This window comes from Indolivaga capnocytophagoides DSM 22835 (assembly GCF_000426485.1).
Taxonomy (GTDB): domain Bacteria; phylum Bacteroidota; class Bacteroidia; order Bacteroidales; family Dysgonomonadaceae; genus Dysgonomonas_A; species Dysgonomonas_A capnocytophagoides.
The window spans coordinates 57,672-173,014 of record NZ_AUFL01000012.1; the positions used below are offsets into that span (position 1 = coordinate 57,672).

Genomic DNA, 115,343 nt, shown 5'->3' on the forward strand with positions numbered 1-115,343 from the left:
TAACTGTTGACTGACAAAAACTAAAATGCAAAAAAGCAATATATTTATCAAGATATAATGAGCAATAAAACAATTACACTGAAAGCAAGCGACGGCTCTACAGTCGAATTTGTTGACGAAATTATCGGTTCGGGTGGAATGAAAGATGTTTATTTCAGCCCGGATAAATCATATGTAGTGGGATTTTTTCGAGATAAGCAGGATTTCAACGCTAAAGACCGACTGCAAACCATCACCGGAATTTATCGAGAACGGATTTTTTCCCAGCAAGGCGGAGATTATTGGAAAGACCTTTTTTGCTGGCCTACCAAAATGGTTGAATATAAAGGTAAACTGGGATTAGTCTGCCCTACTTATCAACCCGATTTCTTCTTTAAATACGGATCTGTCAATAATGACTTTCTGGGAATCAAAGGAAAAGAAAAAGAGGGTAAATGGTTTGCTTCCGCCAAAAATCAAAATCGTTTCCTTGCTGCCGAAGAACGAGGAGACTGGTTTAAATACATCCAGATATGTATCCGTATAAGCCGTGCCGTAAAACGAATGCACGCCGCAGGGCTGGCTCACTCCGACCTTTCCTACAAAAATGTACTGATAGACCCTACCTCCGGACGTGCAGCCATTATAGATATAGATGGTCTGGTCGTTCCCGGAAAGTTTGCGCCTGATGTACTCGGAACTCCGGATTTCATTGCTCCGGAAGTAATCATGACTAAGCACCTCAAAATGGACGATCCAAATCGTAAGCTGCCCAATATACTGACCGACAGACACGCTTTGGCTGTAATGATCTATATGTACCTGCTGTATAGGCACCCTTTGAGAGGAGGAAAAGTAAACGCAATGGAAGCTGGTAAAGACGAAGAACTGTCGATGGGTGAAAAAGCCTTGTTTATAGAACATCCAACCGATACATCAAATAGAGTAAAAGTATCTCAACTACAACCTAGTCAATTGCCGCAGGCTGATCCTGCGAAAATACCTTATACTGTTTGTGGACCTTACTTAAAGGAATTATTTGATAGAGCTTTTATAGATGGATTACATAACCCGAACTTACGCCCAACCGCTAACGAATGGGAAGACGCCTTACTGAAAACTGTCGATCTGGTTCAGCCCTGCCAAAATCCGAAATGCTGGCACAAATGGTTCGTTTTCGATAATACAACCAGGCCCCGATGCCCGTTCTGCGAAACAGATTACAAAGGACAATTACCCGTCTTAAATTTATATTCGCCCCGTCATCAGGGAACATTTACGCCCGATAATTATCGCCTGATGGTTTATAATAACCAATATCTTTACCCTTGGCATGTCAATCGCCATATCTGGCCGAACGAACGGCTGTCGGATGAAGACAAAAAGCCTGTCGGATACTTTGTATTTCATCAAAATAAATGGCTTCTTGTCAACCAACGGCTGACAGATCTTGAGGATAAAACCGAAGGTAAGAAAATAGGCATAAATGAAGCTGTCGAATTAACCGATAACAAGCAAATACTTTTGTCTAAAGAAGACGATGGCAGGCTGGTTGTCGTACAGATTGTAAACAATTAAGGTCTCAGACCTTTTTTCAAAGAACAAGCTCGGATTTCCTTATAAATTTAAGCTAAACTACAGGGTTTAGCAGAACAGGATAAACCGAATATTAAACTAAAAGGCTATATTTGTATCGCAATTTTTTACAGGATAACCCATCTCAATCCCGAGAATATGAAAAAGATATTTCTACTACTTATACTTATTTTAACAATGACCACCAATAGCGCACATTCGCAGGAAAAGGATTCTCTCGTTTTGATAACAACGGAATTCGGTAATATAAAGCTGAAACTATATGATGATACTCCTTTGCATAAGGAAAACTTCAAAAAACTGATTACTGAAGGTTTTTATAAAGATTTGCTCTTTCATCGTGTTATCAAGAATTTTATGATACAAGGCGGTGACCCTAATTCACGTAATGCTTCAGATACAACAGCATTGGGCAGCGGAGATCTGGGATATACAATTCCTGCCGAAATAAAATTTCCTAAACATTTCAACAAAAGAGGAGCTTTGGCCGCTGCCCGCACAGGAAATGACAGCAACCCCGAAAAAGAATCATCAGCCAGCCAGTTCTATATAGTTACAGGTAAAACTTATTCGGAAAAAGAACTGAACAAAATTGAAACAGAGCGTGTAGAACGTCAGGTTCAAGCACTTTACAATAATCTTCAGGCAGACAACAAAGCTAAGATTAAAGAGTTTTACAGCAGCGGAGACAGAGACGGATTAGCGGCTTTCCGGCAAGGATTGTACGCCCAGTCTCAGGAAACAGCAAAAACGGATTCAACACTGGTATTCTCTCCGGAACAACGCCTTGCTTATACCAAAGAAGGTGGAGCCATGCATCTTGATGGGGAATATACTGTCTTTGGAGAAGTAGTTGAAGGTATGGATGTTATAGAAAAGATTCAGCAAGCCAAAACTGACAAAAAGGATCGTCCGATAAAGGATATTAAGATGGATATTACTTTGATCCCTGCCAATAATTAAAACGAGTTAATTATCAGCATATAATTCAGATAAGAAAGAGACAAACATAAAACTCTCAATATAGTTATCCCCTATATACATTTATAGGGGATATTTATTGTCTATCTACAATTTTGATAAGTTCATATTACAAAATTACATATCTTTGTAAACTTGAACAAGAATTATCAACACATCAATGGAAGTGAATCAGGATCAACAAAAAGGAACATTAGCTGCACTAGCCGAATTACACGTCGGTTATACAATGAAAGAAGCAATAGATGAAGCAAAACGCTGCCTCAATTGCAAGAATCCTCTCTGCGTTCAGGGATGTCCCATCGATCATAAAATACCGGAATGGATACATCAGCTATCTAAAGGAAACATAGGCGGTGCAATGGAGTTACTGAACGAGAAAAGTAACCTGCCTGCTATTTGCGGACGTGTCTGTCCTCACGAGAAACAATGCGAAGGACACTGCATCCTCAACAAAAAGGGTAACCCTGTACGAGTAGGAAAACTCGAACGTTTTATTGCCGACTTCGACAGTGAAATGGGGCTAACGAAAGAGCGACTGAAGCCAAAAACCAGAGGTAAAGTTGCAGTGATAGGTTCGGGACCTGCCGGACTGACTGTTGCCGGAGACCTTGCTCGGGATGGCTTTAATGTGACTGTTTTCGAAAGCCAGAAAGAACCGGGAGGTGTACTACTGTACGGCATACCTGAGTATCGCCTGCCAAATGAAATTACACGTCGTGAAGTTAAAAAGATAGAAGCTCTGGGCGTTACATTCCGTAATAGCTGTATTGTAGGCGAAAGTATCACTGTAGATGCCATGTTCAGCGATGAAGATTTCGATGCTGTCTTTATAGGCTCAGGAACAGCTCTGCCGCAATCACTTAAAATAACAGGCGACAACTTATACGGTGTTGCTCAATCTGCTTATTTCCTGCGGATGGTCAGTTTATTCGCCAGTGATGATATTCCCAGAACCGATGTACCCCTTAAGGCAAAAGAGAAGGTAGCTGTAATCGGAGCGGGAAATGTAGCCATGGACACTGCACGTACAGCCTTACGGATGGGGGCAGAAAGTGTAACTCTCATATATCGCCGGAAAGAAGAAGATATGCCTGCCCTAAGATCCGAGTTTCTGGAAGCTCAGAAAGAAGGTGTACAATTCCTGTGGGAAGCTAATACTCAGGAACTGATAGGCGAAGAGGTTAACGGTAAACAAAAACTGGTCAGAATGCGTATTGCAACTCCCGATGGAGAAATAACCATTCCTATGGACAGGGTATATATGGCTGTCGGCTCTAAGCCTGCTAACCGTATTGTATCTACATCATTGGGAATAGAAGTTAATGACAAAGGCTATATCACAACATCCGAACACCCTTACGGCATGACTACCAGAAGGGGAGTTTTTGCAGGTGGAGATGTCGTGCATACCCCTCAAACTGTAGTGCTTGCCATGCGGGAAGCCAAGAAAGTGGCTGTCGGTATTGCACAGTATGTTGATGCCATGAAACTATTAGGTGTGAAAAATTATGACTGAAAACAACAAAACCGCAATATTGTTGGGAGCCTCCGGATTAGTCGGAGGCTTTCTGCTCGATATGCTTCTCGACTGCGGAACATACAATCATGTACTGATCTTTGTGCGTAAACCTCTGGGTAAAGAACATCCTATACTTACCGAATATGTTATTGACTTTGACGATCCTCAAAGTTACAAAGACTTGGTAAAAGGAGATGACCTCTTTTGCTGCTTAGGTACAACCATAAAGAAAGCAGGTTCTCAGGCAGCCTTTCGTAAAGTAGATTATGAATACCCTATCACTTTCGCAGAGATAGCCAAAGAGAACGGAATAAAGCAGTACCTGATAATTACCGCTATTGGTGCAAATGCTCAATCTTCGGTGTTCTATACCAGAACCAAAGGCGAGTGCGAAAACTCAATCAAGGCATTGGGTTTACCATCGGTAAAGATATTCCGTCCGTCACTACTCACTGGCAACAGGAAAGAGTTTAGGTTAGGTGAAAAGCTATCGACTTATGTCATGAAGGCTTTCTCATTCTTCATGACTGGCAAATGGAAGAAATATCGTCCTGTAGAATGCCGGCAGGTAGCCAAAGCTATGTTATGCTCGGCAAATCAAGAGTCAGCGGGAGTTTCGATATTCGAATCCGATCAGATACAAGCCTTTTAAGGTCACAGACCTTTTTATTTACTTTGCAAGTATAAAAAGAACAGCCTATTATTACTTAAAAACACATCATTAAATACTTTCTATTCCTTACTTAGCACAATTTACTTACCTTTGTACTTGCTAAAAATTAAGAATAATAATACGATGCAGAAACCTTCAATTGTAAAAGGCACCCGAGACTTTTCTCCCGAAGAAATGGCTAAACGCAATTATATCTTCGACACAATCAGGAGTGTATATAAACTGTTTGGATACAAGCAGATAGAAACTCCCTCGATGGAAAACCTTTCAACCCTTATGGGTAAGTATGGTGAAGAAGGAGACAAATTACTGTTCAAAATACTGAACTCAGGAGACTGTTTAGCAGGATTTACGGACGAAGAGCTATTGCAAAAGAACTCGGTATCGTTTGCCGCCAAAGCGTGCGAAAAAGGACTGAGATATGATCTTACCGTACCTTTTGCCCGTTACGTGGTTATGCACCGCAATGAAATATCCTTTCCATTCAAACGATATCAAATACAACCTGTATGGAGAGCAGACCGACCTCAGAAAGGACGTTACAGAGAATTCTTCCAGTGCGATGCTGATGTTGTAGGCTCCGATTCGTTATTGAATGAAGTTGAACTGATTCAGATCATAGACGAAGTATTCAGCAGGCTCAATGTCAGAGTATGCACAAAACTCAACAACAGAAAGATATTGTCGGGCATAGCTGAAATTATCGGAGCACCCGAAAAGGTAGTCGATATAACTGTTGCCATAGACAAATTAGATAAAATAGGACTGGAGAAAGTAAATGAAGAACTCTTATCTAAAGACTTGTCACAGGAGGCTATAGACAAACTGCAGCCGATAATTCTGCTAGAAGGCAGTAATTCACAAAAGCTCCAGACTCTGAAAACAAGTCTGGCTGCATCAGAAATCGGACTGAAAGGAGTTGAGGAGTTAGAGTTTATTCTGGCTAAAACCGAATTGATAAACTTAAAATCTGAGCTAGAATTAGATTTGACTCTGGCACGAGGATTAAATTACTACACAGGTGCGATTATAGAAGTAAAAGCTTTGGACGTACAAATCGGAAGTATCACAGGAGGTGGTAGATATGACAACCTGACCGGAATTTTTGGACTACCCGGTGTATCAGGCGTAGGTATATCTTTTGGAGCAGACCGAATATTTGATGTTTTGAACCAACTGGATTTGTATCCTAAAGATTCGGTATTGGGAACCCGAGTTTTGTTTGTAAACTTCGGTGAAGCCGAATCGGATTATATATTACCTATCATCAGCCGTTTCAGGCAGGAAGGTATCTCATCTGAGATCTATCCTGAATCCACCAAGATGAAAAAGCAAATGTCCTATGCCGATTCTAATAATATACCTTATGTGGCAATAATAGGCGAAGATGAGAAAAACTCACATATGATTATGCTGAAGAATATGCAGACAGGGACTCAGGAGTTATTGAGTGCCGACGAATGTATTAATACACTTCGTTACTGACAGGCTTGCTAAGTATACTATCCGCTAGTTGCTTAGCCCGCTCGATACACTTCGTATCATCAATACTCTGAGATTTAGAAGACAGGCGTGGTATTCTTAATACTACGTCTTTCTTTATATCCAAAGGATTCGATATAACCTCTTTATTCTCAAGGTATATATATGGCCATAATGCGTCGTTATTATAAAAATCACGAGCAACATCATTGATACTTACATCTTTGTTATAAATGACTATTACCTGATATTTTATGCTGTCGGTATTTTCAAGTAATGTATATTGCGGTCCACCGGCCTCTCCGGTCAAAGGTGCAGGAATATATCCTTGAGGCGATTCCTTTTCCAGCTTCTCTATATAATAATATCCCGCTCCTAAAGCAGCTAAAACAAAAATCAGTATATACAGATGCTTTAAATTTGACTTTTTCTTTGATGATCTGGATTTACTCATATATCTCTATAGTTCTTAAGCTCTAATAATAATTGGTATTATACAAAAGACTTATCCTCTGTACCGATTCAGCAAATTAAAGACAACTGAAGATTATATCCAAATAATACTATATCAAATACCGGACGGAAGACTATTTATTTTTCAACTAAGATAATATCTTTTGCTAAACTTTTAACCGAATTTTGTACAGTTCCATCATGAAGACCAGCTAAATCTACTGATATACGAGGTATTCTAATCTTTGTTCCTCCACGTACGACCATCATTTTATTAACAGCATCTTTATTTGCCATAAAAATATAAGGCCAGTAAGCGTCATCCCCATAATACATTCGGGATATGTATTGAATAGAAACGTCCACCTGCGGCACTATCACCTTATTGAAAGCGAGTGTATCAGGATTTACCAGTTCCCTGAACCCGGTTTCCCTTAACACCTTTTCATCTGGCTTATCAGACGCACCTGATATCGCAATGTAACCGATACTAAACAACAATAGAATGGCCAAAGCTATGATGCATGTCTTTATCAGATTCATCTTGCGGTTAGCGATGTATGTATAATCTTGCTGAGGTACACCTTTCTCTTTGGGTATATATGATCCGGGAGGTAAAGGAATATTGGCATCCTGAGGATACTTATCTTCAAAAGTTTCGAAGAGTTCACTCGCCGGCTTATCATTATAGTCTTCCGAATCAAAACTTATATTTTCAGAAGAACTTTTGTCCGATAAATTCGCGTTATTATCTGACTCAGCATACACTCCCGATAGGTCTATTTCTTCACTTATCCGGTCATTACTGCCCAGATACAGAACACGCTTTTTATCTCCGCTTTTTATAACGCGGAACAAGCCCAGCCCCTCTAATTTTATAAAGGAATTCGAAATCAGTTCTTTCTCTATCTCGGTGAATAGCTGCTGTATAAAAGCATCTGCTGAAACCCGGCTGCACCGAGTCCGATCAACTACGATTTCGCTTAGTTTGTTTTGATCCGTTTGCTTACTCATCTTGCTTATTTACACAATCATTTAGCCTGTCGTTCGAAGTAAAAAGACTCACAGATGCATTATCTGTTTTCTTTTTCCAGAAAGATCCAAAATCCGGAATATCGACAACCTCTCCCTCTTCCGTTAAATCATATATCCCGGAAAGTGCAGCAATGTACAGGTTCCGGACTTCTTTTTCGGTTAGAGAGATCCCTTGTGCTTCCAGATTCTGTTGAATAGATTGGCACAATTTATCATCCATGATATGTTAACTTTATTTATCTGCTTGACAAGAAGTTTATTTCTTTCTCTATAAATGCGACATCCTCTGTATCAATACGTTCCAAAATACTATTTAATACCTCAACTGTAGGATTCAGATAATTTACATAATACTCGTCATATGTCTCGTCCATCAACCCTTCATTATCATGCAGGTTTTGAACAGCATTTTTATAATTTCGGGCAACATTAGACATGTCTTCTCTGAAGACTTCAAGAGTTTCTTTCAGTCGGATGAGTAGCTCTTTTTGATAAGTATACGAAGTTCTACTAGCCATTTTACTAATTTACTTTGAGTTGTTCTTAATATGAATATTTAATATACCAAATGCAAAAATAAAAATAAAATGACACAAACCCGAATATCCGACAATTAATTTTAGTTTTATTTACTATACCGTTATTTCTGAGAATTAATTATTTAACTGATTATTAACTCTCTACTCTACCCCTCAATACGTTATCCTGTATTTTATAATATACACTGAACATGTGTTAATTTTTTTAGCTGATCCAAGTTACACAAATACTGTTCAAATTTAAAGTATTCGTTTCCGATGCAATTATAATACAACTCCGATATAAAAGTCTGAGACTGACGGCAAATAAACTCATTAAACTTTTCGGGAGAAGCATTTAGTATATATTTTATAACCCGTGTGTTAAACACGAATTCTTCTTCTTTTATAATCCGGTCAATATCTCTAAGCTCTGAAATACAATAGTTGTTTAGAAAATTCTCGAATTTAGGAGAGATCGATTTATTTACCAGCTCCGCAAAATAAAGCATGTAAGAATCATTCTCTATATGATATTCATTTAGCATCTTTAAGATAATCCGTTCATGCGTTCCTGTGATTTTTATATCATCCAGAAAAAGTAATATCTTGTTTTCGAGAAAGGTTTTATCTATATGAAATTTATCACTGCTAATAAGATTATATCTATCCTGTGCCGACATTTCGCCATAATCTTCACGATAAGTAACAGACCTGTCTATCTTTGTTTCCTGTACAACCGGATATCCGTTTTCATAGAGATAAACATTCAACTTTCGCACAAAATATTTCATCATAAAATACGAGGCAGTAGGAATATAAGAGTAAGCACTCGGCACAACTACAATCTGCCGTCCGTCATATGTTCTGGAAAAACATTCACTGATAAATCGGTCTGCTAAATCTTCCCCGAATTTTCGGGCTATATTTGCCGCCCCGTGTTTAAACTTAGAATAATCGTCCGGAGAAAATCCGAATACTTTTTCATCTTCGATAAGGAATCCGCTGTAGTGAATAAGCCTTCCCTTATAATTTTCGTCTAATGTCATTTAGTGTATAGTTGTCGTCTGTTATCAATAAAGCGTCAAAACCAAAGCTTTTAGCCCCCATATAGTCTGCTTTTGGATTATCTCCGATATGCAATATTTCATTTTTAGCGACAGATGCCTGCTTGTGAACCACTTCGAAAAAATGTGAAGATGGCTTTGATGCATTAATCTCATCCGAGAAGACAAGAAAATCAAAGCAATTCAGAATCCCCATTTTATCAAGTACAGGTCTTAGAATATCCCCTTCAACAAAACCTGTATTACTTGAAAGATTCAGGGTGTAGCCGTTTTCTTTCAGGTTATACAGAATATCCTTAATACTATTATTTAGAAAAACAGGACTGTATTTTATAAATAGTTCATCTGACCTTTTACGAAGATCAACTGCCCTCTCTTCAGTAACAACTTCTGTTTGGGGCAATACTTTCTGCAATACTTTACAGTACATCTTATTCGCCGATAATTTTTGCCCGCTAATCATATTTTTACGATCGAATACCTTGTCTACTTTTCTTACAAAGGCATCGATTTCGAGAGCATTACAGTCCTTCAGTTTGAACATGTCAATTATTAATTGAGCTCTCTTCAATTTAAATTCGGGATGAGATTGTATCAACGTCATCCATAAGTCAAAAGAAATATGCTTTATCATGATAAAGATCTCAGACCTATTTATTGCTCTGGTTAGTAAAATAACCAGAATCAGTTATAAACCAAAAGTATATCATAAAATACTTTCATTATCAAACAAAAATAAGAATTTATACGGATAGGCTATCAATTCGATAATTCTTTTAAGTAATTATAGGAATTTAAATACTCACTTCTTTTCACGACAAAAGCTGTAAAAGGACATTATCCCTATTACAGCTTCACCTTAAAAAAATACCGTTTTGTTACTTCTTTCCTCCAAATAAACTGCCTAGGGCATCGAAGATACCTCCGCCCTTACCTCCGCTAAAGGCTTGCACCAGAGATTCGATACTAAATCCCGAATCGTTAGGATCATTTGTCTTTTTAGAGAATAATCCTATAACCGCAGGTATGACTGCAGAAGCAATACTATTTGCGACATCTTTGCTCAAGCCTACCTTTTCACTGAGTGCCGATACTACCGAAGTCTGTAAACTCGAACTTATCCCTTGAGTGTCAGACTCCCCACCTGAAAAAAGATTGGTTATGGCGGATAAATTATCCGGTGTGAAATGTTCTTTTAAACCATCAACTATAGATGAAGTAGTAGCGTTAACCGCTGCATCTTTCTTATCGGCAGGTACTCCGGCGTTTCCGCTAATTGCTCCCAGAGCCTGTTCCTTTACAAGATTAATAATATTATCTAACATAAATCCCTATAATAATAGTTTATACTTTCTCTTAAAACGTTTGCTGTATATTTTTGTTCAACATAATATTTAGCGTATAAATCATTTTCGGAATTTTCATCGACAAGTTTTCACTCTTCATTATTTACCTATTGTTTACTATCTTTGCAGCCTTAAAGGTCTGAGACCTTAACAATTTTAGATTTAGCATAACGTGATATATCCGAGTAATTTCGAACATAAAATAGGTTTCGACAAGATACGCAGTCTTATAACCGATAGATGCCTTAGTCCGCTGGGAATAGAAAAAACGGAAGAGATGGGGTTCTCTGCAGATTATGAGACCGTGCAAAGCTTGCTGTCGCAAACCGAAGAATTTATACGCATCATACAGGAAGAAGATGGTTTTCCTGTAAATCATTTTTTCGATGTCCGGCCAGCCTTAAAGAACATTCGCGTAGAAGGTACATGGCTCGACGAAAGTGCAGTATTCGATCTGCGCCGTTCGTTGCAAACAATTAAAGATATAGTAAGTTTTCTTCGGAAAGAAGATCAGGAGAATACTCCCTACCCTCACTTGCAGATATTGGCAGGTGATGTATTGGTATTTCCTCAACTACTAAACAAGATAGATTCGATCCTGGATAAATACGGACGTATCAAAGACAATGCATCCGTAGAGCTGAACCGTATCCGCAAAGAGATGTCACAGGTGGCGGGCAGTATATCCCGTACTCTGAACAGCATACTGCGTGCGGCTCAATCCGAAGGGCTGGTCGAAAAAGACGTATCGCCAACCATGCGTGACGGACGGTTGGTAATACCTGTCGCTCCTGCATTTAAGCGAAAACTGAAAGGTATAGTACATGACGAATCCGCTACAGGTAAAACAGTTTTTATTGAGCCTGCCGAAGTTGTGGAAGCCAACAACAGAGTAAGGGAACTCGAAAGTGAAGAGCACCGGGAGATTGTAAAAATACTGATCGCTTTCACCAATGAGGTTCGCCCTTTCACTCCCGATATTTTGCAGTCCTACGATTTCCTTGCATGGATAGACTTTATCCGTGCGAAAGCCAGACTCTCTATAGAAATAGGAGCCATACGTCCTATCGTAGAAAACAAACAGCAAATAGGCTGGAACAGAGCCAAACATCCATTGCTCTATCTGTCTCATAAAAAACAAGGTAAATCAATCGTGCCTCTTGATATATGGCTGGACGAAGAAAACCGTTTATTGATCATCTCCGGACCTAATGCCGGAGGTAAGTCTGTCTGTCTGAAAACAGTGGGGTTACTTCAATACATGGTGCAGTGCGGTTTACCCATCCCGTTGGATGAAAGTTCGAGGGTAGGCATTTTCGGTAAAATATTTATTGACATCGGTGATGAACAATCAATAGAGAATGATCTGAGTACATATAGTTCTCACCTGACCAACATGAAATATTTTGTCCGCAACTGCGATAATAAAACAATCCTTCTTATTGATGAATTCGGAGGAGGTACAGAACCCCAGATCGGAGGAGCTATCGCCGAATCGCTATTAAAACGATTCAACGAAAAAGGTTCATTTGGAGTTATTACAACCCACTATCAGAACTTGAAACATTTTGCCAATGAGCATAAAGGGGTCATCAATGGAGCTATGCTATACGACCGGCACATTATGCAGCCACTGTTTACCTTGTCTATCGGTAATCCTGGTAGTTCATTCGCAATAGAAATTGCCCGAAAAATAGGTTTACCAGAAGATGTCATAGCCGATGCTTCGGAGATAGTAGGCAGCGATTATATCAACATGGATAAATACCTGCAGGATATTGTTCGGGACAAGCGTTACTGGGAATCGAAAAGAAACAATGTACGCATTCAGGAAAAGAAACTCGAAGACATTACTTCCCGTTACGAGCATAACCTCACAGATATAGAAAAGCAACGCAAAGAGATCATTAAGCAGGCAAAAGAAGAAGCACAAAGGCTTCTTTCGGACGCTAATGCCAAAATTGAGAATACAATAAGGGAAATCAAAGAGGCTCAGGCCGAAAAAGAAAAGACCAAAGATATACGCAAAGGTCTGGCTGCTTTTAAAGAACGTATCGAATCGGCTGATCATGCTATTGATGACAAAATAGCCCGCAAGATACAGAAGTTACAGGATAAGGAAAAGAGTAAGAAAGATAAGACGAAACCTGCTAAAGAGTATAAAAAAGAAATCATTGAAGTAGGTGACAATGTAAGAATGAAGGGACAAACATCTGCAGGAGAGGTTCTAGATATACAAGGAAAGAATGCTGTTGTAGCCTTCGGTATGATAAAATCGACTGTAAAACTCGAGACTCTTGAGAAAGTGAGCAAGAATCAATTGAAACGTGATGCACAAAAGAGCACTTTTATCAGTTCGCAAACGAGTGATATGGTATATGAGAAAAAACTCAATTTCAAGCAGGATATTGATGTTCGGGGAATGCGGGGAGACGAAGCCCTTCAGGCTGTCATGTACTTTATAGATGATGCTATACAGGTGGGAATATCACGTGTCCGCATTCTGCACGGAACAGGCACAGGAGCTTTACGCCAGATTATCAGAGATTATCTTCGGACAGTCAATGGTGTGGCACATTATCAGGACGAGCACGTACAGTTCGGAGGTGCAGGTATTACTGTCGTGGATTTTGAGTAATTATACTGCTGACTATCATTTAAAGCTGATCCAAGCCCATATCGGGTAATGATCTGAATATTTGACTGTACCCACTGTGCAATTATAGGCTTGCAGATTAAGACTGTGCATGATGTAGTCAATACGAAAGAAGAATCCATCCTGATGATATGTGATCCCGACTCCCGATCCGGTATATTTATACGCATCGAGAAAGTTCCCTTTGATCTTCTCGTAAGCATAGGAAATAGGAGGTTCGTTAAAGTCACCGCAAATAATCATGGCATCGGTTTTTCCTCTCTGCTGTCTTATACAGTCAGCTATAATATTGGCTTGTACCGCACGGGTTTTAAAGGCCGGATCAAGATGACTACGGATGCTTTGAGTAACAGCCCCCAATTTATCACGCCGTTGATTTACAACCAGCTCTTTATATAATTCCTTGTCTTCCGCTGTTAGACGGTTCGACTCGAGATGATTATTAACTATAGTTATATACTTCTTTCCTATCTTTATCTCATACATTGCCGAACCGTTAAAAGCACTTTCAATCGGTACACGGGCAACCCTTTCTATCGGATATTTCGAATAACATGCCAACCCATACATTGTAGAGCTGATTGTATCTCCCAGCCTGATGATAGTGCGATATGGATATTTTTCCATAATATCGTCAAACTCCTGAAGGGATATTATCTTTTCCTTGTCCTTTTTTATATCAACAGCAAACTCCTGCATACAGACAATATCTGCTCCACTGTTGGCTATATATGATAAAATGGGATTTTCGCGTGCTTCATCCCCTACCAACCAATCAAAACCACGAACATTATAAGACATTATTTTGAAAGCCTTATCCGGTATATTCTCCACCGGCGAGTTCATCGGCACATACGTATCGATAGATGTCCAGCAAAATGCCAAAGCTATTATTTGAAGGAGAGCAAACTTCCATTTAAGGAAAATAGCCCATAATATAAGATAAGCAAAATTAGCAAGTAGTAATATAGGGAAACCTAATCCCAAATAAGATATAAAAACAAAATCCAACGGTGACACGCTCTGTGCATAAGTAGACAAAACAAGGAGAATCATCAGCACAATATTTATCGACCAAATGGTGTACTTTAATCCTCGTCCGACATGTATAGCCAGATGTTTACCCTTAATTTTCATATACACTAATACCTTAATACTCTTGTATTAACAACCGAAATACAATAAAGTGTTCAAATCAACAATCTTCTTTTAAGACTCTTTAAGTTCTTACCGTAAAAATAAGATTATCTTTTAAGAATTTATCTCTACTATTTTAACGAAAAAGACCGGAATACTTAATTAGTAAGCAGTCCGGTTTTATATTTCTTTGATTAGCAAATCAATCGTTTTTATATGGAATATTTTTAGATTCGCAAAGTTCTACGATGCGGCTTTTTACGATCTTCAGGTCATTGTATTTTAACCCACTGATATCTATATTGTAAGTTTTACCGTCAGTTTCGTTCATCTTGAGGTAACTAACTCCAAAACTTACTTCTTTGATGTTAATCCACTCCGAACGGTAAACGCTTTTCTGATCGGGCATTTTCACATAAATAGAATCAGAGTTTAACTCTAAGATCGGTTTTGCTGCCCATACCGTTACATTCAGGACTAATATTGCTCCTAAGATAACAGCTATAAGACCGATATAAAAATCAAATGTAAACTGATTGCCTATCGCAAGGCCGACACATCTGTACAATCCGAACAGAATAATATATCCGCCGGCAATCAAAGACAAAAATTTATGTGACTTCGAATTATTATAATTGATGCTCAATTCTCCCATGCTATCTATTCTTTTAAGATTTATCACAAAGATAATGATATCCATGGATTTTTTGCTGAGACAGAGAAAATAACAGACAACCGCATTTCTGATTTTTAAGGTCTCAGACCTTTTTATTGATTTTGTAAGCGTAACAGAACAGTCTATAACAGAGAAAAGACATTTCATCAAATGCTTTTTTTTAAAGTTATCTATACTGTAAAAGATAAAAGTAAAAATGAGAAATTCGATAATTCCGGAAGAAAGTAGACATAAGAAAAAGTCTTATTTTAGTGTAACCTTTTTCGTCTAATGACAAATTAATAGCCAATAATTGATCATGTTTGACTGTTAACTGATTTCCGCTTACCTTTGTTTTATAAAAACAGAAAAAGTATGATCAAAAAAGTATGTTTATTAGCCTTGATGGTTATTACTATAAGTGCCTGTTCTCAGAATAAGTACAAGTTATTATTAACCGGAGCTTCATTTGCATCGGACGAAAACGGCTGGTTCGAAGTAGGATGCAGGCAATTGAATGCCACATCAGTAAACAGGGCAGTAGGAGCGGAAGCAATAGCAGATGCTGCCAATAAAATGGCAAAAGGTGAATTGTATACCAAAGCCGAACTGGAAGAAATAGATGCGTTTGTGATAATGCATGTTCACGATAAAGATGTAGTTGAAGATTCGGAAATAAAGGAGAATATAGAAGATTATAAGATTCCTTTTGACCGCTCGAATTATGCTGCTGCGTACGATTATGTAATAAAAAAATACCTAACGGATTGCTATAATCTGAAGTTTGATAAAAACTCGAAATACTACAATACTATTACCGGTAAACCTGCCATTATTGTTCTTTCGACTCATTGGCACGACAGTCGCCCTTTGTATAATCGCACAGTTCGTGAGCTGGCTGAAAAATGGGGATTTCCTGTAATAGAATTCGATCGTTATATCGGATTTTCGAAAAAAGCCCTTCATCCCGTCACCAAACAACAGACAAGCATTATTTTTACAGATAACAATACCGAAGATATTGACGGTGAAGTATTCGGATGGCATCAGTTTAGGGGAGAAAGCCAGTATATCCAGCGAAAGATGGCTGCTGTCTTTGTTGAGGAAATGAAAAAAGTACTTCCAGTAAAAGAATGATAAGGTTTCAGCTCTTATTTATTTTAAATATCTTTGTATGTTATGATTTTAGAGCGTTTATCCATTTTAAGCTATAAAAATATAGATCAGGCAGATTTGTCATTCTCCCCCAAGGTAAATTGTTTTCTGGGCAATAATGGTATGGGGAAGACTAACCTGCTGGACGCTATCTATTATTTATCGTTTTGCAAAAGTCATAATAATCTGATAGACTCTCAAAACATAAAACATGATGCAGATTTATCTCTAATACAGGGTTATTATAAACAAGATGACGGAAAGGAGGATGAATTTTTCTGTGGAATTAAACGCCGCCAGAAAAAGCAGTTTAAACGTAATAAAAAAGAATACGAAAAACTGTCGGATCATATCGGATGCCTGCCCTTAGTTATGATATCTCCTGCCGATTCGGACTTGATAACGGGAGGAAGCGAAGAGAGACGCAAATTTATGGATGTAGTACTCTCGCAGTTTGACAAAGAGTATCTGCAATCCCTTATTCGCTACAACAAAGCTTTGCAGCAGCGTAATGCTTTGTTAAAATCAGAGATGCAGACCGATGGATCGCTATATGAAATATGGGAAGAGCAGCTGGCTGCTGAAGGGATAATTATCTATCAGAAACGCAAATCGTTTATTGATGAGTTTGTGCCCACATTTCAGCATTACTATAACTTTATATGTCAATCGAACGAAACAGTTTCTCTGACTTATGAGTCTCAACTGGCAGAGGGAAATCTTCTCGATTTACTCAAACAGAAACGTGATCGGGATAAGATTTTAGGCTATACAACAACTGGAGTCCATCGGGATGATCTGGATATGCAGCTAGGCGATTATTCGATAAAGAAAGTAGGATCGCAAGGACAGAACAAAACGTATGTGGTGGCCTTGAAGCTGGCACAGTTTGACTTTCTTCAAAAATCAGGAAAGATAACTCCGATTCTTCTTTTAGATGATATATTTGATAAACTAGATTCGTCCCGTGTCGAACAGATCGTGAAGTTGGTTGCAGGAGACAATTTTGGGCAGATATTCATCACAGATACAAACCGTGAGCACTTGGATGAAATCCTTCGGGGGCTGAATAGCGAATACCATCTCTATCAGGTACAATCGGGAGAAGTGAATAAGTTATAACAGATATAATAAGATGAGAAAGCATAATACAGAAAGTCTGGGTGAAGCTCTCCGACAATTCTTCGAAGAGAATCCTTTCTTTCAGCGAAAACTAGCTGAGAGCAGGGTTATCTCCGGTTGGGGAAAAATTCTGGGTTCGGCAGTCTCTTCTTATACCACAAATATCTATTTCAGAAATAACATTTTGTATGTACACCTTTCTTCATCTGTATTGAGGGCAGAACTTATAATGGTTAAAGAGCGGATTGTCCAAAACCTCAATACTCATGTGGGAATGGAAGTCATACAGGATATAATATTCAGATAAGATACAGAATACAAAGAATGGAAACAAAAGAAAGTATCGTAACAGAAGAGGCTTTTAGACACTCACTGCCTATTCAGATACGGTTTAATGATGTGGATGCGATCGGGCATATCAATAATAATATTTATTTCAGTTATTTCGATCTGGGGAAGATCAATTACTTCGAAGACTTGAAGGCCTCTTATGTCAGTTGGATCGATGGTATTATTGTGATTGCACATATTGAAGTCGACTTTGTGGCTCCTGTTTTCTATAAAGAGGAAATAGCTGTAGACACAAAAATCGTAAAAGTGGGAACAAAGAGTGTTACCTTTTTGCAGCAGGTCAGAAATACACTTACAAATGAGATTAAATGTCGCTGTCACTCGGTTGCGGTGACATATAATCCGAAAGAGCTGATTGCCATGAAAGTGCCCCAGCTTTGGAAGGAGGCAATTGCCGAATACGAAGGATGTACTATATAAATAGAATGCCCCAGCCAGATGGTTGGGGCATTCATGCCATATAACAGTTTTTATTAGATATATTGCTTTAAGTCATTAACCCAAGCATCTACACGTGAATCAGTTTGGTCAAATTCGTTATCATCATCAATAGCTAAACCAACAAACTGACCATCAACAACAGCTTCCGAATCATCGAAAGTATAGCCTTCTGTAGATACAGAACCTACTATCTCTGCATTATCTTTGATAGCATTGTATAACTGCCCCATTCCGTTAGCAAAAGTATCAGAGTATGATGAACTATCACCTAACCCGAATAATGCTACTTTCTTTCCTGAAAAGTCTAGTGCCGAAAATTTAGGAAGGACAGAATCCCAATCATCCTGCAATTCTCCGTATCCTGTTGTAGATGCTCCTAGTATAAGGAAGTCGTAAGGCTTTAATTGATCCAGACTGAGGTTAGCAACATCATACAAATCGCCTGCACCTAGTGCTTTCTGAATTTTAGCAGCTATATCCTTAGTTGCCCCTGTAGAAGTCCCGTAAACTATTGCTATTTTGCTCATGATAAATTTTATTTTTTAGTCTTAAAAAAAGAACTATGTTATTTAGATTAATTTTAAATAATAACAACAAAGGTATAGATAAGTTCGGGAATACAGCCATTTTTGTTTAAGTCTAAAAAAAAAGAGGCAAATCTTAAGATTCACCTCTGATATTTACTTGATATTCAGATTTAATCAATGTTGTTTAAACTGTTATCAATTGTTTCTATTTTCTGAACAATCAGATCCAGTTCATTTTTCAAATCCTGAATTTTGTGTTCCATATCTTTGAGTAAACCTCCGGCTCCTTTTGATATAGATAAAAATCCCATATTATTTTCGTATGTCTGCAAATCGGACTTTACCTTGTTAAACTGATACATCAGTTTTTCGCGTTCTTTATAAAGACGTCCTTTAGGCTTTTCGGATTTAGAGATATCGTCCAGATTAGATTTGAATGACTGGAAACGTCTTTCAGACTTATCCATTTTTAATCGATCGAACTGGACATCAAGAGCAGCCTGATATTCTTTGTAGATTTTGTCTTTTTCTTTGAATGGAACAAATCCTACTTCATGCCATTCATTCATATATTCACGCAAAGTAGTCATTTCGTCTGAAGAACCAGCTTGTTCCAGATTATTTATTTTCTCTATTATAGCTTTTTTAGCATCCAGATTTGCAAGCTCTTCCTCTTTTTGAGAAGAGGAATTTTTATTCTTTTGATCGAAAAAATAATCGCAAGCCGAAACAAATTGCTTCCAGATAGCGTCAGAATATTTACGTGGAACAGGACCTATTGTCTTCCATGTTTTTTGAATTGTGATCAGTTCATCTGCTGTTTTCTTCCAATCAGTACTGTCTTTCAGTGATTCAGCACGCTCGCAAAGCTCTCTTTTCTTCTCAAGGTTGGCTTCCATCTCATCTTTCTGATGTTTGAAAAACTCGGCTTTTTTCTCAAAAAATGTATCACATAGACCTCTGTATTCTTCAAATATCTGATTATTAAATTTACGAGGGACGAAACCTATAGTTTTCCATTTAGCCTGTAATTCAATAATTTCTTTGCTTTTGTCGTCCCATGCTTTGAATGAATTCAATCCTGAGTAATCAATCGCTTTCAGTGTTTCGCAGATAGCCGTTTTTTCAGCCAGGTTATTTTCTTCCTGTCCTTTTAGCAATTCAAAATGAGATTGGTGTCTTTTGTTTATCTCTGTAGAAGCAGCTTTAAAACGTTCCCATATCTGGTCACGCAATTCTTTGGCTACAGGGCCTATTTCTCTCCATTGCTGATGAAAATTCTGTAATTGATGAAACGCCGAGACTACATCTGATTCGTTCTGCAATTTTTCAGCAGCTTCGCAGATTGAAGTTTTGAGATCAAGATTCTTTTTGAAGTCATAATCCCTGAACTCGTTATTTATCTTAATCAAGTCATAGAATTTCTCAGAATATGTTTGATATGATTTCCAAAGTTCGTTTACTTTTGCGGCCGGAACTTGTTTTATTTCAGTCCATTTGGCTTGCAAGTCCTTGAACTCTTTGTATAGCTTATTGAAATCATCTGTACTTTCTGTCAGATTTTTTAAAGCATCAATAATCTGATACTTCTTTTCGAGATTGGTTTCTTTTTCCTTTTCGTCCTCAGCCAGAGCTATTGCTCTTTTTTCTTTTATCAGATTAAGAAGACCCTTAAATTCTTCTTCAATTGGATCTAGTGGAGCTGCAAAAGCATCTTCCTCACCTCCATCGGCAATGAACAGATTCTTGAGATTCTCGTTTTCGGTAGATTTAAGTTTATAAAACGCATGCTTCAGGGCTTCTACTTCGGCTCTGGAGGGTACATGTTCGTGTTTTGATAGTTCCTGTAATTTTGAAATTATCTCCTCTTTTGTCAATGACTGATAGTCGGGCAATTGAGGTTCAACAGTAGTTTCAGCTTGCTCTGTATTAGCAATAATTGCTTCATTTTCAGATTGCAAAGCAGGATCAAGATTCTCGTTCATAATAGGATAAGTTAGGTTCGATATTCCACTTATTAAATTGTTAGAGTCAAAGGCTTACTCTATAGCCTTGTAAGTTTTTTAAGGTCTCAGACCTCTTTATTTACTTTGTAAGCATAGGTGCAACAGATAGTTATTCTTTTTAGATGTGTCATTAAATACTTTTGTTACTTAATGCATATCAATGTTACACACAATATTAAAAACTCATCATAACTCGGTTACACAAATTAATGAATTTTTTTTCGGATAACTGACATTTATTTTTTTATTTTTTAATATTTACGGTCTCCTCTTTCTAAAAGCTAACAAAAAATCAGTTATCAGTCAACAGTTATCAGTCAACAAATGTCATCATTCATTTTAATTCCCTTGAAAAAGGTAACAAAAGTCACAGCAAGAATTTATTTTTCTATTGTTACATCTTACCCCTCTTTCCCCTAAAGGGAATTTAGCTGTCGCATGAAAAGCCTCTTCAGTGAGTTGGGGTTATTCTTCGAAAAAGGTTACAAAGGTTACTCGAAATTTGCATTTTCCGATTGTTACCTTATTCCCATATTAGCACATTTTCTCATTAAATTCCAGCCATTCAAAAAACTCTTTTCATATAGATAAAATTATAGAATGACGCCTTAAATAAATTAGAACAGGTAAAACTTCAATCTTCTCTAATGGCACGATTGAGATCCCTCTCAATATGACCGATTGCCCTGTTCAGGTATCTTTTAAAGTTATGGATTCCAATGGAGGGCTTGCACGCTGGGAAGTTATCTACTAATTAATAACTTCTATATTAAACCTTAAATAAAAAAAAGTGTTGCTCTTAAATGAGTAACACTTTTTGATATGTAAAGAAAACTATAATTAGTCGATAAATGCCAGAATTTGGTTCTTCTGAACTTTAGCACCTTGTTTAGTTTCGATCTGAACGATCTTACCCGATTTAAGAGCTTTCACTTCTTCAATTCCGTAATAAGCCTGAATAAAACAGATTACATCGCCTTCTTTAACCTGAGTACCAACAACAGGAGCAGTAGAAGCATCAGCTAAATCTATTTGCCAGATAACCTGTCCAGATACAGGAGTTTGTACAGGCTGTGCATCCGGATATTTTTCAGTAACTTTCTCTACATCGAAGTTAGGAACTTCCACTACAGGACGTACCGAAATAATAGGAGCATTGGCTTTTTCTTTGGCTTTTTCCAAATCAGCATTGAAACGTTCCTTAGCCAAGCCCGATTTATAATCGCGGTACTGACGGTCGTGCATAGCTAATTCGAATAATTCCTCATCATCTTGTCCGTATTCCCAGCCGTTATCGTCCATTTCCTTGCGGAATGTATCAAGCGCATCGGGATATTCTTCCTGAGGATTACCTGTATAGAATTCAAGATTCTTAGATTTTGCCAATTCAATGATTTCATCATCCAATTTACCGGGAAGTTCTCCAGCTCTTCCCAAAATCATATTCCAGCTGTCTTTGTCTATATTAGAGAAACGAGGCTGACCTTGTGCCATTGAGAAGATATTCATCAATGCGATATTTTTAGTATACTGGCTGAATGGAGTAACCAAGGGAGGATATCCGAGTTTAGGCCAGATATAAGCAACTTCGTCAAATAGTTGTACAACCAAATCATTCAATGTCACTTCTGCTTTACCATTGTTGCGAAGAGCCATATTGATAGCCGAGTGCATTCCTTTCAGGTCAGCCATCATAGATCCCATCATACCTCCGGGAAGTCCGCAACCGATAAGCAATGAGTTCATCAGTTTGTTAGACGGATCCATAAAGTATCCTAAGAAATCATCTACAAATTCCTGAGTCAATGCACGGGCTTCCATATAGGCCTTCATGTTGATATCGGGTACAGTAAAGCCGGCGTCTTTCAACATAGCCTGTAATGTAATGATATCAGGATGAACCATCCCCCATGAAATAGGCTCGATAGCTGCATCCAAATAATCAGCTCCGGCACGCGCAACTTCCAACATAGAAGCCACAGAGAAACCGGGTCCTGTATGTCCGTGATATTCAATAGGAATATTAGGGTGACGGTCTTTCAACGCCTTGGTTAGTTTTCCTAAAAATGCAGGACGACCAACTCCGGCCATATCTTTCAAGCAGAATTCATCTGCACCGAAATCCACCAGTTTATCGGCATATGCCAGATAATAATCTACTGTATGAATAGGTGAGTGTGTAATACAAAGGGCTGTCTGAGAAATCATACCTGCTTCTTTCGCATATTTTACCGAAAGCTCCAGATTACGAGCATCGTTCAATCCGTCAAACGAACGTGAAATATTGGTCCCTTGAGCACATTTTACTTTAAACATCAAGCGGCGCACATCCTTCGGAACAGGATTCATACGCAAACCGTTAAGACCACGTTCCAACATGTGTGTCTGAATTCCTACCTCATTAAAAGGAGCAGTCCACTCACGAACAGCCTTGTTCGGATTTTCTCCGTACATCAGATTTACCTGTTCGAAAGCCCCTCCGTTAGTTTCAACACGTGCAAAACATCCCATATCGATGATTACCGGAGCAATGCGTGTCAGTTGGTCTACACGAGGTTGGTATTTACCTGATGATTGCCACATATCACGATAAACGAGACTGAATTTGATTTCTCTTCCCATAGCGTATTTATAATAAAGTTTTAAAGACCGAACCAATCAGTTTCGATAATAAGAAACGGTCTTAAAATTAAGATGAATTCTATTGCATTTTTTAGAGGTCACAGACCTTTTTAATTAACTTACTTTCTAAAGATTATACCATAGGATACTCTCTTTTGCTAAGCATACTACAAATTTAAAAGTTTCCTTTCAAATAAGAGAACAATTTAAGATATTAAAATTATCAATTTGATATAAAAAAATATGATAAAATCAAAAACTGCACTATTACATAAAAAGTGTGCAATAAAATTCGTCTTCGAATATATTATATTGCTAAATATAGGTTACAATCTGATATAGAACCCTATGGAAAAGAACAGGCTCATGAAATAAAAATAATTTTCATTTTTTTCATTTTCGCTTATGGAATAATAAACACAGATGACTCTATTAGGTAAAAGGATAAAAAAGTATAAACCATTTAAATCTTATAGTCATGGCAGCAATCGATACCAACACCAACAATGGCGGCAAAAGAAAAGGTCAACCAACCAAGTTAAATCTAAAAGTAGATTTCACACCCATGGTAGATATGAATATGCTGCTGATTACTTTCTTTATGTTCTGTACAACTTTGGCTACCCCTAAAGTAATGGATGTAATAATGCCGACAAAAGAAAGCGATCCTAAAAATCCGACTGAAACTCCGGAATCCAAAACCCTAACCTTGCTGTTAAGCGAAAACGGCAAAGTATTTTACTATTGGGGAATACCGGACTATAACAACAATGCGACTTTGAAAGAAACAACAGTAGAATCCGGGCTACGGAATATCTTACTCGAAAGGAATACTCATATTACAGCTCAGGCCAATGAATTAAAGGAAAAGAAACGTAATAAACAAATAACAGATGAAGAATTCAAAGCTAAAGTATCTGAAATAAAGAAATCAAAAGAAAACCTGACTGTAATTGTAAAGCCGACCGACAAATCAAATTACAGCTCATTAGTCAGAACTCTGGACGAAATGCAAATTTGTAATATCGGACGCTATGCGATAGTAAATGTAGCCGAGGGCGATAAATTTTTATTAGACAATAAAAACAACAATTATATAGCACAAGCAACGAAAGACTAACCTCTTTATTACTACTTTTGATTGTAGCCGTACGGATGAGCCAGTCTCTGAAGTACGGCTTATTTTATGAAATGAGACCATGATAAGGTTTCCATTAAATGCTCAACATCTTTCCTTACCATTTCAGTGACCGGAGCAACCGAGTCTATATTTATCCGCTTAGTTCCGGATTCATAATACAGCGAGCCACGAAGAAAATTTGCAATACTGTCTGTTACATAAAACTGAATAGGTGTAGCCACATCTCCATGGATCTGATAAAGAATGCCTGAGACATTATTATCTTCACTTACATATTGCTGCTGATCAATGCCGTCAGCCATCGAAACATGACTGTATACCAAGTGATGATTATCTTCCAGTGCTTTCGCCAGACCATCTTTTTTTAATGGTAGATAAGTACAATGGATTACAGCATTATAAGAGGGGTATGATATATCGAACCATAACTCGGAATCGCTTCTTCCGCTACTTGATATCTGTATTTTTGCTAAATTGGAATGAAATAGTAAAAACCGATCAAACTGGTATTCACTGTAGTTATAAATCGGTATCTCAATACGCCCATACTCTACGAACTTGGGTACAGGTGCTCTATTATTGCACCCTGTAAATACAAATAATAAGAATAAAAAAAATGCAGATAAGGTTACAGACCTTTTCATTGATTTTATAAACATAACAGCAACAGATCGTTATATTTCCGGAGTATCATTAAATATTTTTTATTATTTAACAACTTACCTGCATTTTTACATCAAAATCAGAATGGTAAATCATCCACTTCATCTGCTGATGTTTGTTGCGGTGTACTCATTGATTGTGAAGACGACTGACTCTGTCCCATTGGAGCTTGCTGTCCAAAAGACGAACCGGAAGCATCTGACATACCTTCGCCACGTTTTCCCAACAATTCCATATTGTCGGCATATATCTCTACAACATAACGTTTCACCCCATTCTGATCGTCATACGAACGGGTTCTGATACGTCCTTCGATATATAATTGAGTGCCTTTCTTTACAAATTGCTCCGCTACTTTAGCAAGACCTCTCCAACATACAATGTTATGCCACTCGGTACGGTCGGGCACTTGTGTTCCGTTTGCTGCGGTGTATCCCCGTTCGGTTGTGGCAAGAGGGAAATTCACTACTGCACTTCCATTATCAAAATATCTGATATCCGGATCTTTTCCTACATTACCGACTAGTATTACTTTATTTACAGACATATAACTTATTGTATTATGGTATAAAACCTATTTTTATTCATTTCTTACAAGAGAACAAATATAAAAATATTTTTTCACATGATGGTTTATTCATCGCTTTCTTCCTCCCATGGATTAACCTGAAGAATCATCACTCCTTTTTGAAAAAATAAAGAATTAGGATACGAAACGATCTCTCCTTCTTTAGTCCTTAAATGAGTATGAAAAGCAAGAATGTCTTCGACTTTAGCATCAAACGGAATATCTTTATCTACAATACGGATATAATCTCCAATCTTGAACGGGGTTGTAAAAAAGATAATAATTCCGGCGGTAATATTGCTCAGCATCGACCACTGTGCAAACAAAGCCACGCCTATTACCGCGAATATTGAAGATAAAGCAACCAATAAGTTATGCGGATCAACTCCCCAGATAATAATCAATATGATAAAAGCAAGACAATTGACAGTCACTGCAAAAATACGGACAACCTGACCTGTTCGGTTTTCGGTTTTCCCTTTCATGAAAGCGTATTTTCTCAATACGGTTTTCGTTAAATGCCTTATCACAGGAGTAGCGACCAATACTGAAATAGTAGCTACAATCTGCACAAAATATTCATTTATAATATCCATCATATACTTAACTCTTTTATCAGAAATAAGGTCTCAGTCCTTTTTATTGTCCATCCAAACATAACAGCAACAGCCTGTTATTCATTTAAAATACGACTTTAATACTTCCTATTATTTAAAAAGGACAGATTAATCAATCCATCCTTTTTACTATTATCTATTTATAAACTCGTTTACTGATAAATAAACAGGTCTCATACTTTAGAAAGAAAGTGGAGAATATTTTCTCGATTTCAGTTCTTTATCAAGAGTATATATACCGAAGCCGTTATCTTTGATCATTTCAAGGCTGTCGATATATTCCTGTGCAGTTTCTTCTTCTTCAACTTGTTCGTCGATAAACCACTTCAACATAGATCCGGTAGCATAATCTTTTTCTTCATTAGCTAATGTCATCAGATTATCGATCAGTGCTGTCACATGTTTTTCGTGAGCCAACGCAGCTTTAAATGCATCGATCGGCGAAGCCCATGAATGAGGCACTTCTTTAATAGGCAGGATAGTTACTTCACCACCTCTGGACACTATATAATCGAAAAATCTCATAGCATGATCATTTTCTTCCAAAGCCTGCACTTTGAACCAATTAGCAAAGCCTGATTTACCTTCTTTAGCAAAATGAGCCGACATAGAAAGGTATAAATAACCAGACCAAAACTCTGCATTAATTTGCTTATTTAATGCTTCTTCTACTTTCTTACTTAACATAATGACGAATTTTGTAATTTAATAATATTTTGACTTATGACATTTACAAAGATATACGATTTCAAATAAAAGACACATTCGTTTTCTTTCAAAAGGTCTATCATTATATCGAAAAAATCTATTACCAGCTACGTCCTGCTCCGCCGCCGCCAAAGCTTCCGCCACCGCCGCCGCCGAAGCCTCCTCGTGACCCGCCACCAAAACTTCCACCGCCAAATCCACCGATAATCGGGGGAAAGAATCCACCTCCGGAGGAACGATTTCCACGATTATTGCGATTGATTTTACTCATGAAATAAATAAACAGCAGAATTAATATCACACTGATGACCGTTTCGGTTGTACCCGGTCCTTCGTCTTCTTCCGGATCAGCCTGAAATTGTCCGGACAAATAATTAATCATTGCCTGTACCGCATCTTTTGTCCCTGTATAATAATCGTTCTGACGAAATGAAGGTATCATATAATTATCTATAATACGACCAACACGAGCATCGTTGAGCTTTTCTTCGAGGCCATAACCTGTAGCGATAAAAACATCACCACGGCTATTACCGATCTTAGGCTTTATCAGTATCACCGCTCCGTTATTTTTGCTTTTCTGACCTATACCCCATTTTTCACCCAAGCGGAAAGCATAATCAGATGCAGCATATCCACCCAAATCTTTAACCGAAACCACATATATCTGGGTTGAAGTTGAGTCGTTGTAATCAAGCAGCATTTTTTCGAGTTTGGCTTTCTCCTCATTACTGAATATTCCGGCAAAATCATTTACTAAACGAGGCGGAGACATCGGTTCGGGAATATCCTGTCCGAAAACAACAGCCGGAAACAGGAATACAAACAGGAGCATTATTGAACGAATAATCTTCATAATCAATAAATTCAATGATATGCAATAGGTTCGACATATTTCTGCGTGTCGAACCTATCTTTTAAGTAACAAATAGATCTATGACCTTAGAACTCAACTTTAGGAGCTGTCTGGCTACCTGCTTCAGCTTCGAAATATCCTTTCTTGGTAAATCCGAACCATCCCGCCCATATAGTCTGAGGAAACTGTCTGATATACTGATTGTAATCTTTTACGATCTCATTATATTTATTTCTCTCTACTGATATGCGATTTTCTGTCCCGGCCAACTCATCCTGCAAAGCCAGAAAGTTTTGATTCGCTTTCAGATCCGGATATTGCTCCTGAACCATAAGCAGTTTACCTAAGGCAGCACTCAGTTGTCCTTGAGCCTGTTGATATTTTTGTATATTTTCTTCGGTCAGATCATCGGCATTAACGGTTACCTGTGTAGCTTTAGCACGGGCTTCCACCACTTCTTTCAATGTATTTTCCTCGTGCGAGGCATACCCTTTCACTGTAGAAACAAGATTTGGAATCAAATCGGCACGACGCTGGTAAGCGTTCTGGACTTGTCCCCATTGAGCAGAAGAAGCCTCCTGTTTGTCAACCATTGAGTTGTATGAACAACTGGAAAATAAGACTGAAATGAAAACAGCCAAAAGCAAAACAATATTAGTTCTTTTCATGTATCTTTATGTTTTAATAATTGATTAAAATTAGTAATCTTTTTTTCTTATCAGAACTTGTTGCCCCAATTATTTATATAAACCTTATAAAATAAGTAACAGAAAGCATTTAATGTGTATATTCATATTGGTTAAACACACAACAATAAAACTTGTTTATTTTAGCTTTCATTTTTCCAAAAATCACTCATATCATCCTTATTTTTAGCTTTTATGATAAGCTCAACTAAGCCACTTTATTAAATTTTATATATATTTGCCATTGAAATCAATCTATTGATATATATCCATGTTCTATTTTTTCACATATACAAACACCCAAAACAACTTAAATTTTAACAATTTAGGCTTGGCTGTGTCGTGTGAAATATTAGAGAGAGAGAGAGAGAGAGAGAGAGAGAGAGAGAGAGAGAGAGAGACGCATCTAGCGTAACTAATAATTTTTTTAACAAAACAAAATTTCCATTGTGTCAAAATGATGCAATCCGATTTTTTGCGTACATACCTCAAATAATATATACCAAATTATACTTAAACCGGCTCGACAGCTTATTTAAAGCAGTCTTGTTTTTTTTTTATTGTCGTTCTGAATCTGCTTTAAGCATACGATTGTCCGACAGCAGGTTGACATGTGCAGTAAGATGCAGAGAGTGCATTTTACTGCTTTTTTCATCGCTAAAAAACTCGATCAATATAAGTAACAACAAGGTCTACGACCACATCAATCAAACAACAATGAAAAAAATTTTCGCACTTATGCTCAATTTTACAGTTGTAGCAACATTATCAGCACAGATAGGCATCAACACTCAAACACCTGATGCCAGTGCAGCTTTAGATGTAGTAAGTACAGACAAAGGGATGCTGATTCCCCGAATGACTACTGCTCAAAAAACAGCGATCTCAACTCCTGCTGAAGGGTTGATAGTATATGACACAACTCTAAAATGTATTTCACAGAATGCAGGAACAACGACCTCTCCTGCTTGGGTTTGCCTGTCGTCAGTAGATGCGCAGAATATCTCTTTTTATATGCCATCCATTGCTATTGACGCTTCTTCTGTAGCTTCCGGGCAAACCCTCGATCTGTATGAAGAATATAAAAAACAGTTTTCGGGAGCAACTCCTAGCCAATTCGCAAAGAGTACAGGTGCCCCTTCAACCATTCCATATTATCCGACTGCTGACAGTCTATACTATTACATCACTTATTACGATAATAATATTCTAAATATTAATAGCATTGATGCAAACGGAAAGGTATTGTACGATGTTTTGGCTGAAGCCGAGTATAGTTCTTTTATCACTGTTGTGTTTGTTATCAAATAAATTAAAAAATCATGAAGAGAATATTAATATGGAACTTTATGTCTCTATTATTTATAATGAACATACAAGCCCAAAAAGAAATGAATTGGTGGTATTTTGGATCATATGCAGGATTAAATTTCGGATCTACCAATAATGTGGTATCAAAAGAAGGATTACAAACTGCCAAAATGCCCACTACACTAAGAGGTCCGATCTCCACAAATGAGGGCTGTTTTACATTATCTGATGTAGAAGGTAATTTGTTAATGTCTTCGGATGGGATGACTGTTTATAATAAAAACAATGTAACGATGGATTCGGGTACAGGTTTGTTTGGAGATCCGTCAGCCACACAATCAGGGATTGTAGTACCTATGCCCGGAAATTCAGATCGATATTACATTTTTACAGTAAATGCTGTGACCGGATATCCGTACGGAATCTGTTATTCGATAGTAGACCTAAGCCTTAATGATGGGCTAGGTAAAGTAATCTCTAAAAATACGAATATACGGCCAGGCTATACTTGTGAAAATATTGCCTCTGCGGCAAAAGCTGATGGTAGCGGATATTGGTTAGTGAATAGAACATTCGGAAACTTCTTGGTGTGGGATATTACAGCTTCAGGGATAACCGGCCCGAATATATATCCTTCCAACTTTTCTGATACCTCTATAGGACCTTATGCCGGTGAAATAAGATTTTCTCCCGACAATACAAAAATTATCAACACTACATATTGGAGTGGAGCAATCATTTCTGCCGATTTCGATCCTATAACAGGTATTATATCTAATGCGATAGTATCTACAGGGCATGCAAGTCCTTACGGAATAGAATTCTCGCCTTCAGGAGAATATCTTTATATTGGAGGAGAAGGTGCTCTCGGTTCTAAAATATCATGGGATGACTTACGACTCAATAAAGTTTCGACGAAGATGTCAATGTATGCTATCAATTGGAAATTAGGTCCTGATAAGAGGATATATGGAATACGATCATCAACTCGCCATCTTTATGTAATAATGGATCCCGACAAAGGAGGAAATGATATACGAATATTTGAAAATTATTTGCTCTCCGGAACTAGTTCTGTGTATGGATTACCCAATTTTCCAGCCTCATTTTTCCAAAAATCACAAATGCCGGATTTTAAATGTACTTCATACATCAGCACATTCAATCTCGAAATTACTGCATTAGGATCGGAAGCACCTAAAACCCTTGAATGGAATTTTGGTGATGGATCTCCGGTAGTTACAGAAATAGTAAGCAGTGGTACGGCAACCTATACACAACACCACACCTATTCTTCGCTAGGTGTATATACAATAGAAGTAACCCCTAAAAAGGCTGATGGAAGTATGTTATCTAAAACTACCCACAAAATAAAAATTGCAGATTGCGTAATCAAAACCAATCGGGCTATAAGACATGATCTGCAAAATTCAATCACGATTAATCTCAATAGATAAATATGAAAAAATATATTTGGTTAATAATATTACCCTTTATGTGGATTAATAATACGATGTTGTATGCACAAATAGGAATTAATACAGAGTCTCCCAATCAGACTTCCGTATTAGATATTACATCCTCAAATAAAGGGCTTCTTATACCTCGTATGTCGAACAACGAAAAAACTGCAATAACATCTCCGGCTGCCGGGCTATTGGTATATGATACTGATCTGAAATGTATCTCTCAGAATATCGGAAGTACAGCTTCACCCAAATGGACATGCCTCACTCGATATAACAGACACTTCTTTCTGATGCCTTCCATTAATATTGAGACTTCTGTTGTAGGAACAACTCACACTATAGATCTGTATCAACAGTATAAAAGTCAGTTTGCATCTCCTTTATATAAGAGCCTTGGCGCTCCTGTCAATATACCCGTATTCGGATCGGAACAATTGTACTTCTATATCACCTATTTTGATAAAAATATTCTTGATATTAAGGATATAGATCACACGGGAAAAATGACATATACAATAAAAAAGAAAGCAAACTGGGACACTTATATGAATATCATCTTTGTTATTAGATAAATAAGTCATTATCTAATAACAAAACGATGAACATATGCTTCTGGTTATCAAAAAACTTAGACAAAATAAATAAGGCATCTCCTATCAGAGATGCCTTATTTATTTTATGATAATAACCTAGATTATTTTTTCAATATTTTTTCTATTTCGTCCAAATCATCCCTGAACGATTTATCAACTTGAAGCTGATCTTTCACTGTTTTGCAGGCATGTAATACGGTAGCATGATTTTTTTTACCTATAACAGCCCCGATCTGTGCCAAAGACATTTCTGTATACAATTTTGACAAATACATAGCAACCTGACGAGCCTGTACGATTTCTCTTTTACGAGATGCTGTTTGCAGTAATTCTGTTTTTATATTAAAGTGCTTGCACACAACTTCAGAGATGCTGTCTACAGTAAGCTTCTTTTTCTCAATCTTACGAATTGCCTGCCCTATTACCCTTTTGGCCAAAGCCATATCCACTTCTTTGTTGTAGATAACCGAGTAAGCCATCAAAGAAACGATAATACCTTCCAGATCACGGACATTCTCAGTTACATTATCTGCTATAAAAGTGATAACGTCTTCGGGTATAGAAAGACCATCCTGCAGAATCTTATTTTTAAGAATCTTAGTTCTCAATTCAAAATCGGGATTCTCCAATCGAGTTGTTAATCCCCATCTGAATCTTGTCAATAAACGCTCTTCAACACCCTGCAATTCAGCCGGAGCTTTATCTGATGTAAGAATAAGCTGTTTATTATTCTGATGTAAGTGATTAAATATATGGAAGAATGTATTTTGTGTTTTTTCCAATCCAGCCAACTCCTGAATATCATCTATAATAAGGACATCTATTCCCTGATAAAAGTTGATAAAATCATTTACTGTATTGAAACGGGTTGCATCAGTATATTGCACCTTAAATAAGTGAGCCGAAACGTATAGCACCTTTTTATCAGGAAACTGATCAAGAATGCGTGTACCTATAGCGTGACATAAGTGAGTTTTTCCGACACCTGATGTCCCATGCAAGAACAACGGACTGAAAGCTGTTTTACCCGGATTATTTGCGATTGTTTCACCAGCTGTTCTAGCCAGTTTATTGCTGACACCTTCAAAGAAATTACCAAAAGTGTATTTTGGGTTCAGTTGAGAATCAAAGTCCGTAGGAACAACTTTCTGAAAAGGATTAGGAATCTTATTCGCTTGCTTTGGTGTAATTTTTTCCACACTCAAAGACTTAGCATCTCCACGGTAATCAACATGGGTATTTGTTGTATTTTCAACAAGAATCCTATAGTTAAGAATAGTCTCTTTTCCTATCTCACGATGAAGTGTCATCCGTAACAGGTCTACGAATTTATCTTCTAAATACTCATAGAAAAATTGGCTTGGCACCTGTATCGTAAACACATTCCTTTCATACGAATGTGGTACAATAGGTGAAAACCATGTTTGAAACGTAATATCAGATACGTTATCTTTTATTACATTCAGACACTTATTCCATAAAATATTTACATTATTATTCATCGCTAAAAATCGGTAGTTCTATTTTTGTTTTCCTCTTAACTATTATTGTAATGCAAATTTTGGAAATAAATTCAGTTTAAACAAATCGGAATAAATTTGCATTTTTAAATACATTATAACACTTTCATTTTCAGCAAGATAAATAAATAGATAATTCTACCTATCTAAGCTTTTAAAGTTCAAGCATTTAAGGTATTTTATCTATAAATACCCAAAGTATAAACCATAAATACCTTGCTGTTAAGAAGTAGTTACAGTTTTTTATTATTTAGAAAGATTCTAAATAAGGATGCTTTTATCAAAAGACTTTTACATTAATATACTTGGATGGATTTTCTTTTACATCCTTCAATAGTAATGAGGCATTGCCCATAGTTGACACAAGGCTATCATACAATTGTCTGTCATTCATCAACAGACCTACAGAATTATCTTTACTGTTCAGTTTATTGGTAAGAGCCTGTATGTTTTGTAAAGTAGAGTCTATCGATTGATAAGACTTCTGAAAGTCCATTGTTTTAAACTGTCCTGATACCTGAGCCAAATCAGATGACACAGTAGTCATATTATTAGCCAATTTAGGAATATCTTTATTCATGACAGTCATCATCTGATTTAATTGTCTCGAAGCTGTAGTAAGTTCTGATGTAATAACATTTACATTTTGCAATGATTGAGCTAATGCAGGATTAGTCACAAGCAACTGTACTCCTGATAAAATCGAATCTATCTTAGGGATAAGATTTCCAACCTGAGGCAGCACAGTTTGGCTCATCGACTCCATCATACCCAACTGACGGATACCGGGAATACGATCAGATGAAGTATACAATTCCTGAGTTTCGGGATTCTTATCGATTATCACAGTAGCTGATCCCATCAACGATACATCAAGTTTGATCTTACTACCTTTCGTTATTTTCACGCCTTTATCTAAGTTTAAAACAACCGCCACTTTATTCTCCTCTTGCTGGTCTAGCTCCATGGAATACACAAGCCCTACCTGATAACCATTCAGAATAACAGGAGACGACAATGTCAACCCTGTCACATCATCAAAAACGACAGTATAGGAGTTAGCCGGTTTGAAGATATTGATACCTTTCAGAAAATTAATTCCGGTATACAGCAAGAACAGAGCTACAACAAAACCTATTCCGATTTTTACTTCTTTCGAAAACATTTTTTTCATATAAATTTTCTATTGAGGTCGCAGACCTATTTATTATTCTTTTTTGACATCAGACTATTCACTCCTGTTACAACGATAGTCGAATATCTTTTTACTTTTTCAAAAACAGTATTTTACTTGACCCGAACATTATCCCTGAAACGAACAATGAAAGCATCTCCGAACTTCTTCTTAGCCTCTTTCAACAGAGTTGCGGCCTCAGCTTCACTTGTTGTAGAGCCGTATGTATATTTATATACACCACCATCCTGATATGAATCAACCGGAGACAAACCTTTAAAGGCAGCAGCATTTTTCGGTAGTTTTGTACTTCCGGTCATAAATTGCACCCGATACTCCAGAGCTCCGGCAGCAACTTTAGCTGTAGATGTCTTTGACCCTTTCGGGGTTATCACCTGTACATCTTTTTGCACAGGCTTATCTTCTGTTACAGCTTTCGATGCTTTGGGTTTTACAGATTCAGCTTTCGGAGTTTCTACTTTTGATTTTTTACTATTATCGACAGGCAGATCTTCGACCTTATTATTTTTAGAAACAAACAATGGCTTAGATGCAGGAGATTCACTTTTTGCGACTGTATCTTTTAATGTTTTAGAGGATAAAGGCACTGTTACCGGCTTTGTATCTTCTATGCGTTCTTTCTCTTTTTCGGGTCTGGTCGTTTCTTTTTTAGGAGCTTCCGCAATAGAGCCTGAAGTACGGCCTTGCTTTTTATCGAAATCTTTTTTATATTTTTCCAATCCCGAATAGATGGCACTCGCCATAGCTCTCTGCCCGATTGATGAGGATAAATATTTAGCTTCTGCCGGATTGTTTATAAACCCCAGCTCTATCAGAACACTCGGCATACCCGATTCTCTCAGCACAAGAAATCCGGCTTGCAAGACTCCCCTATCGACCCTTTTTGCAACTTTAGAAAAACCGCTTTGTACCTGAGTCGCAAATTGCAGGCTTTGCTCCATGTATTTATCAGTCATAAATTCGAAAATAATATTCGATTCGGGAGAGTTCGGATCGAACCCTTCGTAACGTTTATTATAATTATCTTCAAGAAGAATTACAGAGTTTTCACGCTTTGCCACGGCTAAGTTTTCCTCGCTTCGCGCCAACCCAAGAATATAGGTATCTGCTCCTGATGCCGTTGTTGTTTTCGCAGCAGTAGAATTGGTATGGATAGATATAAACAAATTCGCTTTCGCCTTATTTGCAATATCGGCACGCTTATACAAATCAACAAATACATCGGATTTGCGGGTATAAATAACTTTTACATCATTCATATTGCTCTCTATAAGCTTACCCAAAGCCTGAGCTACTTTCAGATTTATTTCTTTTTCCTTATATGTACCTCTTATGGCACCACCGTCTTTACCTCCGTGTCCGGCATCTATTACAACAATAAATTTATCAGCTGAAACAAGTGTAAAGTTTAAGCTCACAAACAGCAACAACGTGCAAATTAAAGTTATTCTTCTCATATCAAGTTTATGAAAGCAGATTGAAAACTTTTTCTTTCTAAAACAATCCTACGGCAACAAAAGTATTTAATGACGGATTCCGAATAAATAATGATATTTTTTTTTCAATACCATCAACTAACAGATCTTCTCCTTTAGAGTTCCCGGCTATTGTTTATAATCTCCTTTTTATTTATATATCCCTTTATTATTTAGCTTGGTGTACAACTTCATTTTTAAGCTCTTTTCCGGCAAAAAAGTCAGCAACATTATTCATTGTTGTATTTGCGATATTCGACATAGCTTCTTCTGTAAAGAATGCCTGATGTGAAGTTACAATTACATTATTAAATGAAAGCAGGCGAGCCAGAACATCATCCGTTAATACGCTATCCGAACAATCTTCATAAAAATAGGCTCCTTCTTCCTCATATACATCAAGACCGGCATATCCGATCTTCCTGCTGATAAGTCCATCAATCAGGTGTTTTGTGTGGATCAGTTTTCCACGTCCGGTATTAATGATCATCACTCCATCTTTCATTTTTGCGATAGAATCCTCACAGATCATATATTCGGTTTCTTTAGTCAAAGGACAATGCAGAGTTATAACATCGGCATTCGTATATATTTCATCCAACGTTGCATATTTAATATCATTCTTGGCTGCAAATTCATGATCAGGATAAAGATCATAAGCAAGAATTTTCATACCTAGACCTTTTAATACCCCAATAACAGTTTTTCCGATTTTACCTGTACCAATTACTCCCACAGTTTTTTCATACATATCAAAACCAAGGAATCCGTTCAGTGAGAAATTCCAATCACGTGTACGCAGAAAAGCCCGGTGTACCTTGCGATTTAGACATAACATCAAAGCTAATGTATGTTCGGCAATCGCATGCGGCGAATAATCGGGAACTCTTACTACTTTGATCTTTCCGGCAGCATATGCGATATCGACATTGTTAAACCCTGCACAACGTAAGGCGATCAGTTTCACCCCCATTTCGCATAGCTTATCTATCACATATTTATCCACATCTGCATTTACAAAGATACAAACGGCGTCTGCACCTCCTGCCAATATAACATTGTGTTTGTCCAGATGTTCTTTATGATATACAAGTTCATAGCCAAACTGCTGGTTTACTTTTTCGAAAGTGTCCTGATCGTAAGGTTTTGCGTCAAAAACCGCTATTTTATATGCCATAATATTACAATTTAGTTTAGTTCTCAGACTTTTCATCATTCTAGTTATCTAAACAATCTAAGCCTGTTATAAATCAAAATAGATTCTTTTTTATATTTGAAATTGAAATAATTCATACAAAAATAAGAAAATATGCTTTAAAATATAATTTTAAGCACCTATCCCCTCCGTTTATGTCGAAAAATAAGAGTATATTTTATTATAACCGCTTAACATAAATAAAAGAACTACACAAAAATAACAGCAAAATATGTAGTTTGTTTATAAAACAAAGAGATTCTTCAACGAAGAACCTCTTTATCCAATATATATTTAACTTTTATTTAGCAAAACTTACAGATCGGGTTTCCCTGATAACGGTAATCTTAACCTGACCGGGATAAGTCATTTCGTCTTGTATCCGTTTAGCAATTTCTCCCGAAAGCTTTTCGGTTTCAACATCATCAACTTTATCTGCACCAACGATAACACGAAGTTCACGTCCGGCCTGAATAGCATAAGTTTTCAAAACTCCCGGATAAGACATCGCCAATTGTTCAAGGTCATTCAAACGCTTGATGTAAGCTTCTACAATTTCGCGGCGAGCTCCCGGACGTGCTCCGGAAATAGCATCACACACTTGAACGATAGGAGCCAGCAGACTGGTCATTTCTATTTCATCGTGGTGAGCACCGATCGCATTACAGATATCCGGTTTTTCTTTGTATTTTTCAGCCAGTTTCATACCAAGCAATGCGTGTGGCAATTCCGGTTCGTCATCAGGCACTTTACCTATATCGTGCAACAGACCTGCACGTTTAGCCTTTTTCACATTCAAGCCTAGTTCGGCAGCCATTATCGCACAAAGATTGGCTGTTTCCCGGGCATGCTGCAATAAGTTTTGTCCGTAAGACGAACGGTATTTCATCTTACCGATAAGACGTATCATTTCAGGATGCAGTCCATGTATACCCAAGTCGATAGCAGTACGCTTACCGGTTTCTATAATTTCTTCTTCGATTTGTTTTCTTACTTTCGATACAACCTCTTCGATTCTAGCCGGATGGATACGACCATCAGCGACCAATTGATGAAGAGCCAGGCGGGCAATCTCACGTCTCACAGGATCAAATCCGGAGATAACAATAGCCTCAGGGGTATCATCTACTACGATTTCTACTCCGGTAGCAGCTTCCAATGCACGGATATTACGTCCTTCACGTCCGATAATACGTCCTTTTACCTCATCCGATTCAATATGGAATACAGTAATTGCATTTTCGATGGCAGTTTCAGTTGCCACACGTTGTATAGATTGTATTACAATTTTTTTAGCCTCTTTATTAGCCGTCATCTTAGCTTCTTCCATTATCTCGCTGATGTACGACTGAGCGTTGGTTTGAGCTTCATCTTTCAAAGCCTCTACCAATTTACCCTTGATTTCTTCTGCCGAAAGTCCCGAAAGAGCTTCGAGTCTTTCCACCTCTTGCTTATGCAATTTATCAAGGTCTTGTTTTTTCTTTTCTACGATTTCAAGCTGCGCATCCAGATTTTCTTTCACAACGTCTACTTCCGATTTACGGCGTTGCGCTTCTTCGATCTTCTGATTCAGCGTTTGTTCCCTCTGTTTTACTTTATTTTCAGCAACCTGCAGTTTTGAATTCCTGCTGTTTACTTGTTTTTCAAACTCGGCTTTCATTTGTAAAGCCTGTTCTTTTACTTCCAGTAATTTATTCTTCTTGATTACTTCGGCTTCACGTTCTGCTTCTTCAATACGACGCTTCACGTTCGCATTGGTTACAAAGTTAAGAACGAGCCAAGCGATAACAGCACCTGCCACTAAGCCTACTACTGCAAATATTATCTCCATATAGCTCTTTTTGTTTCACGTTAATTAAAAATACCCTTCAGGTATCGGTTTTATATAAAAAAAACTAATCAAAAACAACCGGAAATGCCGATCGTTCTCAATTAGTGCCAATTGATTTTACTATTTATTGATATTAGAAAACTATCTGTTTTGTCTCAAATACGTTTCCACTTCGTCTATCAAAGATTTCACCTTATCTTCAAAAAGCTTGTTTTTAGCTTCTAAAGCCTCTGTTTCGGACAATGCCTGAATGGCCGTCATAGCCAGATAGTCTTGCTCCAATAGGTTCTTCGAATCAGCCCCCGCGAAATGGATTCTATATTGATTGGTCTTCTTTTCAATAGCTACAGCTGCGTCCCTGAACTTTTGTTCATCCTTACGGTTTATCTTCAAACGATAAATCCGTTCCAGAATACGCAACGATATGATAAAACGCTCTCCCATTGCTCATCCTTTTATATTTTCAACAATGCAATGCATTTATCAACCTCTTGCACTAACTTATTCAACCTGTTTTTTGCTTCTTCAACACCATCACTTCCCGTTCCGGTAAGAGTGTTGGCAAACATCAGGTCATTGTATTTCTGGTTTAATTCTTCCAACACCGAACTAACACGATTTATCTCGCCATCTTTAGCTTCTAATCGAACCTTTAAACTCTGATTCTCGGCTTTCAGGGAATCACACAAATACATCAATTGATGCAGTCTGAGTTCAAGATCAGCGAGTAATTTCTCATGCTTTTCTGTCATAAACAATTAAATCAACACAAAAATACTGATATTTGCGAATAATCAAAAAAAAATACTATTTCTTTTTCTATTAGTAACATTTATCAATCAAACTTTCACTAATTATTTTATCTTTGCTCAGCATAAAGTTAAAAACAAAAAATGAGAACAACTTTATTATTATTGTTATTCCTGTTTTTTTGCCCCATATTACTTTTATTCGCTCAGGATAAAATAAAGACGGAAACAGGCGCTGCAACATACTACGCCCGAAGGTTTCACAATAAACCTACAGCCAGCGGTATCACCTACAGCAGAGACGATTTTGTCTGCGCTCATAAGAAACATCCGTTCGGCACACTTCTCAAGGTCAGAAATAAGGCAAACGACAAAATCGTGATCGTAAAGGTTATAGATCGAGGGCCGCATGCCAAGAACAGGGTGATTGATTTATCATATGCGGCCGCAAGAGCCATCGATATGGTAAGACAAGGAGTTGTAGCTGTAGAAATCACCGAGTATATAAGGAAGGAACCTTACTTTAAAGTAATAAAAGGTTTGCAAATAGATACGTTGCTTACTCTAACCAGCACACGCAACATAAAACAACAACTGAAATACATATCCGAAATGCCTGCCTATAATCATAATTTCTGACAACATCCCGGTTTAATAATTTTTTTTTATTTCCGGAGCAAACTAAAAGTGTGATTAAAATGTTCAAGCATACGACTATTAAGATTGCAAACCTTTCTTTATTATACTGCTTCGAGAAGCATAACAATAAATTAAGGGTTGTTTTATGTAGTCACATTATATCTGCTTTTAATGACTTATCAAAGCAATATAAACATCTAAAACTTTAATACTCATTACTAAATAATAATTATGGAACAAAAACACCATTACACGGGGTTGACCGATGCTCAAGTCAAGGAGAATCGCCAGAAATATGGCGAGAATATCCTGACACCACCCGAAAAAGAGCCCTTATGGAAATTATTCCTCGAAAAATTCGAAGATCCTATTATCCGTATCCTTCTTATAGCAGCATTCATCTCATTGGGTATTGCTATAGTAAACCACGTTACAGGAAAAGGAGCCCACTACGAAGAAACAATTGGTGTATTTTGCGCTATTTTCTTAGCAACCGGTGTTGCATTCTGGTTTGAGCTGGATGCAAACAAAAAATTTGATGTATTAAATCAGGTCAATGACGACGATCTGATCATGGTTATAAGAAACAACAATGTATGTCAGGTTTCGAAAAGAGAAATAGTTGTGGGCGACATCGTTCTACTCGAAACCGGAAATGAAGTTCCGGCAGACGGTGAACTGCTAGAAGCCGTGACCTTACAAATGGACGAGTCGACTCTGACCGGAGAACCAAGTATAGATAAAACCACTGATCCTAATGAGTTTGAAGAAGGTGTAACCTACCCTTCCAATTGGGTACTGAGAGGAACCAAAGTCATCAACGGACATGGCACAATGCAGGTTACTAAAGTCGGAGATGCTACCGAATTCGGTCAAGTAGCCGAAAAGGCTGCCGAAATGGTAGAAGGAGAAACTCCTCTAAACCGCCAGCTCGATTCTTTGGCTAAATTTATCGGAGTTATAGGTATGCTGCTTGCAGCACTTACATTCTCTGTCCTATTTATAAAAGATATATTCTTAGGAAGTAATGATTACACTCTAGGTCAATTAGGGCTGGTAGGTGCTGTCATTATAGGTGGTATTATCGCCTTATCTAAAGTATGGATGCCTATCCTTTACGACGCTTACGAACTGATGGGCAAAGACAAGTCGCTGCCCGAAAGTGTAGAAAACGGAGGATGGCTCAAATGGATGGGATTAGGAGTATTGGCTTTTGTTGTATTAGCAGGTGTTGGCTTTGCTTTCGGTGTTAATCCGCTTCAGCCCGAATCGTGGGTATCACTTGAGACCGCAGGACACATACTTCAATACTTTATGGTTGCCGTAACCCTTGTTGTGGTTGCTGTACCCGAAGGTCTCCCCATGAGTGTGACCCTGAGTTTAGCTCTAAGCATGAGACGTATGTTGAAGGCTAACAATCTGGTAAGAAAAATGCACGCCTGCGAAACGATGGGTGCTACAACTGTTATTTGTACAGATAAGACAGGAACTCTTACTCAGAACCAGATGCAGGTTGCTCAAACCAATTTTTACGGACTGAATGAGCAATCATTGACAGATGATGATATCAGTAGAATGATCATCGAAAACATTTCGACAAACTCTACCGCCTTCCTTGATTTTTCGGATGCTTCAAAAGCTAAGGCTTTAGGCAATCCTACCGAAGGAGCTTTGCTTCTTTGGCTGCATGGCAAGAAAATTAATTATCTGGCTGAGAGGGAAGATACCAAAATAGTAGAACAATTACCATTTTCGACCGAGCGCAAATACATGGCTACCATAGTAGAGTCTAAAGCTTTGGGCGGAGGTAAAAAAATTGTATATATAAAGGGTGCTCCCGAAATAATACTTGCTAAATGTACACATATACAAACAGCGACAAAGAACGTTCCGAAAGAGGAAATGCAAAAACAAATAGAAGATCAGCTCCTTCAATACCAAAATCAAGCGATGCGTACTTTAGGCTTTGCTTATCAGGTTGTAGATGAGAATACTTCTATCGGTTCACTCGAAAGTAATATGATCCTGCAAGGTATTACAGCTATATCCGACCCTGTCAGAGAAGATGTGCCTGCTGCCGTAAACGACTGTTTGAATGCCGGCATCGGAGTAAAAATTGTCACGGGAGATACTTATGGCACAGCTCGCGAAATTGGACGCCAGATCGGTATATGGAAAGACGAAGAGGATTCTGACCTGAATATCATAACAGGACCAGACTTCGAGGCTCTTTCCGACGAAGAAGCGCTGCAAAGGGTGCAAAAGCTAAAGATTATGTGCCGTGCGCGTCCAACCGACAAGCAACGACTGGTTTCTCTATTGAAACAGTCCGGAGAAATAGTTGCAGTAACCGGTGACGGAACAAACGATGCTCCGGCTCTTAATCACGCAGACGTTGGACTTTCTATGGGATCGGGAACATCGGTAGCCAAAGAAGCCAGCGATATCACTCTATTGGATGACTCGTTCAGCAGTATAGCAACAGCTGTGATGTGGGGACGTTCGCTGTATAAGAACATACAACGTTTTATTTTGTTCCAGTTAACGATTAATGTCGCCGCCTTATTGCTTGTCTTCTTAGGATCAATATTCGGACACGACTTACCTCTGACTGTTACTCAAATGTTATGGGTAAATCTGATTATGGATACATTCGCCGCAGGAGCCTTGGCATCTCTACCTCCTAATCCGAATGTAATGAAAGAAAAGCCGAGAAAGAACACAGACTTCATCATTTCACCACCTATGCGGACAAACATCCTGTTTGTAGGATTATTATTTGTAGTTGTACTGATGGGAATGCTGTTCTACTTCAATTCTCCGGCTCATCTTGATTCATTCTTCAGCCATATAGAAGGAGATAAATTCAGATACTTCCTATCCTACTTCTTTACAGTGTTTGTGATCCTTCAATTCTGGAACATGTTCAATGCTAAAGCATTCGGGACGGGAAAATCGGCTTTTGCCGGAATCAGACAAAGTCTCGGATTTGTAGTTGTTTCAGGAATTATTCTTGTCGGACAAATACTGATTGTTACATTCGGAGGAGACGTTTTCCGCACCGTTCCTCTTGAAATAAGAGACTGGCTTATTATACTCGGATCAACATCGCTGGTATTATGGATCGGCGAATTAGTAAGGTTAATAAAGAAGAACTGATAATTATATAAATACAACAATAAAGAAAAAGAGTGGGCATACGCCTACTCTTTTTTTTGTCCACACCATCAACACCAAAACCCCACTCCCGAAATCAAATAGATTTATTTTTTCGGTTTTTAAAAGATATTTGATTCCATAATTAAAAAATATGATCTTTTTGATAATTTTTCTCTCGAAAAAATTTTTTATTAAAATCAAAAAATATATTTTTGCATCATATAACGTCTTTTTGTTATTAAAATATAATTTATACGATCACAATATTCAATAAAAATCAATATTAACATCTTTAAACATAAAAAAGTATGAAAAACAGAAAGACAGTTTTAGGTTTAATTATCCTTTTCGTCACGTCAATGGGGCAAATTTCAGCACAGTCAGAATCAGCAGTAGATATCAATCTATCCGGAGATTTGGTTAGTAGTTACGTATGGCGTGGATTTAAACAAGCAGGAGCAAGTGTTCAGCCTGCGTTATCGGTATCGGCAAAAGGTTTTACTTTAGGTGCATGGGGATCAACAGACATTGCAGGTAAAGGCAATAAAGAAGTCGATTTTTATGCTTCTTACGCAACATCAGGGCTTGCTTTTACGGTGACTGATTACTGGTGGGATGGCGAAGATGCTCACAGATATTTCAGCAGCCCGAAAAACACAGAAGAAACCAGCTACATCGGACATTCTCTGGAAACAAGTTTAGCTTATACTTTCCCCGAATCATTCCCCTTAACTGTCGCATGGAATACATTTGTATTAGGACAAGGTAATAAGAAAGCAAACGGCGATAACTCTTTCTCTACTTACGTAGAACTATCGTATCCTTTCTCTGTAAAAGAAGTTGATTTTAAAATTGGAACAGGTTTCACCCCATGGGAAAGCGCAATGTACGGAACCGACAAATTCAAATTCACTTCGATACATCTGGGAGCGTCGAAGACTGTAAAGATCAACGATTCATTCAGCATCCCGGTATTTGCGAATATTATAGCGAATCCAGCACAAGAGGATATCCATTTTGTATTCGGAATAACTATCAAATAAGGTCACAGACCTTTTTGTAGACTTTACAAGTATAAAAATGAATGCAGCTTATCACTTTAAAATACGTCATTAAATACTTTCGGTCACTTAATTCGGTCAGTAAAATTTCATAAACATAATTAATATAAACCATATGAAAAAAATCGAAGCTATTATCCGCAAATCTAAATTCAACGAAGTACGCAAGGCTTTGCATGAAGCTGATATCGACTTTCTGTCGTGGTGGGATGTCAAAGGGCAGGGAGATGCGAAACAAGGACTCATATTCCGTGGTATCGCATATGATATTAATGCAATAGACCGCATTTACATTTCATTTGTTGTGAGAAGCATTAATCTCGAAAAATCAATTGATGCTATACTAAAATCAGCTTATACTGGTGAAAGCGGAGACGGTAGAATATTTGTATCGTCAATAGAACAATCAATCCGTATCCGTACAGGTGATCACGGAGATGATTCTCTTTATAACAAAGAAGGAGAATAAATACAGGTTATCAAAAACATATCGATTTACATAATAAAAAGGTCTTGAGACCATATTACAAAAAATATCAAAGATTAACTGGATTATGAAAAAAAGATTGGCAAAATATGTAGCTTTAGCCGGACTACTGTTAGCTTCGCCGGCATTAATGGCTCAGGAGATTGTAGCGGAAGTAGCAACAACCCCGACTCTGAACGCCGGTAATACTGCATGGATCATTGTTGCTACAGTATTGGTACTGATGATGACAATACCGGGGCTGGCATTTTTTTATGGAGGGCTTGTTCGTCAAAAAAACGTTCTGAGCATAATGATGCAATGCCTTATACTGACAGCAGTTATCACAATTGAATGGGTTATTATCGGATACAGCTGGGTATTCGGAACAGGATTTATGGAAAGCGGAAGTTCTCTCGGTGCCGTAATCGGAGGCTTCGATAAAATATTTTTCAACGGAATTACTTTAGATACTCTTACCGCAGGTGACATACCCGAACTATTGTTCGCCATGTTTCAGTGTATGTTTGCGGTTATTACTCCTGCTTTGATCATAGGTGCATTTGCCGAAAGAATCAAATTCTCAGGATTCTTATTATTCTCGGTACTTTGGGCTTTATTCATCTACAACCCTATGGCTCACTGGGTATGGGGTGGCGGCTGGATGCAGCAAATGGGTGCCATCGACTTTGCGGGAGGTACAGTAGTACACATTAACGCAGGGATATCGGCCTTAGTTATGGCTATTATGATTGGACGTCGTAAAGGATACCGTACAACAGGACATCCTGTTACTCCTCACAACATTCCATTTGTAGTGATCGGGACTGCCCTACTTTGGTTAGGATGGATAGGATTCAATGCCGGCAGCGGATTAGCAGCCGACGGATTAGCAGCCAATGCCCTGTTGGTAACACATTTTGCAACTGCTGTTGCTGCCAGCACATGGATGGCTCTTGAATGGATCATCAACAAAAAACCAACCGTAGTGGGTATTTGTACAGGGGCTGTAGCCGGATTGGTAGCAATCACTCCCGCTGCCGGAACTGTAGATGTATTCGGAGCATTCTTTATCGGATTAATCGCTTCTACTATCTGTTATATAATGGTAGCTTATGTAAAACCAAAACTTAAATACGATGATTCACTCGATGCATTCGGTGTACACGGTATAGGTGGTCTTGTAGGAGCTATTCTTACCGGAGTATTCGCTACTCAAATCATCACAGGAGCTGAAGGTGTACAAGGTGCTTTATTCGGAGATTGGCATCAGCTTTGGGTACAAATAGTAGCCAGTGCAGCCACTATCGCATACAGCGCAATCGGTACAGCTATTTTGTTCTTTATCGTAAATAAGACTGTCGGATTAAAAGTTACTAAAGAAGAAGAATCAATCGGTCTTGATATTTCACAACATGGTGAAATCGCTTACAGCGAAGACGAATAATGAGGTTATCAACCTTATTTTATTAACTTGACAATATATTTTCTAATTGTTAATATAGCGAATCGTAGTTAATCAGCTGAAGCGGCATACAGTGATTGTATGCTGCTTTTCTTGTTTATTAAAATATTTTCATATATCTGCCACCATAAACAATTCATCCATGTTTCAAATTTCCACACATAAAAACGTCGAAACAAGCTTACAATTTAACAGTTTAAGTTTGGCTGTGTCGTGTGAAATATTAAAGAGAGAGAGAGAGAGAGAGAGAGAGAGAGAGAGAGAGAGAGAGAGAGAGACGCATCTAGCGTAATAACCAAACAAAAAACTATATTGTGTCAAAATGACGAAGCATTTTTTTATGCTTTGAGTTTTGTTGTATACATACCTCAGCTAATATATACATTATCAAAAGTAAACCGACAGAATAAAGCGTGCACAGCAGTTTTGTTGTCGTTCTGAATCTGCTCTTGGCATACACCTGTCAACAGTCTCATTAATAATATAAACGTCAGAAAATCGATAAAGACAGCAGCAATCGTGTCTATGCCGTTTTCACTGCCAGTCAGTTGAATTATTATATCACTTATTGCGATCCTTGTTTTACGGTAACCGGAATGGGTAATGCAGGTGTGATGAGCTATACAGTAAACAGTCTTCCGGACTACAATGCGTATATGAATATTGTATTTTCCGTAAGATAATCAATAATCAAAAGGTGTAAATGCAGGCAGATAAGAATCTATCTTACCTGTCCGCATTTTTTGACAATTTTATCTATACTAAATAAAGCAAATAAAAACAGTCTTTTTTTCATACCTTTGCACCCATCGATCAAGTAGCAAAGAATAGTATAATAAAAATATGGCAAAAGAGCTAAAAGAACTGACTAAACGCAGTGACGATTACAGCCAATGGTATCTCGATGTAGTACTAAAAGCTGATTTGGCGGAGAATTCTGCTGTTAGAGGTTGTATGGTAATAAAACCATACGGGTATGCAATCTGGGAAAAAGTACAACGTCAATTGGATGACATGTTCAAAGAAACCGGACATATTAATGCATATTTTCCGTTATTCATTCCCAAATCATTTTTGAGTAAAGAAGCCGACCACGTAGAAGGTTTTGCTAAAGAATGTGCAGTAGTAACCCACTATCGCCTAAAAAACGATCCTGATGGAAAAGGAGTGGTTGTTGACCCCGAAGCAAAACTCGAAGAAGAGCTTATAGTGCGTCCAACTTCCGAAACCATTATATGGAACACTTATCGTGGCTGGATTCAATCATATCGGGACCTACCTATACTTTGCAATCAATGGGCTAATGTGGTTCGCTGGGAAATGCGCACCCGTCTGTTCCTTCGTACAGCCGAATTTCTTTGGCAGGAAGGACATACCGCACATGCAACTAAAGAAGAAGCAGAGATAGAATCGCGCAAAATGCTGGATGTATATGCCGAATTTGCTGAAAAATACATGGCTCTGCCTGTAATAAAAGGGGTTAAATCTGCTAATGAACGTTTTGCCGGAGCTGTTGAAACATATACGATCGAAGCAATGATGCAAGATGGTAAAGCCTTACAATCTGGAACATCTCACTTCTTAGGTCAGAATTTTGCCAAAGCTTTTGATGTTAAGTTTACAGACAAAGACGGTAAGCAAGATTATGTGTGGGCTACTTCATGGGGGGTATCTACTCGTTTGATTGGAGCTTTAATAATGGCTCACTCTGATGATAACGGCTTAGTGCTTCCTCCAAAACTAGCACCTTATCAAGTTGTTATAGTACCAATATACCGCAGTGAAGAACAATTATCCGAGATCAATAAAAAAGTCGAAGGTATAATTTCATCTCTTAAAGCTTTGGGGATATCGGTTAAATACGATAATGCTGATAATAAAAAACCGGGATGGAAATTCTCTGAATACGAATTGAAGGGAGTTCCGGTTCGTTTGGCAATGGGTGGACGTGATCTCGAGAACAACACTATAGAAGTTGCCCGTCGTGATACTTTGACCAAAGAGACTGTTTCATGTGATAATCTTGATACATATATCAAGGATCTATTGGATGAAATACAAGAGAACATATACCAAAAAGCACTCAATACCCGAACATCAAAAACTATCTCGGTCGAAACTTACGAAGAATTCAAAGAGAAGATTGAAACAGGAGTATTCATCATGGCTCATTGGGATGGTACATCCGAAACAGAAGAGAAGATCAAAGCAGAAACCAAAGCAACTATACGCTGTATTCCTCTGGATGGAGACAAGACTCCCGGAAAATGTATGGTTACAGGGCAGCCATCCACTCAGCGAGTTGTATTTGCTAAGGCGTATTAAGATATCAGGACTTTTTAGGTTCACATACAGATAATACAAAAGCCGTTTTCTTCCGAAAACGGCTTTTTATATATAAGATGATGCAATTTATTACATCATTCCACCCATACCACCACCCATAGGAGGCATTGCTGGCATAGGATTATCTTCTTTCTTATCTGCAATGATGCACTCTGTAGTTAAGAACATACCAGCAATAGATGCGGCATTCTCAAGAGCAACACGAGTTACCTTAGCAGGATCGATTACTCCGGCAGCAGCTAAATCTTCGTAAACATCAGTACGGGCATTATAACCGAAGTTGTTTTTACCTTCACGTACTTTCTGTACTACTACTGCACCTTCTTTTCCACAGTTGTTTACGATCTGACGAAGAGGTTCTTCAATCGCACGTTTTACGATTTCGATACCTGTTGTTTCGTCTTCGTTTTCGCCTTTCAGGTTTTCCAATACATCTAATGCACGGATATAAGCTGTACCACCTCCGGCTACAGTACCCTCTTCTATTGCAGCACGTGTTGCTGAAAGAGCATCATCTACGCGATCTTTCTTTTCTTTCATTTCAACTTCAGAAGGAGCACCAACATAAAGAACAGCTACTCCACCTGCCAATTTAGCAAGACGTTCCTGTAGTTTTTCGCGATCGTAATCAGATGTAGTTTTTTCTATCTGAGTTTTGATTTGACCAACACGAGCAGCAATGGCAGCTTTATCTCCTGCTCCGTTTACAATAGTCGTGTTATCTTTATTGATTGTCACTTTGTCAGCAGTACCAAGCATATCAAGAGTAGCTGCTTCGAGTTTTAATCCTTTTTCTTCTGAAATTACAACACCACCTGTAAGTGTAGCAATATCTTCCAACATTTCTTTACGACGGTCACCGAATCCCGGAGCTTTAACAGCTGCGATCTTCAATCCTGCACGAAGACGGTTTACAACTAAAGTAGTTAATGCTTCCGAATCGATATCTTCTGCAATAATCAAAAGAGGTTTACCCGATTTAAGAGCTGCCTCTAGAATAGGAAGGATATCTTTCAATACAGAAATTTTCTTGTCATGAATCAAGATAAACGGATTCTCAAGGTCTGCTTCCATTTTTTCTGTATCAGTTACAAAATATGGAGAAATATAACCTCTGTCGAATTGCATACCTTCAACTACATCTACATAAGTTTCAGTACCTTTAGCTTCTTCAACAGTGATTACACCTTCTTTTTTCACTTTACCCATTGCTTCCGCAATCAGTTTACCGATAGTTTCGTCACCGTTTGCCGAAATTTTAGCAACATGTTCGATTTTTTGTAAATCGTCACCTACTGCAACCGATTGAGCTTTCAGATTTTCAACCACTTTAGCAACAGCTTTGTCAATACCGCGTTTCAAATCCATCGGGTTAGCTCCGGCAGTCACATTTTTCAGACCTACGCTGATGATAGATTGAGCCAATACAGTAGCTGTAGTAGTACCGTCACCTGCATCGTCATTTGTTTTAGAAGCTACTTCTTTAACAAGTTGAGCCCCCATATTTTCGAATGGGCATTCCAATTCTACTTCTTTAGCAACAGATACACCGTCTTTGGTGATATGAGGTGCTCCGAATTTTTTTTCGATGATAACATTACGTCCTTTAGGTCCTAATGTCACTTTTACAGCATTTGCCAATGCGTCAACACCTTGTTTCAGTTGATCGCGGGCATCGATATTAAATTTGATTTCTTTAGCCATAGCTTTGATTTCTTTTTCTTTTTTAAGTTTAAAGTTTTCGAAGAATTATAAAAAGGCCTGAACCTTAAATAATAGCAAGAACGTCTGACTGACGCATAATTAAGTAGTTTTCACCATCCAATTCGATTTCTGTACCTGCATATTTTCCATAAAGTACATTATCGCCTGCTTTCAATACCATCTCTTCGTCTTTAGTACCGTTACCAACAGCGATTACACTACCTTTCAAAGGTTTTTCCTTAGCTGTATCCGGAATAATAATTCCACCTACAGTTTTTTCTTCGGCTGCAGCCGGCTTAATAAGCACTCTGTCTGCTAATGGTTTAATACTCATGATTCTTAAATGTTTATATTATTGTTAAATTTTAGTTTTAAAATTCTATTTTCGTTAATGCGAAATCTGTGCCAAAAACTAAATCTGACAAGATGGCAGAAATCCATTATTCTCAATTTTGCCTTTTGATGAAACCAGTCTGTTACTCGAGTAAAGAAAAGGTTACAAAGGTTACAACCTTAATGCTCGGTCAATGGTCTTCAATTCGAAGTTATTATATTCGCTGTTAATTATTAATTCCATTTATATCAAAAGGTAACAAAAGTTACAGTCAAATTACACTTTTTCAGATGAAACCTTTTATCTTCTCTCTGATTTCTTACAGCCATTTAAGTAACCATCTCTGTATAGATAAATAAAATAGAAGGAGCTATCCCCTCAGATGAGAAAATGCGGACAGATAAGAATCTCTCTTACCTGCCCGCATTTACTTTTTTCGATCATTGATTATCTTACGGAAAATACAATATTCATATACGCATCGTAGTCCGGAAGGCTGTTTACTGTATAGCTCATCACACCTGCATTACTGATTCCGGCTACCGTAATACAAGGATCGCAATAAGTAACATAGTAGTTTAGCTGGCTTACCGTAAAAAACGGAATAGTAGCCGTAGCTCCTGTACTTTTGATTTTCGGAGTTGAAAATCCGGTATTGTATATATTATACAAATTTATTGATTGCGTACCTGTCAATAAATTCCCCGAACCGTCGGAAGTCGGTATATTGACAGATGGCATATAGAACCAATGTCTATTGTACAGGGTAAGGCATGTCCATGTATAAACTCCCGGATTGGAAGGGGTATCTTTGTACTGCGAAATACATTTCAAGTCAGTATCATATACCAGCAGGCTTGGTTCAGGGGTGGTTATAGCTGACTTTTGAGCATTAGTCATTCGGGGAATTAATAGCCCTTTATCATTATTGTAAGTATCTATTTCGAGAACAGACGAAATGTGAGGTGTATCGGTGTTGATCCCGATTTGCGCCGACAGATTAATGGCTACCATCAGAAGGAATATAAGTATCTTTAGTTCTTTCATTTTTGCTGTTGTTTTGAATTCAATAATTCCGAACGGGTCATAAGATTCGTTTTGAGAGTACAGTATACTATGTTAGCTTCCATATTTATCACTTTAGATTTTGTTCCATCGGCTTTATAGGGTGTTACTAGAATTGTATATATTCCTGAATTCGAATAGCTGTGTTGAAGAGAGTACTCTGTTTGTCCAAATGAAACAGACTGTGTAACAATGGGACTGCCATCGCCAAAATCCCACTCTAATTTAACCGGAGCATTCCCTCCGGATAAATCCACTTCAACCCCATATGTTCGGCTATGGGTCGCACAAGCAAAAGGTTGACTCTTTGGTTTTATCCTTATAAATCCGGCAGCAAAAGATGGTAATCCTAGACCAACAGTGTTTTTCAAGTAATTGGGGAAGTATTTTATATCTGTTCCTCCTGAGTTTGGATTGCGGATCACAAATAAGTGTTTTACATATGTAGACAGATCCCCTCCTGTTTGTATTCCATATAGCCTATTGTCAATAGCTGCCTTTACATTGCCGATATTCTCAGCTATCTTATTCATTGCGGTTCCAGCCCTTACTTTATCCCATGTTTGTACATATAGTTTATTTCCATCATAGCCAGAACCAATATATAAGTAATTCCCGTCAGGAGAGAAACACCCTGCATATGTCTTATAAGGGAAACTTTGTGTCTTAATATCTGAGATATAGCCTGTAATGGGATTGAAATTTGCTGTTATTACCTGACTGCCATACCAATTACAGGAAAATACTTTTGTATAATCAGAAGATATTCCTATTTCACCTTCGACATAGCCTGGTACATCCAGAGCTACTATACTAGAATTTGATAATGTTTGATGAGGAGTAATTGATATTCCTGCATATGTGATAGCCCATACATAAAATGTCGTTTTAGTTCGATGAATTAACCAATAATCCTTGTAGTTGCTCAGATTAGGGACAATTGTAATATTCTCATTTACCACACCACTTTTTATTACCTGATTTTTAGATGTAACCGCACCTAATCCTCCATTAGCCGTTATATCAACTGTTGAATAACAAATACCATTAGGTACTGATCCTTCTGGAACTGTGATAATGAAATATTCGTTTATGGTCTCTGGTCTGGGTACTACAATCCCAGATTGAGTTGCAGATGATCCCCCAAGCAGGCCTGTTCCGTTAGTCATAATGTTTCCATTCTTATCATAAACAATCATCCCATCCGAAGAAAACAGTAATTGCCCATCATAAGTCGACACCGTAAAACAACCTTCTCTTGTCGATAATGCTCCAACTATAGACTGTGGCATATCAGAAACGATCGTACCATCATTGGCAGTAACATTGCTCAGCGAATTGAAATTGAGTCCCGCATTAAACCCAAAATACCACCAGCTGGTCTCTTTCTGAGCATAAAGATGCATCTGGCAAAAGATTAGTACCAGACTTATGTATATTATTCTTTTCATTTTTTGCTTTTTTATTAATCAACAAAAGATCTGATATCTTATTTAAGGACAAAAACAACAGTCATAAAAGAATCGTAATCCGACTCTGCTTTTATATCATACGTCATAACACCGTTGTTATCTATTGAAATATTCTCCAAAACATCGGTATCGTAATTGGTAATGTAATAATACAGATCCGTCCGATTCATAAAATACGGAATATTAACGGGTGCAGAGGGATTTTTTTTCGGTGCTGTAAACTGGGTTTTGTACTCGTTATACAGGTCGATTGTTTTTCCGGTTGTTACAGCAGATGCATCTACTGCAATCGTGGGCATATAGAAAAAACTGTTCTGGGCATCTTTCGCCGAAAGACATACCCATGCCGGAGATATGGTTGAGCCTGCATTCTGCGCAATGCACTTCAACGTTGTGTCATATACAATGAGTCCTTCTGCCGGAGTAGAGATAGCTGTTTTCTGGGCTGTGGTCATCCGGGGAATGAGTATGCCTTTGTTTGTACTTTCTATATCCAGTGCAGCACTTGCATTCGGATTGTTTGTATTGATTCCTACCTGTGCAGGTAAAGACGCTACAGCTATAAAGCCTAACATCATAAAAATAATTTTTTTCATTGTTGTTTATATTTCGAGTAATTACGATTGCAGCCCTGTTTGTTGTATATGTTTTTACAAAGTTGCAGATGAGTGTTGATTGATAATAGCTGGTAGAAAAAAGCAGTAAAGTACCGTCGCAGCACCTTACTGCATAATGAAACCGACTGTTGGACAGGTGTATGCCAAGAGCAGATTCAGAACGACAACAAAACAACAAATCAACTGCTGTGCACCCTTTATCCTGTCGGTTTACTTTTGATAATATATATATTAGTTGAGGTATGTATACAACAAAACTCAAAGCATAAAAAAACACTCCGTCATTTTGACACAATAGAATTTTTTGTTTGATTATTACGCTAGATGCGTCTCTCTCTCTCTCTCTCTCTCTCTCTCTCTCTCTCTAATATTTCACACGACACAGCCAAACCTGAATAGTTAAAATTCAGACCGGATTCGATATTCTTATGTGTGAAAATTTGAAACATGGATGAATTGTTTATGGTGGCAAATATACAATTTATTTATTATATGCAAATACTAAAACAACTTAGAAACAACAAAGACTGTCCATTCTTAGTTTTGGACAGTCTTTCGATAATCGTTAAATTTATGATATAATCATTTAACCCAATGAGCTTTTACCAGCACAGGAAAATGATCTGATGGAAATCTGGCAACATTATCACCCTTACTGTATGTATCGGTTAGTAAGCCCCAACTATCGGCTCTAAAATGTTTGGTAAAATAGATATGGTCTAGAATATCTCCGTTTCCGATAATATCCTGATCCAACTGCCACAATCCAGCCAACGACTTACCCCATGCGTTGTATGAGGAGTTGTTAGCATACGGCTCTTTCACATCGTAGTAAGCATCTCTGATTATACCTGAGTCATTTAACAAACGACACCACGAAGTTCTAAAATCACCATTCAAATCACCTAAAAACATAGCCGGATTATCTCCTGCGATTTCTTTTATTTTAGCCAACACCAGTTTACTGCTTTCATTGCGGGCATAATCTTTCTCATAATCATAATGGGCACAGAATACATAAAACTCTCTGCCTGATTCTTTTTCTTTCAGCTTTATCCAGGTACAGATACGATTGCAGCAAGGAGCATCCCAGCTTTTAGAAGGAACATCAGGAGTTGCCGACAACCAAAAATCGCCTTTATCAAGTAATGTATACTTTGCTGTCTTAAAGAAAATAGCAGAATGCTCGCCTTGATTATGACCATCCCTACCCTCTCCATAATATTCATATTGAGGCACTAGGCTCCGAAGGTCTTCAAGTTGAGTAGGTAAACCTTCCTGTGTACCGAAAAAGTCAAAATCGTGGTAAGCAATCAGCTTTGCCACATAAGGCTTACGATCGACCCACATATTGCCGACATCCGATGCATTATCGTTTCTTAAGTTATATGTTGCTACATTGAAAGACTGCGCACCTGCCAACAGACTGCTTACACATAGCAGTGCTGTTATAAAATACTGTTTCATAACGCTTTTAAATTAAGGCCAGAGACCTATTTGTAGTCAATAAAAAGTTGAAAATATTCTCTTTTCCAACGATCGAATTAATAAGTTGTTAATTATGAAACACACATATAAGTTCTAGTACCTCATCTGCACGTTCAAAACATAAAGTTAATAAAATTACAGAAAAGAACTTTTATTTTCCGAGATTATATGAAAATCCAACAGTAAAATAACCATTCGTATTTTGAGACATTTCCACAAAATCGTCTTTTTCATTTTTTTCTCTGAAAACACCTTTATAGGTACTCGACACTCCTACATTCAAACTAAGAATCAAAGACTTTGCGAGAATACGTTCATAACCCAAATCTATTTTTCCGGCTACCTTATCAAAGGTATATACTTTACGAAAACCTTCTTGTCCGGGATATTCAAAATACATACCACTGTCTAGTAAAAAGCCTAAAGACAAACGTCCGTTTTTACCAATCATTCTACGCGCATAAAAATATTGAGGCATAATAGCATCTATCACCCAAGGTGTTCCGGCAAACATGTGCTGGTAGCGTAATGTCGGAAATATTGGAAATATCATCGCTTTGGATGTAGAGAGATAGGCTCCCACCGACAGCGTTGTATAATCTGTCTCATATACATTGACCAAAGCTGAAACACTCCCTATCATTCTTTCATATCCTTTATCAGAACCATCAAACGTCATATTAGCATTCACGATTATGGTCTTGCCCCATATCTTATCAAAATAATTCATGGATGTGCTGCTTACAAAATAATGAGACTCAGGTTTTCCCCGATGTGTAAAATAAGGATATTCAATCGGATAGTATTTCACACCGCTATAGTCCAATGATTCGTACTTATAGCGGAGATTGGTTAATACCATAAACTTCTTCTTTCGAAGAAGAGGAACCAACACACTGGCACGAAGTCTTCTTTGCGAATTTAATGTCCCGTCTTCATATTTCTGGTCTTCTCTCTTCATCTTATAATCTGAAGCTGAAAACTGCTCGTAACTCACTTCGAGAAACCTCATCAGCGGGAATTTTTCATTGATCGGGTTATTTGCTAAAACAAGCTTGTTTTTCTCATCTTGGGCAAATATCGCAGATGATATGAACAGAGCTAATAAAAGAAAGAAACTCTTGTTTGGACTTATAACCATAATATTTAAACTGATAAAATATTTACTGAAAGATTTCTATAGACAAATATAAAATAAGCAGCTATTTTTTAATGCCATAAAAAAAATAAAGAAGACACATTAACCGCATCTTCTTTATTTTTTAACATTAGTTCATTATTTATCACTCTACAGTTACCGACTTAGCCAGATTTCGCGGCATATCCACATCCCTGTTTTTATTAACAGCAATATGATATGCCAACAACTGAAGTGGAATACACGACAATAACGGATCAAGACACTCTTCCGTTGCGGGAATTTCTATATAATGATCTGCCATTTTCTTTATATCTTCATCTCCTTCATTAATAATTGCAATCACACGACCTTTACGAGCTTTTATTTCCTGTATGTTACTTACAACCTTGTCATAAATAGCGTTATTTGTACCAATAGCTACAATCGGCATTTCATTATCAATCAATGCAATCGGGCCATGCTTCATTTCCGCAGCAGGATATCCCTCGGCATGGATATATGATATTTCTTTTAACTTCAATGCACCTTCCAGAGCTATCGGGTAACTATAGCCACGGCCGAGATAAATAAAGTTCTGGGCATAAGTAAATATTCTGGATAATTGCTTGATAGTTTCATCCGATTCCAGAATTTTTTCGATCTTATCCGGAATATTCTGTAACTCTTTGATGATAGACAAATAGCGGTCTTCTTCTATTGTTTTCTTTTCTTTAGCTATAGCCAATGCCATCATAGTAAGCACTGTTACCTGAGCGGTAAATGCTTTGGTAGATGCAACCCCGATCTCGTGACCGCAGTGGGTATACGAACCCGAATCAGTATTACGGGGAATAGATGAACCGATAACATTACACACTCCATACACAAAAGCACCCGCTTTGCGAGCCAACTCGATAGCAGCCAAAGAATCGGCTGTTTCTCCCGATTGAGAAATAGCAATAACAACATCATCACTATAAATCACCGGATTACGGTATCTGAATTCCGAAGCATACTCAACTTCAACAGGTATACGGCAAAATTCCTCGAAAAGATATTCTCCGATCAGACCTGCATGCCAAGATGTACCACAAGCAATAATAAGAATTCGGCGGGCATTGATAAATTTATCTTTATGATCAATAATCCCAGATAGCGTGATGTTAGTTCCCTCAACATTCACACGTCCGCTCATACAGTTTTTAAGTGTCTGAGGCTGTTCATAAATTTCCTTGAGCATATAGTGAGGAAAACCTCCCCGTTCGAGTTCACTCAAATTCAATTCCAGCTCTTTGATCTCGTGAGTTGTTTCTACATTAGAGATTGTGAATATCTTTGGATCTTCGTTTCTCTTAATAAGAGCTATTTCTTCGTCATTCAGATAAATAACCTTATTTGTATATTCGATAATAGGCGAAGCATCCGATCCTAAAAAGAATTCGCCCTCTCCGATCCCTACAACCAAAGGGCTGCTCTTACGAGCGGCAATAATCTGATCAGGATTCCCTTTTTCTACAATAGCTATCGCATACGCGCCTACAACTTGTTTTAAAGCCAGCTGGACTGCTGAAAATAGATCGCAGTTATTCAGAGTTTTAATATATTCAATAAACTGAACTAAAACTTCGGTATCGGTGCTGCTCTGAAATTTATAGCCTTTTTTCAAAAGCTCAGCTTTCAACACAGCATAATTTTCGATAATACCATTGTGAATCAGAGCTAATGTCTCCGATTGTGAATAATGAGGGTGTGCATTAGCATTGCTTGGTTCGCCATGTGTAGCCCAACGGGTATGCGCAATACCTATTGTACCGCTCACATCCTTATCCTTCACATATTCTTCCAAATCATTTACTCTACCTTTTGCCTTATAAACAGATAATTCCTTATCGTTATTCAATAAAGCAACTCCGGCGCTGTCATAGCCCCTATATTCAAGCCTATGCAGACCTTTTATCAAAATCGGATATGCATCCCTAAATCCTATATAACCGACAATTCCACACATTCAATATTATTTTTATGTATAAATGTTATATATATAACTATTTTTTACCCGTTTTATTATTTACACGATATATTTTCCGACATCACTGGTTGGATCAAGCAGAGTGAAATCAAGATCATAATCCTGCATACGCTCAATTAATTTTTCGTATTCTTCTCTTGAATCAACTTCTATGCCAACCAATGCAGGACCACTCTCCCTGTCATTTTTTTTCATATATTCAAACCTGACAATATCGTCATGCTCACCCAATACCCGATTCACAAAATCTCTCAAAGTATTGGTACGCTGCGGAAAATCAACAATAAAATAATATTTCAGACCTTCAAAAATAAGAGATCGTTCTTTAATCTCCTGCATCCGGTTTATATCATTATTGCTTCCGCTAACAATACAAACGACATTTTTTCCTTCCAGCTTTTCTTTATAATGATTCAATGCAGCGATAGACAATGCCCCGGCAGGCTCCACAACTATTGCATCTCTGTTGTACAAATTTAGGATGGTCGTACAAACTTCCCCCTCGGGAACAAGACAAACCTCATCTACAACTTTCTTACAAATAGGAAAAGTCAAATCTCCTACTTTTTTTACTGCAGCTCCATCTACAAACTTGTCAATCTGAGGCAGCATTACCGGATGTCCGGCTTCAAAGGCTGCTGTCATACTTGGTGCGCCTAGCGGCTCTACCCCAATAACCTTTGTTCTCGGAGAATGTTCTTTTATATATGCTCCGACTCCGGCACATAAACCTCCTCCTCCGATGGGTATAAATATATAATCGATAATTCCATCTTTAAATTTCTCTAATATTTCGACACCGATGGTTCCCTGTCCTTCAATAATCTTTGTATGATCAAACGGAGGAATAAAAGTCATATTGTGTTCGATCGTAAATTTTTTTGCGGCATCTGCACAATCATCAAATGTATCTCCGGTCAATACTATTTCAATGTTGCCGTTTCCAAACATACGGGTCTGGCTGACTTTCTGTTTGGGTGTTATCTTAGGCATAAAAATCACACCTTTTGTATTCAGCATATTGCAACTGTAAGCTACTCCTTGCGCATGATTGCCGGCACTGGCACATACAACTCCTCTTTTCAGCTCATCGTCATTAAGTCCGCTCATCATACTATACGCACCACGTAACTTGTAAGACCGAACAATCTGCAGATCTTCTCTTTTCAGATAAACATTGGCCTTTGTATCTCTCGACAATGAAAGATTGACCTCGAGCGGAGTTTTCCTTACTACCTTTTCTAACCTTGAAGCGGCCTCTTCGATATGAAGACCGAATTCTTCCGTAAATTTTGATAACATTCTGAAATTAGAAGCTAAAGTTTATGATCCATAATCTATCTTGAGCTGCAGCAAAACTCTATACAAACAGATATATCCATACAGCGAAAGCGTCAGACAAAGGTAATAAAATCAATGATCAATGAACGATAATCAACTTTCTATTTCTCTTAAAAAGGTTACAAAGGTTACGCTTTTTAGGTACGCTTTTCTGATGTTACTTTTTACCTTTAGATAAGGTAATCGACCTTGCAGGGGTAAAAAATCTTTTACCCGGTGTTTTCATTTCTGGCGAATATTTATTCGCCCCTGCAGAAGATTTTCCAAAAGGGTAACAAAAGTAACATCAAAAATGTATTTTTCTTTTGTTACTTTTTTACTTGTCCATATTCAAAATCGATTATAAACAATACACCCATACACAGAATTTTTCTGATTCTCTTCAACTATTCAAAGAACACTTTACCTATAGATAAAATATCAAGAAGCTCCATGCAGTCTACCGATTTGCATTCTTTATAGTCTCAAGCTTTCTTTCGTGCGGCAACTAAGAAATACTTGTTTTTTTTCTTCGGTATCAATAAGATTTCTAATTTTACAGAATAAAAAAACGATTAGGGACATTCTAGTTTTTACTTTTAGAGAAAGCATCCGTTTTCTCAGTCTTTGGGTCTACATTATATAATGCCGATTCAATTCAAGATATAGTCAACAAACAGAAATTTCCTCTTCAGAATATAAGACACCAATATCACTTATTTAATATGCAACGTTTATCCTCAATCATAGTATTGCTTTTGGCTTCCTTCCATTTGCCGGCTCAGTCCGTATCTAATCAGAACAATCAGGCAGAGACGGAAACCCTCAGACTTACATCATCGATTTCGAGATTGTCTGATTATAATGCCGATGTAATAGGTTATTACCTCAACAAACCTTTATATCTGGCTGATTTCAATATACATAATCTCAAAAAAGACATTAATACTCCTCTTTATGCGATAGACCCCAAAAGCCCTTCTGATATAGAAAATAATGCTGCACAGGAATATTTAGCCCTCAAATACAGCACAAAAAATTCTTTTGAAAAGGAAGAGCTAGTATCTCTGGTCGCTAAAGCCGAAACGAGCACCGAACAGGTAAAAAAAAGCTGTATAAGCTTATGTAATTATTTTGGAGACAAAGAATATCTCAAAGACCTCTCTTTTAATAGATATCCGGCTTTAAGAGACAGTCTTCAACAATCGATCTTTAGTGCACAAGCTGCATGGAGAAGAGTTTCAATATACAATTCGGATGTAAAAGATATGGCCGAAAATATAATATTGAAAAGCAAGAAAGCTTCTGCTTTTATCGTCCCAATGAAAGAAGATCTGGACAAGCTCAGAAAAATTGTTTCGCAAGTATATTCACAGGATTTCAGTGTAATTATTTTAAAAATGGATATTACTGATCTTCAATCCATAACAGAAATTCATAAAGATTTTTCTAAAAAAGACAGAACAAAACTCAAGGATGAATCGTATATAAATGTGTACAACAGATTCTACAGGGCAACAGACGAATGCTTGGCAGTCATCAAGCAGATACTAAATTGTGTCGAACAAAAAAAATTCGACGCTGAATTAGACAGTTTATTTGATACCCTGAATAAAACATTCACCAAAGTCGAAGAGGATTATAAATTATTCGCATCTCAGGACTGAAAGCTTTTAGACTGAAACTCTGATGTTTTATCCGTATATAAATAACAGAAAGTATTTAAAGCTATAACTATCAATCGTTGTTATACTTGAATGGACAATAAATTAGGCCTGAGACCTTAAATAACAGAATCTGACACAAATTTCATTATCAAAATATGAATCATAATTTAGAAATACAAAAACTACTATTAAAGAAAGATTCGATAGAATCTCCGGAAGACCGTATCAACTTATTGAAACAAGCCATACAGATAGCTGATGCCAACAATGATCTCGACTGGGGTTTTGACCTGCGTCTCGACCTTATTTTCGAAGAAAGGGATACAGCTCATTGTATAGATAGTTTCGCCGCTTTCACCTGGCTGCTTAGCACATATGACTCTAACCCCGAAACATTTGACGAAAGTGATTTCTTATGGGAGTACAAATGGATGGCAGGTGCAGCACGGCGAAATGTAAACATATCGATGGAACAGGTTCATTCAATCATGGATGATCTGAAAATAAGAATGGAACGGAATGGATACACACTCAGAGGATACTACAGTGTATTAATATACTGGAACCTGTTTATAGGAAATACTGAAGAGGCAAAGAGAATTCTAACTTTACGGAACGAAACAGAACGAGATAGAATGTCGCATTGCCCCGCATGCGAATTAGATACACAGGTTGAAATAGAGCTGATAGAAGGAAATTTCGATAAAGCACTCTCTACAGCCTCTGATCTGATTACAAAAAAGCTGACATGCGGAGTAATGCCTCTGGTTACTTTTTGTAATCTTACGTATTATTTAGGCAAAGCCGGAGATGCCAGAGCTGCCCAGTTTTTCCCTAAGGCAGAAGAAGAAATTGCTGCTCTGAAAGAAAATGATACTTCACTGATATCGCATGTATCCAATCTCCTGTATTATCTTACCCTAAATAATAAGGACGAAGCTTGGCGATACTTCGAAAAGTATGCCGAATGGGAGGTCAACTCGGAAGATGCTGTCAGTTTCGATTTCTCTAAAAACGTACTACCTTTGCTAAAAGAAGCTAATAAAAAAGAGCTGAATCTGGGTATAAAATTACCCTATTATTCGTCTGGCAACATATATGATACAGAAGAGTTGTTTCAATATTATTATAAGAAAGCGAACGACCTCGCTATACGGTTCGATTCGAGAAATGGAACTGATAAATTCAAAATGGAATTAAGCGAAGTCCTGCAACCTACGATCAACTAACAAATGAATCACAATCTCGAAATACAAAAAATATTGCTTAATATTCAGCAGCTCAAAAAAGCTGAAGATCAGCTTACTTTACTAAAACAGGCCATAGCGTTGGCTGATGCGAATAATGATCAGGACTGGGGTTTTGACCTGCGTATGGATCTAATCCGTACCGAACAATTCACAGCTCATTCACAGGAGAGTTTTCCGGCTTTCGCTTGGATACTCAATACTGCGGACAACAACCCCGGTATGTTTTCGGAAGAAGAGATTCTTCAGGAATACAAATGGCTTGCTGCTGTTTCTTACAACAATCTTATAATAACAAAGGAACAGATCGAGAACATTTTCGAAGATTTCAAAAGCAGGTGTATCAAAGGCGGATTCAGCCTGCGGGAATATTATAATATCGTAGCGAATTACTCTTTGTTTATGGGTGATAAAATTGCTGCCCGAACATACCTAGACAATAGAGATAAAGAACCCGAGGATGCATTGTCGTCATGGAGTAATGACATGATCACTACTATTTATGTTGAAATGTTTGAGGGTGAATTTGAGAAAGCCATAGCACATATCAACGAATTTGTAGCAAACCAATCTTCTCACAAAATGAATTCCATACCCGTATATAGCGGGCTTATCTATTATCTGGGAGGAAAAATGGATGACGATAGGGTTACGAAATATTTTAACGAAGCCGATGATGAATTTTCGAAGCTTTCGGTTCTTCCTTTTCAATTATATGAAGTAACTTTGATGATGTACTACATGTCTAAGAAACAAAAAGACAGGGCATGGATGTACTTCGAAAAATATGTCAATCTGGAGATAGATGCCGAATCGGCTGTTCGTTTCGATTTTGCATTATCTGTACTTCACTTATTAAAGGGTGATGATACTCGTGTTCTGGATATGATAAGCAGCAGACAACCTTATTACAGAGAAGACAATACATATCACTTGACCGATCTGTACAACTATTATCTGGGTGTAGCAGCAGATCTGGCCGATAAATTCGATCAAAGAAATGGCAATACCCACTTCAAAGAACAGATGGATGAAGTTTTATCTTTCTTCTCATAGCTTTTGATCACAGGTATTTTGTTTAAATTATTATAATTATGGTTGAATTCAAAAGGACAAGTTCGGAAAACGCTGATTTTCTGAATTTGATACGGGAACTGGACTCTTTTCTTGATAAAGTAGATAAAAATGCCCATGCAGTTTGTGAGCAATACAATGCTACAGAATCGATAAAACACGTGATTATAGCTTATAATGAAAGCCAAAAAGCGATAGGATGCGGTGCTATCAGAGAATATACATCCGGCAAAATGGAAATAAAGAGAATGTATGTGCAGAAAGATGAACGGCGGAAGAATATAGCCTCTCAGATTCTAAATGAACTAGAACAATGGGCAGTGAATTTGGGCGCACAAATATGTATACTGGAGACCGGAAAGAAAATGTCCGAGGCTGTCAACTTTTATAAGAGAAATAACTATATACAAATACCCAATTACGGACAATACAAATTGATAGAAAGTAGTGTCTGTTTTGAGAAAATTTTATAAAGCAAAGGAATAAACTATGAGCCAGCCTTTAGCAGAACGCATGCGTCCAAAATCACTGGACGAATATATCGGTCAGAAACATTTGGTCGGTGAAGGTGCTGTTTTGCGTAAAATGATCGATTCGGGACGTGTACCCTCTTTCCTGCTCTGGGGACCTCCGGGAGTAGGAAAAACAACTCTGGCTCAAATTATAGCCAATACCCTCGACACACCATTCTTTACGCTGAGTGCTATCAATTCGGGAGTCAAAGATGTGAGGGAAGTAATAGATGCTGCCAAAAAGAATACTTTTTTTGATGCTCGCAATCCGATATTATTTATTGACGAAATACACCGTTTCAGCAAATCTCAGCAAGATTCATTGCTCGGGGCTGTAGAGACCGGTGTTATCACTCTGATAGGAGCTACAACCGAAAACCCTTCATTCGAAGTCATTCGTCCATTATTGTCCAGATGTCAGGTATATGTTTTGAAGTCACTGGAAAAAGCCGACCTCTTAGAATTGCTCAATAGAGCCATAACCGAGGACGTTATTCTCAAAACAAAGAATATAGACCTGCAAGAAACAGATGCGCTGTTAAAATATTCCGGAGGGGATGCCCGTAAACTGCTGAATATCCTCGATTTGGTGGTAGCCGCCGAAACAGAAGATTCATTCGTTATCAATGATAAAATTGTAACAGAACGTCTTCAGGAAAATCCTGCTGCTTATGATAAAGGCGGCGAAATGCATTACGACATTATATCGGCGTTTATAAAATCAATACGGGGTAGTGACCCTGATGCTGCGATCTATTGGCTTGCACGTATGGTTGCCGGAGGCGAAGACCCTAAATTTATAGCACGGCGTCTTGTTATATCCGCTGCCGAAGATGTTGGTCTGGCAAATCCCAATGCCTTACTTTTGGCTAATGCATGTTTCGATGCTTTACAAAAAATAGGATGGCCGGAAGGGCGCATCATTTTAGCCGAAACAACAGTTTATCTGGCAACCTCTCCCAAGAGCAATTCGGCTTACCTATCTATCGATAAAGCTTTGGCTTTGGTTGGAAAGACGGGGAATCTGCCCGTTCCATTACATTTACGCAATGCGCCTACCAAGTTGATGAAAGAGCTCGATTATGGCAAAGAGTATAAATATGCACACGATTACGAAAACAATTTCGTACAACAGGACTATCTCCCTAAAGAAATAAAGAACAGCCGATTCTGGGAAGCTCAAGATAATCCGGCCGAAGTTCGTACTTTGGAACACTTACGAAAATTATGGAAGAACAGGTATTGAAAGAGAATACCAATGAGCTGATCAAAATAGAAAAACCTCGAGCGCATTATCAAGGGGTTTTGTTCTCTGTCAGTATCCTAATCTTTATTTTCTCAATATGGATGATTTATTTATGGGCTACAATTATTAATTATCCTATATATCCCTTGATGTTCATATGTGGAGTTTTACCTTTATTACTTAGTATCTCTTTTTTTCGAACCTGCCTCCGTTGGGGAACACTGATGATATATGATGACAGATTAGAAATGCATTCTATATTAAAATTGAAAATCAGAAAAATATACTTTCGGGATATAGTCAGATCAGATGAATATGAAAGATACATAAAATATAAGGGTGGCGACAACCATCTTATTTTCACACTTTTTTCCAATGATAGCACTTCTATCTCAGTTAGATCCGATTTTTATAGTTCTTTTTATATTCTAAAAATTCTTTTCAAAAAAGAACAAGAAAAGACTATAGAGAATCGACCAACAAGGTTCAGATTCATATTATGGGGATTTAATTTATTATTAGGCATTAGTCTTTTACTTACATCTTTTTATAATTTTCAAACCAAACAAAATATTCACCCAAGTGAATTAATAGAACTTAAAGGGATTATTGCCAACCACCTACAGATAACAGAATCATCGTATATTAAATCTGTTTTTATTAAATTAGATATGTATCCCGATAATTCTTTTTTACTAGAGACTCCCCTTGTTTCAATAATAACAAATAATAACCTATTACAGGATATAAAATCAGGAGACTCTATTACTATTAAAGTTGATAAAAACGAATATCATCAGAAAATAGTGAAAGATATACCTTTATCCTTTAGTGAAAAGCTCAATTATAATAGTCCTTTGCAAATTTATACAATACAAACAAGAGATAAATCTTACCTGTCTTTAAATGAGTATAATGATAGTGTAATAAGTTATAAAACTAAAATGATGTATTTGTGGCTAGTAATAGGTGTTATAATCATATATATCAACTTAAAGAAAAAACCAAAAAATGTATTAGTCGAAAATAAAGACTATACTCCTCCTTATGAACATGGAAAAATAAGAAGACGCCAAGCTTCATTTCTTGACATCCCTGCTATCAAAAAACTTTTTAGAGAGTCGATAACGCATATCAACAATCAAGATTATACACCCGAACAAATATCAGCTTGGATAAAACGTGGCGAAAACGATGATATGTGGCGATCACGCATCATTAATCAATACTTTATTGTTGTAGCTTGTGACTCTGAATTATTTGGTTTTGCATCTATAACCGATGAAGGTCATATTGATTTTATGTTTGTACATCATCTGTATCAACACAGAGGATTTGGTTCGTTACTATTCGAATCGTTAGAAAATTTTGCTTATTATTTCTCTTTGAATACCCTTACTGTAGACGCAAGTATTACAGCCAAACCTTTCTTTCAGAAAAAAGGATTCTATGTATTAAAAGAACAACAAGTTGACATTGGCGAAATTTTAACCAATTATAGAATGGTTCGACAACTACAGGTTAATCAGTTCTTACTGAGAGCAACACCTTCGCCAGTGCCTCAGCACAACGCTCACCATCCATTGCCGCCGAAACAATTCCTCCGGCATAACCGGCTCCTTCTCCACAAGGAAAAAGACCTTTGATTTCGACATGCTGCATGGTCTCTTTATCCCTCAAAACCCGTACAGGAGAGGATGTACGACTTTCGACCGCTAATAGAACAGCCTGATTAGTCAAAAAGCCTTGGTATTTACGTCCTATTTGCTGTAATCCGTCTTTCAACCGTTTCGATATAAATGGAGGAAGCCATTCATGCAGATCTGACGAAACAATACCAGGAGCATAGGATGTTACAGGCAGGTCTTTACTCTTCTTATGATTCACAAAATCGTATAGACGCTGAGCCGGAGCAGTTTGTCGCTGCCCCCCTGCAATCCATGCTTTTTCCTCTATATCTTCCTGAAATTTCAATAGAGCGAGTTCGTTATACTTTGCATATTCGGGAAAATCTTCGGGATGAATCTCAACCACAATACCCGAATTAGACCACTTCGAACCACGACTGGCCGGAGACATACCATTCACCACTAATTGACGTTGTCCGCTGGCAGCAGCAACAATAATTCCTCCCGGGCACATACAGAAGGAGTATACCCCTCTATCACCCGATTGTACGACAAAGCTATATTCTGCCGCAGGAAGGTATTCGCCACGTCCTTCCTCCGTATGATACTGGATCTGGTCTATCAGGTGTGCGGGATGCTCTACACGTACCCCTACGGCCAAACCTTTTGCTTCTAATTTGATTTTCTTATCGTGGAGCATGTAATATACATCACGGGCTGAGTGTCCGGTTGCAAGTATGACATATCCTTCGAATGTTTTTCCGGTATTGGTAAGGATACCTTTTACCTCATTATTCTCAATGATCAATTCATCCATCCTTGTATTGAAATGAACTTCTCCGCCCGATTCAATGATACGTTCACGCATCCTTTGGATAATGGCAGGCAACCTGTCTGTTCCTATATGAGGATGGGCATCTACCAGAATATCGGTAACAGCTCCATGCTGACAAAAGACATTCAGTATTTTATCCACATCACCTCTCTTTTTGCTGCGGGTGTACAGCTTTCCATCCGAATAAGCACCTGCACCTCCTTCACCAAAGCAATAGTTAGATTCGTCGTTTACAATATGCTCCCGATTGATAGCCGCCATGTCTCTTTTGCGCTCCCTCACATCTTTACCACGTTCCACAACAATGGGGCGAACACCCAACTCTATCAGTCTCAGTGCAGCAAACAATCCACCGGGACCGGCACCCACAACTATAGCCTGAGGAGCCTGGCTTACATCCGGATAATGAGTCGGCATATATGATATTTCGGGTTGCTGCTCACCGGTATATAAACGAACACGTAAATTGATGAATATCAATTTCTGGCGGGCATCAATAGATCTTTTCAGTATCTGTAGATCGGTGATATCCGATATCTTAACTCCGGCTTTCGATGATGCCAGATTCTTTACAATATTTATATCTGATGCCTCTTTGGGGCTTATTCTTAAATCTATATCTTTCTGCATATAATCTTATTCTTCAAGGGAACAAAGATAAAGCAATTTAGATTACTTTTCTATCCACTTTTCTTATAGATAATTGATAAGCGCATAGGTTATATCTATTAAGATCACAGACCTATTTGTAAAATCAGGGAACGAGTTGATATACTTGCTTACTATAAGCACAACATATCATTAAATAAGTAACAGCAAGTATTTAATGATATGCTTTTAGATTATAACCAACTTGGGTTGCTTTACTTACCAAAGTAATAAAAAGGACTGAGACCTTACTTTCATTTACTTATATCTAAAATAGGAGAACTTATTGCAAATATTTCCTATTTTTGTATAAATCATAATATTTTACAACCATGATAATAGATAACCTTTCGAAACTAACAGAGTACGAAACACTAAATCCTCATTTTGGCAAAGCTATCAAGTTTATACAATCATTGGACTTAAAAAATCCTGAGCTCGGAAAATTCGAGATTGACGGAAAGAATGTATTTGCAAGCATTAGCGAAAGCAAATTAAAAACACCCGAACAAGCGAAACTTGAAGTACATAACAACTACATAGATATACAGATACCTATCTCGAAGGCTGAAGGTTTCGGTTGGACTGGAAGAAGTGAACTGACAAAAGAAGCTGCTCCTTTCGATGAAACAAAAGATATCCAATTTTTTGAAGACAAGCCAACACTAAATTTCGATTTGCAGCCCGGCAATTTTGCAATTTTCTTTCCTCAGGATGGACATGCCCCCTGCATCGGAGAAGGTATAGTCATAAAGATCGTTATCAAAATTAAAGTACAATAAAAATATGAGTTTATATCCATTAAAATTCGATCCTATTCTTAAATCAATTATTTGGGGAGGTTCGGATATATGTAAATTTAAAGGAATAGAACCTCAACAGGACGGTATCGGCGAAAGTTGGGAAGTGTCGGGCGTTGAAGGGAATATTTCCGTTGTAGACAGTGGTTCCGAAAAAGGTAAAAACCTTCAGGATCTGATAGCCGAGTATAAAGAACATCTGGTAGGAAAGCACAATTTCGAAAAGTTCGGAACTACCTTTCCTCTACTCATTAAGTTTATAGATGCCAGAGATAATCTGTCAATCCAGGTACATCCCGATGATGTTTTGGCAAAACAAAGACATAATTCGTTCGGAAAAACCGAAATGTGGTATGTGATAAATGCTGCTCCCGGAGCTTTCTTATACTCGGGATTCGAAAAACAGCTAACACCCGACGGATATGTAAAAAGTATCGAAGACAATACATTTGTAGACTATCTGGCTAAACACGATGTAAAGAAAGGTGATTCGTTCTTCCTTCCGGCAGGCCGTGTACATGCTATCGGATCAGGTACTTTCATCGCTGAGATACAACAAACATCTAATATTACCTATCGTATCTACGATTACAATCGCAAGGATGCTAATGGTAACGGACGGGAATTGCATACTGAATTGGCAAAAGATGCTATCGATTACAAATTGTACGACAGCTATCAGTTGAGTTACATTCATAAAGAAAATACACCTGTACAACTGGAGTCTTGCCAATACTTTACAACCAATCTGTTAGAATTGGATAAAGCCGTTATTTTTGATCAAAGCAATAAAGATTCTTTCATCATATATATATGTATGGACGGAGCTTGCCAGATCGAAGACGGAAGCAATACCAAAGTGGATGTAAAACAAGGAACAACGGTACTTATTCCGGCTGCTAATGCTGCCAAAATAACTATTACCCCTAAAGGGTTTGTTCAATTATTGGAAACATTTGCATAAACAGTATTGATACCATAAACAAAGAGGGGAAAATAAGATTTTTCCCTCTTTGCCGTTTAGAGACTCTGTTCTCTCAATTTTCATGTATTTGCGTTGAAATACAGATTCGACTCAACTATTGAGTCAAATATTTGTTGTACATTTAAGTCGATAAAGTCATTGAGTCGAATAAGGTCACAGACCTTTTTTATTTACTTACATCTTAAAAGTCATTATTTCTTAGGCATGGGAGTCTACTCCCAGACCCAAAGTATGTCTAACAATAGTCTGAGACTTTAATTTATATATCAAAATGCGAGGTATCTTAATTTTAAATACAGGAAGTCCAAAAACAAAAAATCGTGAAGATGTAAAGTTTTTTATCGGAGCTATGCTATCCGATCCGTTGGTGTTATCAACTGTCCCTAATTGGTTCAGGGATACATTAGCTAAGCGGATTATCGCTCCGTTGCGTGCTTCAAATTCAGCTTCGCACTACGAACTCATCTGGGATAATGAACACAATGAGTCACCTTTGATATACAACTCTCTACAATTAGCTGAAAAAATAGAATCAAGCACTGGGCTACCAACGGAAGTAGCAATGCGTTATGGATCACCTTCGATACTCGATGCATTTACCCGTCTGAAACAAAAATGTGCTACACTGCATGAAGTAATTGTAGTACCTATGTTTCCACAATATGCCCAATCATCTTATCAGACGGCTGTTGATGAAGTCGGACGCTGTTTTATGAGCAAACCGCAGTCATTCAGAATAAAATTCATCGAGCCTTATTTCAACAAACCCGAATATATATCAGCATTAGCTGATAGTATACGTCCGTTTACCGAAAAAGGTTATGATAAGCTCGTATTCAGTTTTCACAGCTTGCCTATAGCTCATGTCGAAATAGGATGGAAGAAAGGAAAAGACTTTGATTATGTGTTTCAGGTGAAAGAAACCGTGAGATTAGTAACAAAAGAACTAGGCATCGATCCGAAAAAAAACCGTATAGTATATTCTTCTGCAATCGGACGCAAATGGCTCAAGCCTGATCTCGAAGAAACGATGAAACAGCTTGCCGAATCGGGTACTAAAAAAGTGATCGCACTCACTGCCGGATTTCCTGCCGATAACCTCGAGTCGCTCTATGATATAGATATCGTGGCAAGGGAGGCTTTCGAAAGTAATGGAGGCAAAGAATTTTATTTCGTTCCGGGACTTAATGCAGAAGATTTCTGGGTAGAAGGACTAGTCAAAATCATATCTTCAAAAATTTAAGATCTCAGATCGTTTTTCTATTTTGGTAAATAGCAAAATCAAAATACAGTATTGAACACTTTCTATTTTTTTAATTGAAAATATCGGAACTACAGAATCTCTTTAGATTTTGATATTAAGTTTGTAATATCAATAATGTAAAAATTTAGGTATTATGAAGAGAGTAGGTATAATTCTGGCACTTTTAGCTATTGTTATCACATCATCAGCATTTGTTTTATTAAGAAATAAATATGTTTCGGTATCCGAACTTCCTAAAGAAGGGCAGGTATTTATTACATCTTATTTCAAAGGAAGCAACGTTCTTACGATAGAAGAACGTTGGAACGAATACAAAATACTGCTTAATGACGGAACCAAAATCAAACTCGATAAAAACGGAGTCTGGGACGATCTGGAAGGCGAACACACTCAGCTTCCTTCGACTGTATTAAACCTCCTGCCACGAAAGGCTGTCAGCTACATTCAAACGAATTTCAAAGAGTGGCATATAACAGATATGGAGAAAAAAAGATATGGTTATAAAATAGAGCTTATCAATGGAGCCTCGGATGTCGAAATAGAATTCAACAATGCCGGTGAAGTCCGGGATGTTGATTTTTAAGACAAATAATCATTGAAATCAAGAGATCCCGACCATCTAATTAAGTATCGGGATACTTTTGGTTTTAGGTTAAAGAAATAAGTTTTATTATTTTTGTTCAAAACTAATGTCTCAGACCTATTTATGATTTTGGGTACAAAGAAATAGCCAAATTCTGTTATAAACTAAATATTTTCCGCAACTTACTACTCTTGAAATTATATATTTACATACTGGTTGCCCTGTTAAGTTTAGCTTCAGCTATGGAAGCCAAACAAAAAGAAAAGGATCGCAGCGTATTGCCCCAAAAGGCAATACTTTTTCTCGATACCCATTTCCCTGATATACAAATTAAAAAGATTAAGTACGAACGGGATGATCAGGAATATGAAGTAGAACTACGAAGCGGGCATGAAATAGAATTTGATGGTAACGGTAATTGGACAGAGATAGAAGGCGAATACAGTCCGCTACCTAAATCGGTAATAGACCTAATCCCGAATAAAATAGCTGTATATATATCCCGAAACTATCCGAGACGTCCGATTGTCCAAATCAAACGAAAGAAATACGGATACAGAGTTGATTTATCGAATTCGGCAGAATTGATGTTCAGTCACAACGGCGATTTTCTGGGAAAAGATTAATGTTTGTAGAATATAATCTCAATACGGAATACCCTATCCATGGGAAATGAATAAGATACACCAAATCCGTTTTTATCACAAATAGACTTCACCAGATTCAGTCCTAAACCTATTGAATCTTTAGATTTATTGCTCACCATACGGTCAAAAAGATTTTCTTTGTTTTCTTGAGGAAGACAACTGTTTTCGATAATCAGCTTATCGTCTGACAACTGGATTTTTACAAAACCTTCGTTTGTATTATGCCGGATAGCGTTTACCAGCAAATTGGAGATCAGAATATCAGACAGAGTTAGATCCATGTCAATAAATAAATCGTCACACGCAATATCGACAGTTATGGCTTTAGCATCAATCAGCTCTTCGATATTTTCGAGAAAGTCTGTTATTACCTGTTTCACATTTACTTTTACGATATCCTGAAACTGATCATTTCTGATTTTTGTGAGTAGCAGCAAAGACTTATTCAAATTCGACAATCTCGATACGGCATTCGATATCACCGAAAGAGATACAATGGAGTCTTTATCTAGCGTATGCTGCTGACGGATAATATCTATTCTCGATTTAATGATAGCCAGAGGAGTCTGCATTTCATGTGAAATATCTTCAGAAAAATTCTTCGTATTTTCATAATCCGAGTTGATTTTCCCTACCATTTTATTGACCACCTCATTAAGCTTATCAAACTCTTTTATACCCGAATTAGTGAGGCTCAGATTACGGCCTATTTCCAGATCATAGTCATCAAGCTTTTCTAAAGTATCATTAAACGGAGACCAGACTTTTTTCTTCAGGTAGAAATCGACCAGATAAGTAAAGACAAAAAACAGGAGAAACAAAGCCAGGATAGAGCCTATCAAAACATATAAAAGATCGCCGAACTCAAATGTCTGCTGATTGACATTCACCAGATGCAGCCTGTTTTTATATTCAATAGTAAAATACAATTGACGATAAGGAAGAAAAGCCCCTGAATTTTCGTTATATAGCAAGGTATCTTTTATTCCCAAAGGATAATTGTCGGTAGGATTTATAATCCTCTGCTCGACCCTTTGAGGCTGAATGACCGAGGTTGTAAACTCAATCATAGTATCATTCAACGCTACATAATTTTCGATACGGGTTTTGTATTCGTAAAGTATCTGGTCGGTAGATTGGTGAATGAATATTTTGAAAATAAAGAATATAGACACTCCCCCCAGAATCATAATAGAAAACAGGGTCAGTAAAAGATATTTACGTATAACATGAAACAGTCTCATCTCTCTCCAAACTGATAACCGATACCATATACCGTATGAATATAGTCAATAGAACCGGCATCGATCAGCTTCTTCCTCAGATTTTTTATATGAGTGTAGATAAAATCATACGAATCTGCCATCAGGCTCATATTATCGCCCCACAAATGCTCGGCTATAGCCTCTTTGTCTAATACTTTCGACTGGTTGGTGATAAAATAAAGCAGCAGATCGTATTCTTTCTTAGTCAGTACGATTTCTTTGCCAGATACAGTTACTTTACGACTGTCGAAAGTAATCTGTATTTCATTATAATCAAGAGTATTTCCTCCTTTAAAGTTCCGCCTGCGGATAATCGACTTTATACGCGCATTAAGTTCCGAAAGGTGAAAAGGCTTAGTCAGATAATCGTCTGCACCGATATCTAATCCGACCAACTTATCATCCAGTGAATTTTTTGCCGAAATAATTATTACACCGGCTTCCGTATCTTTTTGTTTTAATAAACGGATCAGATCCAGTCCGCTTCCTCCGGGCAGGGTGATATCTATTATCAGGCAGTCATAATTATAGAGAGAGACTTTGTCTTCTCCTTCGATATAATCAGAAGCTGTTTCGATGGCAAAACCTTCCGATTGCAGATATGTAACAATAGACTCCTGCAAATCAATTTCATCTTCGACTAACAGTAGTTTCATTTGAGATGTTGTTTTAGATTATTATTCAGAGGGAACAATCTTAACTCCGATCTTTTCGATGCCCGACAAGGGCTCATCACTCATTCCCTGTACTATTTTCAATGTATAATTACGTTTATCCGTAAAGATAAATTTCTTTTTATACGCAACTGTCAATTGATATATAGATCCGAAACCGGCTCCGTACCAGTTACCGTCTTTATCCGCTATTGTATATTCTATTTCATACGACACGGGCTTTTTCGATCCGAAATCATCGGCCGTATAAAACCAAATATTCTGGTATCCGTAATTAGGATTATTTACAACAACCAAATCAATATCACAAGGAATACCGGTCAATATAGCAGTTGAGTCTATTTCGAAGGTCAAAGTGTCCAACCTGCTCCAGGTGCTGCCCTTTAACTGCTTAAAGTGATAATATGCCTCCCGATTGTTACACGAGAGACATATTAAAGATATTATTATAACACTGAGTGTGTATATTGGCTTAAGCTTCATTCTGAGGGGTATTATCTTTTCCCTGATTATGGTTATCGTTATTCCTGTTTCTATTGCGATTGCGGTTATTACGACGATTGCGTTGCTGCTGGTCACCATTATTATTGGCATTAGCTTCTTCACGATTACCGTTCATTCGATGATTATTATTTGCATTGTTGGAAACACCAGGCTTCGAATCCCGATCTCTATCCCTATTCCGGTTTGGATTCGGATTCGGATTTTGTCCTTGCGATTGATTCTCATTCTGAGGTTGACGCTTGTCTCGGTCACCTCTTATAACCTTTTTCTTTCCACCATTGCGTACTCCGCCTTTATTATCAAATCGATTGATATTTTCTTGTTCCAGAATATCTTTTGTGGTCGCTTTTTCCTGCACCTCATCTTCATCAACGGTTAGCTTCAACGGCTTATGACCACCCTTATTCATTCTTATAACCTCATACACCCTGTCTTTGGGTAACGATATAAGATTTGCCGCAAAATTTTTGTCAGTCGAATAAGTCATCGTTCCCGACAAGATATCTGTTTTAAAATGGAAATAAGCACCGTCTTTGGTATCCAGAATAATATCTCTTGATGGCAATTTCCGTTGAGCTTCTACATAAGCATCCACCTCATAATTAAGACAGCATTTCAGCTTTCCGCATTGTCCCGCCAATTTCTGGGGATTTAGTGATATATCCTGAAAGCGCGCTGCTGAAGTAGATACCGAAACAAAGTTAGACATCGAACTCGAACAGCAAAGCTCCCGGCCGCAAGGTCCGATACCTCCTACCCGTCCGGCTTCCTGACGTGCTCCGATTTGTTTCATTTCTATCTTTACACGGAATTTTTCAGCATACACTTTAATCAATTGCCGGAAATCGACACGTTCATCAGCAATATAATAGAATATCGCTTTATTACCGTCTCCCTGATATTCCACATCACTGATTTTCATCTGTAATCCAAGCTCTTCGGCTATCTCTCGAGCCCGCAGCATGGTCTTATGTTCCAATGCTTTTGCTTCATTGTATTTATCAAGATCCGCAGGTTTAGCCAATCGGTATATCCGTTTGTGCTCTCCGGGTTGAGCCCGATAATTATTCTTACGCATCTGTAGAGGTACAAGCTTTCCGGTAAGAGTCACTTCTCCGATATCGTGTCCGGGGGTAGCCTCTACGGCAACGACATCCCCTTTATACAATTCGAGATTGTTACTGTTCAGATAATAGCCCTTTCGGGTATTCTTAAACTGAACCTCCACCATCTGAGAACTTGACTCAGCTTCAGGCAAATCGCTAAGCCAATCGAAAACCTCAAGCTTATGAGTCCCTTTGGTACAGCTGCACTTACTCTTTTTGGAACAGCCTCCGCAGCCTTTGCTTTCGGTCGATTTACTACTGCCGCATCCACAGCCTTCTCCTGTCTTACAACCACACGCACCTCCGGGATTCTTTCCACATGTACAGATATTGTCGTCAGCCGAAGTACTCATTTTAAATGTCACTTCAGGTTTTACTTCCGATTGATCTTTTCTATCATCTTTACATGTACATCCTATTGGGGTTTTGCAGGTTCCTTTGCAATCGTTTATACGTTTGCTTTCTCTATTGTGATTTAAACTGAACTCCATTATATATATTTAGATGTAAATAAAACAAAGTCCCTTTTCTCGACTTTGTGGGTTTATATTTTTTGAACAAGCTCCGGACTCCGATAAATCGGGTGTCAGCTTGTCGAATATGTGAATTGTTATCTTTTCAATAACATTGTTATCTTAAGACACAAATCGAAGAATACCATCTTCGCATTTACGTTTTGCTCAATATGCCTTTCGGCCAAAGCCAGTTCGTCTGTAAAATCAATGATATTACGCTCATTGATAAAAGGAGCGAAACGAACACCGAAATTAGCTTCATCTTGTTTCAGATAGACCATTTCGGGTTGATGGAGATTACTTACAAAATACTCTCGGATCATCCGCTGGCAATATACTAAAAAATTCTTTTGTCTTTCTCTCCCAACCGATGCAATTTCGTTTGCTATCGATTTTATATCCTTAATACTACGGGCATAAGACGAACGCATCATTGTAACAAACAGATTGAAAAAAAACTTATGTTCTTCGTTCAAGCTGATCGTTTCTATTGCTTTCAGATAGCTTCCATTAGCGATATGCGCAACAGATAACGCATCTTCGGGCTGAATATTATATTCAGATTGTAAAGCCTTAGTTATATCTTCTTTGGCTACATTATGAATATTTACACGCTGGCAACGCGACTGAATAGTGGTAATTATCTGATCGGGGCTATTAGAAACCAATAGAAAAACCGTATTGTCATAAGGTTCTTCTATTATCTTCAACAGTTTATTAGCACAAGCTTCATTCATTCTTTCGGGCAACCAAATAATCATTACCCTGTACTTAGCCTCATATATTTTAAGGCTTAGTTTTCTGATAATCTCTTCGCTCTCCCTTGTATAGATCATCCCCTGTGCATTTTCTGCTCCCAGATAAGCTAACCATTGGCTTATATTGAAATAGGTATGACTGGTTACGAATGTTCGGAAATCAGCTATATAATCGTCGCAAATTTCTTTTTTGTCTTTCTTTATTACTGGAAAAACAAAATGTAAATCGGGGTGAGCCAGATGCCTGTATTTTAAGCATGAGGCACACTTACCACATGGTTCATTTTCCTGAGGATCGAGACAATTGAGATATTGGGCGTATGCTATAGCCAAAGAAAACTTCCCTACTCCCTCCGGTCCGCATAAAAGCCTCGCATGGGGCACAATCCCTTTCTTCACCGAATTTATCAGTTGCTCTTTTATTTCTTGCTGCCCTACTATATCTCTGAAAAACACGTTATGCTATCCTTATTTTTTTTGTTTATTACTTAATCACAGTTAAATGATCGCTATCAACTATTTACCGTTAACAGATCATCATTAACTGACTAGTACACTTCTTTTGCTATACGGCGTACACTTTCGGTTGCCATCAGCGAATAAAAATGAATACTGGGTACTCCTGCCTCAATCAATTCTTTCGCTTGTTGTATCCCCCATTCAACTCCTATTTCTTTTGCTGCGGCATCGTCTTTACAAGCTCTAAGCTCAGAAGCAAGTTCTTCGGGTATATCCGAACGGAATATACGTGGCAATACTGTCAGCTGATTTTTCAGACAGATAGGCTTAATTCCGGGAATAATCGGAATGGTTATACCTTCGGCTCTACATCTATCAACAAATGAGAAGTATTTTTTGTTGTCGAAAAACATCTGCGTTACAACATATTCTGCACCCAAATCTTGTTTCATTTTCAAATAATGAAGGTCTGATTCGAAATTAGGAGCCTCCTCGTGTTTTTCGGGATAGCAAGCCATTCCATAAGAAAAAGGTGTATCGAATTTATCGAAAGTCGACTCATCGACAGATATTCCCTGATTAAATTCATTGACCTGTTTTTGCAAATCAGTTGCATGAGCATTGAAGTTTCCGACCATTTGCTCAGCATCTAATTTATTTGCATCACCTCTCAACAATAGGAGGTTATGTATTCCCAAAAAATTCAAATCGATCAATGCATATTCGGTTTCTTCTTTCGAAAATCCTTTACAGATCATGTGAGGAATAGCAATCACCTTATACTTATTTTGTATGGCAGCGGCTATAGCAACTGTTCCCGGACGTTTACGCACATTCACCTTACGCACCGATCCATCGGCCATATTCTTATAAATATTCTCACTGTGATGTGTAGTTATATTTATATACTTAGGATCAAACTCTATCAACTTATCTATTATATTGTATACCTTCTCTATGCTGTTTCCTTTCAATGGAGGAAGGATCTCGAAAGAGAAAGCCGTCTTTCCTTTATTCTGAGTAATTAAATCTGTAACTTTCATTATAGTATATATCGATTTTATCCGTTAATATGCCAACCATCTATCATTTGAAGATTGCCTTGAAAAGGTCGTTTCCATTTGCATAAATCAATAGTGCAAATAAGAATACCATCCCTGCAATCTGAGCATATTCCATAAATTTTTCATTCGGCTTACGACGAGTGATCATTTCATATAGAAGAAACATTACATGCCCTCCATCTAATGCAGGAATCGGTAATATATTCATTACCGCCAGAATAACAGACAAAAACGCTGTCATAAACCAGAACGCCTGCCAATCCCATGTCGCAGGGAAAAAGCTTCCGATAGCTCCGAAACCACCCAAATTAGAAACTCCTTCTTTGGTAAATACGAATCTCAGCTGAGCAACATATCCGCTCAATGTTTCTTTAGCGAGTTTCAATCCGGCGGGAAACGATTCAAAAAAGCCTATATTGTCATGTTGTGACTTAAAGTATTTATTAAAAGGACCTGAGTAAAAACCTAAAGTCCCTGTGCTATCGACATGAGCTGTAGCAGTATGTAAAGAATCGTCACGATAAAAGCTGATCGTAACATCCGTATTTTTTCTTTCAGTCAGTAATTTGCGTAAAGAAGAGAAAGACTCTACATGCTTGTCTCCTACCCCAACAATACTGTCCCGAGATACCAATCCCATTTTCAAAGCCTCGGACTCAGGCGTTACACTATCCACCACTGCTGGTAAAAGAACTTCGTAAGCCATTTTTTTAGAAGCAATTACCTTATCAGCAAAATCAGCAGGTAATTTTATTGTCTGAAGATGTCCTGCGCGTTCCACAACAACCTGTTCGGCTTTTACAAAGCTCATCAGAGTATTCATGTCAAGAGTTTTATCCATATGATAACGGAGGTCTTTACCATCGGCACTAACCAGTTTATCTCCATTGCGGAAACCTGCGCCTTGAGCAACTTCACTAAACTCCATCCCAGTAGAAATATCTTTCATCGGAATATAAGAATTCCCCCAGGTGAACAGAATCATCGCATAAATAAAAATAGCCAGCAGAATATTAAACAACACACCGCCAATCATAACCAAAAGCCTTTGCCAGCTTGGTTTTGAACGGAATTCCCAATCCTGGGCAGGCTGTTGCATCTGCTCCTTATCCATCGACTCGTCTATCATACCTGATATCTTAACATATCCGCCCAATGGCAACCAACCGATACCATACTCGGTATCGCTTTTTTTAGGTTTAAATTTGAATAACGAAAATCCTATATCAAAAAACAAATAAAACTTTTCTACTCTTATTTTAAAAACTCGAGCAAATAAGTAATGCCCAAATTCATGAACAATCACTAATATTGATAAACTTAAAATCAGCTGTAACGCCTTAATGAAAAATGTCTCCATTTATTATTATTTTCTTATATAAGGTCCTAGACCTATTTTATTTACTTACCAAGCATAACAACGACAGAATATTAGGTTTCTGAATACATCATTAAGTACTTGTTGTTATTAAAAATTTATTTTCTATTAATATCTGCTCATATCTCACGTCCTCAGGATCATATTTTCGATAAATAAGGAATACCAACTAAAGAAAATCATCAATCCCTGATAATACAGATACGATATCGCGGTACAAAAAACAGCAACCAATGCTATAGCAGTTATAAGTTTCTGAGTATCTATCGGCTGTTTGTTTTCTTCAGTAGCAGGAACAACTGTCGTTTTACAGAGAATATCTCCAAGACGCTGCCCCGAATTAGCCATATACAGGATAAATTCTACAGGCCAGATAACCAGAAACAAATTCCGTACAGCCATCCGAAGATAAGAAACCTGCCCCCCATCCAAACGCACCAATTGATACTTATGGAGCCGTTTACCAATACTCCTCCCCCCGAAAAAGTCTTTGCAAAGGAAATAAGTATAACCAATACCACAAGCAATGGAAAGTGGCAGCATCATAACAGACAGACCATTGAACATTTTTCTCATCAACATTAAGGACTCTTCTTCCGACATGTGAGCTGTACTTCCCATATATGAGTTCATATCAAACTCATTCTGAAACATCTTCATCGCAATGGCATTTGCTATAATAGAAATACACATCATCGGCAGATAATCTACAAATGCAGAAACAAGTCTGGAAGACTTCGAAACCTGTATCATTTGTTCCTGAATACAATTCTTTTGTTCATTCATAGTTTTAGCGGCTTATCAAATTAAAGATAATGCTATGTCTCTGGCTTCGTCATTAGAAGCAACATAGTCTTCGTATGCAGGTTTATTGATAAATGTTGTCTTTTGCATAGTTTTCTCGATAATATCACTCATTTCAAGAAAACCCACTTTATCTTTCAAGAAGGCATCTACCACGATTTCATTCGCCGCATTAACAATACAAGGCATATTCCCTCCAACATTTGCCGCTTCGAATGCAAATGCAAGATTACGAAAACGCGTCATATCGGCAGGTTCGAAAGTCATTGTTGCCAGTTTAAAGATATCCAGCCTTTCGAAATTCGATTTTAAGCGGTTAGGATAGGCAAATGCATATTGTATCGGCAATCTCATATCGGGCATACCCAGCTGGGCGATAATAGAAGAATCTTCGAATTGTACCATCGAGTGAATAATGGATTGAGGATGAACTACCACTTCTACCTGAGCAGGAGTCACCCCGAACAGCCATTTCGCTTCTATCATCTCAAAGCCTTTGTTCATCATAGTAGCCGAATCGATTGTGATTTTAGCTCCCATATCCCAATTGGGATGTTTTAAAGCCTGAGCTTTTGTAACTTTCTGTAATTGTTCTGGCGAATATGTACGGAAAGGGCCTCCCGATGCCGTCAGCAATATCTTCTCGATGGGACTATTCTCACCGTTCAAACACTGGAATATGGCAGAATGCTCGGAATCGACCGGCAATATAGGCACACGGTATTCCATAGCCAAAGAAGTGATGAGCTCTCCGGCTACAACCAATGTCTCTTTATTGGCCAAGGCAATTGTTTTTTTCGCTTTAATGGCACTGATAGTAGGAGCCAGCCCCGAATAACCCACCATAGCGGTAAGTACGATATCGATAGATTCGTCTTGCACTACTTGCGAAATAGAGTCTGCCCCCCCCCATACTTTTATAGGCAGATCAGACAAAGCCTCTTTCAAGGCTATATATTTATCATCATTGGCAATAACAACAATTTCGGGTTGAAACTCCCGAGCCTGCCTGATCAAGAGATCCAGACTGTTATTTGCTGTTATGGCATATACTTCAAACTTATCAGGATGTTCACGGACAACATCGAGAGCCTGAGTTCCGATTGATCCTGTTGATCCTAATATTGCGAGTTTTCGTTTCATTGTACTTTTAGAATGATATATATAGTTCGGGATTAACCGGACTACCTTTGTACCACAACTCAAACTGCAAAACATGTTTACGGTCTGTCGCTGCGGTTATATTTTCTTTGTTTCCTTTATCTTTTTTGTTTTTATTGCTCTCCACATCCCCGCTTTCACGGCTTACTATGGCAATAGCCTCTCCTGTACGGACTTTATCCCCTGTTTTTTTCAATAACATTGAGACCCCTTTATATACGGATATAAAGCCATTCTTGTGCTGCAACTGAAGGATATATCCTGCATCGGGGTCATAGCCTGCGAATACAACAACCCCTTCGAGCGTAGCAACTATATTATCACTGGCTGCGGCTATTTGCAAACCGTACCGGCGCAAGGACGCATTGAAATGACTTGTTACAACACCTCTCACCGGACGAAAGAAAGTAACTCCCTCGGTTGGAGCCTGATCGCTGGTCGAAATAGACGACAGGTTATATTTTTCAGTCTCTTCATAGTCCTGCCTGTATTTTTTTTCCCGGCTTGTACTTTTCAGAGATTTATCATCTTCGGCAATGCGTACAGTATCTACTTTATTCTTCGATTCGGGTTGTACTTTACCTGCAAATATGTCTTTTATATTCTGTAAATAAGCCTCCTGATAATGTTGTTGCTGCTCGAGAGAATCTACCTGCATTGCGGTTTTAATAGCCTGTTCCCTGATTTCGGAATCAAGATATCCCGGTAAATAATTTCTCAATGGAGTAGATATAATAATAACAGAAGACACAACCATCAATATGAACAAAGATGTCAGATATAACATAATACCATTAAACATCGAAACCCGAAGCTTCCAAACTTCCTCCAATGTATTCTCATTCAGAATAGACAGGCGGTATTTGAAATGCATCCGTTTCCAGAAGCTATGTCGGTTTTTATCTTTTCTCTTTGCCATTCAATATTTTAAGCAATAATACTCTGCTTTTTTATTATCTTATTCCCGCATGTAACAAAACCACATACAACAAATGAGATTTATTCAGAATTGCAAATTTAATAAAAGAAATAAAGTTAACGAATTTGATATTCACTATATTCTTTAAAGAAACATAATTTGAGGGTAATAAGATCGGGCTCTCTAAAATAAATTGGACAAAAACCTTTCTTTAATTATTTTTTAGTTATTTTTGCAGCCTGCTTTTTTGGGTGCTTGCATCAGATAAAGTAGTTATAATTAATATATCTTATTTATTATAAATTAAGTATGAGTCTTTTAAGCGAGAAACTATATCGGTATGATGCAGCACGCAATGCTCGCGCCGCAGGTATCTATCCTTATTTCAGAGAAATCCAAAGTGATCAGGATACAGAAGTTGTTATAAACGGAAAAAAAGTCCTGATGTTTGGCTCCAATGCCTATTTAGGATTAACTAACCATCCGGCAGTAAAAGAGGCTTCGATCGAAGCTATCAAGAAATATGGGACAGGAATGGCCGGTTCTCGTTTTCTAAATGGAACTCTAGACATACATGTCGAACTGGAAAGAAAACTTGCCGCATTTGTAGGTAAAGAAGATGCTTTGGTATATTCTACCGGATTCAATGTTAATCAAGGTGTTGTAGGGTGTGTTACCGGACGCGAAGATTATATTATCTGGGACGAACTGGATCATGCTTCCATTATAGAAGGAAACAGGGCATCTTTATCAAATAAACTGAAATTCCGTCACAATGATATGGAGTCGTTGGAAAAACAACTTCAAAAATGTGAACCCGATAAGGTGAAGTTGATTGTAGTAGATGGTGTATTCAGCATGGAAGGTGATGTTACCAACTTACCCGAAATAGTAAGGCTGTCTAAAAAATACAATGCGAATATTATGATTGATGAGGCTCACGGCCTTGGTGTTTTTGGCAAAAATTTCAATGGTAAAGGGGTTCATGATTATTTCGGATTGACCGATAATATGGATCTGATTATGGGGACTTTCAGTAAATCCCTTGCATCCATCGGTGGATTTATCGCTGCCGAAGAAGCAATTATTGACTATCTACGTCACAATTCACGCCCATATATATTCAGTGCAAGTATCACTCCTAGTGCTACTGCAGCTGCAAGCAAAGCGCTGGATATCCTTATTGCAGAGCCGGAACGTGTTGCACACCTTTGGGAAATAACAAACTATGCATTGGAAGGTTTCCGTTCTTTAGGATGTGAAATAGGGCATACTTCAAGTCCAATCATCCCTCTGTATATCAGAGATAATGAAAAGACATTTATCATCACACGTACACTTTTCGAAGAAGGCATATTTGTAAATCCGGTTGTATCCCCGGCTGTTGCGCCTAAAGATACACTGATCAGATTTTCATTGATGGCTACACATACAAAAGAACAAGTAGATATTGCATTGGACAAGATCGGACGGATTTTCCGTAAAATGGGGGTCCTTACTGAAAATGTAGAAAAAGCATAAATAATACTCCAGATAATAAGTTAACCCCTATTTCGTTTCAGGAAATAGGGGTTATTTATTTTTATTCAATATCTTTAAATATGATTAGAATAGTTATTGTCTGCCTGCTTGCTTTATTAGCCGAAAATATGTCAGCTCAGTTTTCTGTGCCATCCGGAAATACTGTATTTGATTATACTTCCAACTTATCGGGAACGGACATCAAACATATATATGTTTTTAATAAACTGACAGGAGCGACACTTACTTATTCGACCAACAGCTCCAATGTTGTAGCTTTCTATAAATATACGGGCAGCCTTTCAGATAAACAACCTATACCTACATCAGATATAACATGGAGTAACAGCAATAGCCAAACTATCTACACGATTAAAAACCTCGAAGACGGAAAAGGATACATTGCGGAAACCAATGGAAACACGACTGAAATAGTCGGCATAATTGACTACAGCCTACATATACCACAGCTTAACAGTATAGAAGTGTCGGAGGGAGAAGACAAATGCAGTTCGATAAAACTTCAGATAAATAAAAAGGACAACCTGTACTTCAATACACCTGCCGGAAAAATACTGCAAATAACCCGACTGTACGATTTGGAATACGAAACACTGGATGCTTCAACGAAAGAATTTACCCCGATAACTAACAAAATCGAATCAATAGCGATCGGATCGGATTTACCGGTAGATGCCCCTCTGATAGATACTAAATTCACAATATCGGGTGACCAATTCGCCAAATATTTTGGACAGTCAATAATTTTAGAAAGCGATACATACACAGCCATTGCAGTCAAAGGATATATAGAAACAGAACAAACATCCGTAAATACAGATAATGAGTTATCCGAAGAGTTAGGAGGATCGGCTCCTGTAGAAATTAAATTCTATGGATATGCAAACGAACCTGTGACATTATATTATACATGGTTTATATATAATCTGAAAAATCCGAATGATTTAGTCGCCAGATACACCGATAAAAATATATCTTACACATTCCGAGAATCAGGCGAATACAAGATTGTACTGGAGGTTGCCAATCGGTCTTCATCATGCCCTGACACTACCAGTATCAATTTTAATATAGACGAATCAAAACTTGAAATACCCAACTATTTTTCACCCGGAAAAGATGGAGAAACAACTAAAGAGTTCAGAGTCTATTACAAATCGCTGGTCAAGTTTAAATGTTCGATTTTCAATCGCTGGGGTAATAAGATATACGAATGGACAGACCCTTCTAAAGGATGGGACGGAAAATACAAAGGCAGCTATGTTTCTACCGGAGTTTACTTTTATGTCATCACAGCCGAAGGTTCGGATGGAAGAAAATATAAGAAGGGTGGAGATATAAACATTCTGCGAAGTAAGTAGCAAGAAGACTTACTTTATCTCTTTCATCGTAACAAAACAAAACCGGCATATAATAAACACAATATAAGCAAATATCAGATACCTCACGCAATCTATATGATGCAAATAAACTAAAGCGTAAGTAGCAGTGAGTATAGCTGCGGTGATCAATGTCGCTGATTTCAATATAGATAATACATTTGTCTTTTTACCCCATACTGTCGGTTTGAATACCCAATTGATAGGCACAACAAAGGCATTAACCAATAAAATAGAGTATGACATGTATTCGTGCCTAATATCATTAAGCAAGCACAGTACAGCAACCAAACCGATCATTGCGCCATAATACAGCTTACCACCTTTCGTAGAAGCACTTGAAGGCATATCGGTAGCCATAAAAATGGTACCTAACAAAAGACCTCCGACTGAAAAGCGTATATTTTCGGATGCAAATACTTGCAGCAACACAAAAAAGGTAACTAACAGCGCAAAAGGTATATGCCACGATATACGTCTGCGAAGCAATAAATATACACCTCCCACAATCAGGAGAATAACAGAATATTCACCTATTGCTCCGGAAGATTTGAAGAATAAGGAATTCAGATAAGTGATTAGGCCGGTATCTCCAAATGCACTGAAAATATTCAGGTCTTTAAAATTTACATAATCCTTATTATACCAGATACTCCCCGAAGTCATAACCGCAGGAAAAAACACAGTCATAAATTCACGTCCCACCAATGCCGGATTAAAAATATTACGACCTAACCCGCCCCAAAGGATTTTTCCGAAAATAACAGCCATAGCCGCCCCGAAAGCAACAATATACCAAGGAGTAAAAGGTGCCAATGTAAAAGCAAGCAGAATAGCTGTCACGATAGCTGAACCGTCTTTTAAAGTATCTTTTTTCTTCAAAAAGAACGAAGCGAAGAGTAGTTCTGCAACGACAGCACTGATTACAGCAATAAACATTACCAGAAAAGGAGCTTCGCCATAGGCAAAATAAGATATAACTGCACAGGGAACCAACGCCAGCAGTACATCAGACATTACCTCCCAAACACTATCACGGGCTCTTACAAACGGGGTATATATAGGTTCGGATCTATTTATTGTTTTTATTGACATTTTCTTAAATGATAGAGATTTTGTTGATCGTTTTCTTATTACGCCGGATGTTGAGTACTTATCAATTTCTGTTTACCCAACTTTATGCTCTCAATCAACGGCACATCACTCGGACAAATATATTCGCATGCAGCACATTCTATACATTGACTAAGACTGTATTTTTCGAGTTGCGAATATCTACCTTTCCGATAATTCTCTTCAAACTTCATCGGCATGAGGTGCATCGGACAAACATCAACGCAATAACCACACGAAATACAGTTATTTCTCTTGATTTTCTTCTTTTTAAATAACAATACTCCTGACGAACCTTTAGTTATTGGTGCAGATGTATCCACGACATTCTTCCCCATCATAGGACCTCCCAAAACCAGAATATCCTCATCGGGAATGCCGGGCAACCCCTGCGACTGCAAGATATGAGAAATAGGAGTTCGATAGATACTTCCAGATTTCCTATTCGTTTGGATTCTTCACCCGAAATAGTAATAATTCTTTCGACCAAAGGTTTTTGTTCAACAACAGCTTTATAAACTGAATAAACTGTACCTGCATTACTAACAATAATACCATTATCACGAGGAAGTACGCCTCTAGGCAATTCCTTGCCTGTAACCGATTTTATGAGTTGCAACTCTCCTCCCTGAGGGTATTCATTCGGTAATATCTTTACTCTTATCTGTCTGTATTCGGAACTGTTCAGCAAAGGTGTAAATACCGATAACAGGTCTTTATTCTGTTCTTCTATCGATAATACAATATCGGATGCTTTCAGTACCTTATTTATAATTAATATTCCTTGGAACAGTTCGGATGCACGTTCCTTCATCAGGATGTAATCCGAAGTCAGGTAAGGTTCACATTCAGTGCCGTTGATAATAAAAGTATCTATCTTATGCCCTTGCAACACATACTTGACGTGGGTCGGGAATTGCGCTCCCCCCTCTCCTACTATACCTGCTTCTCTGATTTTTTCAACAATCTGATCGTCGGTCCGGTTATTGTAATCAACAACCGGAATATCTATTTCATCGTTTATAAAATCATTTTCTAAAACAATCATATCAACAACAGTTCCATCTGCCAAAGGATGCTTTTCGATTGACTTAATTACACCCGAAACGGGCGCATGTACATTGGCAGACATAATTCCCGAAGCCTTAGCTACAAGTTGATATTTTTTCACTCTGTCTCCTACGCTGACAATTGGTTCGGAAGGCTTTCCTATATGTTGTGATAACGAAAGAAAGAGAACCGGAGGATTATCTATTGTTTCGATAGCTCTCTTTTTGGTTTGCCTCTTCATCGAAAAAATATGCATCATAATATTTTCTCTTTTATATTTTTTCGGAAATCTTCCGTGTAAGTTATATTATTATCCTGATCTACAAGAAAACCTGATACTTCATATTTTTCTTGTAAAAGATTCATCTTTTCTTTAAATCCCGGAGGTGATTGATTAAACAATCCGGTAGAAATAATATCGCCGACAAAACAGCTTTCGGATATTATCCCGATCTGCTGATTCGCTGAAGGAAATCCTGACACAGGACTTAATATATGCCCGTACTTCCGTCCATTGATTTCTAGAAAGATTTTATTTTGAGCGGATGTTGAATAAGCAGCATTCGATAACTTCAGTTTAAACAAATCCTCTTCACCCATCGTATTCTTTACATCAATAGTCCATTCCGGATGCACTTTATTGTTGATAGCCCTGATCGTACTACCTCCGGCATTGATAATAGCATCTGTGATACCTGCGTTCTTTATTTTTTGTACAAGTTTATCAACCGCATAAGATTTCATAAACGATCCGGTAATGATCTCCTGACCTTTTGCAATCTTAACCTGCGAATCCCGAATTTCTATTTTACGGTAATCAACCAAATGCTTTGCTGCTTCAATCTGTTCTTTAGATGGTACAACCCGTTCTTCATCTTTATAAAATCCCCATAGCCGAATCAAAGGCATTACGGTAATATCATACTCTCCATCGAATAAGCGGGATAAATAAAGTATCTCATTCAGAATATGAATAGTTTCCGAATCGACATCTACAAATTCTCCCGCATGCTTGTTGATTGAGTCGAAAAAAGAGCCTTCGCTGTAAGAATTATAATCCTTATCTACCTTTTCCAAGACGGCAAAAAACTCATCAAACAACCCTTCATCACAAAAAACGGGTATCTTTATTTTGATGTGAGCATGAAAAAGTTTGCGTACCTGAGCTTTATATACAAGCATTATTCCGTTGCGGTTGCTGATTCCGAGTTATCAGATTCAATCGTTGTTTTAGGAGCTTCTTTAACTTCTTCTTTCTTTACCTCTTTCGCTTTTTCCACCTTTTCTTTCGGCTGAGCTTTTGATTTCGGATCTTCTTTCTGAGCCTTTGGCTTCTCAGCCTCAGGTTTGACCTTTTCCGATAATAGCTTTTCGTCTGCAACCGGTACTGCAACAGAGTCTTCGTCTATAATGACCGGTTCAGCTTTCGAAATATCATTATCATCTGCTGATTTTTCCTGCATATCGGGTTTATCTTCTTCCCCGAAAATCGTATTTATCGCCGCCTTATTACCAAAGACAACAAGCACAATACCAAACAAGAATAAAATTACTTTTTTTAGAGTTGCCATCTTACTTTCTGTGGTCACAGACCTTTTTTGTTAATATATCAAGTATAAATACGATAAGCTATTATTATTTTAATACCTATGGTATAAATACTTACTTTTTGATTATTCTATTTTGATTATAAAAATATAGATTAAATCAATACTTTCGATGTAATTTTAACATAAACAAATCAAAAAAGGTCTTATTTAATATTAAATAAGACCTTTTAAGGACTCTGTCCTTTTTATATATTATAGATGTTACTCTTCTGGAGCCAGATTATGGAACACATTCTGTACATCCTCATCATCCTCAAATTTATCAAGAAGTTTATTTAGCAGAACACGTTGTTCTTCTGTCACCTCTTTCAGCTCGTGCGGAATGCGTTCAAACTCGGCACTATGAATTTCAAATCCGTTTTCTTCGAGATACTTTTGTATATCAGAATAAGATTTGAATTCGCCATAAAGAACTACTTCATTTTCTTCTTCATCGAAATCTATTTCATCGACACCATAGTCAATCAATTCTAATTCCAAGTCGTCCAGAGATACACCCTCTTTAGCTGCAACCTTAAAAACGCATTTATGATCAAAAAGAAATTCGAGACTACCTGAAGTACCTAACGAACCGTTGTGTTTATTAAAATAACTGCGAACATTTGCTACTGTACGGGTCGGATTATCGGTTGCCGTTTCTACAACGATAGCTATACCGAAAGGTCCATAACCTTCATATACCACTTCTTTATAATCAGATTCGTCTTTTGATATTGCTTTTTTAATGGCACGTTCAACGTTTTCTTTGGGCATGTTTTCTTTCTTAGCCTGTTGCTCTAAAACACGCAAACGTGGATTCGTATCCGGATCAGGGCCACCTTCTTTTACTGCAATTGTTATTTGTTTTCCTAATTTAGTAAACACACGGGCCATATTACCCCAACGTTTCATTTTCGTTGCTTTACGGTATTCGAACGCTCTTCCCATAATCTATTTATGTATATTTATTTGAAATTTTTCTTTAGGTACAAAAGTATAAAAAAACACAAATACATAAAACTATTCTGATAAGCAAACACTCGAAATAGAAAATGATTAACAGGCAAGAAATGTTTCGCCCGGAGAAACAATCGCTTATACCCTCCCCCAAGGACAATCGGAGCATTTTATCTATAAGGAAAAAACACTTTACAATTATGGCAAAATATACAGAACAACTAGGCAAGAAAATAGCAGACGCAATTGAACAGGATGAATATACATTAGGTGAAATCTGTGCGATGCACGACATCAGCCGTAAAACATTTTATCAGTGGGCACGGAAGTATTCCGATTTCAAGGAAATGATAGATGATGCCCGTGCAGATCGTGACGAAAAGCTCGCTCAAAAAGCCCGAAAAATTCTTAAACAAAGATTAGAGCATGGCTATACCGTAACTACCACCCGTTATAAATATGCAGTAGATGAGTACGGTGAAATATATCTGACCAGAAAAACGGTAACCATGAAAGAATATTCAGCAGACGAAAAAACACTGAAAATGGCGATGGCAAAAGAGGGTGAAGTAGAAGAAAAAGTAGAAAATATGCCGCAATCGTGGGAAATTATAGTACAAAACCAAGAGGCAGCCGAGCAGATTGAATTACTACGGTTCCCCGGTACCGAAGAAGAAAAAAGAGAAAGATGCCGGCAAATCGAGAAGAAGTATGCCGCCAGAGATACGGATTCCGACAGTAATGCTTATGATCCGTCATTGGGATAGGTGATAATGTACCAATTTGATAATAAGACAATTTGGAAACAACGTGACAATGAAAAATGTGCAAATTTGGAGTAACTTTTGTTACCTTTTTATATATAAGAATGATAATAGAAAATTACAGACCTTAAAACAGGAAGAAAGACTCATCAGTAATAGTGATTTTTTACCTGTAATATCACAACTATATGCGATTGCAAATTCTACTATATTAGAATTAATTTACATGATTTTTCATTAAGGTATCAAATCTGTTTATTGACTCCCCAGTCATATCAACTGCAGGAGGTTATCACTTTGTTTAATACATTATTAAATACTTACTATACTTATTACAAAAGATGAAATCATTTTTACTCACAGGATTATTCTTTTTACTGATAGCTGCAAACTCTATCGCAGGAAATATAAAAGGAATCATAAGAAATAATGCAGGTCACAACCTCGAATATGTGACAATAAGAATTGATGGAACGAATCAGGGAACGACCACCAACAGTAATGGAGCCTTTACTCTCCGAAATGTAAAACCCGGACAATATACGCTGATTGCCAGCCTTATTAATTACGAATCAAAAAACATTTCGCTGACCGTAGATGACGAAACAATCGATCTTGGTCTAATCACACTGGAATCATCCAGCCAGTCTCTTAGCGAAGTAGTCGTATCGGCTTCCGCTAACAGCTATGTTACTAAATATCCGGCTAACAGCATTCGATTGGATGAACCATTGGTTGAAGTTCCTCAGAATATACAGGTAGTGAGCAGTTCAATCATAGCAAGCCAACAGATACTTAGTATGAGTGACGGGATAGTGCGCAATGTGAGCGGGGCAACCCGTCAGGAACATTGGGGCGACCTATATACACGTATCAATGTGAGAGGCGGACGTGCAGCTGCTTTTCGCGAGGGAATGAATATTACATCCACTTGGGGACCTTTGACTGAAGATTTAAGCTTTGTTGAATCGGTTGAATTTGTAAAAGGTCCTGCCGGATTTATGATGTCGAACGGAGACCCTACCGGAATATACAATGTTGTAACCAAAAAGCCTTCGGGACAAACCAAGGGACAAGCATCTCTTACTTTCGGAAGTTACGACTTGTACAGAGCCAGTGTAGACTTGGACGGAAAACTAGATCAAAAAGGGAAATTACTTTACCGTTTGAACCTGATGGGACAAATGAAGAACTCATTCCGTAAGAACGAATACAACAACCGATATAGCATTGCTCCGGTTATTACTTATGTTGTAGATGACAATACACGGCTTACTGCACAATATACATTACAACATGTAGAAATGTCTAATGTAGGATCTTATTACAGTTTCTCTACAAAAGGATATGAATCTCTTGCTCGTAATTTCACTCCTCTGGCTTCAGGGATGGAACCAACTAAAATAGACGACCACACCTTTATCGTTAATCTGCAACACAATTTCGACCCGAACTGGAAACTTACAGCACAAGGTGCTTACTTCAGCTACAACCAGAAAGGTAGTTCTATGTGGATCGACTCCATTAATGATGCAGGATATGTTCGACGTACCGCTTCTATATGGGATGCTGTCAATCAAATGAAGTTCGGACAGGTCTTTGTAAATGGTAAATTCAATACCGGAACAGTAAGACACCGTATTCTTGCAGGGCTTGATACGGGTAATAAAGAATATTGGGCTGACTGGTCTCAATCAGTTCCTCTGGATACAATAGGCTCATTCAACATATACAACCCGAATAATGGAAAACCTGTATTAGGTTATCCGGAATTCGACCGCAGCAAAAGCATAAAAGAGCGTTCGGGAGGTCCTCAAATTACAGAAACTTACACTAGTGCATATGTTCAGGATGAACTGGGATTTCTGGATGAAAAGCTGAGACTGACCCTTGCCGGAAGATACACATATGTAAAGAGTAATTCGTACGGTACTATTATAAGTAAGAGACAATTCACTCCCCGTGTAGGACTAAGCTATTCGTTTGACGAAAATTCATCGGTATATGCACTATACGACAAAACTTTCGTTCCCCAGAACGGTGTCCGCAGAGATGGTAAGGGAATCAAACCTATTACCGGAAACAATATGGAAGTAGGAGCCAAAAAACTATGGTTTGGTGGAAAACTAAATACAACATTATCTGTATACCGGATCATCAAAAATAACCTATTGGCATCAGACCCGAATAATGCAGCCGGCGAACCTTACGTTGTTGAAGTAGGTCAAACACGTGACCAAGGTATCGAATTTGATGTACAAGGAGAAATCTTTCAGGGATTGAACATTGTAGCAAACTATGCTTACAATGAATCGGAAGTGACCAAAAGTTCTTCTGAATACGAAAAAGGCAGTAGTCTTCCGGGTGGAGCCAAACATACTATCAATGCCAATCTCGTGTATAAATTTCAGACTCCTGTCCTTAGAGGTTTCAGTGTTCAGGCAGGATGCACTTCTATGATAGACCGCACATCATGGTGGGCTGCCAATGTGGGAGATGTACAAGAGTTGCCCGATTATTTCAGAGTAGACGCAGGTGCAGGATGGACAAATGGAAAGCTGGCGGTAAATCTCTTTATTAATAATGTATTTGATAAATATCTGTACTCGGGTACTCCATATACTATCGGTAAAACAGCTGCATATTACTGGCAGACAGAATCTCCGGTCAATTACAAATTCAATATTACGTATAATTTCTGAAAATTTTAAGAAACTAGAAAATGGCAAAACTCTCATTCCGACGAATAAGTTATTACCTCCATCTTTGGCTTGGGCTTATTTCGGGTATTATCGTATTTATTGTTGCTATAACCGGTTGCATCTATGCTTTTCAGGAAGAAATACGGGGAGTATTTCAGCCCGGACTGTATGTGGAAGAACAAAGCAAGCCGTTCTTATCCCCCGACCAGCTTAGAGATAAAGCTAAAACCTATGTATACGTAAGTCAGGCAGATAGCAGCAATGCTATTTACGGGGTTACATACGGAAAAAAGGACAAAGCCGCCATGGTCGCTTACAACCATTATGAAAACGGATATACCATACTTCTGCTGAACCCTTATGATGGTGCCTATATTACTCAACAAGCCTTGAATGATGATTTTTTCAGAATCGTTCTTGCTGGACACCGCAGCTTATGGCTACCCTATCCGATAGGACATCAGATTGTGGGATGGGGTATTCTGGTATTCGTTATCGTTACTATAACAGGTATCGTATTATGGATTCCTAAAAGATGGAGTAAGAAAGCTTTGAAGCCCAGATTGACTATAAAGCGAAAGAGTGACTCGTTTCGTTTTGTATATGATCTGCACAATGTACTCGGTTTTTATGCCGCACTTGTAGCCTTGGCTATTGCTCTTACAGGACTGACATGGAGTTTCGAATGGTTCTCCAAATCATATTACGCCGTAATATCTGGGGGAAAAGAGTTCAACGAATGGAAAGCTGCAGAATCAGATACTACCCTGATTGCCACAGACTCCAATCAAAGTGAAAGACTCTGGCAGAAAATGGCAGCGGAATATCCAATCGGAAAAGAAGGATCATTTATGTTTGATTTTCCGGCAAAAAAAGCGGATGCTTTCAGAGTATGCTTCAATCCGGCGGATAATAACGAGACATACTACAAACGCCATTTCAGATTCTTTGATCAGACATCGTTAAAAGAACTCGAGGGTGGAGGATTGTATGGCATCAAATACGAAGATTCGGATGCTGGTGACAAATTCTACCGTATGACTTACGATATTCATGTGGGAGCCATAGCCGGATTACCAGGCAGAATCATCGTGTTTTTAACGAGTCTTATCGTTGCAAGTCTACCCATAACAGGACTTATCCTTTGGTTGAAGAAAAAGAAGAAGAAAAAATGATAATTTAGGAAATAAGAACGGTAACACATAAAATATTACCGTTCTTTATTTTATTACAGTCCGCTAAAGCTGACATTCTCAAACAGCAAGGAGGGTATCTGACGTGATGAATTATTTGATAGCGGATCGTTTCCAACCTCAACCAGATTAGACCACAGATCGAGAATATTACCTGTAATATTCATTTCACTGAGCGGTTTGGACAAGCTCCCGTTTTCGATAAGGAAACCTTCTACTCCGAAAGAGAAATCACCGGTTGTAGAATTTGTATTTCCACCATTAAAGCCGGTAACCCAAATACCGTTATTCATTATTCTCATCAGCTGATTCCAGTCATGTGCTCCATGATCCAATGTCAATACAGAAGGAGATGCAACAGTCGGTTTCATGTTTAGCTTACCGCTGTTGTAAGTATCAATAAAGTAGGTATTCAAAACGCCTTTATCGATCAGGATCTGATCAAAAGTAGCGATACCTTCACCATCATACCAGCGAGAACCGAATGTGCATGGCATGTGTGGATTGTCTTTTAATATCAGTTTATCTGAAGTAATCTTCGTACCCAGCTTGTTTAACAAAAAGGAGTTCTTCTGCTGAAGTGCACTTCCGTACATAGCTGAAACGAGGGGAGATAATACCCTCGATGAGATTGTATTATCGAGCAGCATATTATAGCGTCCTGATTTGATCTTCGTTTGTCCGATCTTTTGCAGAGCCCTTTGCATGGCTTTTCGGGCAATACCCGATTTCTCCAGATCCTGCCAAAACAGCTTGCTGTCATACCAATATGATTCGGGACGGGCATCTCCATCCGTTTTCAATGCAACTTCGGCGGTCAGACTGAAAACAGAATCCTGTATCTCTCCTTCGAAACCATTGCTAGCGATCATATATTCCGCTCCGCATCCATCGTCATAACTGCCGACTACCGATACAATCCGAGGATCAGTTCCTATTATCTCCTCAACAGTAGACTGAGCCAATGCCAATTTTTGCTCAACAGTATAATCAAAGAAAGAGTTGTCGAACAATCTCAGATCATCCGAACTCTTTCTCTTGTAATACCTCGCAACATCAGGTAACTGACGAAATGTATCAGCAGCAAGAAACCGGGTAGATGCAACGGCCTCTTGTATGAAACCATTCAACTCGTCTTTATCCAAACGGTTAGTTGAAAATGTTCCATATCTGCCATCGACATACAATTCCAGATACAGCTTATTTTCGGAACTCTGGTGCAGTTTATCCAATTGAGTATTCCTATATTCAAACGAACTGTTTGTTGATACAGTTACCGATACCCGAGCTGCCGAGCAACCGTTTTTCAGAGCTGTATCCATTGCCCATTGGGCTATATCTTTATTGTTATCTGATATTAATTTCATTATATCGTAAGAATTTTCGCTGTGGAGTGTTTTATAAATAGGTCTGAGACCTTATTTCTGAAAAATATGGATCGAATCCAATACCAATTTTACCAAAAATAAAGCAGTCATTACATATACCGTAACAGTAATATCTTTGAAACGTCCTGTGAATATTTTCAACAGACAATAGCTTATAATACCGAACACTATACCCTGAGCAATACTATACGTAAATGGCATAAATATGAGAGTAATAAATGCAGGTATCGCTTCGGTCATATCATTAAAATTGATCTTTGCTACTGCGGTAAACATAAACAGACCTACGATTATCAACGCAGGGGCTGTTGCTGAGGCAGGAATCATCGAAAACATAGGAGCTAAAAACAAAGCCAATACAAACATACCGGCAGTACTTACAGATGTTAGTCCGGTTCTACCTCCGGCAGCTACACCCGAGGCACTTTCGACATATGATGTTATTGTACTAGTACCTAACATAGCTCCAAAGGTAGTACCTAATGCATCAGCAAATAAAGCTTTTTTTATCTGAGGAAAATTTCCATCTTCATCTGTAAATCCGGCTTTAGATACCACTCCGATAAGAGTTCCTACCGTGTCGAACAAGTTTACAAATAAGAAGGTAAAGACCACAATAACCATATCGAAGGTGAACACATCAGCCCAATCGAATTTCATAAATATAGGAGCTATAGAAGGAGGCAGACTTACCCAACTACCCTCAGGCAGATGTACTTCACCCAAAATCACACCAAAACCTGCAGAAGCAAGGATACCTATAAGTATAGCGCCATTTACGTTGAGAGCAAGAAGAACCCCTGTAACCAAAAGCCCTAATAATGCAATCCAGACATGTTCCGTAGAAAAATCGCCAATGGCCAGAAGTGTGGCATCATTACCAACTACTATACCCGCACTTTTCAGACCGATAAGTGTTATGAATAGTCCGATACCGACAGGTATAGCCTCTTTCAGCACTCGCGGCAAACTTTTTACTATAAGCTCGCGCACATTAAAAAAAGTAAGTAATATAAATATAATACCCTCTATAAATACCGCAGTTAGAGCAAACTCCCATTTATACCCCATTGTAAGTACCACGGTAAAAGCAAAGAAAGTATTCAATCCCATACCCGGAGCTTGTGCCACAGGCAGGTTGGTAAAAAATGCCATAAATAAGGTTGCCAAAATAGTAGCCAATGCTGTGGCAGTAAATAAAGCACCTTTATCCATCCCTGTTGTACTTAATATATTAGGATTCACAATAAGGATATATGACATTGTAAGAAATGTAATGATACCTGCCACGATTTCCTTACGGACTGTAGTATTATTCTCTTTTAGTTTAAATATTTTCTCAAACATGATGGTTATTTAGTAACAGTAAGTTTTTAGAAATAAACAAATTATCAAAATTATATATCCTTAGAATGTCCATTTTCCGGCAATGGTAGGACATATATACAATTTATTATCATAGTTTGAATAGAAATTATTAGAGATCTCTATCTCACTACCGAAGGCAAGATGCTTGTCTACATTGTACCAAAACTGAGGTTCGGTCAACAAGATCACTTTCTTTTTACCTCCGCTCTTATCACGGTTTTTGTTTTCTGTCCAGACATCTATAAATCCGGTCACAGTCAATTTATCATTGCAGAAGTTAGCATTCCAGATACCTGTCCATTGGACATCGTTGCTCACTTTATTAAAAGCATTGTATTTATAAGCCAGATAAGTTTCAATATTGATCTTACCGAATGAATGGACAAAAGAAGCTCCTGCCAGATAAGCGTTCGGAATGGAGAATCCGGAGTTATTTCCTCCTCGGGCTGTTCCTCCATTATATTCGAGGTGAGGCATAATAGGCGAGTTTCCTATTTTAAAGTTTCTGTAGATTTCCATATAAGCAAGCCCTATATTTCCACGGCTTTGATTAAAGTCTAAATCAACGAAAGCAAAAGTAGAACCCCACTTGTCAGGTTTGAACATTTGAAATGTTGCTGTAAAATAATTGCGAGGGGCAACGTCACTGTGCAAGGCATGACGGGGATCGAAGTGCAACTGAATTTCCTGAGAATACATTCCTATTGAGGAAAGCAGGACAAAGAAAGACAAAATGATTTTTTTCACGGCTTTATTAAAAATAATAATTAATTATATAAATATATACTTAGTATCAGATCCAAATATGGCATATAAAAAAAAGCAGGAGGATTTACTCTCCTCCAACTGTCAATTTACTAATTAATACCGACGGCAATCCCTGCCCCACAGGAACACTCTGTCCGTCTTTTCCGCAAGTCCAGGCACTTTCATCTACCTTCAGATTATTGCCCACCATTGTAATGTCGCCTAAAGCTTTGGGGCCGTTACCTATTATATTGATATCTTTTATTGGCTGAGTCAGTTTTCCATTCTCAATAAGATAACCGGTCTTTACAAAGAACGTAAAATCTCCTGCACCAATCTGAACTTGCCCATTACTGAAATTATCGACATACACTCCCTGCTTTACCTGTGCGATCATGTCTTCTTCCCTCGAAGTTCCGGATTCCATATATGTCACACGCATACGGGGCATAGGAGCATATCTGAACGATTGCCTGCGTCCGTTTCCGGTTGGTTTCACATTATAATAGCCGGCACTTATACGGTCGTGCAGATAACTTTCCAGCACCCCCTCACAGACTATATATGTCCGCTGGCTTTCAATACCCTCATCATCAAAATTGATCGATCCACGGGCAAATTCAACAGTTCCGTCATCAACAACATTGATATCAGCATTACAGATCTTTTTACCTAACAAGTCGGAAAATATAGAGACGTTCTTTCTGTTAAAATCAGCTTCGAAAGCATGTCCGATAGCTTCGTGCAATAATATACCGGAACTACCTGCTCCCATAACCACCGGCATCTCACCACCTTTGGGTTTAATAGCCTGAAACATCAATGATGTTTGAGTCACAGCTTCTTGAGCCAAAGTTTCTATCAGCTCGTCATTTACAAATTCAAACCCTTTTCGGAAAGCCCGTGATGCAGAGCCACTTTCGATCTTGCCACCCTGCTCCATCGTACAGCTTCCATACATAATAGCCATAGGTCGATAATCCCATGACAAAACACCTTCGGAATTAAAGAAGAGGATATATGATGTAGAATTAGATAGGCTTACCGAGGTTTTTACAACCCGTTTATCCAGTTCAAAAATTCGGGTATTGAGTTTTTCGATGAAGCCCTTTTTGTCTTCAACAGATACTTCTTCCCACGATTTTTGAATCTTATAATAATTCTTAAATTCTTTATTATCTATTTTTACCGAAGGGCTGTCTTTCTGCAAGTGGGCTATGCCTGCCGCTGTTTGTGCCGCCCTAAGCATATCTTTCAAGGTAGTATTCTCAACGTAAGCATATCCGGTCTGATCTCCGACTACCACACGTACTCCTACTCCATAATCGATATTAGAGGATGCTCTGTTCACTTCTCCGTCACGGAGAGCGATATTACTATTTATGGTATGTTCAAAGAATAGGTCGGCATAGTCACCGCCTTTAGATAAGGCTTCGTTCAATACTTTTTGTAGATCTTCTGTCGAAACTCGAAAATGGGCCAAAATATCGCTTATATTTGTAGCCGCAGAATAATGTATCATGCATTAATATTTTCAAAATGTAAAATTAATGTATTTTTTCTATATCTTAAGGTCTTGCTTAATTTTATTAGCAAATACCCATCTTTTTGAACATTAAGATTTATCATCTGCTATAAAATCGCTTTCTTGTTATATAAGAACAATTTATACCTGAATTGAGTTTTATTATTCTATACCACTAAATACATCTCATGAAATTCTCTAACATATACAGTGTTTTATCCGTTTTCATATTCACGCTACTGTGCGCCAACACTTTTGCCAACAACCCGAACATTATAAGTTTCAACCGTTCCGATTATAATGCCGGAAATAAAAACTGGTCGATATCTGAAGACGACAAAGGCATTTTATATATCGGAAACGATCTGGGCTTGCTCGAATTCGATGGAATAGAATGGATGCTCTATAAAACTTCGAAGAATGAACTCATCAGAGCTGTATATGCGGCATCCAACAGTCTGATATTTACAGGTGGATACGAAGAATTCGGTGTATGGAACAGGGATATAAGCGGCAAGCTTCAGTATCATTCTCTAAGTTCAAAACTACCGGCAGGGTCTATGCATAATGATGATATATGGAGAATATGGGAAAAAGACCGTACTATTTATTTCCAGTCATTCAATGCAATATATATATACGATCTAGAGAAAGTATATAAACTACCGGTAAAAAAGAATATATTGTTACTCAACAAAGTATATAACGAGCTTTGGATACAGGAAATGGGAGGTAGCCTCTTTCGTGTAAACAAAAACAACTATGAAAAAATACCGGGGAGCGAAATCTTCTCAAAGACTGAAGTCAAATCTGTATTACCATCAAAAGACAAGAAGTATATAATAACTACCTCTACAATGGGGATATACATCTACGATGGTAAAACATTTCAACCTTGGAATACCGTCGATGAGCTAAAAAACAGTAATATCAATTGCGGAATATACAGCAAATCGGGCAACTATTTCTTCGGAACCATCTTAAGCGGAATATACGAATTATCGCCATCCGGAAAAATTATCAATCATTTCGACACAGACAGCTATCTCAACAACAATACTGTATTGTCGTTATACGAAGACAGCTCGAATAATATATGGGCAGGTTTGGATCGTGGAGTTTCATGTATTGCTTATATCAATGGTATCAGCTGTTTTACTGACCCTGCAGGCAAAATAGGCGCAGTCTATTCTGCTGCTATTTATAATAACAAATTATTTATCGGAACAAACCAAGGGGTATATTACATCGATCAGAATGAACTCCAAAGCATGAATGCTATCAGAAAGTTCAGATTTATACCTCAAACCGAAGGTCAGGTGTGGTACTTATCCGTTATTAACAATAAACTATATTGCGGACACAATCAGGGAATTTATATTATAGATGAAAACCTGAATACTTCTTATCCCTACCCGATACATACCGGAGTATTTACGATAACCAGAGCAGACTCAAACCATCTTTTGCTGGGTACATATATCGGATTGATGATTGTAAATATGGATACTCACCAACTGGAACAAGTCGAAGGACTGACCGAGCCTATTAATAAAGTAGAAAATGACCATGCCGGAAACATTTGGCTTCAACACATGAATAAAGGCGTATACAGAGGTCGTACCTATGATAACCTGTCAAGAACCCCTATTCTTGAATATATTGGCACCGACACCAACGATACTATACCCTATAATCTCAAAATGTTTAAAGTCGGAGGACGTATCGCTTTCCTTGGAAATGATAAATTTTACACCTACAATGACATCAATGGTAAGATTGTATCGGAACCGACCTTAAACAAAGCCTTTATCGGGATATCGAATCTCAAAAATGTGATTAATATCTCTCCCGATAATTTTTGGATTATAGGAGATAAGCTTATTTACAATGTAAAATATAACGAACAGAATGCTAATATTTCTTCTATAATAGATATCGGATACAGAAATCTGTCTCTTGTCGATAATTACGAGAATATTGTTTCATTAAATGATAGCCTGAGCCTTATATGCCTTGATAAAGGATTTTTGTTATGCTCTAATTTCTTAACTCAGAAAGTTGAAGAAGTTACTGAACCTTATATTAAGTCTATAAAAATATCGAACTCTGATAATCACATTATCTATCTGGATAAAGAAAATCCTAAAATTAAATATTCGCACAATACTATATCATTTCAGTTCGCAGTACATGGAGCATTCAGTAAGAATATTACCTTCCAATATCAATTACTCGGACTTTCCGATGGCTGGAAAACAATGGATAAAAAAGATAACAGCATCTCGTTCGAGCGATTGGCTCGCGGAAAATATATATTCATGTTAAGAACGGTTGACCGATATGGCAAAACATCTCCGGAAATCACTTACGAATTCGAAGTACTCCCTATCTGGTATCAATCAAATTGGGCTCTATTGATATATATACTGCTTGTAATTCTTTTGTTTGCTTCAATAACTAAGTATATACAATATAGATACAAGAAGATACATATCAAAAAATTACGGATAATAGAAGCCCGCCGATTGAGCATCATGAATGAAAAGCTGCAACAGGAGGTAAACGAAAAAAATGCCGAACTGTTAACACAGACTTCATCCATCATCCAACGTAATGAAACTATAACAGGCATCAAAAACGAAATTGAAGAATTTTTCAGGAAGCAAAATAACAGAACTCTACAACCATTATATCAGAAAATATCAACAGCACTAAATAATGACCTTGATGCGGAAGAGGACTGGAAAATGTTTCTAATCAAATTTGAACAAAAGCACACCAACTTCTTCAAGAAGCTGAAAGAAAGCTACCCTCAGCTTACCCCTAATGACCTCAAGTTGTGCGCTTGTCTTAAGCTAAATCTGGATTCTAAAGAGATCGCATCTTTAATGAATATATCGGTAAGAGCAGTAGAAAACAACAGATCGAGGCTAAGAAAAAAACTGGACATTCCACAGAATCAGCACTTAAGCGACTTCTTTTTTCAATTTTAAAATATACTGATTTACAATCAAATAACATATAATGAGAGGAAATAATGAGGTCTGTATTTTGTTAAATAACAGACCTCATGAGCTTCTTGTGAATGTATTTATTTAAGAGAAAGGGCACACTCTTTTACATTTGTTGTGAATCTAATATCAAAATGGGTTTTTACTGTTTAAATAAATCAATAATAGTAAAAATTAATTCTAGTTCTATTTTGAAATAAAGATTCAAGCTTTTTCAATTAACAAACTAGTAAATCAGACAAAAACCATGAAAGAAAACAAATCGATACCTATGACAGGTGTTTGGAAAAAGTTTTTTCTTTTTCTTTTCTTGACTTTTTCTGTTGGTGTTTTCGGAACTTTTGCACAGACAAAAGTAGTAACGGGAACGGTTACCGACGCGATGAAAGAGCCTCTTCCGGGAGTAAGTGTTGTTATCAAGGGAACGACAACAGGAACGATTACTGACATTGATGGAAAATTCTCTATTAATGCAAAATCTTCGGATGCTTTGGAATTCACATTCTTAGGAATGAAAACTCTGGCTGTAACAGTCGGAACACAAACAACAATCAATGTAACATTAGAAGACGACACACACGTTTTATCTGAAACTGTAGTAATCGGTTACGGTACTGCTAAAAAAGCAGACTTAACAGGATCAATCGGAAGCGTATCTTCTAAAGATATCCTTAAACAACCAGCTCTTAATGCAGTTCAATCAGTACAAGGTAAAGTCGCTGGTGTGAATATTACAGCATCTGATGCTCCGGGATCAAGTCCGACAATTGTTATACGTGGTCTTGGAACAGCCTTAGGTGGACGTAACCCATTGTATATTGTAGATGGATTTCCTGTTGATGATATCAAAAGTATCAGTTCTGCAGATATCGTAAGTATGGACATCTTGAAAGATGCATCTTCGGCTTCTATTTATGGGGTACGTGCAGCTAACGGTGTAGTATTAATCACAACTAAAAAAGGTCAAACAGGCTCTGCTAAAATAACAGTAGATTCTTATGCCGGTATTAAAACGACATTGAACAAAGTTAAAATGGCTAATGCATCTCAATACATTACTTATTTTAACGAGAACCAGAATATGTTGAAACAATATGGTTCTACAACTACTTACCAATTAGCTGATGCTAGTCAACAGCCCTTCAATACCGATTGGTATGACGAGTTACTCAATACTGGGTTCTTTAACAATAACACTGTATCTCTATCGGGAGGTGGTCAAACAGTAGATTACTTTTTCAGTTATAACTATTATAACGAAAAAGGGATGTTAGATGGACAAGGCTATCAACGTTCTACAATACGTAATAACAACGTGTATAAATTCTACAATGATCGCTTGAAATTTTCTCAAAACATCAATATCTCATTTGCTAATGAAAATCCAAAATCATATGGAGCATTCAACGAGGCATACCGACAATCACCTCTTGTAGCAACACATTATGCTAATGGTCGCTATGGTTTACCATATGCTAGCAAATCTACAGGTGTTATGTGGGCTAATGAAGGAGATGGCAGTGACGGTAAACTAAATAGTATTGGCAACCCATTATTAACAATCAATAACTCTGCTGAAAGAGCCAAAACCTTAACTATTCAAGGAGGTATCGAAGGTGAATTTAAACTTACAGATTATTTAAAAGTTAACTCACGATTCGGTGCAACTAAATATTTCTACAAAAACAGATTATTTACCAATATAAAAAATGCTTGGCTTAATACGGGTGGTGTAAACAGAACGGAAGACCAATTTGAAGGCTATAAAACTGCGAATCCTGGTGTTATTGAATATGCTGATAACTCTTTAAATCTTACAAACTCTGACACATACAGATGGATGTGGGAAGGTTATATTACATTCAATAAAAACTTCGGTGGACATAATATTGAAGCTGTAGCAGGTCTATCAAGAGAAAGAACTGGGATTGGCAGCTATTCGTCATTAACAGGATATGATGTTCCTGAAAAGAATCAATACTGGAGTATGAATCATGCAGATGATTCTTATACTAAAGTAATAGACCAATACGATTATACTGCTCGTTCATTAGCATCTTATTTTGCTCGTGTGCAATACAATTACAATCACAAATACTATGTATCTGCGACTGTACGTAGAGATGGATCTAGTACGTTCAAATCTTCGGGAAATTATTGGGGTACATTCCCTTCATTCGGTCTTGGATGGACTATCACTGAAGAAGATTTCATGAAAGATTTTAAGATTTTAGATTATATGAAAATACGTGCAACATGGGGTAAACTAGGTAATCAAGATGTGCCTTTGAATGTATCAACAATGATTACATATCCTGGTAGCCATGAAGGTAATTATTCATTTGGAGATGTTCCCGGATATTATCAAGGAGCAATGTTTGGAACTCCCGCTAAAAACCTTTCTTGGGAAATAACAAGAGAATGGGGTGTTGGTTTTGATTTCACTATGCTAGACAATAGACTTTCTGGAGGTTTTGATTTTTATGATAAGACCAATACCAATACTATATTATATGTAACTCCGGTATATACTTCACCTTATTCTGACAAATTCTATGATCATGGAGCAAAAGTAAATAACCGAGGTATAGAACTTAATCTTGGATGGAGAGATAAATTACCAATGGGTATTACTTATGATATCAGCGTAAATTATGCATATAACAAAAACCAAGTGAAAGATGTAAAAGCTACATATGCAGGTGATACTGGCGGTAGCTTGAGCGATGGCGAAATCACAAAACGCTTGATGGAAAACAAACCTATCTACGGATGGTGGATGTATCAAGCAGATGGAGTATGGCAAAGCCAAGCAGAGATAGATGCTGCTAATGCTAATGGCGAAGCTGTTTTAGGAACTCCTCGTCCGGGATACTTAAAGTACAAAGATCAAAATAACGATGGAAAAATAGATGATAGCGATAAAATCTATGCTGGATCATATATTCCTTCTTCAACTTATGGTATCCATCTAGGGCTAGAATACAAAAACATGGACTTCAGTATTGATGGCTATGGTGTTTCAGGTAATAAAATTTATAATGGACTAAAACATGGACGTATTGATGGTGGTGAAAATATCACCTACGATACATTCAAAAACAGATGGACAGGTGAAGGATCTACAAATTCAAATCCTGGAGCTTTACGTGAAGCTAAAGCTTCTACATACTTCCTTGAATCAGGTAGCTACTTCCGTATAAATAATATTACATTTGGCTATACATTCAATGACTTGGTATTTAAAGGATCTAGACTAAGAACATACTTCACTGCACAAAACCCATTCATGTTCACAGGCTATTCAGGTTTTACTCCTGAAATTGTAGGAGGTGGATCAACTGATGCAAACTTACCAAATCGGACTGCAGGAATCGAGCTTTCAGCATATCCTACAACTCGAAACTTTTTAGTAGGTGTTAATCTATCATTCTAATTTTAGTCTATAATTAAACTTATAAGCAATCATGAAAAAGAAATATATAGGTATTTTATCAATTTTATCTCTGCTTTTCTTTGCTACAAGTTGTAGCAACTTCTTGGATGAAGAATCAAAAGAGAACGTAGAGCAAAATGATAATGAGGTATATACTCCCGAGAAAGTCTTAACCGGAGTATACGGACAATTTAATTCTTGGGATTATGCATTCTCTTATTTAGGTATTACAGAAATCATTTCTGATAATGCTGATAAAGGTAGTTCGTCAACAGATGCAGGTGGAGATAAAGAGATCTTAGACAATCTCACATATACATCATCTGCCGGATCTTTCCTTGCAATGTGGAGCAAATGGTATAAAACGATCGGTGCTGCAACTCAGTCTATCGAATTTACTCAACAAGCAGGACTTACTGATAAAACTTTAGAAGCTCGTTATATAGCAGAAGCTCGTTTTCTTAGAGCTTTAAACTATTTCTTCTTAGTTAGAGGTTGGGGAGCTGTGCCTATTCAAGAATATGATTTGGTAGCTCGTGCATCGACAGATTCTGTATATTCATACATCAAAGCAGATCTTCAATATGCTGAAACCAATCTACCGGTAGTAAGCAAATACGCTTCTAAAGATATAGGTCGTGCAACACAAGGTTCTGCGCAAGGACTTCTAGCTAAAGTATATCTTTATCAAAAAGATTACCAAAATGCATATGATTATGCCAATAAAGTTATCAACTCTGGTGAATATGGTTTACTTGATAATTATATAGATATCTGGAAGGCTGCTTATCATAACAGCAAAGAGTCGATATTCGAATTTCAAGCTAAAGCTTCTGATGACGGTTCTGTAGCTCAAGGTATACAACAATATTCTCAAACTCAAGGTGCCCGTGGTGGTAACGGATGGGGATGGGGTTTCAATACTCCCTCTGAAAGTTTATTAAATGACTACAATACATCAGGAGATATGGTTCGCAGAAATGCAACTATTATTTTCCGCAACGGAACACTTTGGGATGGCAGAGAAGTTGGTAATACAGAAAACGCTATGTACAATTATAAGGCTTATTCAAGCTCGGCTCCAGGTAGCGCATGGAATGATAAAAGCATCATGTACCTTCGCTATGCAGAGGTATTATTAATCAAAGCTGAAGCTGCCAATGAGTTAGGTAAAACATCTGAAGCATTGGATGCTCTAAACCAAGTCAGGAAAAGAGCTAAACTAGCCAATATAACAGAAACTGATCAGACTAAGTTGAGAGAGATCATCTGGCATGAACGTCGTCTCGAACTAGCAATGGAACATGATCGCTGGTTTGATCTAAATCGTACAGGCCAAGCAGGAGTTGCTATGCGTGCAGCAGGTAAACCTTATGTTGACGGAAAACATAACTTATTCCCGATACCAAACGACCAGTTAATACAGACCCCGGATATGGGGCAAAACCCGAATTGGTAATTTTTTAACAGTACAACAAGGGCTTCTCGAAAGCCCTTGTTTATTTCACACTCAATGATATAACTTAGAATTATGAGAAATTTATTTTTTGGTGCTTTTTGTTTGTTAAGCCTGAGCCTTTCAGCTCAGAATAAAGCGACTCAGGATGCTGAGATGAACCGCTTTATTGACAACTTGATGAGCAAAATGACCTTAGATGAAAAACTAGGTCAGCTAAACCTTCCCAGTGCAGGTGACATCACAACCGGACAAGCGAAGAGTAGTGATATCGCGGGCAAAATAAAGAATGGATTAGTCGGTGGACTATTTAACATCAAAGGCGTTGATAAGATCAGAGAAGTACAGCGCGTAGCTGTAGAAGAAAGCCGCCTGAAAATTCCTTTGATTTTCGGTATGGACGTTATTCACGGATACGAAACCGGATTTCCTATTCCTCTCGGACTTGCTGCCACTTGGGATATGCAGGCTATCGAAAGATCGGCTCGTATCGCTGCAATAGAAGCTAGTGCCGACGGAATATTCTGGACATTCAGCCCGATGGTAGATGTATCAAGAGATCCTCGTTGGGGACGTGTTTCGGAAGGTAATGGCGAAGATCCGTTCTTAGGCGGACAAATAGCAAAGGCAATGATAAAAGGTTATCAGGGTGACAATACATATTCTGACAACAAACACATCATGGCATGTGTAAAACACTATGCTCTGTACGGAGCTGCCGAAGCCGGACGCGATTACAATACTACCGACATGAGCCGCATGCGTATGTTCAATGAGTACATGTACCCATACAAAGCTGCCGTTGAAGCAGGTGTAGGTAGTGTTATGGCTTCTTTCAATGAAGTGGATGGAGTTCCTGCTACTGCCAACAAATGGTTAATGGACGATGTATTGCGCAAGCAATGGGGATTCGATGGATTTGTTGTAACCGATTATACAGGTATCAGCGAAATGATCGATCACGGTATCGGCGACCTGCAAGAAGTATCTGCACGTGCACTGAAAGCCGGTATCGATATGGATATGGTAAGCGAAGGTTTACTTTCGACTTTACCAAAATCACTGAAAGAAGGTAAAGTTAATCAAGCTGATATTGATAAAGCATGCCGTCGTATACTTGAGGCAAAATACAAATTAGGCTTATTCAAAGATCCATATAAATTTATGGATTCAAAAAGAGCTAAAACTGAAATATACACACCTCAGAATTTAGCAGAAGCCCGTAAAATTGCAGCTGAGAGTTATGTTCTTTTAAAGAATGCAAATAATACTTTACCTCTTAAAAAACAAGGAACTGTTGCCGTTGTAGGGCCTCTTGCCAAATCGGCAGTTAATATGGCCGGAACATGGAGTGTTGCTGTTCCTTTAGACAAAGCTCCTACTGTTGTACAAAGCATTACAGATGCTCTTGGTAAAAACGGTAAAGTTATCTATGCAAAAGGCAGTAACCTTGTAGCTGATGCTAAACTGGAAGAACATGCGACCATGTTCGGACGTGGTTTAGGTAGAGACAACCGTACTAAAGAGGAACTCTTGAAAGAAGCTCTTGATGCAGCTAAGCAATCGGATGTAATTGTTGCCGCTCTTGGAGAATCATCTGAATTCAGTGGAGAATCAAGCAGCCGTACCAACCTGAATATCCCCGATGTTCAACAAGAATTACTTGCAGAACTTCTAAAAACAGGAAAACCTGTTGTATTGGTTCTATTCGCAGGTCGTCCGATGACTCTTAGCTGGGAACAAGCTAATGTACCAGCCATCCTTAACGTATGGTTCGGTGGCAGCATGGCAGCTCCTGCAATCGCAGATGTATTATTCGGTGATGCAAATCCTTCGGGTAAACTTCCAGCAACATTCCCTCAGAATGTAGGTCAAATACCTCTTTTCTACAACCACAAAAATACAGGACGCCCATTGGGTGAAGGTAAATGGTTCGAAAAATTCCGCAGCAACTATCTTGATGTTAGCAACGAACCTCTTTATCCATTCGGATACGGACTGAGCTACACTCAATTTTCGTACAGCGATATAACACTAAGCTCTGCTAATTTAAATGAGAACGGCGAAATTACAGCCAGTGTCACTGTTACCAATACCGGTAAAGTAGAAGGTAAAGAAGTTGTACAATTATACATCAGAGACATTGTTGGAAGCGTAACTCGTCCTGTTAAAGAATTGAAAGGCTTTGAGAAAATCTCATTAAAAGCAGGAGAATCGAAAACCGTCAGCTTTAAGATATCTCCCGAATTATTGAAATTCTACAACTATGATCTTCAGTATGTATTCGAACCCGGAGACTTCGACGTTATGATCGGAGGAGACAGCAAAGATGTGAAGACAGCCCGTTTTACGTTAAACTAACAGGTTTGAGACCTTTTTGATCTCCTTAGTAAATCCATTATGATTCAATAATCATATCATAAATATTTTACTAATACAGACGAAAGGGATTGTCCAACTGTTTGACGGTTCGACAATTCCTTTTTGTTTTATCAGTTTGCAGCATATGAAAAAAATAGTAATATCAATCTTTTCGATAGCCTTAATTGCATCAGGCAGCTGGTCATGCAAAAGCAACAGCGGTCAGGATGGAGGCAGTGAAGATTCTACAAAAGTAGAACTTACCGATGAAGCATTATTAGACAGTGTACAACACCGTACTTTCAATTATTTCTGGGATGGAGCAGAGCCTACCAGCGGTCTGGCTCGCGAACGTTACCATGTCGATGGAGAATACATCGGGACAGATACTCCCGATATTGTAACCTCAGGAGGGAGCGGCTTCGGTATTATGGCTGTACTTGCCGGAATAGACCGAGGTTATGTATCTCGTGAAGACGGACTGAAGAGAATGGATAAAATAGTGACATTCCTTGAGAAAGCCGATAAATTCCACGGAGCATTTCCTCACTGGTGGTATGGCGAAACAGGAAAAGTAAAACCATTCGGTACGAAAGATAATGGTGGAGACCTCGTAGAAACAGCATTCCTGATACAAGGACTATTAGCTGTTCATCAATATTATGTAAATGGTTCGGACTCAGAAAAAGCATTAGCCGAACGTATTGATAAATTGTGGAAAGGAGTTGAATGGGACTGGTACCGCAATGGACAGAACGTTCTCTACTGGCATTGGAGCCCCGAATACGCATGGGAAATGAACTTCCCTGTAAGAGGGTACAATGAATGTCTTATCATGTATATACTTGCTGCAGCATCTCCTACGCATGGTGTTCCGGCAGAAGTGTATACTGAAGGATGGGCGGAAAAAGGAGCAATCGTATCTCCTCACACAGTTGAAGGTATTAACCTCAACCTTCGTTATCAGGGAACACAAGCCGGTCCTCTATTCTGGGCACATTATTCGTTCTTAGGCTTAGATCCGAACGGCCTGCAAGACAAATATGCAAATTATTTCGATGAAATGAAAAATTACACATTGGTCAATCGTGCATACTGTATCCGCAATCCGAAAGGATATAAAAATTACGGCGAAAACAGTTGGGGACTTACCGCCAGCTATTCAGTCAAAGGATATGCAGCCCATTCTCCTAACGAAAATGACGACCATGGAGTTATCTCTCCTACCGCAGCATTATCATCTATCGTATATACACCTAAAGAGTCTATGCAGGTAATGAGATATCTGTATAATATGAAAGACAAAACCTTAGGTAAATACGGATTTTACGATGCGTACAGCGAAACCGATAATTGGTATCCTAAACGCTATCTGGCAATTGACCAAGGACCTATTGCCGTAATGATCGAAAATTATAGGACTCAGTTATTATGGAAACTATTTATGAGTCACCCCGATGTTCAGAAAGGGCTAAACAAATTAGGTTTTGAAAGTCCTTATCTAAAATAAGAAAAAGAGGTCTGCGACCTTAAAAATGTTTCGTGGTTAGAAAGAGTGTCAGAACTCCGGAATCTTCACTTAGGTCTCAGACCTATTTGTTGGCATTGCAAGCATAACGGCAAACGCCGGTTATCGCTTTAAATGTGTCATTAAATACTTTCTGTTACTTAATTTGGTTATTATATGAATGTGCACATAAAATAATTCAGAGATAAGATTTCCGGAGTTCTTTCCATTTTTATCTATAAGCAAAGGGACGGACCTGTTACCATTACCAAAATAAGATTAGCAGGTAATAAGGTGTCATCCGAAAAATGTAAATTCAGTGTAACCTTTGTTACCTTTTCGGATTGCATCCCAAATCACTGAAAGGGCTTTCTTCGGCGACAGCAAAATCCCCTTTTGGGGATAGAGGGACAAAAGAAAACATCTGAAGAGCATACATAAAAGGAGTTACTTTTGTTACCTTTTCGATACCGATTAAACTTGCTAACTGTTAACTGATCACTGATTTTGTAACCTTTTCAAAAAAAAAACGATACTCAATGAAACTGATAAAACATACACTACTTTCGTTAGGTCTTATGATGAGTTTCTCGTCTTTTGCCCAACAAAAAACATATTGCAATCCCGTAAATGTAGATTATGGATATTGTCCTATTCCCAATTTCACAACATGGGGAAAACACCGAACATCTGCCGATCCGGTTATTGTAAACTTTAAAGGAGATTATTATCTCTTCGGAACCAATCAGAGCGGATATTGGTGGAGCAGTGATCTATCTGATTGGCACTTTGTATCCCGTCCTTTTCTCACAGAAGAAGCGATAGAAAAGACTCCGAACAAGTGGGACGACCTTTGCGCACCTGCAGCATGGGTACAAGGAGATACTCTGTGTGTATTCGGCTCTACTTACTCTCGTATATTTCCGATATGGACCAGTACCGATCCTAAAAATAATAAATGGGAAAAAGCTGTTGAACACTTCGATATCGGAGGATGGGATCCGGCATTTTTTGTTGATGACGACAACCGCCTTTATATGTACAACGGCAGCAGCAATGTATATCCGCTGTATGGAATTGAGTTGGATAGAAAAACATTTCAACCAATAGGCACACGAAAAGAAATGTTACTTACCGACGACGAACGCATCGGATGGCATCGTTTTGGTGAATATATGGATAACACTTTCCTGAAACCATTTATGGAGGGTGCATGGATGACCAAACATAACGGAAAGTATTACCTTCAATGGGGTGGTCCGGGAACAGAATTCAGCCATTATGCGGATGGATATGCTGTAAGCAGTGAGCCTCTCGGATACTTTGAGCATGCGTCATTACCTTTAAGTATGAAAGCCGGAGGTTTCATTCGTGGAGCCGGACACGGAGCAACCTTTCAGGACAACTGGGGTAACTATTGGCATACTTCGACTATGGTTATCAATACGAAGAATAATTTTGAACGCAGAATCGGACTATGGCCTGCCGGATTCGATGCTGAAGATAATATGTATTGCAATACAGCTTTCGGAGACTACCCACATTATCTGCCCAATGGAAAAGCCGACCACCTGAAAAGTCAGTTTACAGGATGGATGATGCTTAATTACAACAAACCGGTACAGGTTTCGTCTACTTTAGGAACATTCAATGCAAATAACATCGTTGACGAAAACATCAAAACCTATTGGTCGGCAAAAACTGCCGATAAAGGAGAATGGCTGATTTCGGATCTCGGAGACCTTTCAACTGTTCATGCGATACAAATCAATTACGCTGATCAAGATGTTGAGTTCATGGGTAAAACAAGCGATAAAAATCATAAATATGTAGTCTATTATTCGTTGGATGGAAAGTCTTGGAAAGTACTTATCGACAAGAGTAAGAATACGAAAGATGTACCTCATGATTATGTAGAACTGGATAAACCTGTAAAAGCCCGCTACCTCAAACTCGAAAATATACATATGCCTACCGGTAAATTCGCTATATCGGGTTTCCGTGTATTCGGCTTGGGACAAGGTGAGAAACCTCAGCCGGTGGAACAACTTATTGTTCTCCGCACCGAAACCGATAAACGAAGCGGATGGCTCAAATGGAAACCTGTAGACAATGCATATGCTTACAATATTTATATTGGTATAGAACCTGATAAACTTTATAGTTCAGTGATGGTTTATGACACCAATGAATATTATTACAAGGGAATGGACAGAACCAAGTCTTACTACTTTGCGATAGAAGCCATTAACGAAAATGGTACTTCGACATGGACTACGGCGGAAGCTCTTTAAAAGGATTAAGACCTTTATTGTTTAATTAT

General features: G+C 37.9%; 96 protein-coding genes and 1 pseudogene. 42 read left to right on the forward strand and 55 right to left on the reverse strand.

Annotated elements, in window-relative coordinates; all coding sequences use genetic code 11:
• Nucleotides 1-57 precede the first annotated feature (57 nt).
• The 5 genes from K322_RS0106980 (at nucleotide 58) to hisS (ending at nucleotide 6,236) form a co-directional block, all read left to right on the forward strand.
• Complete coding sequence (locus K322_RS0106980) at nucleotides 58-1,557, forward strand: helix-hairpin-helix domain-containing protein (RefSeq protein ID WP_026626237.1); 1,500 nt, start codon at nucleotides 58-60, stop codon at nucleotides 1,555-1,557.
• A 195-nt stretch (nucleotides 1,558-1,752) separates the two neighbouring features.
• On the forward strand, nucleotides 1,753-2,538 hold the full coding sequence (locus K322_RS0106985) for a peptidylprolyl isomerase (protein ID WP_051290689.1): 786 nt from the start codon (nucleotides 1,753-1,755) through the stop codon (nucleotides 2,536-2,538).
• 178 nt (nucleotides 2,539-2,716) lie between these two features.
• Nucleotides 2,717-4,075, forward strand: coding sequence for an NAD(P)-dependent oxidoreductase (locus K322_RS0106990; protein ID WP_084158528.1), 1,359 nt, complete (start codon nucleotides 2,717-2,719; stop codon nucleotides 4,073-4,075).
• Nucleotides 4,068-4,730: an oxidoreductase gene (locus K322_RS0106995; RefSeq protein WP_035331584.1), complete on the forward strand. Its 663-nt coding sequence runs from the start codon at nucleotides 4,068-4,070 to the stop codon at nucleotides 4,728-4,730. The genes K322_RS0106990 and K322_RS0106995 overlap by 8 nt, the downstream gene beginning before the upstream one ends.
• A 144-nt stretch (nucleotides 4,731-4,874) precedes the next feature.
• Nucleotides 4,875-6,236, forward strand: coding sequence for a histidine--tRNA ligase (gene hisS, locus K322_RS0107000; RefSeq protein WP_026626241.1), 1,362 nt, complete (start codon nucleotides 4,875-4,877; stop codon nucleotides 6,234-6,236).
• On the opposite strand, the gene K322_RS0107005 is transcribed toward hisS, so the two are convergent.
• From K322_RS0107005 to K322_RS0107035, 7 genes are all read right to left on the reverse strand, one after another.
• On the reverse strand, nucleotides 6,217-6,687 hold the full coding sequence (locus K322_RS0107005; RefSeq protein ID WP_026626242.1) for a hypothetical protein: 471 nt from the start codon (nucleotides 6,685-6,687) through the stop codon (nucleotides 6,217-6,219). The two genes, hisS and K322_RS0107005, sit on opposite strands and share 20 nt — an antisense overlap.
• Nucleotides 6,688-6,824: 137 nt before the next feature.
• Nucleotides 6,825-7,700, reverse strand: coding sequence for an HU family DNA-binding protein (locus K322_RS0107010; protein ID WP_026626243.1), 876 nt, complete (start codon nucleotides 7,698-7,700; stop codon nucleotides 6,825-6,827).
• Nucleotides 7,693-7,941, reverse strand: coding sequence for an HU family DNA-binding protein (locus K322_RS0107015; RefSeq protein ID WP_026626244.1), 249 nt, complete (start codon nucleotides 7,939-7,941; stop codon nucleotides 7,693-7,695). Before K322_RS0107015 ends, K322_RS0107010 begins: the two co-directional genes overlap by 8 nt.
• 16 nt (nucleotides 7,942-7,957) lie before the next feature.
• A complete protein-coding gene (locus tag K322_RS0107020) occupies nucleotides 7,958-8,239 on the reverse strand; it encodes a hypothetical protein (RefSeq protein ID WP_026626245.1) in 282 nt (93 codons plus the stop codon).
• Between the two features lie 194 nt (nucleotides 8,240-8,433).
• Complete coding sequence (locus K322_RS0107025) at nucleotides 8,434-9,288, reverse strand: phosphoribosyltransferase family protein (protein WP_051290690.1); 855 nt, start codon at nucleotides 9,286-9,288, stop codon at nucleotides 8,434-8,436.
• Nucleotides 9,266-9,940 carry an HAD family hydrolase gene (locus K322_RS0107030; protein WP_026626247.1) on the reverse strand — a complete coding sequence of 225 codons (675 nt, stop codon included), beginning with the start codon at nucleotides 9,938-9,940 and terminating at the stop codon, nucleotides 9,266-9,268. The genes K322_RS0107025 and K322_RS0107030 overlap by 23 nt, the downstream gene beginning before the upstream one ends.
• 244 nt (nucleotides 9,941-10,184) lie before the next feature.
• Nucleotides 10,185-10,631 carry a DUF937 domain-containing protein gene (locus K322_RS0107035; protein ID WP_026626248.1) on the reverse strand — a complete coding sequence of 149 codons (447 nt, stop codon included), beginning with the start codon at nucleotides 10,629-10,631 and terminating at the stop codon, nucleotides 10,185-10,187.
• Between the two features lie 193 nt (nucleotides 10,632-10,824).
• Between K322_RS0107035 and K322_RS0107040 the strand changes: the two genes are divergently transcribed.
• Nucleotides 10,825-13,290 (forward strand): endonuclease MutS2, encoded by a 2,466-nt coding sequence (locus tag K322_RS0107040; protein WP_026626249.1) that lies wholly within the window; start codon nucleotides 10,825-10,827, stop codon nucleotides 13,288-13,290.
• Between the two features lie 15 nt (nucleotides 13,291-13,305).
• Here K322_RS0107040 and K322_RS0107045 read toward each other — a convergent pair whose 3' ends face one another.
• Nucleotides 13,306-14,445 (reverse strand): endonuclease/exonuclease/phosphatase family protein, encoded by a 1,140-nt coding sequence (locus tag K322_RS0107045; RefSeq protein WP_026626250.1) that lies wholly within the window; start codon nucleotides 14,443-14,445, stop codon nucleotides 13,306-13,308.
• Between the two features lie 202 nt (nucleotides 14,446-14,647).
• Nucleotides 14,648-15,100, reverse strand: a complete 453-nt coding sequence (locus tag K322_RS0107050; protein ID WP_026626251.1) for a hypothetical protein — start codon at nucleotides 15,098-15,100, stop codon at nucleotides 14,648-14,650.
• A gap of 375 nt (nucleotides 15,101-15,475) precedes the next feature.
• Between K322_RS0107050 and K322_RS0107055 the strand changes: the two genes are divergently transcribed.
• The 4 genes from K322_RS0107055 to K322_RS0107070 are packed head-to-tail and all read left to right on the forward strand — an operon-like array spanning nucleotide 15,476 to nucleotide 18,148.
• On the forward strand, nucleotides 15,476-16,237 hold the full coding sequence (locus K322_RS0107055) for a DUF5040 domain-containing protein (RefSeq protein WP_035331588.1): 762 nt from the start codon (nucleotides 15,476-15,478) through the stop codon (nucleotides 16,235-16,237).
• Between the two features lie 42 nt (nucleotides 16,238-16,279).
• Entirely contained in the window at nucleotides 16,280-17,377 is a 1,098-nt protein-coding gene (recF, locus tag K322_RS0107060; protein WP_026626253.1) for a DNA replication/repair protein RecF, read from the forward strand.
• A 13-nt stretch (nucleotides 17,378-17,390) separates the two neighbouring features.
• The gene (locus K322_RS0107065; protein ID WP_026626254.1) at nucleotides 17,391-17,684 is read left to right on the forward strand and encodes a DUF721 domain-containing protein; all 294 of its coding nucleotides are present in this window, start codon (nucleotides 17,391-17,393) and stop codon (nucleotides 17,682-17,684) included.
• A gap of 17 nt (nucleotides 17,685-17,701) precedes the next feature.
• Nucleotides 17,702-18,148: an acyl-CoA thioesterase gene (locus K322_RS0107070; protein ID WP_035331590.1), complete on the forward strand. Its 447-nt coding sequence runs from the start codon at nucleotides 17,702-17,704 to the stop codon at nucleotides 18,146-18,148.
• A gap of 53 nt (nucleotides 18,149-18,201) precedes the next feature.
• On the opposite strand, the gene K322_RS0107075 is transcribed toward K322_RS0107070, so the two are convergent.
• From K322_RS0107075 to K322_RS0107085, 3 genes are all read right to left on the reverse strand, one after another.
• Nucleotides 18,202-18,696 carry a flavodoxin gene (locus K322_RS0107075; RefSeq protein ID WP_026626256.1) on the reverse strand — a complete coding sequence of 165 codons (495 nt, stop codon included), beginning with the start codon at nucleotides 18,694-18,696 and terminating at the stop codon, nucleotides 18,202-18,204.
• A 170-nt stretch (nucleotides 18,697-18,866) separates the two neighbouring features.
• On the reverse strand, nucleotides 18,867-20,681 hold the full coding sequence (locus tag K322_RS0107080) for a DUF349 domain-containing protein (RefSeq protein WP_026626257.1): 1,815 nt from the start codon (nucleotides 20,679-20,681) through the stop codon (nucleotides 18,867-18,869).
• An 861-nt stretch (nucleotides 20,682-21,542) separates the two neighbouring features.
• Nucleotides 21,543-23,324: a biotin/lipoyl-containing protein gene (locus K322_RS0107085; protein WP_026626258.1), complete on the reverse strand. Its 1,782-nt coding sequence runs from the start codon at nucleotides 23,322-23,324 to the stop codon at nucleotides 21,543-21,545.
• A 478-nt stretch (nucleotides 23,325-23,802) separates the two neighbouring features.
• On the opposite strand from K322_RS0107085, the gene K322_RS18845 reads away from it, so the two are divergent.
• A complete protein-coding gene (locus tag K322_RS18845; protein ID WP_035331593.1) occupies nucleotides 23,803-24,444 on the forward strand; it encodes an ExbD/TolR family protein in 642 nt (213 codons plus the stop codon).
• A 59-nt stretch (nucleotides 24,445-24,503) separates the two neighbouring features.
• Here the strand turns inward: K322_RS18845 and gldD are convergent, their stop codons facing one another.
• The 6 genes from gldD to K322_RS0107120 all read right to left on the reverse strand — a co-directional run bounded on the left by gldD (nucleotide 24,504) and on the right by K322_RS0107120 (nucleotide 28,545).
• Nucleotides 24,504-25,109 carry a gliding motility lipoprotein GldD gene (gene gldD / locus K322_RS18850; RefSeq protein ID WP_035331649.1) on the reverse strand — a complete coding sequence of 202 codons (606 nt, stop codon included), beginning with the start codon at nucleotides 25,107-25,109 and terminating at the stop codon, nucleotides 24,504-24,506.
• 98 nt (nucleotides 25,110-25,207) lie between these two features.
• Nucleotides 25,208-25,675, reverse strand: a complete 468-nt coding sequence (locus K322_RS0107100) for a single-stranded DNA-binding protein (protein WP_026626259.1) — start codon at nucleotides 25,673-25,675, stop codon at nucleotides 25,208-25,210.
• An 86-nt stretch (nucleotides 25,676-25,761) separates the two neighbouring features.
• Nucleotides 25,762-26,295 carry a mechanosensitive ion channel domain-containing protein gene (locus K322_RS0107105; protein WP_035331598.1) on the reverse strand — a complete coding sequence of 178 codons (534 nt, stop codon included), beginning with the start codon at nucleotides 26,293-26,295 and terminating at the stop codon, nucleotides 25,762-25,764.
• A gap of 198 nt (nucleotides 26,296-26,493) precedes the next feature.
• The gene (locus K322_RS0107110; protein WP_026626261.1) at nucleotides 26,494-27,000 is read right to left on the reverse strand and encodes a ferritin; all 507 of its coding nucleotides are present in this window, start codon (nucleotides 26,998-27,000) and stop codon (nucleotides 26,494-26,496) included.
• 121 nt (nucleotides 27,001-27,121) lie between these two features.
• The gene (locus K322_RS0107115; RefSeq protein ID WP_026626262.1) at nucleotides 27,122-27,877 is read right to left on the reverse strand and encodes a TPM domain-containing protein; all 756 of its coding nucleotides are present in this window, start codon (nucleotides 27,875-27,877) and stop codon (nucleotides 27,122-27,124) included.
• Between the two features lie 86 nt (nucleotides 27,878-27,963).
• Nucleotides 27,964-28,545 carry a LemA family protein gene (locus K322_RS0107120; RefSeq protein WP_026626263.1) on the reverse strand — a complete coding sequence of 194 codons (582 nt, stop codon included), beginning with the start codon at nucleotides 28,543-28,545 and terminating at the stop codon, nucleotides 27,964-27,966.
• A gap of 735 nt (nucleotides 28,546-29,280) precedes the next feature.
• On the opposite strand from K322_RS0107120, the gene K322_RS0107125 reads away from it, so the two are divergent.
• The 3 genes from K322_RS0107125 to K322_RS0107135 are packed head-to-tail and all read left to right on the forward strand — an operon-like array spanning nucleotide 29,281 to nucleotide 31,915.
• The gene (locus K322_RS0107125) at nucleotides 29,281-29,874 is read left to right on the forward strand and encodes a hypothetical protein (protein ID WP_026626264.1); all 594 of its coding nucleotides are present in this window, start codon (nucleotides 29,281-29,283) and stop codon (nucleotides 29,872-29,874) included.
• Nucleotides 29,875-29,885: 11 nt separating this feature from the next.
• Nucleotides 29,886-31,331 carry a PKD domain-containing protein gene (locus K322_RS0107130; protein ID WP_035331605.1) on the forward strand — a complete coding sequence of 482 codons (1,446 nt, stop codon included), beginning with the start codon at nucleotides 29,886-29,888 and terminating at the stop codon, nucleotides 31,329-31,331.
• A gap of 2 nt (nucleotides 31,332-31,333) precedes the next feature.
• Nucleotides 31,334-31,915: a hypothetical protein gene (locus K322_RS0107135; protein WP_157279394.1), complete on the forward strand. Its 582-nt coding sequence runs from the start codon at nucleotides 31,334-31,336 to the stop codon at nucleotides 31,913-31,915.
• A 122-nt stretch (nucleotides 31,916-32,037) separates the two neighbouring features.
• Here the strand turns inward: K322_RS0107135 and dnaA are convergent, their stop codons facing one another.
• The 7 genes from dnaA to K322_RS0107170 all read right to left on the reverse strand — a co-directional run bounded on the left by dnaA (nucleotide 32,038) and on the right by K322_RS0107170 (nucleotide 39,904).
• Complete coding sequence (gene dnaA, locus K322_RS0107140) at nucleotides 32,038-33,438, reverse strand: chromosomal replication initiator protein DnaA (RefSeq protein ID WP_026626267.1); 1,401 nt, start codon at nucleotides 33,436-33,438, stop codon at nucleotides 32,038-32,040.
• A 298-nt stretch (nucleotides 33,439-33,736) separates the two neighbouring features.
• The gene (locus K322_RS0107145; RefSeq protein WP_026626268.1) at nucleotides 33,737-34,630 is read right to left on the reverse strand and encodes an MlaD family protein; all 894 of its coding nucleotides are present in this window, start codon (nucleotides 34,628-34,630) and stop codon (nucleotides 33,737-33,739) included.
• Nucleotides 34,631-34,743: 113 nt separating this feature from the next.
• Nucleotides 34,744-36,108, reverse strand: coding sequence for an N-acetylmuramoyl-L-alanine amidase (locus K322_RS0107150; RefSeq protein ID WP_026626269.1), 1,365 nt, complete (start codon nucleotides 36,106-36,108; stop codon nucleotides 34,744-34,746).
• 187 nt (nucleotides 36,109-36,295) lie between these two features.
• Complete coding sequence (locus K322_RS0107155; protein ID WP_026626270.1) at nucleotides 36,296-37,303, reverse strand: 2-hydroxyacid dehydrogenase; 1,008 nt, start codon at nucleotides 37,301-37,303, stop codon at nucleotides 36,296-36,298.
• A 319-nt stretch (nucleotides 37,304-37,622) separates the two neighbouring features.
• Nucleotides 37,623-39,152: a ribonuclease Y gene (gene rny, locus K322_RS0107160; protein ID WP_026626271.1), complete on the reverse strand. Its 1,530-nt coding sequence runs from the start codon at nucleotides 39,150-39,152 to the stop codon at nucleotides 37,623-37,625.
• A 141-nt stretch (nucleotides 39,153-39,293) separates the two neighbouring features.
• Nucleotides 39,294-39,596 carry a cell division protein ZapA gene (locus K322_RS0107165; RefSeq protein WP_026626272.1) on the reverse strand — a complete coding sequence of 101 codons (303 nt, stop codon included), beginning with the start codon at nucleotides 39,594-39,596 and terminating at the stop codon, nucleotides 39,294-39,296.
• An 11-nt stretch (nucleotides 39,597-39,607) separates the two neighbouring features.
• Nucleotides 39,608-39,904, reverse strand: coding sequence for a hypothetical protein (locus K322_RS0107170; protein WP_026626273.1), 297 nt, complete (start codon nucleotides 39,902-39,904; stop codon nucleotides 39,608-39,610).
• Nucleotides 39,905-40,045: 141 nt separating this feature from the next.
• Between K322_RS0107170 and K322_RS18855 the strand changes: the two genes are divergently transcribed.
• The 6 genes from K322_RS18855 (at nucleotide 40,046) to proS (ending at nucleotide 49,016) form a co-directional block, all read left to right on the forward strand.
• A complete protein-coding gene (locus tag K322_RS18855; protein WP_051290693.1) occupies nucleotides 40,046-40,540 on the forward strand; it encodes a septal ring lytic transglycosylase RlpA family protein in 495 nt (164 codons plus the stop codon).
• Nucleotides 40,541-40,771: 231 nt separating this feature from the next.
• Nucleotides 40,772-43,699, forward strand: coding sequence for a calcium-translocating P-type ATPase, PMCA-type (locus K322_RS0107180; protein ID WP_026626274.1), 2,928 nt, complete (start codon nucleotides 40,772-40,774; stop codon nucleotides 43,697-43,699).
• A gap of 308 nt (nucleotides 43,700-44,007) precedes the next feature.
• The gene (locus K322_RS0107185; RefSeq protein ID WP_026626275.1) at nucleotides 44,008-44,742 is read left to right on the forward strand and encodes a TorF family putative porin; all 735 of its coding nucleotides are present in this window, start codon (nucleotides 44,008-44,010) and stop codon (nucleotides 44,740-44,742) included.
• Nucleotides 44,743-44,875: 133 nt separating this feature from the next.
• Complete coding sequence (locus tag K322_RS0107190) at nucleotides 44,876-45,229, forward strand: P-II family nitrogen regulator (protein WP_026626276.1); 354 nt, start codon at nucleotides 44,876-44,878, stop codon at nucleotides 45,227-45,229.
• A 148-nt stretch (nucleotides 45,230-45,377) separates the two neighbouring features.
• Entirely contained in the window at nucleotides 45,378-46,673 is a 1,296-nt protein-coding gene (locus K322_RS0107195) for an ammonium transporter (protein WP_246037340.1), read from the forward strand.
• A gap of 861 nt (nucleotides 46,674-47,534) precedes the next feature.
• The gene (gene proS, locus K322_RS0107200; protein WP_026626278.1) at nucleotides 47,535-49,016 is read left to right on the forward strand and encodes a proline--tRNA ligase; all 1,482 of its coding nucleotides are present in this window, start codon (nucleotides 47,535-47,537) and stop codon (nucleotides 49,014-49,016) included.
• A 90-nt stretch (nucleotides 49,017-49,106) separates the two neighbouring features.
• Here the strand turns inward: proS and groL are convergent, their stop codons facing one another.
• The 9 genes from groL to ilvA form a co-directional block, all read right to left on the reverse strand.
• Nucleotides 49,107-50,741 (reverse strand): chaperonin GroEL, encoded by a 1,635-nt coding sequence (gene groL, locus K322_RS0107205; RefSeq protein WP_026626279.1) that lies wholly within the window; start codon nucleotides 50,739-50,741, stop codon nucleotides 49,107-49,109.
• 64 nt (nucleotides 50,742-50,805) lie between these two features.
• Nucleotides 50,806-51,075: a co-chaperone GroES gene (locus K322_RS0107210; protein WP_026626280.1), complete on the reverse strand. Its 270-nt coding sequence runs from the start codon at nucleotides 51,073-51,075 to the stop codon at nucleotides 50,806-50,808.
• A gap of 447 nt (nucleotides 51,076-51,522) precedes the next feature.
• The gene (locus K322_RS0107215; RefSeq protein ID WP_026626281.1) at nucleotides 51,523-52,122 is read right to left on the reverse strand and encodes a hypothetical protein; all 600 of its coding nucleotides are present in this window, start codon (nucleotides 52,120-52,122) and stop codon (nucleotides 51,523-51,525) included.
• Nucleotides 52,119-53,591 (reverse strand): hypothetical protein, encoded by a 1,473-nt coding sequence (locus tag K322_RS0107220; RefSeq protein WP_157279396.1) that lies wholly within the window; start codon nucleotides 53,589-53,591, stop codon nucleotides 52,119-52,121. Before K322_RS0107220 ends, K322_RS0107215 begins: the two co-directional genes overlap by 4 nt.
• 38 nt (nucleotides 53,592-53,629) lie before the next feature.
• Complete coding sequence (locus tag K322_RS0107225) at nucleotides 53,630-54,208, reverse strand: hypothetical protein (RefSeq protein WP_026626283.1); 579 nt, start codon at nucleotides 54,206-54,208, stop codon at nucleotides 53,630-53,632.
• A gap of 603 nt (nucleotides 54,209-54,811) precedes the next feature.
• Nucleotides 54,812-55,696, reverse strand: a complete 885-nt coding sequence (locus K322_RS0107230) for an endonuclease/exonuclease/phosphatase family protein (RefSeq protein WP_026626284.1) — start codon at nucleotides 55,694-55,696, stop codon at nucleotides 54,812-54,814.
• Between the two features lie 172 nt (nucleotides 55,697-55,868).
• On the reverse strand, nucleotides 55,869-56,858 hold the full coding sequence (locus K322_RS20215; protein ID WP_026626285.1) for a hypothetical protein: 990 nt from the start codon (nucleotides 56,856-56,858) through the stop codon (nucleotides 55,869-55,871).
• A gap of 142 nt (nucleotides 56,859-57,000) precedes the next feature.
• Entirely contained in the window at nucleotides 57,001-58,845 is a 1,845-nt protein-coding gene (gene glmS / locus K322_RS0107240) for a glutamine--fructose-6-phosphate transaminase (isomerizing) (protein WP_026626286.1), read from the reverse strand.
• 60 nt (nucleotides 58,846-58,905) lie between these two features.
• Nucleotides 58,906-60,168: a threonine ammonia-lyase gene (gene ilvA / locus K322_RS0107245; RefSeq protein ID WP_026626287.1), complete on the reverse strand. Its 1,263-nt coding sequence runs from the start codon at nucleotides 60,166-60,168 to the stop codon at nucleotides 58,906-58,908.
• Nucleotides 60,169-60,911: 743 nt separating this feature from the next.
• On the opposite strand from ilvA, the gene K322_RS0107250 reads away from it, so the two are divergent.
• From K322_RS0107250 to K322_RS21145, 6 genes and pseudogenes are all read left to right on the forward strand, one after another.
• Nucleotides 60,912-61,853, forward strand: coding sequence for a hypothetical protein (locus K322_RS0107250; RefSeq protein ID WP_026626288.1), 942 nt, complete (start codon nucleotides 60,912-60,914; stop codon nucleotides 61,851-61,853).
• A gap of 155 nt (nucleotides 61,854-62,008) precedes the next feature.
• A complete protein-coding gene (locus K322_RS0107255; protein ID WP_026626289.1) occupies nucleotides 62,009-63,082 on the forward strand; it encodes a hypothetical protein in 1,074 nt (357 codons plus the stop codon).
• A gap of 3 nt (nucleotides 63,083-63,085) precedes the next feature.
• Entirely contained in the window at nucleotides 63,086-64,156 is a 1,071-nt protein-coding gene (locus tag K322_RS0107260) for a hypothetical protein (RefSeq protein ID WP_026626290.1), read from the forward strand.
• 38 nt (nucleotides 64,157-64,194) lie between these two features.
• The gene (locus K322_RS0107265; protein WP_026626291.1) at nucleotides 64,195-64,647 is read left to right on the forward strand and encodes a GNAT family N-acetyltransferase; all 453 of its coding nucleotides are present in this window, start codon (nucleotides 64,195-64,197) and stop codon (nucleotides 64,645-64,647) included.
• Between the two features lie 16 nt (nucleotides 64,648-64,663).
• Nucleotides 64,664-65,932, forward strand: a complete 1,269-nt coding sequence (locus tag K322_RS0107270; RefSeq protein ID WP_026626292.1) for a replication-associated recombination protein A — start codon at nucleotides 64,664-64,666, stop codon at nucleotides 65,930-65,932.
• 947 nt (nucleotides 65,933-66,879) lie between these two features.
• A pseudogene (locus K322_RS21145) lies at nucleotides 66,880-67,425 on the forward strand (GNAT family N-acetyltransferase); the annotation flags it as partial.
• A gap of 28 nt (nucleotides 67,426-67,453) precedes the next feature.
• On the opposite strand, the gene K322_RS0107280 reads toward K322_RS21145, so the two are convergent.
• Nucleotides 67,454-69,025 carry an NAD(P)/FAD-dependent oxidoreductase gene (locus tag K322_RS0107280; protein ID WP_026626294.1) on the reverse strand — a complete coding sequence of 524 codons (1,572 nt, stop codon included), beginning with the start codon at nucleotides 69,023-69,025 and terminating at the stop codon, nucleotides 67,454-67,456.
• Nucleotides 69,026-69,375: 350 nt separating this feature from the next.
• Here K322_RS0107280 and K322_RS0107285 point away from each other — a divergent pair, with 350 nt between their 5' ends.
• The 5 genes from K322_RS0107285 to K322_RS18865 all read left to right on the forward strand — a co-directional run bounded on the left by K322_RS0107285 (nucleotide 69,376) and on the right by K322_RS18865 (nucleotide 73,301).
• Nucleotides 69,376-69,825, forward strand: coding sequence for a YhcH/YjgK/YiaL family protein (locus tag K322_RS0107285; RefSeq protein ID WP_026626295.1), 450 nt, complete (start codon nucleotides 69,376-69,378; stop codon nucleotides 69,823-69,825).
• A 4-nt stretch (nucleotides 69,826-69,829) separates the two neighbouring features.
• Nucleotides 69,830-70,807 (forward strand): type I phosphomannose isomerase catalytic subunit, encoded by a 978-nt coding sequence (locus K322_RS0107290; RefSeq protein ID WP_026626296.1) that lies wholly within the window; start codon nucleotides 69,830-69,832, stop codon nucleotides 70,805-70,807.
• A gap of 292 nt (nucleotides 70,808-71,099) precedes the next feature.
• Nucleotides 71,100-72,071, forward strand: coding sequence for a ferrochelatase (hemH, locus tag K322_RS0107295; RefSeq protein ID WP_026626297.1), 972 nt, complete (start codon nucleotides 71,100-71,102; stop codon nucleotides 72,069-72,071).
• 154 nt (nucleotides 72,072-72,225) lie between these two features.
• Entirely contained in the window at nucleotides 72,226-72,675 is a 450-nt protein-coding gene (locus K322_RS0107300; RefSeq protein WP_026626298.1) for a PepSY-like domain-containing protein, read from the forward strand.
• A gap of 191 nt (nucleotides 72,676-72,866) precedes the next feature.
• Nucleotides 72,867-73,301 (forward strand): PepSY-like domain-containing protein, encoded by a 435-nt coding sequence (locus K322_RS18865; protein WP_051290694.1) that lies wholly within the window; start codon nucleotides 72,867-72,869, stop codon nucleotides 73,299-73,301.
• Here K322_RS18865 and K322_RS0107310 read toward each other — a convergent pair.
• The 10 genes from K322_RS0107310 to K322_RS0107355 all read right to left on the reverse strand — a co-directional run bounded on the left by K322_RS0107310 (nucleotide 73,298) and on the right by K322_RS0107355 (nucleotide 83,929).
• Nucleotides 73,298-74,566, reverse strand: coding sequence for a sensor histidine kinase (locus K322_RS0107310; protein WP_035331609.1), 1,269 nt, complete (start codon nucleotides 74,564-74,566; stop codon nucleotides 73,298-73,300). The genes K322_RS18865 and K322_RS0107310 overlap by 4 nt on opposite strands.
• Nucleotides 74,563-75,243: a response regulator transcription factor gene (locus tag K322_RS0107315; protein ID WP_026626300.1), complete on the reverse strand. Its 681-nt coding sequence runs from the start codon at nucleotides 75,241-75,243 to the stop codon at nucleotides 74,563-74,565. Before K322_RS0107315 ends, K322_RS0107310 begins: the two co-directional genes overlap by 4 nt.
• 21 nt (nucleotides 75,244-75,264) lie before the next feature.
• Nucleotides 75,265-75,843, reverse strand: a complete 579-nt coding sequence (locus K322_RS0107320; RefSeq protein WP_087880854.1) for a gliding motility lipoprotein GldH — start codon at nucleotides 75,841-75,843, stop codon at nucleotides 75,265-75,267.
• Nucleotides 75,734-77,362, reverse strand: a complete 1,629-nt coding sequence (gene ricT / locus K322_RS0107325; RefSeq protein ID WP_051290695.1) for a PSP1 domain-containing protein — start codon at nucleotides 77,360-77,362, stop codon at nucleotides 75,734-75,736. Before ricT ends, K322_RS0107320 begins: the two co-directional genes overlap by 110 nt.
• Nucleotides 77,363-77,481: 119 nt before the next feature.
• Nucleotides 77,482-78,600 (reverse strand): DNA polymerase III subunit delta', encoded by a 1,119-nt coding sequence (gene holB, locus K322_RS0107330; RefSeq protein ID WP_026626303.1) that lies wholly within the window; start codon nucleotides 78,598-78,600, stop codon nucleotides 77,482-77,484.
• A 92-nt stretch (nucleotides 78,601-78,692) separates the two neighbouring features.
• On the reverse strand, nucleotides 78,693-79,646 hold the full coding sequence (locus K322_RS0107335) for a methylenetetrahydrofolate reductase (protein ID WP_026626304.1): 954 nt from the start codon (nucleotides 79,644-79,646) through the stop codon (nucleotides 78,693-78,695).
• Between the two features lie 43 nt (nucleotides 79,647-79,689).
• Nucleotides 79,690-81,027: an RIP metalloprotease RseP gene (gene rseP / locus K322_RS0107340; protein WP_026626305.1), complete on the reverse strand. Its 1,338-nt coding sequence runs from the start codon at nucleotides 81,025-81,027 to the stop codon at nucleotides 79,690-79,692.
• A gap of 144 nt (nucleotides 81,028-81,171) precedes the next feature.
• Nucleotides 81,172-81,831, reverse strand: a complete 660-nt coding sequence (locus tag K322_RS0107345; RefSeq protein ID WP_026626306.1) for an RDD family protein — start codon at nucleotides 81,829-81,831, stop codon at nucleotides 81,172-81,174.
• Between the two features lie 15 nt (nucleotides 81,832-81,846).
• Nucleotides 81,847-82,992 (reverse strand): 1-deoxy-D-xylulose-5-phosphate reductoisomerase, encoded by a 1,146-nt coding sequence (locus tag K322_RS0107350; RefSeq protein ID WP_026626307.1) that lies wholly within the window; start codon nucleotides 82,990-82,992, stop codon nucleotides 81,847-81,849.
• 7 nt (nucleotides 82,993-82,999) lie between these two features.
• Complete coding sequence (locus tag K322_RS0107355) at nucleotides 83,000-83,929, reverse strand: murein hydrolase activator EnvC family protein (protein ID WP_026626308.1); 930 nt, start codon at nucleotides 83,927-83,929, stop codon at nucleotides 83,000-83,002.
• A gap of 309 nt (nucleotides 83,930-84,238) precedes the next feature.
• Between K322_RS0107355 and spt the strand changes: the two genes are divergently transcribed.
• Together spt and K322_RS0107365 are read left to right on the forward strand one after the other, a co-directional pair.
• Entirely contained in the window at nucleotides 84,239-85,450 is a 1,212-nt protein-coding gene (gene spt, locus K322_RS0107360; RefSeq protein WP_026626309.1) for a serine palmitoyltransferase, read from the forward strand.
• Nucleotides 85,451-85,530: 80 nt separating this feature from the next.
• Nucleotides 85,531-86,832 carry a T9SS C-terminal target domain-containing protein gene (locus tag K322_RS0107365; RefSeq protein ID WP_026626310.1) on the forward strand — a complete coding sequence of 434 codons (1,302 nt, stop codon included), beginning with the start codon at nucleotides 85,531-85,533 and terminating at the stop codon, nucleotides 86,830-86,832.
• Between the two features lie 9 nt (nucleotides 86,833-86,841).
• Here the strand turns inward: K322_RS0107365 and K322_RS0107370 are convergent, their stop codons facing one another.
• The 6 genes from K322_RS0107370 to K322_RS0107390 all read right to left on the reverse strand — a co-directional run bounded on the left by K322_RS0107370 (nucleotide 86,842) and on the right by K322_RS0107390 (nucleotide 91,550).
• Nucleotides 86,842-87,945 (reverse strand): RnfABCDGE type electron transport complex subunit D, encoded by a 1,104-nt coding sequence (locus K322_RS0107370; RefSeq protein WP_035331611.1) that lies wholly within the window; start codon nucleotides 87,943-87,945, stop codon nucleotides 86,842-86,844.
• A 38-nt stretch (nucleotides 87,946-87,983) separates the two neighbouring features.
• Entirely contained in the window at nucleotides 87,984-88,304 is a 321-nt protein-coding gene (locus K322_RS21150) for a 4Fe-4S dicluster domain-containing protein (RefSeq protein WP_260203392.1), read from the reverse strand.
• Complete coding sequence (locus tag K322_RS18870; RefSeq protein WP_260203401.1) at nucleotides 88,301-89,272, reverse strand: RnfABCDGE type electron transport complex subunit C; 972 nt, start codon at nucleotides 89,270-89,272, stop codon at nucleotides 88,301-88,303. The genes K322_RS21150 and K322_RS18870 overlap by 4 nt, the downstream gene beginning before the upstream one ends.
• The gene (locus K322_RS0107380) at nucleotides 89,269-90,195 is read right to left on the reverse strand and encodes an FAD:protein FMN transferase (protein ID WP_185095084.1); all 927 of its coding nucleotides are present in this window, start codon (nucleotides 90,193-90,195) and stop codon (nucleotides 89,269-89,271) included. The genes K322_RS18870 and K322_RS0107380 overlap by 4 nt, the downstream gene beginning before the upstream one ends.
• Complete coding sequence (locus tag K322_RS0107385) at nucleotides 90,195-90,584, reverse strand: hypothetical protein (protein WP_026626313.1); 390 nt, start codon at nucleotides 90,582-90,584, stop codon at nucleotides 90,195-90,197. Before K322_RS0107385 ends, K322_RS0107380 begins: the two co-directional genes overlap by 1 nt.
• A gap of 240 nt (nucleotides 90,585-90,824) precedes the next feature.
• Nucleotides 90,825-91,550: a YebC/PmpR family DNA-binding transcriptional regulator gene (locus K322_RS0107390; RefSeq protein ID WP_026626314.1), complete on the reverse strand. Its 726-nt coding sequence runs from the start codon at nucleotides 91,548-91,550 to the stop codon at nucleotides 90,825-90,827.
• A gap of 209 nt (nucleotides 91,551-91,759) precedes the next feature.
• On the opposite strand from K322_RS0107390, the gene K322_RS0107395 reads away from it, so the two are divergent.
• The 3 genes from K322_RS0107395 to K322_RS0107405 all read left to right on the forward strand — a co-directional run bounded on the left by K322_RS0107395 (nucleotide 91,760) and on the right by K322_RS0107405 (nucleotide 96,200).
• Nucleotides 91,760-92,326 (forward strand): terminase small subunit-like protein, encoded by a 567-nt coding sequence (locus K322_RS0107395; protein ID WP_026626315.1) that lies wholly within the window; start codon nucleotides 91,760-91,762, stop codon nucleotides 92,324-92,326.
• 338 nt (nucleotides 92,327-92,664) lie between these two features.
• The gene (locus K322_RS0107400; protein WP_026626316.1) at nucleotides 92,665-95,025 is read left to right on the forward strand and encodes a TonB-dependent siderophore receptor; all 2,361 of its coding nucleotides are present in this window, start codon (nucleotides 92,665-92,667) and stop codon (nucleotides 95,023-95,025) included.
• Nucleotides 95,026-95,045: 20 nt separating this feature from the next.
• On the forward strand, nucleotides 95,046-96,200 hold the full coding sequence (locus K322_RS0107405; protein WP_026626317.1) for a PepSY-associated TM helix domain-containing protein: 1,155 nt from the start codon (nucleotides 95,046-95,048) through the stop codon (nucleotides 96,198-96,200).
• Between the two features lie 53 nt (nucleotides 96,201-96,253).
• On the opposite strand, the gene K322_RS0107410 is transcribed toward K322_RS0107405, so the two are convergent.
• From K322_RS0107410 to K322_RS0107425, 4 genes are all read right to left on the reverse strand, one after another.
• Nucleotides 96,254-97,585 (reverse strand): TldD/PmbA family protein, encoded by a 1,332-nt coding sequence (locus K322_RS0107410; RefSeq protein ID WP_035331618.1) that lies wholly within the window; start codon nucleotides 97,583-97,585, stop codon nucleotides 96,254-96,256.
• 51 nt (nucleotides 97,586-97,636) lie between these two features.
• Nucleotides 97,637-98,953, reverse strand: a complete 1,317-nt coding sequence (locus tag K322_RS0107415) for an NCS2 family permease (RefSeq protein WP_026626319.1) — start codon at nucleotides 98,951-98,953, stop codon at nucleotides 97,637-97,639.
• Between the two features lie 60 nt (nucleotides 98,954-99,013).
• Nucleotides 99,014-99,721 carry a DUF5020 family protein gene (locus K322_RS0107420; protein ID WP_026626320.1) on the reverse strand — a complete coding sequence of 236 codons (708 nt, stop codon included), beginning with the start codon at nucleotides 99,719-99,721 and terminating at the stop codon, nucleotides 99,014-99,016.
• Between the two features lie 85 nt (nucleotides 99,722-99,806).
• A complete protein-coding gene (locus K322_RS0107425; protein ID WP_026626321.1) occupies nucleotides 99,807-101,243 on the reverse strand; it encodes a TldD/PmbA family protein in 1,437 nt (478 codons plus the stop codon).
• Between the two features lie 191 nt (nucleotides 101,244-101,434).
• Between K322_RS0107425 and K322_RS0107430 the strand changes: the two genes are divergently transcribed.
• From K322_RS0107430 to K322_RS0107455, 6 genes are all read left to right on the forward strand, one after another.
• Nucleotides 101,435-104,242, forward strand: coding sequence for a triple tyrosine motif-containing protein (locus tag K322_RS0107430; RefSeq protein WP_026626322.1), 2,808 nt, complete (start codon nucleotides 101,435-101,437; stop codon nucleotides 104,240-104,242).
• 265 nt (nucleotides 104,243-104,507) lie between these two features.
• Nucleotides 104,508-107,696, forward strand: coding sequence for a SusC/RagA family TonB-linked outer membrane protein (locus K322_RS0107435; protein ID WP_260203413.1), 3,189 nt, complete (start codon nucleotides 104,508-104,510; stop codon nucleotides 107,694-107,696).
• Nucleotides 107,697-107,727: 31 nt separating this feature from the next.
• Nucleotides 107,728-109,155: a RagB/SusD family nutrient uptake outer membrane protein gene (locus tag K322_RS0107440; RefSeq protein WP_026626324.1), complete on the forward strand. Its 1,428-nt coding sequence runs from the start codon at nucleotides 107,728-107,730 to the stop codon at nucleotides 109,153-109,155.
• A gap of 72 nt (nucleotides 109,156-109,227) precedes the next feature.
• Nucleotides 109,228-111,513, forward strand: coding sequence for a beta-glucosidase BglX (gene bglX / locus K322_RS0107445; RefSeq protein ID WP_026626325.1), 2,286 nt, complete (start codon nucleotides 109,228-109,230; stop codon nucleotides 111,511-111,513).
• A gap of 145 nt (nucleotides 111,514-111,658) precedes the next feature.
• On the forward strand, nucleotides 111,659-113,023 hold the full coding sequence (locus K322_RS0107450; RefSeq protein ID WP_026626326.1) for a glucoamylase family protein: 1,365 nt from the start codon (nucleotides 111,659-111,661) through the stop codon (nucleotides 113,021-113,023).
• 536 nt (nucleotides 113,024-113,559) lie between these two features.
• The gene (locus K322_RS0107455) at nucleotides 113,560-115,314 is read left to right on the forward strand and encodes a family 43 glycosylhydrolase (protein ID WP_185095085.1); all 1,755 of its coding nucleotides are present in this window, start codon (nucleotides 113,560-113,562) and stop codon (nucleotides 115,312-115,314) included.
• The last annotated feature ends 29 nt before the right edge of the window (nucleotides 115,315-115,343 follow it).

Bases quoted from the DNA above. Each gene is read 5' to 3' on its own strand.
- groL (WP_026626279.1), bottom strand. From the start codon at position 50,741: ATGGCTAAAGAAATCAAATTTAATATCGATGCCCGCGATCAACTGAAA.
- K322_RS0106985 (WP_051290689.1), top strand. From the start codon at position 1,753: ATGACCACCAATAGCGCACATTCGCAGGAAAAGGATTCTCTCGTTTTG.
- K322_RS0107165 (WP_026626272.1), bottom strand. From the start codon at position 39,596: ATGGGAGAGCGTTTTATCATATCGTTGCGTATTCTGGAACGGATTTAT.
- K322_RS0107425 (WP_026626321.1), bottom strand. From the start codon at position 101,243: ATGATACATTATTCTGCGGCTACAAATATAAGCGATATTTTGGCCCAT.
- K322_RS0107185 (WP_026626275.1), top strand. From the start codon at position 44,008: ATGAAAAACAGAAAGACAGTTTTAGGTTTAATTATCCTTTTCGTCACG.
- K322_RS0107410 (WP_035331618.1), bottom strand. From the start codon at position 97,585: ATGAAATTAATATCAGATAACAATAAAGATATAGCCCAATGGGCAATG.
- K322_RS20215 (WP_026626285.1), bottom strand. From the start codon at position 56,858: ATGGTTATAAGTCCAAACAAGAGTTTCTTTCTTTTATTAGCTCTGTTC.
- K322_RS0107075 (WP_026626256.1), bottom strand. From the start codon at position 18,696: ATGAGCAAAATAGCAATAGTTTACGGGACTTCTACAGGGGCAACTAAG.
- K322_RS0107390 (WP_026626314.1), bottom strand. From the start codon at position 91,550: ATGGGAAGAGCGTTCGAATACCGTAAAGCAACGAAAATGAAACGTTGG.
- K322_RS0107435 (WP_260203413.1), top strand. From the start codon at position 104,508: ATGAAAGAAAACAAATCGATACCTATGACAGGTGTTTGGAAAAAGTTT.
- glmS (WP_026626286.1), bottom strand. From the start codon at position 58,845: ATGTGTGGAATTGTCGGTTATATAGGATTTAGGGATGCATATCCGATT.
- K322_RS0107155 (WP_026626270.1), bottom strand. From the start codon at position 37,303: ATGGCATATAAAATAGCGGTTTTTGACGCAAAACCTTACGATCAGGAC.
- K322_RS0107260 (WP_026626290.1), top strand. From the start codon at position 63,086: ATGAATCACAATCTCGAAATACAAAAAATATTGCTTAATATTCAGCAG.
- K322_RS0107280 (WP_026626294.1), bottom strand. From the start codon at position 69,025: ATGCAGAAAGATATAGATTTAAGAATAAGCCCCAAAGAGGCATCAGAT.
- K322_RS0107150 (WP_026626269.1), bottom strand. From the start codon at position 36,108: ATGAGAAGAATAACTTTAATTTGCACGTTGTTGCTGTTTGTGAGCTTA.
- K322_RS0107220 (WP_157279396.1), bottom strand. From the start codon at position 53,591: ATGAAAAGAATAATATACATAAGTCTGGTACTAATCTTTTGCCAGATG.
- K322_RS0107045 (WP_026626250.1), bottom strand. From the start codon at position 14,445: ATGAAAATTAAGGGTAAACATCTGGCTATACATGTCGGACGAGGATTA.
- K322_RS0107180 (WP_026626274.1), top strand. From the start codon at position 40,772: ATGGAACAAAAACACCATTACACGGGGTTGACCGATGCTCAAGTCAAG.
- K322_RS0107315 (WP_026626300.1), bottom strand. From the start codon at position 75,243: ATGAAACTACTGTTAGTCGAAGATGAAATTGATTTGCAGGAGTCTATT.
- bglX (WP_026626325.1), top strand. From the start codon at position 109,228: ATGAGAAATTTATTTTTTGGTGCTTTTTGTTTGTTAAGCCTGAGCCTT.
- K322_RS0107450 (WP_026626326.1), top strand. From the start codon at position 111,659: ATGAAAAAAATAGTAATATCAATCTTTTCGATAGCCTTAATTGCATCA.
- K322_RS0107365 (WP_026626310.1), top strand. From the start codon at position 85,531: ATGATTAGAATAGTTATTGTCTGCCTGCTTGCTTTATTAGCCGAAAAT.
- K322_RS0107285 (WP_026626295.1), top strand. From the start codon at position 69,376: ATGATAATAGATAACCTTTCGAAACTAACAGAGTACGAAACACTAAAT.
- K322_RS0107120 (WP_026626263.1), bottom strand. From the start codon at position 28,545: ATGAAAAGAACTAATATTGTTTTGCTTTTGGCTGTTTTCATTTCAGTC.
- K322_RS0107400 (WP_026626316.1), top strand. From the start codon at position 92,665: ATGAAATCATTTTTACTCACAGGATTATTCTTTTTACTGATAGCTGCA.
- K322_RS0106990 (WP_084158528.1), top strand. From the start codon at position 2,717: ATGGAAGTGAATCAGGATCAACAAAAAGGAACATTAGCTGCACTAGCC.
- K322_RS0107210 (WP_026626280.1), bottom strand. From the start codon at position 51,075: ATGAGTATTAAACCATTAGCAGACAGAGTGCTTATTAAGCCGGCTGCA.
- K322_RS0107015 (WP_026626244.1), bottom strand. From the start codon at position 7,941: ATGGATGATAAATTGTGCCAATCTATTCAACAGAATCTGGAAGCACAA.
- K322_RS18870 (WP_260203401.1), bottom strand. From the start codon at position 89,272: ATGATGCATATTTTTTCGATGAAGAGGCAAACCAAAAAGAGAGCTATC.
- K322_RS0106980 (WP_026626237.1), top strand. From the start codon at position 58: ATGAGCAATAAAACAATTACACTGAAAGCAAGCGACGGCTCTACAGTC.
- K322_RS0107455 (WP_185095085.1), top strand. From the start codon at position 113,560: ATGAAACTGATAAAACATACACTACTTTCGTTAGGTCTTATGATGAGT.
- K322_RS0107070 (WP_035331590.1), top strand. From the start codon at position 17,702: ATGGAAACAAAAGAAAGTATCGTAACAGAAGAGGCTTTTAGACACTCA.
- ricT (WP_051290695.1), bottom strand. From the start codon at position 77,362: ATGGAGTTCAGTTTAAATCACAATAGAGAAAGCAAACGTATAAACGAT.
- K322_RS0107170 (WP_026626273.1), bottom strand. From the start codon at position 39,904: ATGACAGAAAAGCATGAGAAATTACTCGCTGATCTTGAACTCAGACTG.
- K322_RS0107065 (WP_026626254.1), top strand. From the start codon at position 17,391: ATGAGAAAGCATAATACAGAAAGTCTGGGTGAAGCTCTCCGACAATTC.
- dnaA (WP_026626267.1), bottom strand. From the start codon at position 33,438: ATGAATAATAATGTAAATATTTTATGGAATAAGTGTCTGAATGTAATA.
- K322_RS0107115 (WP_026626262.1), bottom strand. From the start codon at position 27,877: ATGAAGATTATTCGTTCAATAATGCTCCTGTTTGTATTCCTGTTTCCG.
- K322_RS0107395 (WP_026626315.1), top strand. From the start codon at position 91,760: ATGGCAAAATATACAGAACAACTAGGCAAGAAAATAGCAGACGCAATT.
- hemH (WP_026626297.1), top strand. From the start codon at position 71,100: ATGCGAGGTATCTTAATTTTAAATACAGGAAGTCCAAAAACAAAAAAT.
- rseP (WP_026626305.1), bottom strand. From the start codon at position 81,027: ATGGAGACATTTTTCATTAAGGCGTTACAGCTGATTTTAAGTTTATCA.
- K322_RS0107350 (WP_026626307.1), bottom strand. From the start codon at position 82,992: ATGAAACGAAAACTCGCAATATTAGGATCAACAGGATCAATCGGAACT.
- K322_RS0107405 (WP_026626317.1), top strand. From the start codon at position 95,046: ATGGCAAAACTCTCATTCCGACGAATAAGTTATTACCTCCATCTTTGG.
- K322_RS0107080 (WP_026626257.1), bottom strand. From the start codon at position 20,681: ATGAACGAGAATCTTGATCCTGCTTTGCAATCTGAAAATGAAGCAATT.
- spt (WP_026626309.1), top strand. From the start codon at position 84,239: ATGAGTCTTTTAAGCGAGAAACTATATCGGTATGATGCAGCACGCAAT.
- K322_RS0107145 (WP_026626268.1), bottom strand. From the start codon at position 34,630: ATGAAAAAAATGTTTTCGAAAGAAGTAAAAATCGGAATAGGTTTTGTT.
- K322_RS0107380 (WP_185095084.1), bottom strand. From the start codon at position 90,195: ATGCTTGTATATAAAGCTCAGGTACGCAAACTTTTTCATGCTCACATC.
- hisS (WP_026626241.1), top strand. From the start codon at position 4,875: ATGCAGAAACCTTCAATTGTAAAAGGCACCCGAGACTTTTCTCCCGAA.
- K322_RS0107335 (WP_026626304.1), bottom strand. From the start codon at position 79,646: ATGAAAGTTACAGATTTAATTACTCAGAATAAAGGAAAGACGGCTTTC.
- K322_RS0107300 (WP_026626298.1), top strand. From the start codon at position 72,226: ATGAAGAGAGTAGGTATAATTCTGGCACTTTTAGCTATTGTTATCACA.
- K322_RS0106995 (WP_035331584.1), top strand. From the start codon at position 4,068: ATGACTGAAAACAACAAAACCGCAATATTGTTGGGAGCCTCCGGATTA.
- K322_RS0107225 (WP_026626283.1), bottom strand. From the start codon at position 54,208: ATGAAAAAAATTATTTTTATGATGTTAGGCTTTATAGCTGTAGCGTCT.
- K322_RS0107255 (WP_026626289.1), top strand. From the start codon at position 62,009: ATGAATCATAATTTAGAAATACAAAAACTACTATTAAAGAAAGATTCG.
- K322_RS21150 (WP_260203392.1), bottom strand. From the start codon at position 88,304: ATGATGGGGAAGAATGTCGTGGATACATCTGCACCAATAACTAAAGGT.
- proS (WP_026626278.1), top strand. From the start codon at position 47,535: ATGGCAAAAGAGCTAAAAGAACTGACTAAACGCAGTGACGATTACAGC.
- K322_RS18855 (WP_051290693.1), top strand. From the start codon at position 40,046: ATGAGAACAACTTTATTATTATTGTTATTCCTGTTTTTTTGCCCCATA.
- K322_RS0107110 (WP_026626261.1), bottom strand. From the start codon at position 27,000: ATGTTAAGTAAGAAAGTAGAAGAAGCATTAAATAAGCAAATTAATGCA.
- K322_RS0107265 (WP_026626291.1), top strand. From the start codon at position 64,195: ATGGTTGAATTCAAAAGGACAAGTTCGGAAAACGCTGATTTTCTGAAT.
- K322_RS0107010 (WP_026626243.1), bottom strand. From the start codon at position 7,700: ATGAGTAAGCAAACGGATCAAAACAAACTAAGCGAAATCGTAGTTGAT.
- K322_RS0107050 (WP_026626251.1), bottom strand. From the start codon at position 15,100: ATGGGAGAATTGAGCATCAATTATAATAATTCGAAGTCACATAAATTT.
- K322_RS0107005 (WP_026626242.1), bottom strand. From the start codon at position 6,687: ATGAGTAAATCCAGATCATCAAAGAAAAAGTCAAATTTAAAGCATCTG.
- K322_RS0107100 (WP_026626259.1), bottom strand. From the start codon at position 25,675: ATGTCTGTAAATAAAGTAATACTAGTCGGTAATGTAGGAAAAGATCCG.
- K322_RS0107430 (WP_026626322.1), top strand. From the start codon at position 101,435: ATGAAATTCTCTAACATATACAGTGTTTTATCCGTTTTCATATTCACG.
- K322_RS0107020 (WP_026626245.1), bottom strand. From the start codon at position 8,239: ATGGCTAGTAGAACTTCGTATACTTATCAAAAAGAGCTACTCATCCGA.
- K322_RS0107440 (WP_026626324.1), top strand. From the start codon at position 107,728: ATGAAAAAGAAATATATAGGTATTTTATCAATTTTATCTCTGCTTTTC.
- K322_RS0107105 (WP_035331598.1), bottom strand. From the start codon at position 26,295: ATGATGGATATTATAAATGAATATTTTGTGCAGATTGTAGCTACTATT.
- K322_RS0107215 (WP_026626281.1), bottom strand. From the start codon at position 52,122: ATGAAAGAACTAAAGATACTTATATTCCTTCTGATGGTAGCCATTAAT.
- K322_RS0107320 (WP_087880854.1), bottom strand. From the start codon at position 75,843: ATGGTGACCAGCAGCAACGCAATCGTCGTAATAACCGCAATCGCAATA.
- K322_RS0107270 (WP_026626292.1), top strand. From the start codon at position 64,664: ATGAGCCAGCCTTTAGCAGAACGCATGCGTCCAAAATCACTGGACGAA.
- K322_RS0107250 (WP_026626288.1), top strand. From the start codon at position 60,912: ATGCAACGTTTATCCTCAATCATAGTATTGCTTTTGGCTTCCTTCCAT.
- rny (WP_026626271.1), bottom strand. From the start codon at position 39,152: ATGGAGATAATATTTGCAGTAGTAGGCTTAGTGGCAGGTGCTGTTATC.
- gldD (WP_035331649.1), bottom strand. From the start codon at position 25,109: ATGAAAAGGTCTGTAACCTTATCTGCATTTTTTTTATTCTTATTATTT.
- K322_RS0107355 (WP_026626308.1), bottom strand. From the start codon at position 83,929: ATGGCAAAGAGAAAAGATAAAAACCGACATAGCTTCTGGAAACGGATG.
- ilvA (WP_026626287.1), bottom strand. From the start codon at position 60,168: ATGTTATCAAAATTTACGGAAGAATTCGGTCTTCATATCGAAGAGGCC.
- K322_RS0107415 (WP_026626319.1), bottom strand. From the start codon at position 98,953: ATGTTTGAGAAAATATTTAAACTAAAAGAGAATAATACTACAGTCCGT.
- K322_RS18845 (WP_035331593.1), top strand. From the start codon at position 23,803: ATGGCAGCAATCGATACCAACACCAACAATGGCGGCAAAAGAAAAGGT.
- K322_RS0107055 (WP_035331588.1), top strand. From the start codon at position 15,476: ATGATCAAAAAAGTATGTTTATTAGCCTTGATGGTTATTACTATAAGT.
- K322_RS0107135 (WP_157279394.1), top strand. From the start codon at position 31,334: ATGAAAAAATATATTTGGTTAATAATATTACCCTTTATGTGGATTAAT.
- K322_RS0107025 (WP_051290690.1), bottom strand. From the start codon at position 9,288: ATGACATTAGACGAAAATTATAAGGGAAGGCTTATTCACTACAGCGGA.
- K322_RS0107345 (WP_026626306.1), bottom strand. From the start codon at position 81,831: ATGAATGAACAAAAGAATTGTATTCAGGAACAAATGATACAGGTTTCG.
- K322_RS0107230 (WP_026626284.1), bottom strand. From the start codon at position 55,696: ATGAAACAGTATTTTATAACAGCACTGCTATGTGTAAGCAGTCTGTTG.
- K322_RS0107035 (WP_026626248.1), bottom strand. From the start codon at position 10,631: ATGTTAGATAATATTATTAATCTTGTAAAGGAACAGGCTCTGGGAGCA.
- K322_RS0107030 (WP_026626247.1), bottom strand. From the start codon at position 9,940: ATGATAAAGCATATTTCTTTTGACTTATGGATGACGTTGATACAATCT.
- K322_RS0107310 (WP_035331609.1), bottom strand. From the start codon at position 74,566: ATGAGACTGTTTCATGTTATACGTAAATATCTTTTACTGACCCTGTTT.
- K322_RS0107125 (WP_026626264.1), top strand. From the start codon at position 29,281: ATGAAAAAAATTTTCGCACTTATGCTCAATTTTACAGTTGTAGCAACA.
- K322_RS0107290 (WP_026626296.1), top strand. From the start codon at position 69,830: ATGAGTTTATATCCATTAAAATTCGATCCTATTCTTAAATCAATTATT.
- K322_RS0107195 (WP_246037340.1), top strand. From the start codon at position 45,378: ATGGCTCAGGAGATTGTAGCGGAAGTAGCAACAACCCCGACTCTGAAC.
- K322_RS0107130 (WP_035331605.1), top strand. From the start codon at position 29,886: ATGAAGAGAATATTAATATGGAACTTTATGTCTCTATTATTTATAATG.
- recF (WP_026626253.1), top strand. From the start codon at position 16,280: ATGATTTTAGAGCGTTTATCCATTTTAAGCTATAAAAATATAGATCAG.
- K322_RS0107370 (WP_035331611.1), bottom strand. From the start codon at position 87,945: ATGTCAATAAAAACAATAAATAGATCCGAACCTATATATACCCCGTTT.
- K322_RS0107385 (WP_026626313.1), bottom strand. From the start codon at position 90,584: ATGGCAACTCTAAAAAAAGTAATTTTATTCTTGTTTGGTATTGTGCTT.
- K322_RS0107190 (WP_026626276.1), top strand. From the start codon at position 44,876: ATGAAAAAAATCGAAGCTATTATCCGCAAATCTAAATTCAACGAAGTA.
- K322_RS0107085 (WP_026626258.1), bottom strand. From the start codon at position 23,324: ATGGGAAGAGAAATCAAATTCAGTCTCGTTTATCGTGATATGTGGCAA.